The sequence below is a fragment of the Faecalicatena orotica genome (assembly GCF_003149245.1).
Classification (GTDB): Bacteria; Bacillota; Clostridia; order Lachnospirales; family Lachnospiraceae; genus Faecalicatena_A; species Faecalicatena_A orotica.
The window spans coordinates 1-82,013 of the sequence record NZ_QGDL01000021.1; the positions used below are offsets into that span (position 1 = coordinate 1).

The 82,013-nt window shown below is 40.3% G+C and carries 65 protein-coding genes, 3 pseudogenes and 1 CRISPR repeat array; of the genes and pseudogenes, 49 read left to right on the plus strand and 19 right to left on the minus strand.

From position 1 onward, the window contains the following. Window positions 1–206: pseudogene (locus A8806_RS24090) on the minus strand (IS1634 family transposase); the annotation flags it as partial. Between the two features lie 252 nt (window positions 207–458). On the opposite strand from A8806_RS24090, the gene cas6 reads away from it, so the two are divergent. The 47 genes and pseudogenes from cas6 (at window position 459) to A8806_RS24325 (ending at window position 56,269) form a co-directional block, all read left to right on the plus strand. Beyond that, window positions 459–1,367 (plus strand): CRISPR system precrRNA processing endoribonuclease RAMP protein Cas6, encoded by a 909-nt coding sequence (gene cas6 / locus A8806_RS24095; protein WP_109733717.1) that lies wholly within the window; start codon window positions 459–461, stop codon window positions 1,365–1,367. Between the two features lie 11 nt (window positions 1,368–1,378). After that, on the plus strand, window positions 1,379–2,356 hold the full coding sequence (locus A8806_RS24100) for a DUF6602 domain-containing protein (RefSeq protein ID WP_109733718.1): 978 nt from the start codon (window positions 1,379–1,381) through the stop codon (window positions 2,354–2,356). Further along, a complete protein-coding gene (locus tag A8806_RS24105) occupies window positions 2,322–4,043 on the plus strand; it encodes a Cas10/Cmr2 second palm domain-containing protein (RefSeq protein WP_242996259.1) in 1,722 nt (573 codons plus the stop codon). Before A8806_RS24100 ends, A8806_RS24105 begins: the two co-directional genes overlap by 35 nt. Continuing rightward, window positions 4,040–6,199 carry an RAMP superfamily CRISPR-associated protein gene (locus tag A8806_RS24110; protein ID WP_109733719.1) on the plus strand — a complete coding sequence of 720 codons (2,160 nt, stop codon included), beginning with the start codon at window positions 4,040–4,042 and terminating at the stop codon, window positions 6,197–6,199. The genes A8806_RS24105 and A8806_RS24110 overlap by 4 nt, the downstream gene beginning before the upstream one ends. Continuing rightward, entirely contained in the window at window positions 6,162–7,721 is a 1,560-nt protein-coding gene (locus tag A8806_RS24115; RefSeq protein ID WP_242996260.1) for an RAMP superfamily CRISPR-associated protein, read from the plus strand. The genes A8806_RS24110 and A8806_RS24115 overlap by 38 nt, the downstream gene beginning before the upstream one ends. Then, window positions 7,702–8,325, plus strand: coding sequence for a type III-D CRISPR-associated protein Csx19 (csx19, locus tag A8806_RS24120; protein ID WP_109733720.1), 624 nt, complete (start codon window positions 7,702–7,704; stop codon window positions 8,323–8,325). The genes A8806_RS24115 and csx19 overlap by 20 nt, the downstream gene beginning before the upstream one ends. 13 nt (window positions 8,326–8,338) lie before the next feature. Next, window positions 8,339–10,573, plus strand: coding sequence for a TIGR03986 family type III CRISPR-associated RAMP protein (locus A8806_RS24125; protein WP_242996261.1), 2,235 nt, complete (start codon window positions 8,339–8,341; stop codon window positions 10,571–10,573). A 188-nt stretch (window positions 10,574–10,761) separates the two neighbouring features. Then, window positions 10,762–11,125: direct repeats of the CRISPR family, unit length 32 nt; unit sequence GTCACTTCCTGCGTGGAAGTGTGGATTGAAAT. A gap of 309 nt (window positions 11,126–11,434) precedes the next feature. Continuing rightward, window positions 11,435–11,647 (plus strand): hypothetical protein, encoded by a 213-nt coding sequence (locus tag A8806_RS26350; protein WP_109733721.1) that lies wholly within the window; start codon window positions 11,435–11,437, stop codon window positions 11,645–11,647. Continuing rightward, on the plus strand, window positions 11,625–11,852 hold the full coding sequence (locus A8806_RS27215; protein WP_109733722.1) for an AAA-type ATPase lid domain-containing protein: 228 nt from the start codon (window positions 11,625–11,627) through the stop codon (window positions 11,850–11,852). The genes A8806_RS26350 and A8806_RS27215 overlap by 23 nt, the downstream gene beginning before the upstream one ends. Before the next feature lie 114 nt (window positions 11,853–11,966). Beyond that, on the plus strand, window positions 11,967–12,419 hold the full coding sequence (locus A8806_RS24140) for a helix-turn-helix domain-containing protein (RefSeq protein ID WP_109733723.1): 453 nt from the start codon (window positions 11,967–11,969) through the stop codon (window positions 12,417–12,419). Window positions 12,420–12,570: 151 nt separating this feature from the next. Next, window positions 12,571–13,389, plus strand: a pseudogene (locus A8806_RS24145) (Fic family protein); the annotation flags it as partial. A gap of 176 nt (window positions 13,390–13,565) precedes the next feature. After that, window positions 13,566–14,276, plus strand: coding sequence for a LytR/AlgR family response regulator transcription factor (locus A8806_RS24150; protein ID WP_109733724.1), 711 nt, complete (start codon window positions 13,566–13,568; stop codon window positions 14,274–14,276). Between the two features lie 14 nt (window positions 14,277–14,290). Continuing rightward, a complete protein-coding gene (locus tag A8806_RS24155; protein ID WP_109733725.1) occupies window positions 14,291–15,610 on the plus strand; it encodes an ATP-binding protein in 1,320 nt (439 codons plus the stop codon). An 83-nt stretch (window positions 15,611–15,693) separates the two neighbouring features. Continuing rightward, window positions 15,694–18,756 carry a glycoside hydrolase family 3 N-terminal domain-containing protein gene (locus tag A8806_RS24160; protein ID WP_109733726.1) on the plus strand — a complete coding sequence of 1,021 codons (3,063 nt, stop codon included), beginning with the start codon at window positions 15,694–15,696 and terminating at the stop codon, window positions 18,754–18,756. Window positions 18,757–18,946: 190 nt separating this feature from the next. Further along, window positions 18,947–19,555 carry a type IV toxin-antitoxin system AbiEi family antitoxin domain-containing protein gene (locus A8806_RS24165; RefSeq protein WP_109733727.1) on the plus strand — a complete coding sequence of 203 codons (609 nt, stop codon included), beginning with the start codon at window positions 18,947–18,949 and terminating at the stop codon, window positions 19,553–19,555. Beyond that, complete coding sequence (locus A8806_RS24170; RefSeq protein WP_109733728.1) at window positions 19,555–20,451, plus strand: nucleotidyl transferase AbiEii/AbiGii toxin family protein; 897 nt, start codon at window positions 19,555–19,557, stop codon at window positions 20,449–20,451. Before A8806_RS24165 ends, A8806_RS24170 begins: the two co-directional genes overlap by 1 nt. Before the next feature lie 95 nt (window positions 20,452–20,546). Continuing rightward, window positions 20,547–21,182, plus strand: coding sequence for a peptidylprolyl isomerase (locus A8806_RS24175; RefSeq protein WP_109733729.1), 636 nt, complete (start codon window positions 20,547–20,549; stop codon window positions 21,180–21,182). Window positions 21,183–21,370: 188 nt separating this feature from the next. Next, window positions 21,371–21,733 (plus strand): BlaI/MecI/CopY family transcriptional regulator, encoded by a 363-nt coding sequence (locus A8806_RS24180; RefSeq protein ID WP_109733730.1) that lies wholly within the window; start codon window positions 21,371–21,373, stop codon window positions 21,731–21,733. A 2-nt stretch (window positions 21,734–21,735) separates the two neighbouring features. Further along, window positions 21,736–23,358, plus strand: a complete 1,623-nt coding sequence (locus A8806_RS24185) for a M56 family metallopeptidase (RefSeq protein WP_109733731.1) — start codon at window positions 21,736–21,738, stop codon at window positions 23,356–23,358. A 276-nt stretch (window positions 23,359–23,634) separates the two neighbouring features. Beyond that, entirely contained in the window at window positions 23,635–26,628 is a 2,994-nt protein-coding gene (locus tag A8806_RS24190) for a glycoside hydrolase family 3 protein (RefSeq protein WP_109733732.1), read from the plus strand. Further along, window positions 26,628–27,026: a hypothetical protein gene (locus A8806_RS24195; protein ID WP_109733733.1), complete on the plus strand. Its 399-nt coding sequence runs from the start codon at window positions 26,628–26,630 to the stop codon at window positions 27,024–27,026. The genes A8806_RS24190 and A8806_RS24195 overlap by 1 nt, the downstream gene beginning before the upstream one ends. Window positions 27,027–27,038: 12 nt before the next feature. Next, complete coding sequence (locus A8806_RS24200; protein ID WP_109733734.1) at window positions 27,039–29,438, plus strand: glycoside hydrolase family 2 TIM barrel-domain containing protein; 2,400 nt, start codon at window positions 27,039–27,041, stop codon at window positions 29,436–29,438. 57 nt (window positions 29,439–29,495) lie between these two features. Further along, window positions 29,496–30,122, plus strand: a complete 627-nt coding sequence (locus tag A8806_RS24205; RefSeq protein ID WP_109733735.1) for a hypothetical protein — start codon at window positions 29,496–29,498, stop codon at window positions 30,120–30,122. Between the two features lie 179 nt (window positions 30,123–30,301). Then, window positions 30,302–31,012 (plus strand): LytR/AlgR family response regulator transcription factor, encoded by a 711-nt coding sequence (locus tag A8806_RS24210; protein WP_109733736.1) that lies wholly within the window; start codon window positions 30,302–30,304, stop codon window positions 31,010–31,012. Next, window positions 31,009–32,292, plus strand: a complete 1,284-nt coding sequence (locus A8806_RS24215; RefSeq protein ID WP_242996262.1) for an ATP-binding protein — start codon at window positions 31,009–31,011, stop codon at window positions 32,290–32,292. Before A8806_RS24210 ends, A8806_RS24215 begins: the two co-directional genes overlap by 4 nt. A gap of 406 nt (window positions 32,293–32,698) precedes the next feature. Continuing rightward, window positions 32,699–34,606, plus strand: a complete 1,908-nt coding sequence (locus A8806_RS24220) for an endonuclease MutS2 (protein WP_109733737.1) — start codon at window positions 32,699–32,701, stop codon at window positions 34,604–34,606. A gap of 45 nt (window positions 34,607–34,651) precedes the next feature. Further along, window positions 34,652–35,260: a GNAT family N-acetyltransferase gene (locus A8806_RS24225; protein WP_109733778.1), complete on the plus strand. Its 609-nt coding sequence runs from the start codon at window positions 34,652–34,654 to the stop codon at window positions 35,258–35,260. Between the two features lie 63 nt (window positions 35,261–35,323). Further along, window positions 35,324–36,046, plus strand: a complete 723-nt coding sequence (locus tag A8806_RS24230) for an ABC transporter ATP-binding protein (RefSeq protein ID WP_109733779.1) — start codon at window positions 35,324–35,326, stop codon at window positions 36,044–36,046. Further along, the gene (locus tag A8806_RS24235; protein ID WP_109733738.1) at window positions 36,043–36,783 is read left to right on the plus strand and encodes an ABC transporter permease; all 741 of its coding nucleotides are present in this window, start codon (window positions 36,043–36,045) and stop codon (window positions 36,781–36,783) included. The genes A8806_RS24230 and A8806_RS24235 overlap by 4 nt, the downstream gene beginning before the upstream one ends. A 93-nt stretch (window positions 36,784–36,876) precedes the next feature. Continuing rightward, on the plus strand, window positions 36,877–37,719 hold the full coding sequence (locus A8806_RS24240) for a MerR family transcriptional regulator (RefSeq protein WP_242996263.1): 843 nt from the start codon (window positions 36,877–36,879) through the stop codon (window positions 37,717–37,719). A gap of 283 nt (window positions 37,720–38,002) precedes the next feature. Beyond that, entirely contained in the window at window positions 38,003–38,782 is a 780-nt protein-coding gene (locus tag A8806_RS24245) for a YveK family protein (protein WP_109733739.1), read from the plus strand. A gap of 17 nt (window positions 38,783–38,799) precedes the next feature. Beyond that, entirely contained in the window at window positions 38,800–39,588 is a 789-nt protein-coding gene (gene srtB, locus A8806_RS24250) for a class B sortase (protein WP_181368862.1), read from the plus strand. Beyond that, entirely contained in the window at window positions 39,563–40,648 is a 1,086-nt protein-coding gene (locus A8806_RS24255; RefSeq protein ID WP_109733740.1) for an LCP family protein, read from the plus strand. The genes srtB and A8806_RS24255 overlap by 26 nt, the downstream gene beginning before the upstream one ends. 53 nt (window positions 40,649–40,701) lie before the next feature. Next, window positions 40,702–41,292: an LPXTG cell wall anchor domain-containing protein gene (locus A8806_RS24260; RefSeq protein ID WP_109733741.1), complete on the plus strand. Its 591-nt coding sequence runs from the start codon at window positions 40,702–40,704 to the stop codon at window positions 41,290–41,292. A gap of 512 nt (window positions 41,293–41,804) precedes the next feature. Beyond that, entirely contained in the window at window positions 41,805–42,554 is a 750-nt protein-coding gene (locus A8806_RS24265; protein WP_109733742.1) for a CpsB/CapC family capsule biosynthesis tyrosine phosphatase, read from the plus strand. Between the two features lie 40 nt (window positions 42,555–42,594). Continuing rightward, window positions 42,595–43,278, plus strand: coding sequence for a CpsD/CapB family tyrosine-protein kinase (locus A8806_RS24270; protein WP_109733743.1), 684 nt, complete (start codon window positions 42,595–42,597; stop codon window positions 43,276–43,278). A 64-nt stretch (window positions 43,279–43,342) separates the two neighbouring features. Then, entirely contained in the window at window positions 43,343–44,755 is a 1,413-nt protein-coding gene (locus tag A8806_RS24275; protein ID WP_109733744.1) for a sugar transferase, read from the plus strand. A 403-nt stretch (window positions 44,756–45,158) separates the two neighbouring features. Then, a complete protein-coding gene (locus tag A8806_RS24280) occupies window positions 45,159–46,310 on the plus strand; it encodes a glycosyltransferase family 1 protein (protein ID WP_242996264.1) in 1,152 nt (383 codons plus the stop codon). A gap of 1 nt (window position 46,311) precedes the next feature. Further along, complete coding sequence (locus A8806_RS24285; RefSeq protein ID WP_109733745.1) at window positions 46,312–47,607, plus strand: glycosyltransferase family protein; 1,296 nt, start codon at window positions 46,312–46,314, stop codon at window positions 47,605–47,607. A 20-nt stretch (window positions 47,608–47,627) separates the two neighbouring features. Beyond that, window positions 47,628–48,515: a polysaccharide pyruvyl transferase family protein gene (locus A8806_RS24290; protein ID WP_109733746.1), complete on the plus strand. Its 888-nt coding sequence runs from the start codon at window positions 47,628–47,630 to the stop codon at window positions 48,513–48,515. 12 nt (window positions 48,516–48,527) lie between these two features. Beyond that, window positions 48,528–49,496, plus strand: a complete 969-nt coding sequence (locus tag A8806_RS24295; RefSeq protein WP_109733747.1) for an alpha-1,2-fucosyltransferase — start codon at window positions 48,528–48,530, stop codon at window positions 49,494–49,496. 16 nt (window positions 49,497–49,512) lie between these two features. Then, window positions 49,513–50,976 (plus strand): hypothetical protein, encoded by a 1,464-nt coding sequence (locus A8806_RS24300; RefSeq protein WP_109733748.1) that lies wholly within the window; start codon window positions 49,513–49,515, stop codon window positions 50,974–50,976. Further along, window positions 50,973–52,253, plus strand: coding sequence for a glycosyltransferase family 4 protein (locus tag A8806_RS24305; RefSeq protein ID WP_109733749.1), 1,281 nt, complete (start codon window positions 50,973–50,975; stop codon window positions 52,251–52,253). The genes A8806_RS24300 and A8806_RS24305 overlap by 4 nt, the downstream gene beginning before the upstream one ends. Before the next feature lie 22 nt (window positions 52,254–52,275). Next, window positions 52,276–53,091 (plus strand): LicD family protein, encoded by an 816-nt coding sequence (locus tag A8806_RS24310; RefSeq protein ID WP_181368863.1) that lies wholly within the window; start codon window positions 52,276–52,278, stop codon window positions 53,089–53,091. A 6-nt stretch (window positions 53,092–53,097) separates the two neighbouring features. Further along, window positions 53,098–54,627 (plus strand): lipopolysaccharide biosynthesis protein, encoded by a 1,530-nt coding sequence (locus tag A8806_RS24315; RefSeq protein WP_109733751.1) that lies wholly within the window; start codon window positions 53,098–53,100, stop codon window positions 54,625–54,627. Window positions 54,628–54,648: 21 nt separating this feature from the next. After that, window positions 54,649–55,083, plus strand: coding sequence for an FAD synthase family protein (locus A8806_RS24320; RefSeq protein ID WP_109733752.1), 435 nt, complete (start codon window positions 54,649–54,651; stop codon window positions 55,081–55,083). Window positions 55,084–55,105: 22 nt separating this feature from the next. Next, window positions 55,106–56,269 carry a Coenzyme F420 hydrogenase/dehydrogenase, beta subunit C-terminal domain gene (locus A8806_RS24325; protein ID WP_181368864.1) on the plus strand — a complete coding sequence of 388 codons (1,164 nt, stop codon included), beginning with the start codon at window positions 55,106–55,108 and terminating at the stop codon, window positions 56,267–56,269. A 380-nt stretch (window positions 56,270–56,649) separates the two neighbouring features. On the opposite strand, the gene A8806_RS24330 is transcribed toward A8806_RS24325, so the two are convergent. The 17 genes and pseudogenes from A8806_RS24330 to A8806_RS24410 form a co-directional block, all read right to left on the minus strand. Further along, on the minus strand, window positions 56,650–57,891 hold the full coding sequence (locus tag A8806_RS24330) for an IS256 family transposase (protein ID WP_109733754.1): 1,242 nt from the start codon (window positions 57,889–57,891) through the stop codon (window positions 56,650–56,652). 106 nt (window positions 57,892–57,997) lie between these two features. Beyond that, window positions 57,998–59,437, minus strand: a complete 1,440-nt coding sequence (locus A8806_RS24335) for a lipopolysaccharide biosynthesis protein (RefSeq protein WP_109733755.1) — start codon at window positions 59,435–59,437, stop codon at window positions 57,998–58,000. A 177-nt stretch (window positions 59,438–59,614) separates the two neighbouring features. Then, the gene (locus A8806_RS24340; RefSeq protein WP_109733756.1) at window positions 59,615–60,688 is read right to left on the minus strand and encodes an acyltransferase family protein; all 1,074 of its coding nucleotides are present in this window, start codon (window positions 60,686–60,688) and stop codon (window positions 59,615–59,617) included. A 108-nt stretch (window positions 60,689–60,796) separates the two neighbouring features. After that, complete coding sequence (locus A8806_RS24345; RefSeq protein WP_109733757.1) at window positions 60,797–61,375, minus strand: acyltransferase; 579 nt, start codon at window positions 61,373–61,375, stop codon at window positions 60,797–60,799. A 19-nt stretch (window positions 61,376–61,394) separates the two neighbouring features. After that, window positions 61,395–62,513, minus strand: a complete 1,119-nt coding sequence (locus A8806_RS24350) for a DegT/DnrJ/EryC1/StrS family aminotransferase (protein ID WP_109733758.1) — start codon at window positions 62,511–62,513, stop codon at window positions 61,395–61,397. 11 nt (window positions 62,514–62,524) lie between these two features. After that, the gene (locus tag A8806_RS24355; protein ID WP_181368865.1) at window positions 62,525–63,427 is read right to left on the minus strand and encodes an alpha-1,2-fucosyltransferase; all 903 of its coding nucleotides are present in this window, start codon (window positions 63,425–63,427) and stop codon (window positions 62,525–62,527) included. A 47-nt stretch (window positions 63,428–63,474) separates the two neighbouring features. Then, window positions 63,475–64,794: an oligosaccharide repeat unit polymerase gene (locus A8806_RS24360; protein WP_109733760.1), complete on the minus strand. Its 1,320-nt coding sequence runs from the start codon at window positions 64,792–64,794 to the stop codon at window positions 63,475–63,477. Between the two features lie 7 nt (window positions 64,795–64,801). Further along, window positions 64,802–65,809 carry a hypothetical protein gene (locus tag A8806_RS24365; protein ID WP_109733761.1) on the minus strand — a complete coding sequence of 336 codons (1,008 nt, stop codon included), beginning with the start codon at window positions 65,807–65,809 and terminating at the stop codon, window positions 64,802–64,804. Window positions 65,810–65,843: 34 nt separating this feature from the next. Beyond that, a complete protein-coding gene (locus A8806_RS24370; protein ID WP_181368866.1) occupies window positions 65,844–66,788 on the minus strand; it encodes an O-fucosyltransferase family protein in 945 nt (314 codons plus the stop codon). Window positions 66,789–66,817: 29 nt separating this feature from the next. Continuing rightward, window positions 66,818–67,993 carry a glycosyltransferase gene (locus A8806_RS24375; RefSeq protein ID WP_109733763.1) on the minus strand — a complete coding sequence of 392 codons (1,176 nt, stop codon included), beginning with the start codon at window positions 67,991–67,993 and terminating at the stop codon, window positions 66,818–66,820. Continuing rightward, window positions 67,971–69,548: a hypothetical protein gene (locus A8806_RS24380; RefSeq protein ID WP_146203326.1), complete on the minus strand. Its 1,578-nt coding sequence runs from the start codon at window positions 69,546–69,548 to the stop codon at window positions 67,971–67,973. Before A8806_RS24380 ends, A8806_RS24375 begins: the two co-directional genes overlap by 23 nt. Then, window positions 69,517–70,563: a Gfo/Idh/MocA family protein gene (locus A8806_RS24385; protein WP_109733765.1), complete on the minus strand. Its 1,047-nt coding sequence runs from the start codon at window positions 70,561–70,563 to the stop codon at window positions 69,517–69,519. The genes A8806_RS24380 and A8806_RS24385 overlap by 32 nt, the downstream gene beginning before the upstream one ends. Before the next feature lie 12 nt (window positions 70,564–70,575). Further along, the gene (locus tag A8806_RS24390) at window positions 70,576–71,586 is read right to left on the minus strand and encodes a hydroxyacid dehydrogenase (protein WP_109733766.1); all 1,011 of its coding nucleotides are present in this window, start codon (window positions 71,584–71,586) and stop codon (window positions 70,576–70,578) included. Continuing rightward, window positions 71,583–72,956 carry a glycoside hydrolase family 88 protein gene (locus tag A8806_RS24395; protein WP_109733767.1) on the minus strand — a complete coding sequence of 458 codons (1,374 nt, stop codon included), beginning with the start codon at window positions 72,954–72,956 and terminating at the stop codon, window positions 71,583–71,585. Before A8806_RS24395 ends, A8806_RS24390 begins: the two co-directional genes overlap by 4 nt. A 35-nt stretch (window positions 72,957–72,991) precedes the next feature. Further along, the gene (locus tag A8806_RS24400) at window positions 72,992–74,233 is read right to left on the minus strand and encodes a glycosyltransferase (RefSeq protein ID WP_109733768.1); all 1,242 of its coding nucleotides are present in this window, start codon (window positions 74,231–74,233) and stop codon (window positions 72,992–72,994) included. Window positions 74,234–74,247: 14 nt separating this feature from the next. Beyond that, window positions 74,248–75,516 (minus strand): glycosyltransferase family 4 protein, encoded by a 1,269-nt coding sequence (locus tag A8806_RS24405; RefSeq protein ID WP_109733769.1) that lies wholly within the window; start codon window positions 75,514–75,516, stop codon window positions 74,248–74,250. A 122-nt stretch (window positions 75,517–75,638) separates the two neighbouring features. Next, a pseudogene (locus A8806_RS24410) lies at window positions 75,639–76,542 on the minus strand (UDP-glucose 6-dehydrogenase family protein). 240 nt (window positions 76,543–76,782) lie between these two features. Between A8806_RS24410 and A8806_RS24415 the strand changes: the two are divergent. Both A8806_RS24415 and A8806_RS24420 read left to right on the plus strand, forming a co-directional pair. Then, window positions 76,783–79,842 (plus strand): fucose pyrophosphorylase domain-containing protein, encoded by a 3,060-nt coding sequence (locus tag A8806_RS24415; RefSeq protein ID WP_109733770.1) that lies wholly within the window; start codon window positions 76,783–76,785, stop codon window positions 79,840–79,842. A 66-nt stretch (window positions 79,843–79,908) separates the two neighbouring features. Beyond that, window positions 79,909–80,682 (plus strand): inositol monophosphatase family protein, encoded by a 774-nt coding sequence (locus A8806_RS24420; RefSeq protein ID WP_109733771.1) that lies wholly within the window; start codon window positions 79,909–79,911, stop codon window positions 80,680–80,682. A 48-nt stretch (window positions 80,683–80,730) separates the two neighbouring features. Here A8806_RS24420 and A8806_RS24425 read toward each other — a convergent pair whose 3' ends face one another. Continuing rightward, complete coding sequence (locus tag A8806_RS24425) at window positions 80,731–81,603, minus strand: AraC family transcriptional regulator (protein ID WP_109733772.1); 873 nt, start codon at window positions 81,601–81,603, stop codon at window positions 80,731–80,733. Between the last annotated feature and the right edge of the window lie 410 nt (window positions 81,604–82,013).

An 82,013-nucleotide genomic window follows, 5' to 3' on the forward strand; every position in this document is an offset into this window, starting at 1 on the left:
CTTTTATACTTTAAAGTTTCTAGGCGTGCTTCTTCTTCTGCCCACGCCATAACACCGTCCCTGTCGGTACCGAGACGTTTTGACAGTTCCGCCAGGGTGCCTAATTTCCGGATGGTCTTCGAAGTGCTTTTGCCCTGGGCGTTGGTATAGGATTTGGTAATATAAAAGGATTCAGAATTCTTTGATTTTGATGTAGTCACGCGCATAGTAATCACCTCAATATAAGTATACCACATATCACTAAATATTACTATATATTAAATTAAAATAGTTGACAAAAAAAGCGCCTATTTCTAGGCACTATAAGGGTTTTTCTTTTATGCAACTGTCAAACGCCCGGGTCTTATATCGTAAACAAATAGCAAAAAATGATAAGATCACGCGTGAATCTCATGTGACAGTATTTTTTTGCCGTTAATTGGTATATAATGGAAGAAAGTATATAAGGGGGATCGGGTATGTTTGAATTTTTAAAAAAGATAACTCTGCGGGCATCTTATGAGTGTCAGGAATCAGGCACTTTACCAGGTTATATGGGCTCTACAGTGCGGGGGATTCTGGGACATTGCATACGTGACTTCTGTTGTGACCGCCAGCAGGAAAAATGTTTTCGATGTGAGAAGCGGGGAATCTGCCTTTATGTCCAGTGCTTCAGTAATACTGGAGGAGAAGCAGGGGCGATTAATCCATATACACTGTATGTTCATGGACAAGGAAAGGAAAATTGGGAGAAAGGGGATGTGTGCACATTTGACCTTACTTTACTTGGCAAAGCTGCGGAACAGGCAGGAGTCTATCTGGATGCGCTGCAAGCGGCTGAGCAAAAGGGATGGGGCGCAAAGAGGCTATCTTTTAAGTTGAGGCAGGTAATAGAACCGGAATCAGGAAATCTGATTTATGCCGGCGGGAAAAGCTGGATTCGAAATTTGTGCCCCAAGCCGCTAATGATAGCAGACAGAAATGTTTCCTACGCAAGCCTTACATTTGATACGCCTCTTAGAATCGTATCAGGAGGGGATTTATTTGAGACATTGCCGTTTGAGGTGCTAATGCAGTTTATGATTCGGAGAATATCATTATTGACGACAGCCTGCACGGATTTTTGTATGGAGTGGGATGAGGAAAATTTGCTTGCACATGCGAAACAGATCAGAATCCTGTGTGAAAACTGGAAGGACGTGGGATTCTCCAGATACTCAATGAACCAAAAGACGGGAAAATTGGAACTTCCTTCTAAAACAGGATGGGTATTGTATGAGGGGGATTTATCCGGTTTCGTGCCGATATTGGAGGTCGGACGGTATCTGAGAGTTGGGAAAGGGGCAACGATTGGATTTGGGCACTATGAGATATCGTATGATAAATAGAAGGTGAAAATATGGGAAATACAAAGACTTACACAGATGTTATGAAGATGCTTGCTCAGAATTACGAAGAGATAGAGCATTCAATTGTGAATCAATTGATGCTGAACGTTTTTAATCATTATTTGACAGAGGGAATGTATCGGGAAGGGGTATGGAAATCTTTATTTGAAATGATTATCCCGAAAAAGTATTGCATTGAACAAGGGGTATTCATTATTGACTCATATGGCAATAAATCAAAAGAAGTTGATTTGGCTATTTACGATGAATTATATACTCCCTACATTTTTAATTATGAAAATGTCAGATTCATCCCCATAGAGGCAGTGGCTGCCGTGGTACAATGTAAAAGTAATGGCATAGAGTCAGAAGATATTTTGGAATGGGCGGAATCAATAGATAAACTGCTCACTTCATTAGATTCAGTCACAAGGATGGCAACGGGAATGACAGATAATTATACGGATACAAGGAAGGTGACTCAGACAGCTACCCGCCCAATCAAAATTTTGTGCGCACTAGCGGAAAATATTACAAATGAAGACTTAAAAAAAGAGTTTGATATCATACTGACAGTAGATAAAGATAAGAAAAAACTAATTAAATTTGTCAGAGAGGAAGACAGCTCATTAAATACGTGGAATTGTTCCCTGAATCATGCAATGGAAGGAACAGAGCCGGAGTCTCGTGAATTGATAAAAGAGAAAGCTGATAGACAGGCAAGAATATTCAACAAAGAGGGAACAGGCAATGCGAGACCGCATCTTCTCCAAGATTTGAAAATCGGTCAGGATAAAGGAAACGGGGTAGAAGAAAATGTCCTCCTTTCCCTGATTTTCCAATTGAACCAGTTCCTCATGGTTTTAAATAACCCAATGCTTTTCCCGCACCGGGCATATGCAGACACGTTTAATAGGATACTGAATGGTTATGACAGAGAACAAGGAGAGGGACATGGACAGGAAAAAGAGCATGGAAAAGAAAAGTAATGATTATATTTTAGCGAAATATGATGTAAGCGGGATTCAGAGCTATATATTTGCAACGGACCGTCTCCGTGAAAACGCAGGGGCATCTTATCAGGTAACCAGAATTCTGGAGGAATTTCTTCCTGAGGCCATGAAGGGAGTATTGTCTGATAATGGTGAAGTTAAAACTGTAATAACTAAGTGGGACAGGCAGGATAGCCTAAGTCTTCCGGAGGATGAGGGGATTCAGGCTGAGATTGTCTATATTGGCGGCGGCAATGCAGTCGTTTTATACAGAACAAAAGAGCAATATATCAAGGTAGGTCAGAACTTGGGCAGAAAAGTGGCAGAGAACTGTCAGGGACTTTATCTTGCGGCTGCCTGCATTGACACAAAGCTTATAGATTTTCGGTCTGATATGAAGAGGTTAGATGATCGTTTGGCGGAATATAAGCAGAAAATGGTCCGTCAGCCTGTCATGGCGCTATTTCCGGTAGTAGAGCGGGACCATTTATCTCATCATCCAATTACACATAGTATACGTTATGAAAAAGTGGACAAGGTGAGTATTGATTATTTGACTGAAATCCAATATCAGAAGCGGTATGCATATGAGCAGATACAAACGTGGAGATATGAGCAAATACACGGTTCTCAAAAAGCCAGAAGTGAAAATGTCGGGGACCAAAAAGAAAGAGGGCAAGTGGGCGATTCTTCTAGTTATGGCTTCAAGTGGCTGTATCCTGAGATTGGGGAAGGGGCTGAATATGCATATCCGGAGGAAGCGGAAATGCTGTGCAGGAAGACCGGAGAAGACAGCTATGTTGCAGTAGTACATATTGATGGAAATGGAATGGGAGCGCAGGTTAAAGAGATTATGGATACTCACATGGAATATAAAAAAGGCGTTCCATTGCTCCGTAAAAAATCGAAAGAGATAGCTATGCTTTTCGGTAAAACTTATGAAGAAGTGCTTCGGAAATTATGGGTACACCAAAATGAATTGGTGAAAGAAAGCGAAGATGGGGAGAAGATACTGCCTTTGCGCCCGATTCTGCTAGATGGGGATGATTTTACATTTATTTGTACGGCAGATTTAGCCATACCGATAGCTGCAGGTTTTATGGGGCAGTTATCCCTTTTGCAGAAGGAAAAATCAAAAAAGATAACGGCATGTGCCGGAATTGCATTTGTGCACAGTCATTTTCCTTTTTATGAGGCATACAAGATTGCCGAAGAATCTTGCTCCAGGGCGAAGAAAAAGTGGTATGGAGAAAAGCAGTTAAGAAAAGAGCGGGGCAATAGTGAAGACCCGGAAGAAGGGTATCTCGATTTTGAGGTAATTAAAGGAAGTGAGATAGGTGCATTTCAGGGGGATGAGGAATGGCAGGCAAGACCGTATGCGGTTAGGGAACAGATAAAAGAGGAAGAGCCAGGAAGCCTGAGTATTTTGTATGAGGTGCTAAAAAAGATGGAAGACTGGCCTTCGAACAGGCTGCATAAGATTTATCATGCAATGCAAAGGGGCGAAGTGGAAGTGGACAACTTACAAAGGGAGTACCAGTCAAGGGGATATCATATCGAGAAGCTGGCAGGAAACCTAAACTGGCAGGAATCGCCGCTATTTGATGCTCTGGAAGTCAGGGGGATGTGCCAGTTAGATATACTGAAAGAATTTTTAAATATACAAGAAGAGGTAAGCCGATGAAGAGATGGGATTTAAAAATTGTGCTAAAAAGCGATTTATGTACGGCGACCGGTGAGAATGTGCCGGGGATTACCAATGTAAAGACAGCCTTGGAATATGGCATCCCTTATGTTCCTGCAAAAAGAATTAAGGGCTGTCTGGTGGAGGCGGGCCGGGAAATGGCTGATAATGGGATTATAGAAGAAGGTATGATGAGGCAGCTTTTTGGTGCTCCGGGCCTGGAACGTGAAAAGGGTGTATATATACAGGATGCCCATCTACATTCTGCGCCTAAGTATCTTTTTGGATTAAATGAGGAAGGCAGTTTTACTATCAAAGATTATGAACAGTTTCGGAAGGCAGCAGAGAACTGTCCAGAGATAGAGGATAGTTTTTTGGAAGAGGTTTTTACCAGAAGGCGTGCTCGTACAGCTATTGATGCAGAGCTGGGGAGTGCACAGGCGCATTCTCTGCGTACCGTTCAGACTGTTCCGGCAGGGATTGTTCTGAAAGCCCGGCTGGAAGGTGAACTGAGCGATGAAGGTGAGAGGGCATTGGAGCTCTGCGCTAAGGGATTACGCCATATGGGACTTGGGATTACAAGAGGGTTCGGGGAGGTACGCTGTTCGTTAGAAATGGTTTCTTCCGGGAAACGGGATTGTGCAGTGCCTGTGAATCAGTATAAGAGAGGGCTGTTAGAAGAATTTTCCCCGGAAGAGGAAGTAGAACTGGCGTATGAGATCAGATTGGATTCACCTGTAATTGTGGAGGGAGATACTGGGGCGCATATGGATTGTCTGCCAGGGGCAGCAGTATTGGGTGCGCTGGCAGGCATGTATATCAGAAAATATTCATTAGGGGCTAATGCACATGAAGACGTGAACTTCAGGAGAATATTTCTTAGGGACGGGGTACAGTTCGGATATGGTTTTCTGAAAAAGGGGGATAAACAGTATATACCGTGTCCGAAAGCATTGGCTGTGAAAAAGGATGACCAAAGCGAATGGTTTAATATATGGTGCGAAAATCCCCGCAGGAAGGACATTAGCGGTCAGATATTTTTGGAGGATAATGAATTGCATGTTGCCGTACCGCAAAAAGAGATACACTTTCACCATGCCCGTCCGGCAGACAGAGGAATTGCCCACGCATTGAATGACCGTGCAGAGGATACTACCCACCAGACGGGGCAGTTTTTCGAATATATTGCATTGTCAAAAGGGCAGGTGTTCGCGGGCACTTGGAAGGGAAGGGCAAAAGATATCGAAAAGCTTGCGGAATGTCTTGCAGACAATGCCTGGCGTTTGAGGCTGGGACGTTCAAAAACAGCAGAGTATGGGGAATGTACCTTCTGTATAAAAGGGGTAAAACGTTCTGGACAGGGGAAAAGTCCGGCAGTTACGGGGAAGGAGTGGCTGGTATGGCTTGTGAGTCCAATGGTTCTGGAAGATGAAAACGGCGGTCCTTTTTTTGAATGGAGCAGTATAAAAGAACAGGCAGAAAAAATAATGGGGTATCCAGCTAAGGAGTTTAAGTCAGCCTGCAGCTATACAGTGGTGAACGGCTATAACAGCAAGTGGAGGATGCCTTCCATTTCATATCCGGCATTAGCGGCCGGAAGTGCATTTTACATAACATTAGATACGGACGAGGATATCAGGATAAGTGAACTGGAAGGGAAAAGATGGGGGCTGATGACTGGAAAAGGCTGCGGACAGATAAAATTAGAGCCTTGGTCCAGAGTGGATAAAGGGGGAAATATTTGTAATTCGGATGAGGGACATCCTCCTGCTCCAGAAACGTCAGGGAACGAATCGGATGACGGCATGCTGGCGCAGTTATGCAGCTATTATGAAGAGAAGACGAAATGCGAAAACCTTTCGTTAGACAAACTGGATACAATCAAAAGAGAAGAACTTCCGCCTTCTTCTTCCATAGAGTTGCTGCTGCAGATACTGCGCAGTCAGAATGGGGAGCCTGGATTTTATGAAGAGATTAAGCTACAGGCTGAGAAGATAGCCAAAGAGAGCAAAAAGAAACGGGTGCTGGAACTGATAGCTCCCTGTCAGGGAGAGTCCTATGAATTTATGAAGCATTATTTAGAGAATGCAAAATGGAAAGCGAGGAGCAGGGATAAGGATGAAAATAGAGAGAGAAAGCCGGACTATGAACCGTGATTTACCGCAGACTTCTCCGAAAGGTACAGATTACGGGAGGCCCTTTGGATACAATAAAATCTGCGGACGCCTTTGTATTGAACTGGAGGGAAGCCTTGCATCTGCGCTGTCTATTGGCTCAGGAGAACAGGAAAAGACGGACTCAGATGTGATTCTGGATAGTAAAGGAAATCCTTTTATTCCGGGCAGTGCGCTGGCTGGGGCGCTAAGGGCATATACGGGAGAAATTGGACGGAAAAAAGAAGCAGATCAACTTTTTGGAAAACCTAAGGATGAATCGCCAGGGGGAGATAGTGACCGCCAGAGTCGGATATTTGTCTACGATACACAGATACAAAATGCACAGATTGGAATCCGTGATGGGGTAAGGCTTGGAGAGGCAAAGACGGCGGACCCTAAATCAAAATATGAGATTCAGATTATAGAGAGCAATGGTAATTTTAAAATGCGGCTGGAATTTATAGAACGGGAATCCCAAAAAGTACAGAAAGATTTAAAGAAGCTCATGGATGATGATTTGCGGCTGGTATGGAGCTGGGTGCATGGGTTTACAACAGGAGAACTCCGGTTGGGAGCCAGGAGCCAGAGGGGATTTGGACAGTTTAAGATAGAAAAGGTCCGTATCAAAACGTTTAATATGGAAGAGCAGGCATCCTATCTGGAGTGGTTGGAATGGGATTGGGAAAAGCCTGATGCATTCCTTCTGGAGGAATCTATAGATATAACTCATGGGGCAGAGGGACAGTATGCCAAATGGCTACGCACAGAGGGGAAGGAGGCAGTCCGAAAATTTATCCACTGTTTCGAAGTGCCACTGGATATCCCTTACACGTTATTGATCAGGACATATAGCACGGCCTTTAAAAGAATAGACGAAATGCCGGATTATGAACAATTGACAGCAGGGGGGGGAGGGGAAGAGGCTTTGATACCCGGCAGCAGTATTGCAGGTGCTTTCCGAAGTCACATCGCGAAGATTATAAAAGAGATTGCCCACTTTGAAAGCTGGGAAAAGGCACAAAGCAGGCTAAACCCTTTCTTTGGCACATGGATGAAAAATGATGCAAAGAATGGCGGGAATGGTGATAAAATTCTTGCCTCGAGAATCATATTTGAGGAGACGGTGGTGAATGGCGGCAATCAGCTTCCGGTATTTCGGAACGCCATCGACCGGTTCACAGGAGGGACTGTGGAAGGTGCTTTATATGAGGAGGTTCCCTGGACAGGGGGGAACGTGCTTCTGAGAATCTTCTTACAAAAGGACAGGCATAAAGAGGGCACGCAGGATTCGGATGATATAATCTGTGGACTTCTGTTATGGGCGATTCTTGATTTGCAGGCAGGCATCCTTCCAATTGGCGGGGAGACGGCGATTGGCAGGGGGATCTTTAGCAGCTCAGGTAAAAAAGGGGAGGAAATCTTATTGGATGGACAACCACTGAGTGAGCAGAAAAAAGAAAAGTATTTGCAAAGGGCAGTGCAATGGGCAAAGGAGACAGAGGATGAATGTACAGAAGGATAATGCCAGAGAAGGATATAAAAAGATAGAGTCAAAATCAGAAGAGGAGATAAAAGAAACGGTTAAAAAATATTTTCCGGAGGGAGCCTATCTTTATGCTGTGATGGATTACGCCGTTGGCTTTGGAAAATATGAAAACAAAGAATTCTACATAGGCTTAGGGAACCATACTGCGTTGGAACCTCTTTCTTGGGAATATACAAGAGAATTACGTATTTTTGATGGAGCCGGAGAGTTATGGCTGAAGCTAGCCGGAGACGAATGGAAAGGGCGGTTTCGCGGAAGTCTGGATAGGATAAAAGAGGTTATAAAATCTGACGAAGAAACAGAATATTACATGGATGAGAAGCAGAAACTTTGGGGTGAGGTGAAGAAAGAAAATCAGGGTGGAATCCCTGGTTGGAGTCTGCTGACCTCCAACAGGGGGACACAGATACAGATACCGGTGCAGCTTCCGATACCAAAGAATCATGAAGTTCGTAACCGGGTTGGCGCTGCCATAGAGGTAAGACGATATATGCGGGTTCCAAATGCTCACAACCAGGAACTGGTTTATCAGACAGACATACGCATGAAGGGATTCTGTATATGGGAACATAATAGGTGAATAGGGGGATAAAATGAACGGATATAACATAGATGAAGGTGAAATGTATAACAGAAAAAAAGGTCCTAAAAAGAAAGATCCTATTAGAACAACGAATACTTCCCCTGCAAATGCGGGAGGGTATAAGAAAAATTATAAGAACAGTGGCAAAGAACAATCCTGTAAAAAAGGAAATACCTCTTACAATTCTGCGCAGTATAAGCCGGAAAAATATAAAGAAGGAGAGAGGTTTGTAAATCCATATAATTTTATACCTTTTGAAGGACAATGTAAGCGTGAAAGTTTAGAAGGGAATAAAGACATAGGCTATATGGGGTATTTTGACTGCAGCCTGCGTCTGTTAACACATTTGTTTATCCCGAACACATCTTCTTATAAAAGTCTTACTAATGTGGAGGATGTGAAAAAAGCAAAGAAGGATTCAAAAGGTTATGTAGTAAAAGGGTATGATTTTTTTTCTTATGATGATTTGTCGGGAATAGAACCATATACAGATCAGCCGCCGCTTCCTCCAAGTAATCCGGTAATACCCGGCAGTGAAATCAGAGGTGCTGTGCGCAGCGTATATGAAGCAGCTTTTAACGGATGTATGTCCTCCGTTGATGGAGAACGTGATATTTCACGAAGGGTGGTTGAGGTCAAACAGCCGGGAATTTTAAGAAAAGAACCAGACGGGTGGTTCCTAAGACCGTGCACAAAGGTAAGGCTGCGGGTCGAACAGGAGGAAGAGCAGAGAGAGAATCAAGAAAAAGGCAAGGCGTCTTACGAGAGAGGAATGGTAAAGAGAGCGGTTTATAATACATGGAAAGAAGGAAAGGAAATATGGGTTAAAACTGAAAAAAATAAGGTGGTTCAATATAAACCTTACAGTCCCAATTTAAGAGAAGCAAAGAGTTTAGAAGGAATGGGGTTTAAAAAGGGTTATCTTCATAAAGGCGAGTATATTGAAAAGAAAAAGTATGAGGCAGTTTTTCTTGAGGATCAAGAAGGCGGAAGGAAAGGTATTCGAGTATCAGACAAGGATGTGGAACTATTACAAATTTTGCTGAATGAGTATAGGAATGAAAAAATGAACCGAAAGGCTAAAGACGGTGAATGGTACAATGAATATGAAGTATTAGAAACGGGTACGCTTGTTTATTATACAAAAACAGAGGGAGGACGTTTATATCTGTCGCCAGCTTGTATAGGGAAAGAAATGTTCACGAAAAAGATAAATACGATATTAAAGAATAATGGGGAATATCAGCCTTGTGTAGGTGGAGAGCTTTGCTCTGCCTGCCAGATATTCGGAATGCTGGAAAAAACAGAACAGCCTAAAACATTTGCGTATGGCTCAAAAGTAAGAATAACAGATGCTAAATTGGTAAATCCCCCAAAAAACATAAAAGAACTATTCGAAGAACCTCTTGTTTTGCCGGAATTGGGAGAGCCACGTCCAAGTGCCGTTGAATTTTACACGCAATCGCCTTACCAAGAATCTGATGACTGCCAGATAGGGCAGGATAAAGGGTATTGGACTTATGATTATAAGTATCTGGAAGATGGCAAAAAAACAAAAAGAGTAGTTTTGGATGATTTTCAGCCGAAAATCAGAGGCAGAAAATACTACTGGCATCATGATGTAAGGATTGAAGATTATAAAAAGGATAACAGCCTAAATGCCATGAGGCAGAGAATACGCCCGATGAAGCCTTCAGACAATTTAGATTCTGGACCTATATTCCAATTCAGAGTTTATTTTGAAAGTCTCAGCAAAAAACAGCTAAATCAGTTAAAGTGGGCGCTTGATTTTGGAAACCCAGATTGTGCACATAAAATAGGGAGGGCGAAACCGCTGGGATTTGGCAGTGTGAGGATTAATGTTGATGAACTTCACATAAGAAAAATTGATGAAACTACAGGGCGGTGGTATATGATGGATATTGGCGCAAATGGCAATGAGAGTTTCGAAAAATTCTTTGAAGATTCACTTGTTAATATGAACAGAGTGCCACAAGCACTTAAGGTGATGGCCAACTGGGAAAATAGACCTGATAATGTCAGATATCCGTTTGGAAAGGATGAATCAGGAGCTGATCAAGGTAAAGAAAATGCCAGTGGCTCCCACCAATGGTTTACCTTTAATAAAGGGAAAAATGATTTGCATCATAACTTTATCAAGGTTCTACCTAAGGCAGAGGAAGATATTGATAAAAATTTATGTAGGGAAAAGGCACTATATGATTTAACTAAAAAGAGGAAATGAATGTCAGGTGCGAATGTGAAGTGGACATAAATTCCCCAGGAGATTCGCACCTGATAAAGTGGGGAAAATGTAGTAAAGAGGGGAGGAAATAAGGGGGAGAAATGATAATGGGTTGTAATATTGATAGAAATAGTATAAAATATGGTAGAAAAGCATAATTATAGATGGAGATATTGTGCAATTTTGCTGTCACTTCCTGCGTGGAAGTGTGGATTGAAATATCCTGCTTTTTACATCTCCAAAGTTGACATCCGTCACTTCCTGCGTGGAAGTGTGGATTGAAATTTGATTTTTTTGCATAATAAAAGACCGCTTATCGTCACTTCCTGCGTGGAAGTGTGGATTGAAATATATATAGTTGACCATCCTGCATATAGATTCCTTGTCACTTCCTGCGTGGAAGTGTGGATTGAAATCTCTCGCCGTGAATACACCAACTCCACACCGTCACCGTCACTTCCTGCGTGGAAGTGTGGATTGAAATAAACTGGTCTGGGGCATATCCCATGAAATGCGTGTGGTCACTTCCTGCGCGGAAGTGTGGATTGCAGATGAATAATAATCTTTTAGAACTTCAATTTGATGAAATCCTGTCTGTGTCAATTGCACAGCATCATCCGGAGGCAAGAAAAGGGAATCTCTTTCCTATCATCATGGATATGAGCTATGTTTATCCGTTGCCGGTATTCTATTCGTACTGTATGCAGCGAAAAGTCATTAATACCATTGATTTGAAAAAGAGAATTAATGATTTTTTCCCGTGTACTATTATTGGGGAAAAGGGAACATCCAGAAGTACGTTAACTATACCAGTATGCAAACTGGGAAAAAAGCGTACTCTCCTATTGGGTGGACTGTGCCATGTTAGACAGGCCTATTTTTGAAAAATTATTTTTATCATTCAAATCTCCGCTTTATGCGCAGGATTCTTTTTTATTTTTATTTGACCTGCCTAAACTTCAGCCAGAAATGCAGATCCTTCTGTATGATTATCTGGCAGAGAGGAACTGCAAAGATGTAGCTGCAGTGAATGAAAATAGTGGTAATTCTGATGAGAATCCTGAATTATTATAACGCAGATTATGGGAAAAGAATTTTCGGCTTTGAGGAAACTGCAATGGATGAATTGAAAAAATATCCCTGGCCGGGGAATATTACTCAACTTTCACAGATAATATCCCTATTAGTAATGCAGACAAAAGACTTATACATCAGCAATCAATGTAACGTTACCAACAGGGTGAAGAAAAAACAGTGGAGGATGCTGCAGGAGAACTGATATGTCACAATGTTAGCTATTTCCACCCCCGGTTGCGCAAATATACAGCCCCCTATATAGAGTGCAACCGTTTTATCTGCTATGATGGTGACATCAACTAAAGGAGGCTATGAAATGAATTTTTCAGAAAAATTATTAGCACTGCGAAAAAGCAGGGATTTAACACAGGAGCAGCTGGCGGAAAAACTAGATGTGTCAAGACAGTCGATATCGAAATGGGAATCGGGTCAGGCGGTACCGGAATTGGAGAAGATTGTAGCTTTAAGCGGTCTGTTTGACGTCACAATCGATTATCTTCTGAAACCATCTGAAATAGATGAACTTTCCGTAAAAACAGAGATGCTTGAAAAGCAGCAGGAACAGATGCTGGTGAGGGAAAGAAAACGCACCAAAATGATCCACTGTATCTTGTATGTAGTTGGAATTTACCTGATTTTTTTTGCGGTATACTTCGTTGGACACTTTTATCTTGAGATATGGAATGGTTCAGTGATATTTGCTGAATTTCTTGTTGCAACGGCAATCGCAATCTTCGTTACATTAAAATGCATGAAATCCCGGACATAGGTTCCGGGATTTTTTGTGATTGGGCGATACAGTTGTTAAGTGGAGGTCCATATGTTAAAATAAGCAGGTGAAATAACCGTACTATTTCGGCGCTGTTTGGAGGAGGAAATAAGGGATGAATTTTGATTACGAAAAGAATAAAGATAGTGATATGAACAAAGACCCCTTTAAGGAATATTTGAAAGAGTCTGAGCCTGATAAGCGCAGTAAAGGTTATGCATGGAGTACAGCGATCGGTTTGCAGGCGGTAGACGGATTAAAACCTTCAAAATATCTGATTGACACCGCTATTCAAAATATCGAAGGTAAAATCACGATAAAGGAAGCTCAAGATATTATTGACAGTTATTATGAGGAAAGACCGGAGGCTTCCGATGGTGAGCGTACTGAAGAAGCGGATAAGGTATCGGCACGAATTGCAGGGATACTGTCGGAAACAGCGTTTTCGTTTTCTCCAAATGAATATATATCAATCCACCGAAAATTGTTTCAGGGTATATATAAGCACGCCGGAAAGATAAGAGATTATAATATTACAAAAAAAGAGTGGGTTTTAGATGGTGCGACTGTTATATACGGAAGTGCTTCAGAACTTCGTGCTACTCTTGAATATGATTTCTCGCAGGAAAAGAGCTTTAGTTATAAGGGACTTTCAATGAACGATATTATCCATCATTTTGCGGTATTTGTTTCAGGGTTGTGGCAAATCCATATCTTTGGAGAAGGCAACACAAGAACAACCGCAGTATTCTTTATTAAGTATTTACAATCACTTGGTTTTTCTGTGACTAATGATATGTTTGCGGAAAATGCATGGTATTTCAGAAATGCACTTGTTCGTGCTAATTATACGAACCTGCAAAAAGGGATTTACGAAACAACAGAGTATCTCGAGGTGTTTCTGAGAAATCTGCTTCTGAACGAAAAAAATGAATTGCATAATCGCAATCTGCACATAAGAGGGCTTATGAAATAAGGTAAAGGGAGAGGACATATTTTCAAAGGAATTGTTATATTCGGGGTGCCGGTTAATTGCGGCACCTCTTTTTCATTTAGTTTAAGCAATGACAACCACATCAGAAAAATGCTATAATTTGTTTTATAATGCCAAAGCAGTACGTGACGCATGAAAAAGAGGTGGGAAATATGATTCGCATTGCAGTTGTAGAAGATGAAAAGGAATACCAGAGCAGATTGGACACGTATATCAAACAGTTTGAAAAGGAGAGCGGCCAGTCTTTCCAGGTTACATTTTTTAAGGACGGGCTGGATATTGTCGATGATTACAAGCCGGTATGGGATATTATCCTGATGGATATTAAGATGAAGCATATGGATGGGATGGAGGCGGCAGAAAAGATCCGCCGCAGTGACCCGGCCGTTATTCTTATTTTTATAACAACAATGGCGCAGTATGCGATTAAAGGCTACGAAGTCGATGCTCTGGATTTCGTGCTGAAACCGATTACCTACGCACAGTTTTCCATGAAGCTGAAGAAGGCGTTAGTACTGCTGAAAAAGAAGGAGGAGAAATATCTTCTGCTTCCGGTTGATGAGCGAAAAGAGCGCGTTTCTACAAATGATATTTTATTCATAGAGGTGAAGAACCATAATCTCCATATTGTATCGAGGAATAAGACATATGTTATGCGCTGCTCCATGCAGCAGATGGAACGTGAACTTGCGGAGTGTCATTTTGTGCGGTGCAGCAATTCCTATCTGGTTAATCTGAAAAATGTGACAGGGGTCCGGAAGGAAACTGTCATGGCCGGGGAATATGAACTTCCCGTCAGCAGGCCCAAGAAGAAACAGTTCCTGAAAGCATTGTCGGATTATCTGGGAACCGGATATCTGTAGAAGGAGAAAATCGTATGGAAAATCTGTCTTTCCCGATAGAATTATTTACGGCCCTGATTGTTTATGCAGTGCGTCTGGAGAAAAGGGAAAATTTCTTGAAAAAGTTTGTGTTTACAGTTTTACTGGAGTGCATGGTTATGGTGGCCCTGTTTGAATATCAAGATGGTATTCCAGTGTTTATGACAGCGGAAACAGGAATGACCGTGACGGGTACCATGCTGGTCTGTGCTTTTGTCTTTTTCCTGATGGCAGTACTGGTGTGGATTCCGTTCAGGGTATCTTTGAAGGAAGCTGTGTACTGTGCAACCTGTGCGTATCTTACGGAGCATATCGCATACTGCCTGAGGCTTATCATAAAAGGCTTCACTGGTTTAGGCACAGGTCCTGGCACGCTTCTGCATCTGGCCGTCCATGCAGGTGTCTACGTGCTGTCCTATTATATTTTTGCGAGAAAGATGGCAAAGGAGAAGCATTATGCGACCAGCGCCGTGAAGTCTTTTGGGTTTATGACAATCGTATTGTTCCTTGTTCTGGGGATGAGTGTGGCAGCTTCGGTCAGGGACTTCGAAACGATACACGGTATTTACGCCCTGTTCTGCTGTATCTTTGTCCTCTACAGCCAGTTAAAACAGATGAGCCAGCTTAGTCTCCAGGAGGAGCTAAATGTGCAGAAACAGCTTTGGATGCGCCATAAGGCACAGTACGAGATGTCGAAGGAGACGATTGATATTATTAATCGCAAATGCCATGATCTGAAACATCAGGTGGCGGCGCTTAGGGGTATCGATAATCTGGAAAAGAGGTCTGATGCGATTGACTCAATCGAGGAGTCGGTGATGATTTATGATGCCATGCCCCAGACCGGCAATACGATTCTGGATACTGTTTTGACGGAAAAAAGCCTTGTCTGCAGTCAGGAGCAGATTAACCTGACCTGTATCGCGGACGGCGGGCTTCTGGATTTTATGGATGCCGTGGATCTGTATACACTCTTTGGGAATGCGCTCGACAACGCGATTGAAGGTGTCCGGAAACTTCCGGCAGACCAGCGGTGTATCAGCCTGCTTCTGCATAAAAAGGCGGGACTGATTTTTATTCAGTTTGAGAACCCGTATCAGGATGATATCAGGATGGAAAACGGAATTCCAAGAACATCCAAGCATGACAGGAATTATCATGGTTTCGGGATAAAAAGTATCATACATACGGCTGAAAAGTACGGGGGATTTGTGACGATAGAGACGGAATATAAAATCTTTCTTCTGCGCCTTACGATACCGGCTGTGCAAGTTACGACGCAAAAAAGGCAGGCTGGGACAGACGGGAACGAATAAGGGATTTCTTGTGATATACTCCGATAAAAGCCGGTGCGGCAGGAACGCTCCGGTGGGATGAAACAGGTTTAAAGGAGGAAATCATGAAGAGGAAAGAGAAAAAGGAAGGAAAAATGTTCGGTAAGGTAATCCGCACGATTATTTCAGGCGTCCTTGCCATTGTACTGGTTGTGCTGATGGTGGCAGCCAATACTGTGCTTGCGTCAAACGACAGGATGGTAAATTGCATTCTGGGTGATGTAGACAAGACAATCGACAACTCGAAAGCGGAAACAGAAGGTCTGGACTTAAACTATAACAAGGCAGACTATACAGAAGACGAGATCGGCGATGCGGAGGCAGACCTGTCCGGGCGGATTTCTCAGGAGGGGATTGTCCTTCTGAAAAACGAAGAGAATATGTTGCCGTTGTCGGAAGACTCTACTTTTAGTTTTTTTAGTGCGAACACAGCAAAACTGACCGTAGGCGGAGGTATGCTGGGAGGCGGAACCGGCCTCAGGGATGTATATGAGGAAAAGGGAGCGAAAATCAACGATACACTCTGGCAGTTCTATGCCGAGGGGGCAGGTAAGGATTACGGACTTGCAAGTGGTTCCATCAGTTTCGGTGATGCCGAGGATTTCCGGATCAACGAGTGTCCGCTGTCAGAGATTTCGAAGGAAGCACTGGACAGTGTAAAGGATACGGTTCCGGTTTATGTTCTGAAAAGGGTGGCAGGCGAGGGCCGCGATATGCCCCGTTCCATGTATAACCATGCAGACAGTCAGGAAGATAAAGAGAGAAGCTATCTGGAGCCGGATTCTTCGGAAAGAGAAATCCTGCAGTATTTGAATGATAATTATGACAACACCGTACTTGTCGTGAATTCAAATGCGGCACTGGAACTGGACTGGCTGGCTGAGTACCCGAATATTCATTCCGTGATCTATGCCCCGGGCAGTATGGATTCAGTCACAGATGTACTGACAGGGAAAGTCAATCCCTCAGGTCGTACTGTGGATACATTTGCGGCAGATGCACTGGCATCACCGGCAGCACAGAATTTCGGGGATTATGCGTATTACAATGAAGACGGAACGGTCACAAAATATAATTATGTCAGCTATGCAGAAGGCATTTATGTAGGCTACAAATATTATGAGACGAGATACGAAGACACCGTGCTTGGTCAGGGGAATGCAGGGGAGTTTGACTATGTATCGGAAGTCTGCTATCCTTTCGGCTACGGATTATCCTACACAGAATTCCAGTGGGAGAACTTCAAAACGGCATGGGACAAAGACACGTGCACAGTCACGGTTGATGTAAAGAATACGGGAGACGTTTCCGGCAAAGATGTGGTAGAAATCTATGCCCAGAGCCCATACACGGAATATGATAAGGCCAATGGTGTGGAAAAAGCATCGGTACAGCTTGCCGGCTATGCTAAGACCGAGGAACTTGCACCCGGCGAGGCGCAGACGGTAACTGTCACATTTAAGGAAGAACAATTAAAAGCATATGACTATAAGGCTGCAAAAACTTACATTTTAGATGCCGGAGATTATTATATTACGGCGGGCAGAAATGCCCATGATGCAGTCAATAATATTCTTGCAGCAAAAGGAAATGCTGATGTACAGAAAATGACAGCGCAGGGAAATGCGGAAATGACAGCAGTTTATGTACCTGAAAATCCAGATGTAGATACAGTTACCTATGCAAAAGATTCCTACAGCGGTCAGGAAATCAGCAACCTGTTCGATGAGGCGGCAGGCGATGTGACATATCTTTCCAGAAATGACTGGCAGGGAACATGGCCGGAGCATGACGGCGAGGCGATGGATCAGGTCAGCACGTGGGGAAATGAAATCAACGGGACAGATAAAGAAGGCAATCCGGCTTCGTTTGTCTACGGGAAGACGGTCAGCAGTGAACTGCTCGCTAAGATCGACTCCTTTGACTCCTTAAGCCCTGTGGATCCTAAGAGTTTTGACGATGAAATCGTGTATGGAAAAGACAATGGGTTATCACTGATCGATATGCGTGGTCTGGACTTCGATGATGCTCTCTGGGAGGATCTTTTAGACCAGCTGACGGCAGAGGATTACTTTACAATGATTGCACAATCCGGTTACGGGACAGATTTTCTGGAATCCGTCAACAAACCGTTCTGTGTTGATGCAGACACCGCGTCAGGACTGATTTACGGCGGTACCGGGGCAATGTTCCCGAATATGATGACACTGGCACAGACATGGAATCAGGACCTTGCACTGGAATATGGGACAATGATCGGGAATGAAGCACTGATTGGCGGCGCTGAAGGATGGTACGCCCCGTCCATGAACATCCACCGCACACCGTTTTCCGGCAGAAACGGGGAGTATTACTCTGAGGATGCCTTCCTTTCAGGAACGGTTGCTTCACAGGAAGTATACGGGGCCGCATCCAAGGGCATGTATACATATATCAAACATTTCGCATTTAACGATCAGGAAAACCACCGCGGTGACAGAGAGGGGCAGTTTGCAGTCTGCACCTGGCTGAACGAACAGGCGGCACGGGAGATTTACCTGACTCCATTTGAAATGTGCATGAAGAACGGTGACGTAGAGTTGAACTATATCCGGAAAAATGACGACGGGACATACGAAAACGCAACCCGGGAAATCCGTGCCTGCCAGGCGGTCATGACAGCATTTAACCGTGTGGGATATACATGGACTGGCGCGTCCTATCCGCTGATCACAGGAATCTTAAGAGACGAATGGGCATTCAATGGATTTGTCCTGACAGATAACGCAAACACAGGCGTATTCATGGATGGATACCAGATGATCGAATCCGGGGCAGACGGGAAACTGACTTATGCGAAAGAATCCGCCCGGTTCGACTTCGATGAAAATGACCCGGCTGTATACCACTATGGAAGAGAAGCCATGCACCGCATGCTCTATACCATAGCCAACTCCAAAGCGATGAACGGCGCAATGCCGGGAAGTGTATTTAAAGATACGATGACACTGGTGGATAAAGTGAGACTGGCGATCAACATCATCTGCCCGCTGCTGATCCTTGGCATGGCTGTGCTGACTGTACGCAGATTCAGGAAGAAAAAGGCGAAAGTGAGTGTTGAGTCAACAAGTGGACAGGAAGAATCTTAAAACGAGTTATGACCAATAAGATTTAACAGATACAGGAAAGCGAAAGGGAGCTGCTGTACCGGCTGATGAATGACATCAGCGGTGTAGCAGCTCCCTTTACTATCGTTGACTTTAGAGGAAAAAACGAATATAATATATTAAACCACACCATTGATGGTGAATTTAGGTGTGGTTAAGTAGAGGTGGGAGAATGGTTCAAGAAAAGGATAACGAGATATTAAGAAAACTATTCAGGCAACATAACTATATTATGACTACCGCAGAACTTACATCTGCAAAGCTATATTACGCAGATATAAAACGGCTTATAGATGAAGGCTTAATTGAAAGAGTGAAGCGTGGCTACTATTATTGGACTGAAAATTTTGGAGAAAGTGATATTGTAATCATCAATCGTCTGTTTCCCGATGCGGTGCTTTGTATGGAAACAGCACTCTTTTATTACAAATACAGCGATAGAAATCCTGCCGAATGGAATTTAGCTATTAATAAAAATGTCTCAAGGCAGCGTACTAAAATTGATTATCCATTTATTAAGGCATATCGTGTTGAGCCAGAACTGGTTACGCTTGGAGAAACCACAGGAAAAATTGATTTTATTGATGTTTGTATTTATGATCGTGACCGAACCATTTGTGATGTATTGAGGAATATGAATAAGATGGATAAAGAAATTTTTAATAAGGCAATACAAGGATATGTAAAAGACCCGAAAAAAAATATCCCCAACCTTATGGAGTATGCCAAAGTATTGCGGGTACAAAAACGAGTTAGGGATTTGATTGGAGTGTGGTTGTAATGGCCGATAAAGCGGCTTCCGTTCTTGCAAAACTAAGAAACAAAGCAAAAGCTTCTGGCATTAGTTATCAACAGTGTTTACAGCTTTTTGTACAGGAGGAATTTCTGCGGAGACTTTCAAAATCTGGATGTGAGGATAACCTCATTCTCAAAGGAGGTCTGTTTATTTACACACTTACAAACTTTGAGAGCCGGGCTACCATTGATGTTGATTTCCTGCTCCGGGGTTATTCAAATTCAATGGACAATATTAAAGAGCTGATTAGTAAAATCATTGAAACACCTACAGGTAATGATTATATCGTGATGACTGCGAAAGGTTTTGAGGAGATCTCACCGCAAAGAAAATATCACGGTATCAGTACACAAATTATTGGGCAAATAAAAAATGTGAGGGTCCCCTTCAATGTTGATATAGGTGTGGGTGATATTATTGTGCCCAGGGCAGAACAGCGTAAAATCAATACACAGCTTCCAGGCTTTGAAGTTCCTGTTATCAAGACCTACTCCCTTGAAAGTACTATCGCCGAAAAATTTGATGCAATCCTGCAACGCTTTGAACTGACGGGGAGAATGAAAGATTTTTACGACATCTGCTATCTGGCTAGGACTTTTGATTTCAATGGGGCAAAATTGCAGACTGCAATTTTTGAAACTTTGCAGCGGCGTGGCACTCCCTATGAGAGCAATAGTTTCAAGCGGATTGTTGCACTTGCCGAAGATGAAGATATGCGAAAGCGGTGGAAATATTTCTTGAAGAACATTAAAGATGATAAGCTTGAGTTTACTGTTGTGATTGAAGAAATTCAGGCATTCCTTGAACCTGTGTTTGAGGCAATAGTAAATGAAGTTGAATGGCAAGAACAATGGAACACTTCAGTAATGAGTTGGAGGTGAGAGTATAATGTTATCTCTTATCAAAAATATCATTACAAATCAAAAAATAAAGAAGATAAAATAAAGTATATTAAGAAGCAGAAAGGATATGACAAATGAAGAAAAAAATATTAATAATCTCAGCCATTATGCTGGCTGCATTCTCACTTGCCGGCTGTCAGTCAAAGACAGAACAGGAACCAGAAGAGCAGGCACAGCAGAGTCAGGAAGACCAGAGCAATGCAGACCTCCTGTCAGGAAAGCATCATGCGGAGATAACCGTGAAGGATTACGGCACAATAAAGGTAGAATTAGATGCAGATACAGCACCGGTCACAGTGACGAACTTTGTAGATCTGGCGAATGACGGATTTTATGACGGCCTTACATTTCACAGGATCATTTCCGGTTTCATGATTCAGGGCGGAGACCCACAGGGAAATGGGACAGGGGGTTCCGGTAAGACAATAAAGGGTGAATTTTCGTCGAATGGTGTGGAAAATCCGATCTCACATGAACGCGGAGTCATCTCGATGGCCCGGTCCCGGGACTATGACAGTGCCAGTTCCCAGTTCTTTATCATGCATGAAGACACAGACTCATTAGACGGAGAGTACGCGGCATTCGGGCATGTGACAGAAGGCATGGAGATCGTGGATAAAATTTGTGAAGATACAAAAGTAGAGGATGGCAACGGCACCGTTGCGGCAGAAAACCAGCCGGTAATTGAGACAGTGAAGATTATAGATTAAGTTTTTATAATGATACAAATATAAAATCAACAAAAATGAGCGTTTAAAGTATGACAGAGTGTCTTTAAAGATATGATGGATTCTTAAGCGCCCATTTTTTATCTAAAATAAGATTGACGCATCTGGGTTTAATGTGTTAAACTCACAATAAAGGTTGAATAAATTAAACCCACAAGGAGGATGAACCAATGGATACACCGAAAGTTTTTGAAAGCGAATACCGTTTCTGTCTGATTCTGTGGGAGAATGAACCCGTTGGGAGCACACAGCTTGTTAAGCTCTGTAAAGAAAAGCTGGGCTGGTCCAAGGCAACAACCTATACAGTCATCCGCCGTCTTTCGGAACGCGGCGTTTTGAAGAATGAAAATGCCGTTGTAACATCTCTCATTTCAAAAGACGAGGTGCAGGCAGCGGAAATTGATGAACTGTTGGAGAAAACCTTTGAAGGCTCACTTCCCGCATTTGTTTCGGCATTTACAAGACACAAAAAGCTGTCATCAGAACAGATAGAGGAAATCCGCCGAATGATTGATTCTTATGAGGAGGAATAAGCATGGAGGCAGTTTTTTTACAACTTCTGAACATGAGTATTGCAGGCAGCTGGATGATTTTTGCAGTGATGCTTTTACGTTTCCCGTTAAAGAAAGCGCCAAGGTGGGTTACCTGTGTACTCTGGGGCTTAGTTGGCATCCGGCTTATTTTTCCGTTTTCAATTGAGAGCATTCTCAGTCTTATTCCAAGTGCCCAGACGATACCGGAGAATTTTGTTCATATGGAACAGCCGGCAATCAGCAGCGGGATTGATGTAGTTAACCAGATTATGAACCCGGTCCTGTCACGGCAGTTTGCACCCGATCCTGCATCCAGTGCAGACCCACTGCAGATTATTACATATATCGTGTCTGTCATCTGGCTGATCGGGATGGCACTCATGTTGTTATATATGGTTTGTAGTTTTTTTATACTAAAGGCCATAATGAGGACGGCCGTGCGGGTGCGCGGAAATGTATGGCAGAGTGAGCGCGTCAGGTCTCCTTTCGTATTGGGGATGATCCGTCCCCGGATTTACCTGCCCTTCCACATGAGTTCTGCAAAGATGAAATACGTAATAGCACATGAGAAGGCCCATATACGCCGGCATGATCACTGGACAAAACCGATAGGATTTTTAGTCTTAACAGTGTATTGGTTTAATCCGGCCATATGGGCAGCATATATCCTGCTATGCCGTGATATCGAAGTGGCCTGTGATGAGAGTGCGGTCAGAAATATGGGGGTGGACGAAAGGAAATCCTATTCTATGACGCTGCTTTCTTTTGGAAGCGGGCATCATACACCGGCAATCTGTCCGCTGGCATTTGGTGAAGGAAACATCAGACAGAGAGTTAAAAATGTTCTGAATTATAAAAAACCAGTATTGTGGATGCTGATTGCAGCAGTAATTGTATGCACGGCTGTGGCAGTATGTTTCATGACAAATCCAAAAGAAAAGATTCAGAAAGTGGATGCACTGGAAGTAGCTGTTAAAGAAGCAATACTTGAGTATTGGAAAGACGACAGAGAAGAAGTTGATTTTCAATGTGAAAGCCATGTGACTCTGGCTGAGCTGTCAGGGGAACGTACGGACGAAAAGACAGGAAAGACGATTGAAACAAAAGAGGTTTATGCAATGGTATGTGAACAGTCAGTCAGCTATGACGAGGAGCCGTTCACACTTGTAGGTGCAAGTTCCATGCCGGCAGTGCTGAGCTTTGACGTGGCTTCAGATGGTTCTTACAATCTCACAGATTATTGGGTGCCTCAGGACGGGGATTATAATGAGCCCAGTATCAGGGAACGTTTTGCGGCCCTCCCGCCGGAGGTGGCAGAAGAGGCGCTGGATACGCAGAAGTATGCGGTTTCACAGATACAGGACTGCTATACGCAGATTGTAGAGTATGGCGATGTGGACACGGCCCGGATTTTAGAAAAACTATTCGATGTGATTATGGCGTCACCAGATGAAATGTTGAGTCCACAAGATATCATACAGGCACATCCGGTAGAATATCGTGAGCTTATTTTCTATAACGATTACACCGTGCAGTATATACGTTCAAAAATCAAGGAAGACAAGGTTTCAGGAACAGAAGCGGAAGTCATGCGGCGTATCATGGCTGAGCTGACCGGGGAATAGACAAAAATGTAATGTTAGTACTGTTTTTATATTTCATAAGATTTAGGTTAAACAGGCATATCTCTCAGGAGGTATGCCTGTTTGACTTCCGGAAAAGGATTGAATTGCAGGTTATGTCCTCCAAGATGACAATTCGTGAACAACCTATTGTCAAATTGTTAAATTTATTTAAAATAAAAGCATAAGTTTTGTGCAAAGTAATTACTGCAATCTTATGCCAAAAGGATATATCAGCGCTGATATAGGAAAAAAGGATAATTAGGGAGGACAACATTTATGAAACGCAGCAGATTGTGGACCGGTCTTGCATCGGCCACCTCGTTCTTTCTGGTAGCGTCAACTCTGGGAATGAACTGTATGATGGGCTATCAGGGAACGATTAACCAGGCACTCGGGATTTCTACCAGCAAGGTTGTAAATGAAAGCGATTCAGAAACAGAGAATACGACATATTTTGAGAGTGAATATGGAGAGCTAAACGCGGAAAACCTTCAGAAATTAATCGCGGATACATATGACGAAAGCGTAATGGAGCAGGAGGAGGGAAGCGTCCTTCTGAAAAATGAAAACAATGCACTCCCGCTTTCGGCAGAGGAAACGAGGATCACCCTGTTCGGCCATGCAGTGGCACAGCCGCTCTACAAGTCAAATTCGGCCGGATCAAGTGGGTATGAGGGAGAATACTGTATCGACTTGTACACAGCGATGACAGATGCAGGCTTTGCAGTAAATGACACGCTGTTTGACGCTTACAAAAGCAGCAGCACATCCCGTTCAAGCGGAGTAGCAAGCTTTGGACAGGAAGAGACGGAATGGGCGCTTGGAGAGGAAGACAGTTCCTTCTATACAAAGGAGCTTCAGGAATCATGGCAGGATGACTATAATGATGTAGCAATTGTTATGCTCTCCAGAGAAGGCGGTGAAGGTGCGGAGGTTCAGACAGAAGATCCCACAGGAATCAGCCAGCTTGCCCTTCATCAGGAGGAGAAAGACCTTCTCCAGATGATTAAAGACTCTGGCAAATTTAAAAAGACCATTGTTCTGGTTAACAGCGGCAATGCGATGGAGCTCAACTGGCTGGACGAGTACAATGTAGATGCATGCCTCTGGATCGGCCTTCCAGGGCAGAGGGGATTCGAAGGTGTTGCCAACATACTGACCGGAGCGGCGAATCCGTCAGGACACCTTACCGACACGTATGCAGTCAATTCACTTTCAGCTCCGGCAGTGGTCAATGGGAGCTTTAACAACCAGAATTGGACGAATCTGGACTATGTACTGCAAAATACGGAAGATGCTGAAGAAAATCTTGCATGGTACAGTGTGCAGGCAGAGGGAATCTATGTGGGATATAAATATTATGAAACCCGCTATGAGGATACCATTTTGGGACAAGGGAATGCTGCTTCTGCAAAAGGTTCCACTACAGGAAAAAACTGGAACTACAATGAAGAGGTTCAATATCCGTTTGGCTATGGACTGTCCTACACTTCCTTTGAACAGAAACTGGACGGTGTGGAGATAGACGGGGACGACATTAAGGTTGCCGTGACAGTCACAAATACGGGCAATACTGCCGGAAAATCCGTTGTCCAGGTTTATGCACAGACTCCATACGGGGATTATGAAAAGACGAATAAAGTAGAAAAATCTGCGGTTCAGCTGCTGGATTTCGGAAAAACAGATGTACTGGAACCGGGAGTATCCCAGACGGTGACGATTGACTGCGATAAATACCTTCTGGCGAGCTACGATTATGTAAATGCCAAAGGATATATCATAAGCGGGGGCGCTCATTACATTTCCATCGGCGATGATTCCCATGATGCATTAAATAACATACTTGCAGCCAAAGGGGCATCCGGCATGGTTGCGGTTACTGGAAGTGCAGCGGAAGGAAATGCAGATAAGGCTTATAAGTGGGATGAAACATTTGATGACACATCCTACCGGAATTCTGAATATACAGGCGAAGAGGTCACGAACCAGTTTGCGGACTGTGATATCAACTACTGGCAGGAGAATGCAGTCACCTATTTATCCAGAAATGACTGGGATGCGACTTACCCGGTGAGTGCAACGAAGATCGAAGCAACGGATGAGATGATAGAGGTGCTGAACGGGATTTACTATGAAAAACCGGAAGACGCCCTGTCAATCAGTGATTATACATTGGGCGATAATCAGAATATCCCGCTTGCAACTCTGATTGGAAAAGACTATGATGACGAGGCTTGGGAGACATATCTGAACCAGTTTACACTGGAGGAACTGTCAGTCCTGACGGCCGATAACTTCGGGACAGCAGAAATCGCAAGCGTTGGAAAACCGGCAGTTGTTGTCGGTGACGGACCGGACGGTGCGGGCGGAAAGTTTGATGAAAAAGAATACGGCGACGGCAGAGATGACTGCTGCTTCCCGTGTGAAAACATTCTGGCTGCAACATTTAACAAAGATTTATTAGAGCGAAGAGGGGAACTGATGGCAGAAGAGGCAATGTATCTGGGCATGGCCGAAATATGGATGCCGGGTACGAACCTCCACAGGACTCCATTCGGGGGACGTAATTTCGAGTATTATTCAGAAGATGCGGTCATGACTTATCTTTGTTCCGTGCAGGAAGTACAGGCAATGGAATCAAAGGGAGTGCATTCCGGAGAAAAACACCTGACAGGCAATGACCAGGAGAACAACCGTCAGGGAATCAGCGTGTTCTTTAACGAGCAGGCATTCAGAGAAGGTTCCTTAAGAGGCAGTGAAGGGGCATTAACAGAAGGCGGCGGTCAGGCAGTTATGCATGCATTTAACCGTCTCGGTATGAAATGGTGTTCTGCAAGTACGGCACTCTGCACACAAGTTTTAGGTAATGAGTGGGGCTTTAACGGACAGCAGGAAACAGATGCGGTCGCTACGGCAGAGGGGTACAAGGCTCATTTTGCAACCACTCTGGCAGCAGGAACGAATACATACTGTCTCGATTTCAGCGGCGCAAGTTCAAAAGCACTTGTGAAAGAGATCAAGGCAAATGATGACGGATACCTCCTCGGAAAACTCAGGGATTCCGCACACAATTATTTATATATTATCGCAAACAGTGCTGTCATGAATGGCTACAGCACAGATTCTAAAGTCGTATCCATCACACCTTGGTGGCAGCCGGCAATGTATGCGGCAATCGCAGTATTTGCCGTTCTTGAGATTCTATTTCTTGCGGTATTGATTCGAAGCAGACGAAAAGCAGCTATTAAGGTTGAGGAGGTGCAGAAATAATGAAAGAGAAATTACAGACAAAATCAGCTGGATTTTACTTTGTGGTCCTTGCCGTAATCGCGGCGGTTGTCTCTGTGATCCGCTTTATGATGTGGGCGCCTAAGCACAACAGTATGGACGGCGTAATTATTGCGGCACTTGCAGCGGGTATCGTTCTGGATATTGTGCTGATGGTGAAAGATAATGACTATGTAATGGTTCTCTCCACGATCTGTTACAGTGTGGCAGCAGTAAAGATACTCACGGATTCCGTAGGGTCCTTCGTAGATGCGTTTCAGGGGATCAACATGTTTGGAGATGCAAGTCAGGTAAACACGATTATTTCCATCGCGGTTGTCATGGGAATCAGCGTGCTGCTCTCTATCATAGCCAGCTTTCTAAAAAGAGTGAAGGAATAGGTGGGATATCATATGCAGAAAATTGCATTTAACGAAGGATGGAAATGTTACAGGACAGGGCATCCGGACGGGGCATTCGCGATAGCGGTGCCCCATGATGCGATGCTCCTTGACAGCAAGAGTGAAAGCAGTCCGGGCGGTGTTAATACCGGTTGGTATGACGCGCAGGATTATACTTATGAAAAACAATTCAGCGTACCTGGTGAATACAAGGATAAGAAACTGCTCCTTGAATTTGAAGGGGTATACAGGAAGGCATCTGTTTATCTGAATGACAGGAAGATTGCATTCCATGACTACGGGTATACCGGATTTTATGTGGACGTGACAAAGGATCTTGTTTTTGGGGCAGACAATGTGCTGACAGTAGAGGTGAAAAATAGTGACCAGCCTAACAGCCGCTGGTATTCCGGCACCGGGATTTACCGCCCGGTATGGCTGCATGTATATCCTGAGAATCACATCCGGCCGGAGTCTGTCCGGATCACAACGCTGGATTACAAAAATCCGAGAATCCGGGTTCAGGCAGAGGCATCGGCGGCAGGCCAGATAAAGGTTGAGATTCTGGACACGATGTCAGGAGACGGTGCAAAAGGAATGTGTATTGCCGAAGTAACGAAAGAAACCGAGGGCAGGCTGGACTGTGAATTAGAGATTCCGGAGGCGGTGACATGGATGCCTGAACACCCGTATCTGTATACATGCCGGGTAACATATGGGGAAGACATGCAGGAGGAGCGGTTTGGAATACGCATGATCGAGTGCACCCCTCAAAAGGGGTTCTGTATCAATGGAAAGCGCATCATCCTGCGCGGAGCGTGCGTCCATCATGACAACGGCATCCTGGGCGCCTGCGCCTATGAGTTCTCAGAGAAGAGGAAGGTACGGCTTTTAAAGGAAAACGGATACAATGCAATCCGCTCGGCGCACAACCCATGCTCCAAAGCACTGCTCAATGCCTGTGATGAACAGGGGATGCTTCTGGTGGATGAGTATGTGGATGTATGGTACATCCATAAGACAAGATACGACTATGCAGGAGAAGTAGCGAAGCACTATAAAGAGGACCTGAAGGCAATCACTGACCGGGACTACAACCATCCGTCCGTTATCATGTATTCGACTGGAAATGAAGTATCCGAGACGGCGCAGAAACAGGGGATCGAGCTGTGTGGAAAGATGACGCAGTGGCTGCATAAGCTGGACAGCACAAGGCCGGTGACCTGCGGGATCAATATTTTCTTTAACTTTTTAAGCTCTATGGGCTTCGGTGTGTACAGCGACAAAAAAGCAGAACAGGCAGTGAAAGACGCTAAGAAGAAAAAAGCAGTGGGCAGTGAATTTTTTAATACAATTGCAGGCATCTTTGGCGCCAACTTCATGAAATCCGGCGCAACGCTCTATCCATGCGACCTTAAGACGAAGGATGCATTTGCCCGGATGGATGTGGCAGGTTACAATTACGGTATTTTCCGGTACCGCCATGATTTGAAGAAATACCCGAAACGGCTGATTCTCGGGAGTGAGACATTTTGCGCGGATGTCTATCGTTTCTGGGAGGAAGCAAAGAAGAACAGACGCATTATCGGAGATTTCGTCTGGGCGGGCATGGATTACCTTGGAGAAACGGGTATCGGCTCATGGGAGTATAAGGATTACGCCCCACGTTTTGATAACGGAATGGGATGGGTAAGCGCTGGTTCCGGAAGGATTGACCTCACCGGAAAGCCGCTTGCGGAAATGAAGTATACAAGGGTGGCATTTGAACTGGATAAGATCGGAATTGCCGTGGTTCCGGTAAACAATACAGATAAGAAACACTCCCCGTCGGCATGGAAGATGACCAATGCCATTGAAAGCTGGTCGTGGAATGGCTGTGAGGGGAAAGATGCCAAAGTAGAAGTCTATGCCCGTGCAGACCATGTCAAACTATACATCAATGGGAAATGTGTGGGAAAAGAAGCTGTAAAAAATGACTGCAGGGTGGTATTCCATACGAAGTACCACGCCGGCGTGATAAAAGCAGCTGCCTATGATTCAGGCGGAGTGCTTATCGCCGAGACTTCCCTCCGGACGGCGGGAGAGGAAACCTGCCTGACACTGGAACCGGAGCAGAAGGCATTCAAAGAGGGTGAGCTGTGCTATGTCCGGCTGAAATATACGGATAAGAACGGCATCGTGAAACCGTTGGCGAAAGGCCCTGTAAAAGTTGCTGTAAAAGGAGGGACGCTCCTTGGACTGGGAAGTGCCTGCCCGTATTATACGAGAAGCTATCTGGGAGACACTGCCGATACCTATTACGGCGAAGCAATAGCAGTGGTAAAGCCGGATCATACAGGAGAGATCACCATATTTGCGAAAAGCAGATACGGAGAAGCTCAGACTGTAATCCGGCCGGTCAAAGAAGAATAAAATCTTTTTTGCCCTGTATTAAAATATAAAAGCAATCATAAGGCAGGTTGGCGTATCATGGAAGAAAAACAAAAAAAGGGTCTGGCCGGCTGGTGGCTGGAAAAGTGGGGAAATTACAGCAAGGCGCACCCAAAAGCCGCGAAATGGATTTACCAGATATTTTACTTCTGGGTATTTAGTATGAGTGTTACCATTTTTCAATATCTTGCATTCACATTTCTCCCCTACCTGTTTGGCATCGGACTTGCGGGTACAGAGTTTATGTGGCCCCAGATACCCGTGCATATCGCCGGGTTTGATTATAAATGGAATATACTCGGGTATGAAGTGGCAAAAAATACTGCCGGGGAAGTGGTGATCGGCGGCGGGCTCGGATATTTTATCAGCTATGAACTGGGAACCTTCCTTGCCCAGTGTATTAATTTTCCGCTTCAGAGAAACATCACCTTCAAAAGCCACGGAAAGATTTCCTGGCAAGTCATGTGGTACTTTATCGCGTGGGTGCTGATTTCACTGGTGTGCAACGGCGTGAACGGACTGTGGATGCCGGTAGCACAAGCCTACTTTGCACCGGCGGTCTATAATCTGCTTGTTACATTTATTACAGGCGGGGTATCAATGATTATTTATTTCTTTGTATTTAAAATAATTTTTCCGGAAGGGGAAGCCGCAAAAAAGGCATAATATAGTTAGCGCAGATGGCGAAGGGAATATCTTATGTATGACGGATCAGGTTGTGCATGTGTCTGGATATTACCTCCGCCGTTTGCTATAATAAAAGAAATATGTACGCAAAAAGACTGTAACAAAGCCGGCAGGGTGAAATCAGACCCGGGTCCTGGTAACGTAAGCAGGGGGATAAAATGGTAAAAATCGCAGTTGTGGATGATGAGGAACAGGAACGTAAGACGCTGTCTCAATATTTTATAGAATTGCAGAAAGAACTTGGAGAAGAGCTAAAGGTGCAGACATATGCATCGGGGGAAGAATTTTTACCGGCATATGATGATTCCTTTTCCCTCGTCTGTCTGGATATTGACCTTGACGGGATGGATGGACTGGACACGGCAAAAAAACTCCGCGAAATGGACAATGAGGTAACCATTATATTCGTGACAAACATGGCTCAGATGGCGATCCGTGGATACGAGGTACGGGCTCTGGATTTTGTGGTAAAGCCAGTGAATTACTATTCGTTTGCCATGAAAATGAAGAGCGCTTTAAGTATCATTGGAAATAAAAAGAGCAGGAATATCGTTGTCACGACTCCAAACGGGATACAGAAGTTTTCTACCGACCATTTGTACTACGTGGAGGTAGAAGGACATTACCTGTACTACCATACGGACGAGGGGGAGTTTAAACAGAAGGCTTCCATGAAAGAGCTGGAAGATAAGCTTGCGGGGCTGTCCTTTAAACGGTGCAATAACTGCTATCTGGTGAATCTGAAATATGTGGACTGTGTGAATAAGGAGGATATCAAGGTCGGCGGGCAGTGGCTGAAAATCAGCCGTCCCAGGAAGAAAGAGTTTCTCCAGGCACTGGCAAATTATATGGGAGGGGTTAGCTTATGATGGCGTTCTGGGATAAGATTTCATACATGGTGCAGATCCTCACGGCCTGTATTATTTTCGCAGTTCCGGCAAGGAAGCGGAGCCATTTTGCGGTCAGGGCATGGGGAAGCGCCGGGGTTCTGGTCGCCAGTTCCTATTTTGTAAACCTGTACTATGGCATTCCCGAAAACGGGGCATTTCCTTTTACATACTGGGCCTTTTATATTGTTGTCTGCATCATGTTTGCTAAGTTCGTGCTGGATGCCACGTGGCAGCAGGCGGCTTACTGCGCCGTGTGCGGATGCGGGATGCAGCATATCGCATTCGATATTTATCTGATCTACCAGATTTCAGGAGGGGAAAGCGGCCTGATCTCCCTCTTGATTTATGTCGTGATCTATCTGCTCTTTTATCAGTTCTTCGCAAAGAAACTGCCTGAAAAGGGAGAATTTGCGGCAAGCAGGCAGGCGCTGTTCCCTATTGCTACGATCATTCTGCTGGTTTGGATTCTCAGTATCCTCGATAACTCTGCGATCGCAGGATTCGAGGCCGGAATGTGGCACAGAATCATATACAGGGTGATCGACGGGCTCTGCTGTTTCTATGTACTCTGGGTGCAGATTAACCAGAAAGAAAAGATGAGCCTGCAAAGAGAACTCGACGGCATCAATTCCGCGTGGCGGCAGCAGAAAAAGCAGTATCAGGTAACGAGCGAGACGATTGAAAGCATTAACCGGAAATGCCACGATCTGAAACACCAGATCCGGGCACTTCGGGAGATCACGGATGAGAAGGAAAAGGAAGAGTATTTCAATGAGATAGAGAACGATATTATGATCTACGACACCGCCCTGAACACCGGAAACAAGGCGCTGGATACGGTCATGATGGAAAAGGGCCTGTTCTGCAAGAACCACGGGATCCAGTGGTCCTGCATGGCGGACGGCACGAAACTGGACTTCATGAAGCTGGAAGACATCTATGCCATTTTCGGCAATGCGCTGGACAATGCGATAGCGGCAGTGCTGGACTTAAAAGAGCCGGAGAAACGGGTGATCAGCGTCAAAATTATAAATCAGAACAGCCTGTTAATGATACAGATACAGAACTATTACGAAAACAAACTGCATTTTGAAGGCGGCCTTCCGGTCACAACAAAGAAGAACAAGCGGGACCACGGGTACGGGATGAAGAGTATCCGGTATACGGCGGAAAAATATAATGGCACTATTACCGTGAGCGGGGAAGGGAATATCTTCATGCTGCAGATATTAATACCGGTGCAGCGTGGCGGATGCTGATACAGCAGAAAATGAAGTTGACAATTCCAATTGTATCGTTTATAATCAAGAAAAAATTGCGAAAGAGGTAGTGTATGTTAATTGTGGCAGTAATGGAGAACATGGCTAATTAAATAGTTGTGAAGGGTGGGCTGTATCCCGTGCTTACGGGTGAGCTGCGTCCTTTTATCTGCCTTACAAGAATGCTGCATAACACATAGCGTGTATATCTTTGAATTCATAGATTGCTTATAGCATGGCTGTATGGTCATGCTATTTTTGCGCCGCGGGGATAGTATGTCTGGAAAAGGCAGATTGACTATTCCCGTGTTTTTATTTTAATATTGAGATTTTAAAAGCAAAATGTCAGAAAGCTATAGCGGGTCCGCCCGCAGGCAGTGAAAAAGTAAAAGGAGTTTAGATTGAAATGTTAAATACAGAAAAAATACTTGAATTTGATAAGATAAAAAACAAGTTGTCAGAATTTGCATACACGGAGAAAGCAAAACTGGAAATTAAAAACCTGGCCCCATACCTGTCAGAACTGGAAGTCAGAAAGAAACTCAGAGAAACGACAGAAGCCAGAACGATGATAGAAAAGTGTGGAAATCCGCCGGCAACAGCGCTTCAGGGAATCGAAAGCATGATTGAGATTGCGGGAAAGGGCGGCTGCCTGACTCCCGAACAGCTTGAGATTGTGGCATCCACACTGACTTCAGTGAGAAGATTGAAGGATTATCTGAACCGGTGTAAAATGTATGAGATAGGACTGGCCTATTATGAAGAGAATCTGGAATCTCTGGATGATATATATGAAGAACTGAGCGCGAAGATCAGAGGAGGGAGAGTCGATGACTATGCCTCAAAAACCCTAAAATCCCTGAGGGAGGCAATTGACAAAACAGATGCAAAAATGCATGAAAAGGCAGATGCAGCTATCAGGGCAAATAAATCTTACGTGTCAGATAATTTTAGCACGATGCGAAACGGCCACATCTGTATTCCTGTCAAAAAGGAGTATAAGTTCAAAGTCAGTGGTTCCGTACTGGATAAGTCGTCGACGGGCAGTACGCTGTTTATAGAACCCGCTTCTGTGGGAAAACTTTATGATGAATTGCAGGAGCTGCGCATTGATGAGGAAAATGAAGAAATAAAAATTCTATATACACTGACGGGGATGCTGTCAGATAAAGAGGAGATAATCCGCAGGAATAACCAGACAGTGGAAAAGTTGGACTTCATTTTTGCAAAGGCGAAACTAAGTCTGGAATACGACGGTATAAAACCTGAGATTAATACAGGGCGGTACATCCGGCTAAAGAATGCCCGCCATCCGCTGATGGACAGAAAGATCAATGTGCCGCTGAATTTTGAGATAGGTGGACGTTTGGTTGATGAGCAGGAAGTGAGGGGTGTGATCATTACCGGGCCGAATACAGGCGGAAAGACTGTGGCGATCAAGACCGTGGCACTGAACTGCATGATGGCGCAGTGCGGGCTGCATACGGCCTGCGAAGAGGCAGACATCTGTATGAATAATGCCATACTGTGTGATATCGGGGACGGGCAGAATCTGTCTGAGAATCTTTCTACTTTTTCTGCCCATATCAGGAATGTGATGGATATTTTGAAACAGGCCGGACGGGAAAGTCTGGTCATAATGGATGAACTTGGCTCCGGTACAGATCCGGCGGAGGGCATGGGGATTGCAGTTGCGATTTTGGAAGAACTGAGAAAAAGCGGTGCTCTGTTCCTTGTTACGACACATTATCCGGAGGTAAAGGACTATGCCGGCAAGACTCCGGGTATCATCAATGCAAGGATGACCTTTGACAAGGAAAGCCTGCGGCCCCTGTATCAAATGGTAATCGGGGAGGCCGGAGAAAGCTGTGCCTTCTATATTGCAGAGAAACTGGGAATGCCGAAATATATGCTGGAGAATGCAGCACGGGCGGCCTACGGAAAGGATATGCTTAGAAGCGGGGAAGAACAGAAGTTAGAGAAGGCACCGCAGCCTAAGATCCAGAGGAAGAAAAGTGTTAGAAAGCAGACAGATGCATTGAAATTTCAGGTTGGAGACAGCGTAATGGTTATGCCTGACCGCAAGATTGGTATCGTGTGCCAAACCGCGAATGAAAAAGGCGTACTCAGAATACAGATGCGGGACAAGAAAATATGGATGAACCATAAACGGGTAAAACTCCATGTTCCGGCGGACCAGCTGTATCCTGAGGATTATGATTTTTCCATTATCTTTGACAGCGTGGAAAAAAGAAAAGCGGAACATGATATGTCGAGAAAGTATACGGATCAGACAATCATGATGGAAGAATAAATTTATGGAAAGAAGTCTATGAAAAAATTAAAGAGAGGAACAGATATGAGGCTGAGATTAGAGGAAGAAAAAGATTATGAAGAGGTTGAGAACCTGACAAGAGAAGCTTTCTGGAACGTGTATAGTCCCGGGTGCAGTGAGCATTTAGTCCTTCATAAACTGAGAGGCCAGAAGTCTTTTGTGAAAGAGCTGGATTATGTTGCGGAGGATGAAGGAAAGATTGTCGGGAATATTGTATATAGCAGAATGTTCCGCGGCGGGGAAATGTGCGATGATATCATTGCATTCGGCCCGGTCAGTGTCCATCCCGATTATCAGAAAAAGGGGATTGGGAAAGCATTGATCCAGACAACAATGGAAAAGGCGAAAAAATTAGGCTTCCGGGCAGTCATAATTACCGGGAACCCGGATTATTACGGAAGGTTTGGGTTTCGTGCGGCGGCAGGTCACGGAATTTACCTGCCGGAAATGAATCCGGGGGAAGAGGCTGAATTCTTCATGGCAAAGGAACTGGAGGAAGGATATCTGCAGAAACATTCCGGGGTTTTGGAGTTTGACAGCTGTTTCGAGGTTGAACCGGCTGAATTAGAGCTGTTTGAAAAAAAGTTTCCTGCAAAACGGAAGCGGGATAAAAAGGAAGGAGATCTTATATAATAAATGCTTGACTCTTACCTTACGGGAGGATATACGATGTTTCCTGTAAGGAGGAATGAAAGCATGAAATTATGTATGGAAGTGAACCAACTCACAAAATCATTTAGGGGCAGGACTGTTGTAGATCATCTGTCTTTCCGGGTGAAGGAACAGGAAGTATTTGGCCTGCTCGGGCCGAATGGAGCGGGAAAAAGTACGACGATTGAGACTGTGCTTGGCTTAAAGAAAGCTGACAGTGGGACGGCCGAGGTTCTGGGGTGTGACCCGGTCAAAAAAAGACGGGAGATCTTTGAACGCATTGGAGTCCAACTGCAGTCTTCTCATTATCAGAACTATATCCGCGTCGGGGAGATCTGCGAGGAGATGTCGGTATTGTACAGTCACCCTGCTGACTATCACAAGCTTTTACGTCAGTTCAAGCTGGAACAGTTTGAGAAACAGCCGGTGGATAAGCTGTCCGGCGGAGAACGGCAAAAACTGTCGGTAGTGCTGGCGCTGATTCCAAATCCGGAACTGGTATTTCTGGATGAACTGACAACCGGGCTTGATACCGAGGCGCGCAGGGAAGTTTGGCAGACATTAAAGGCGCTGAAAGAGAAAGGAACTACCATATTTCTGACGACACATTATATGGAAGAGGCAGAAAGCCTGTGTGACAGAATCCTGCTGATTAAGGATGGGAAGAAAGTCACGCAGGGGACGGTCAAAGAGGTTGTTGACGACAGTCCCTTCGATAATCTGGAGGATGCGTATCTATGGCATATGAGAGGGGAGGAGAGAGCATGAAACGTTTCTGGACCTTATATAAAGTAGAACAGAAACTAGGACTGAGATGTCCAGATATGCTGATTTTCGGCGTGGGCATGCCTGTGGGAGTTCTTGTTTTGATCGCAGTGGTAGCAGGAAACAAGACGGCAGGAGGCAGCAGCTATACGTTTCTCCAGAGCGCATTCGCATCTCTGATGGCTGTAGGGATCTGTGCAAGCGCATTTATGGGGATTCCCCTTACTGTTGCGGACTATCGGGATAAGAAGATTTTAAAACATTTTTTTGTCACACCATGTACACCGATGACGCTTATGAGTGCGATCGTGGCCTGCTCTGTTGCAACGGCGGTTCTTTCCGGGATTGCAGTATCTGTTGTAGCGGCATTTGTGTTTCAATACAGGATGAAAGGCAGCCCATTCCTGTTTATATGCTCCTATCTGCTGGTGATGACGGCCATGTATAGTATCGGCGTATTTCTGGCGGGACTGTGCAAAAGTGTAAAGATGGCAAATGTAATTACGACTGCAGTGTACTTCCCAATGCTGTTTTTATCAGGCGCGACAATTCCTTTCGAGTTGTTCCCGAAAGGGATGCAGACAGTGGCATCTGTTCTGCCACTGACTCAGGGGATTAAGCTCATGAAACAGATTTCAATGGGAGATCCGGTTGAAAATGCGGCAGGAATTATTATTTTGATGATTGCTATCACAGTAATCTGCAGTTTATTGTCAAAATTCACTTTCCGATGGGAATAAAGTGGAGAATATCAGAAGAGAATGTGGATAACATAAAAAAGCCGGCGGCCTGTGTATGACTGCACAGGTCCCGGCCACAGGAGGGCGAGAGAATTGAGGAAAGATCATACATGTGAAAAAGTACCGAGTAAACTGTATAAGATCGGGATGTTTGCGGGGATGAACCATGTAACGGTGAAAGCGCTGCGTCATTATGACGAGCAGGGCTTGCTGGCCCCGGCTTATGTAGATCAGGAGAGCGGATACCGTTATTATACCGCAGGGCAGCTGCCGGTTATCCACCAGATTCTGGCACTGAGGAATATGGGATTTTCTCTGGAAGAAATAAAGGCGGTGCAGAACGGTGCATCTGAGCGGAAATTACTGCTCGCCAAGAAGCAGCAGATTCTGAGTGAAATAGCAGAGAAAACGGCTAAGCTTGCACAGGTAGAATGCTATCTCGCAGAAGACAAAATAGACACAAATTATCATGTGCTGATAAAAGAACTGCCGGAGGTCATTGTTGCTTCTATGCGGACGGTTATGCCTGATTATGACACAATGTTCGATATCTTTCCCGGAATGGGACAGGAGATGGAACGGCTAGGTTGTGTCTGTGCAGAGCCGGAGTACTGTTTTTCGATCTATCATGACGGCGGGTACAGGGAAGAAGACATAGACATAGAAATCTGTGAGGCTGTTGTTGAACAAAAGTTGGATTCTGAGATGATTCAATTCAAGGTACTCCCGAAAATCGAGAAGGCGGCCTGCCTGCTGCATAAAGGGCCATATGAAGGTTTCCCGGAGGCATATGGCGCTGTCATCAGGTTTGTAGAGGAAAACGGGTATGAAATATGTGGAAATCCGCGGGAATCTTATATTGACGGAATCTGGAATAAAGATTCCGAGGAGGAGTGGCTTTCGGAGATACAGTTTCCGGTCAGGGAGATCCGGTAAACAACAAATATACAGAACAATGAAAAGCCTTTTTCAACGCACCATTTATATAGAAGAAACAGGATAAAATAATAGAACTTTTGAATGGGCTTGGTATACCGTTATAGTCTGCGCCTTTGGGGCGTACTCTATAGCGGTATTTGTCATCAGAGGCAGAAATCTGTAGTAAAAAAATGTGTTTTTATGGTAGTTTTATGCCGGATTTATTGATTGCTGGTTGTTTTTTGACTTCTCCTGTGCTAGAATAGAACAGATTCTAGGGATAGTAGAGGAGATTTTAACAATGGAAGAACAGTTAAGGGATGATGAGATAGAGATTGATTTACTGGAAATATTCCACGCATTATGGAGGAAGGCATGGCTGATTATATTGTGCCTGATAGGAGGCGCTGTGATTGCAGGCGCAGCTACTAAGTTTTTAATGGTACCTCAATATACCTCTTCCTCCATGATCTACATATTGACAAAGACGACAAGTGTAACATCCCTTGCAGATATACAGATGGGGACACAGCTGACGGTCGATTTTGAGACACTGGCAACAAGCCGTCCTGTTGTAACTGCGGTAATTGACGAACTGAATCTGGACGCTACATATGAAGAGCTGGTTGGTACAATTACCATTAATAATCCGGCAGATACACGTATTCTAAAGATCAGCGTGGAGAATCCGGACCCTGAGCTGGCAAAGGATATTGCTAATGCGATGGCTGATGCTACTGCTGACCGGGTTGCCGAGGTAATGAGCACAGACAAGCCGAGTATCGTTGAAGATGCCGTTGTGTCTGAGAATCCTTCCAGCCCGTCCTTGAAAAAGAATATAGCAATCGGAGGACTGCTTGCAGCATTTCTTGCAGCGGCAGTGATTATAGTAATGCTTCTTCTGGATGATACGCTTAAGACCGAAGAGGATATCAAGAAATATCTGGAGCTGAATACTCTGGCAATGATTCCATTGGAAGAAGGGGAATCTGCTGTTAAGAAGCAGCATATGGAGAAAAGCGGCCACGAGAAAAAGAAAAAGAGAAGGAAGTCCGGCGCTTCCCAGACTCATAAGAAATAGGAGGAAGGGAACAGACATTGAAAAAGACTACAAAAAGAATTTTAACAGTTGTTCTGGTTATCATTGCAGCAGTATGTATTGCGTATATAGCGTATTATTTTGTTTCACAAAATAAAAAGGGCAAGGTCTATGATGAAGTGCAAAAGCAGGTGAATCTGGAACCGGAAAAGGAAGAGGAACCGGAAGCAAAAGACCCAGAGGCTCCTAAGGAAAAGAACCCTATTGATTTTAAGCAGCTTCAGGAAACGAATAAAGACATTTATGCATGGATTACAGTTCCGGATACGAACATCAACTATCCAATCGTGCAGAGTTCCTGGGACAATACCTACTATCTCGACAATACGATTGATGGACAGGCAGGACTACCGGGTTCCATATATACCGAGAATTACAATGCGAAAGATTTTACTGATTTTAACACAATCATATATGGGCACGATATGAACGATGGAAGCATGTTCCAGAACTTACATAAGTATGAGGACGAGACATTTTTCAAAGAGCATTCAAAGGTGTATGTCTATACTCCGGAGAAGAAGCTTACTTATGAGATCTTCGAGGCCGTAGTCTATGATGACCGGCACATTCTGATGTCCTTTGATTTTACGCAGGATAATCAGAGGCAGGCATATTTAGATTCACTAAAAGCGGTCAGAAATCTGAACAGTAACTATAACGATGATGTACAGGTAGGACCCGACAGCCGAATCATAACAATGAGCACCTGTATTGCAACCCAGCCTGATAACAGATTAGTAGTAGGAGCTGTATTGACAGATGAGTACGAATATGAAGCACAATAACAATAGGCGTCCGGAAAGTCCGAAGCGTAAGAGCGATATACAGCAGAGTCACAAAAAGAAGAATACCGGGTTTATTATTGGCATTATCATTGTCGTTATTCTGGTCGCAGTGGCTGGAACGCTGTTCTTCCTCCAGTCCAAGAAGAAAGAGCCTCAGGTTCAGGCAAAAGAAGGCACCGGGGAAACTGTGAAATCTGAAAGCCAGTCTTCCAGTGACAGTAAGACAATCAGCTATGAAGGACAGACTTATGAATACAACAGGGATATTAAAACAGTCGTCTTTCTTGGGGTAGATAAAAAAGGTGATATGGGATATGCGGAACATATGGGGGACGGCGGTCAGGCTGACAGTATCATACTGATGGCCCTCAATGAGAAGGAACAGACTGTTAAGGTTTTCCAGATATCCAGAAATACAATGACAAATGTGGATGTATATTCCGAAAGAGGAGAATATCTGACAACACAGAAAATGCAGATTGCCCTCCAGTACGCGTATGGTGACGGTGAGAAGAAGAGCAGCTGGCTTATGAAAAAAGCAGTATCCGACCTAATGTACGGAGTCCCGGTTAGATCGTCCATCGCTATGAGCATTGATGGTATTTCAGCAATTACCACCCTGATGGGCGGCGTCGAGATCACAGTGCCGAAAGACTATACCTATGTGGACAAGTCCTTTGAAAAGGGGAAGACACTTTCATTGAAAGGTGCGCTGGCAGAAAAGTATGTGCGGTACAGAGATATCACAGTCACCGGAAGTAATAATGACAGAATGGAAAGACAGACACAGTTTCTTATGGCGTTGGTATCGCAGTTAAAAAATGCATCACAGAAGGATACCGAGATTTATTCAAAACTGATGACAGGTGCCAATCCATACTTCACAACAGACATGAGCGCTGATGAGATTATGGCGTTATCGAAATATGAGATAGACGGCGAGATTCAGACGATCCCGGGCGAAGAGAAGGCCGGTAAAGAACACGATGAGTTCTATACGAATGAAGCAGAATTAAAGGAAATTGTTGTCAAAACCTTTTACAAATTAAAAGATATATGATACAATGTGTAAATGAACTAGATTAAATATATTTTACTTAGGAGGGACTAGTCATGAAAACAAGTAGAATGAGAAAGTTAGTGGGAGTATTACTTTCAGCCACAATGCTCTTCACTATGACAATGGGCGTATTCGCAGCAGGAAGCCCATCCGCTGATTTCAAGAGCGGAACAAAGGCCGTTGACAAGAACGGTAATGCAGTAACTGTAACATTTGCAGCTGCTACACAGACACCTGACGAAGGAACTATTAAAGCAGTGGTTCCGAACGGAACACTTGTATCTGCATTTGATTTAACAGCACCTGACTGGGATTTTGAAAAAGACGGCGCTCTTACAATCACATTCCCGTTACCGGGAGCAACATCCAGCACAAAAGCAGCAATTCTTCACTTTGGTGAGAACGGCTGGGAAGATGTAACAACAAGTGTTGGTGACGGTGTGATTACTGCTACATTTACAAGCTTATCACCAGTAGCAGTTGTAGTTGATAACAGCACATTAACAAACACAGGAAATGGAACAAGCAATGGAACATCACCAAAGACTGGTGAGTCTTCATTAGTTCTTACATTAGGTTTAATCGCAATGGCAGCAGTTGCTGGCGTTTACGGATTAAACAGAAAAAAAGCTTATAACAAATAATACATACTTAATCAAGTATTATTAAATGGCTGAAAAACATAAGCGTATGAGATCTCTTTCTGACCCGAACTGGTTGGAAAGAGATTTTTTTAATTTATAGAAAATCCCCACGAATTAAAAAAATCCTCCTGACAAGAAAATTCTTTTGCTACAGTTGAAAAAAACTAAAAAATGATGACAACTATGGAAAATTTAACCTTTGTCAGATATTAATAATTATAGACCGAAATATTTCGGGAAGCAGTGTATTTTTCATAAAGAAAGTATTCACATGTGATTAAAAATAGGTTTTTATAATAAAAGAAACTGCCTTTTTCGTGCGTTTATGGTCATTTGCGTAATACGACAGTTTGTGATAAGATTCCATCTATTTTGCGCAGTTTCCTTGACAAAACAGGGAGTTAGCGATAGACTAAAGGATGTATCTGATGGTTCATATGATATAGGATAAATTTGATGCCATAGATGCTTAAAATGATAGGAATAGATATAAACGACTAGGAGACCGCCAGATGGAAAGATATATTGACATGCATTGCCATATTCTTCCCGGCGTAGATGATGGGGCTGCTAACATGGAAGAGACAGAGAGGATGCTTCGCATTGCGTATGAAGAAGGAGTCCGCTGTATGATAGCGACACCGCATTATCACCCACGCAGAGGGCACGAACAGCCTGAGATACTGAGAAAGAAGCTGACCCTGGTTCGTAAAGCTGCACAGAGGATTGACGACAAATTCCGCATCTACCTAGGTACGGAAATTTATTTTGGTCAGGATATCCCGGAGAAACTGCGGCAGGGAGAGGTTCTTTCGATGAACCGCAGAAATCAGGTGCTGGTGGAATTTTCTCCCGCAGATAATTTCAGCTATATAAAGCAGGGGCTTCAGCATATACAGCTTGCGGGCTATGAAGTGATTCTGGCACATGCTGAGAGGTATCTATGCCTGGTTGATAAGTTTGAACTTACAGAGCATATCTGGAATATGGGAGTTAATATACAGGTTAACTCAGGAAGTATAACAGGAGACTCGGGCAGAAGGGCAAAACAGTTTGTAAAAGAACTGCTGGAGCATGAGATGGTGTTTGCGGTAGGTTCGGATGCACACAATTCCGGCAGCAGAGCTCCACACATGGAGAAAGCCGCCGCTTATGTGAAGAAGAAATATGGCACTGAATATATGAAAAAGATATTTTATACTAATGCAGCAGCCATGCTGAAGAAAATAGAAACTGAGCCGGGACATGAAATGAGTCATTAAGGCTAGGAATGAGATAAATGAAAGAAGAAGGGTAACTAACATGCAGGAAATGATCTTAAAAGGGATGGATAAGGATTTCAGGAGTAATGAAGCGTACAAGACTCTTCGTACTAACTTGGAATTTTCCGGAGCGGATAAGAAAGTTATCGTATTTACAAGCTGCACACCAAACGAAGGGAAGAGTACGGTGTCCCTGTCCCTGTCAAATTCACTGGCAGAGGCTGGAAAGAAAGTCTTGTTTATTGATGCAGATTTGAGAAAATCTGTACTCGCCGGACGTCAGAAGATGACAGGTACGATTAAAGGGCTGTCACACTTTCTGGCAGGCCAGGCTGAAGTGGGCGACATTATGTACAAGACACAGCGCCCGGGACTGGTGGTCATGTTCGCAGGTGTTGTACCTCCCAACCCGGCAGAGCTTTTGGGACATAAGAAGTTTGAGTCCCTGATCAGCAGCGCAAGAAAAGTATATGACTACATAATTATAGATGCACCGCCGCTTGGAAGTGTAATCGACAGCGCTATCGTAGCAAAACAGTGTGACGCAGCGGTGCTGGTAATCGCATCCCAGGCAATCAGTTATAAGTTTGCAAGAAATGTAAAAAAACAGCTTGAAAAGTCAGAATGTCCTATTCTGGGAGTGGTACTGAATAAAGTAGATATGAAACAGAATCAGTATTACGGCCGTTATTACGGTAAGTATTACGGCAGCTACGGCGAATAATAAAGGCCGTAACAGGTGAAAGCCTGTTGTTGATCTGAGTATTGTATGAGGGTGTGAGTGAACAATGAATCAGAACTTCCTGAAGGGGTGGACCAAGCATTTAGATTTTACCATAATTGACATACTGTGTCTGGAGATCGCATTTTTTATATCTTATTTAATAAGGAATGGTTTTCCAAAAGGTGGATTAACAGACCAATATCAGAATATGGTATGGGCGATTGTTTTCGTAAGTATTCTAGTAGTATTTTTCATGAATAGCTATGAGAATATAATTGGCCGTGGATATGTGGCTGAGATAAAGCAGTCCCTGTTTCATGCAGGAGCAGTTACAGTCGGACTGATTGTATGGATGTTTATTTTTAAAGAATCAAGTTCGTATTCCAGAATTATCGTAATGGCGATGTATCCGGCTAGTGTTTGCATGATGATTGTTGCAAGATTGTTTTGGAAGAGAATCATCCGAATCAGAATCCGCGGAAAAAAAGTACTCAGAAAAGTCCTGATTATTTCCACGGACGGCAGGATTGAGGATACAATTGAAGGACTCCTGCAGCCGTATAGAGACTACCAACTAACAGCATGTGCAGTTTATGATAAACCTGATAAAGTAGGGCAGGTTATTAAATATGTCCCTGTCGTAGCTGATAAGGACAATATCATTAAATACATACAGGATAACATTATAGACGAAGTGTTTATCGATCTTCCGGGTTATGAAAAAGAAGCAGAAAGGCTGATGAGCATTTTTGTGAGCATGGGTCTGGTCGCTCATGTGAACCTTGCAAGATTCACAACGAATGTTGAGAATAAAAAGATTCAAAGGTTTGCAGGCTATATGGTATTATCCTCAAGCATGAAATTTGCAACACCGCGGCAATTGTTCTTCAAACGAACCCTGGATATTCTGGGTGCCCTGGTGGGATTACTTATAACAGGAATTGCATTTCTGATATTTGCACCGATCATCAAGAAGCAGTCACCGGGCCCTGTGTTCTTTTCACAGGAAAGGGTAGGACGCAATGGAAGACGGTTTCGAATATATAAATTCCGCACAATGTATCCTGATGCAGAGGAGCGGAAGAAAGAACTGATGGCTCAGAATAAAATGAGCGGGTTCATGTTCAAGATGGACAATGACCCGAGAATCATCCCGATAGGACATTTCCTGAGGAAAAGCAGTATTGATGAACTTCCCCAGTTCCTGAATGTTCTTAAAGGCGAGATGAGCCTGGTAGGCACAAGGCCACCGACAGTGGATGAGTATGAGCAGTATGAAGTCAGGCATCGCAAGCGGCTCGCAATGCGGCCGGGACTAACCGGTATGTGGCAGGTAAGCGGGAGAAGCGACATCGTGGACTTCGAGAAAGTCGTAGAGCTGGATGCCCAGTACATAACAGAATGGACATTGGGGCTGGATCTGAAGATCATTTGGAGAACAGTGCTTATTGTGTTGGGTCAGAAGGGGGCAGTCTGAGGATGGAAACTCAAAATAATAACAATTATTTGGAGGTAAATACAAAATTAATTATTAATGGTAGTTTTTATTACACGCTCCCCGATAATAAACGAGTAGTAAAATTCGTAAATAATAGAGAAGACCCATTTAGGTGACTTCCATTAACTATTGCTACTCTGTGACAATAGTGGAAGCGACAAATATACTTCATACTACTATTCTTGAGGCTACTCGTTTATATATAAAAGTTGCCAAGGGGTGTTCTCAATACTTTTACGAAATTAAGAGTGTGATTAAGGGGTGCCGATGGAAAAATGTTTAAATATTATTGTTAAGAAACTCTGCTAAGTTGATTAAAGAAATAAATCCATGACTAAAAAGTCTGTAGTTTGAGATCAGTTAGATTAAGGGAGTGTAGTTTATGAAAAACAAGATACAAATGAAAACAGACGAAGAAGCAATACGCGTTGCTCACATTGTTGGGAAAATGGTTGGAGGAGGATTGGAGTCAACAGTTCTTAACTATTATAGATATATTGATCGTTCAGCAATCCAGTATGATTTTCTAATAGATGAAGATTCAACTTACATTCCTGAAGAGATCGAGCAGCTAGGAGGACATATAATCTTAATTCCACCTTATCAAAACTTGTATTCATATCAGAAAAAGCTTTATAAGATTTTGAAAGAAAATAAGTATCCTCTCGTATATTCTCATATAAATACTTTATCTGTTTTCCCCATGTTTGCGGCCTGGAGAGCAAACATTCCAATTAGAGTGGTACATAATCACAGTACTGCTGGGAAAGGAGAATGGAAAAAGAATTTAATAAAGTATAGTTTACGGCCACTTTCTAAAATATTTCCAACTACATTATGTGCTTGTTCAAACTTTGCTGGTGAGTGGATTTTTGGTAAAAGAACTATGGATAGTGGTAAAGTAACTATTTGGCAAAATGCGGTAGAAATTGATAAGTTTCTTTTTAATAAAGAAAGAAGAGATATTACCAGATGTGCATTAGGAGTTAATGACAGATTTGTGATAGCACATGTTGGAAGATTTATTCACCAAAAAAATCATGGTTTTATTATAGATATTTTCAATGAGATTTACAAAAAGAATTCGAACGCTATTCTACTTTTAGTGGGTAATGGCGCACTAATGCCTATTATTAAAGAAAAAGTACATGCTCTTGAATTAGACGATGTCGTTATTTTTACAGGTAACAGAAATGATATAGAGGACATATATCAGGCAATGGATGTTTTTATTATGCCAAGTTTTTATGAAGGATTAGGAATGGTTGCTGTTGAAGCGCAGATTTCGGGGCTCCCAGTCATTTGTGCAAATACAATACCTATAGAGGCAAAGATATGTGAAAATATGAAGTATTATTCTTTAAAAGATTCTGCTACAAAGTGGGCAGAGGAAATATTACAATATGCAGATGGTTTTGAAAGAAAAAATATGAAGAATGAAGCAGTTGCTTCGGGATATGATATAAACACTGCTGCCAAAAAAATGACTCTGTGGTATAAAAAGCTATTGAGTTTAAAAGCGGGAGAAATTTAAAATGGAATCTGAAAAAATAAGAGTACTCGTCATTTCTTATCTTCCATGGAGAAATGATGTTAGTACTGGTAATACGCTGACGAATTTATTTGAGGGGCTTCAGAAGAAGATGGAATTTGCAAATATATATTTTAAAGGTGGCAAACCGCAGAATAATGTAGCGGAATTCCATTTCTATATTTCAGAAAAACAATTAGCCAAAAGTATCATTACAAAAAGACCGGTTGGTGAAGAAATTATAGCTAAATGCAATGAACATGAAACTATTTCTCCAGATAACGGTATATATAATAAAGCTCGACAGATGAGATGGGAATCAATGCTCTTAGTGCAAGATTTAATAGGCATATGTGGGAAATGGAAATCTGAAGAACTTAATAAATTTATTAATAAATTTGAACCTGATATAGTGTTTGGTCCACTTGGTCGTGTTCCAGCTGCAAACATTTTGATGCAATATGTGCACGAGAAATATAGCATACCGATAGTACCATATGCCTGGGATGACCATTATTCATTAAAAAAGAGAGCACTGTCTCCCTTTTTTTGGATTAAAACATTTATTGAGAGAAAGTACATTAAGAGATGTGTTGACGCTAGTGAATTCTTATATACTATTACTGTTCCGATGCAACAAGAATATGAACAGTACTTCAATAAGAAATGCAAAGTTTTATATAAAGGCTATGATTTTTTGGGGGAAGCTCCAGTTAAAGATTCGGTTAGTTTTCCTGTAAAAATTGTTTATATGGGGAATATTGGCTCGGGACGCTGGCAGGTGTTAGCGAAAGTTGCAAAGGCTATTTCAAACATAAATCATAATGAAAAGAAGGCTGAGCTTTTTATTTACACGATGTCCCCCAAATCTAAAGCTATTAAGAGAGCTTTGACAATAAGAGGCACATCAAAACTAATGGCTCCAGTACCTTATGAAGAAGTACTGCCAACAATGAACTCAGCGGATATACTGCTGTATGTTGAGCCAACTTCAGAGAAAGAAAGACTTTTCTTTAGATTATCTTTTTCCACAAAAATTGTAGACTATTTGTATAATGCCCGATGTATTTTTGCGGTGGGGGGCATGACGGCATCAATTGATTACATGAAAAATAATGCTGCTGCTATAGTTGAAACTAAAGATGATAAAATAGAAACTACTTTATACAACTTGATATCTGACCATCACAAAATTTTACAATATGGAAAGAATGCATGGGAGTGTGGTGTTCGAAATCATCAGAGGTCTGTGATACAGGATAACTTATATGATACATTTGTAAATATTACGAAAAAATAAATGTAGGAAGGTTGCTAGGAATGAGAGCGGACAAGTTAAATTTGAAGATAAAAAAGATTCTTGGTAGAAGAGCAAAAAAAGTGCTCGTTAAAATGATACATCCTTGGAGAAATCAATTTATTCTTTTTAACTGGTCTAAAAAGGCACAGAATAATCATGTTAATCTCGACTACTGGGATGAGACCGAAAATCTAGGAGATACGCTATCACCTGTTATTGTTAACCATCTACTTGCTCTAAGAGGAATCTCGCCTGACAAAGAAGTAAAGGGGAAAAAACATCTATATGCCGTGGGAAGCGTTCTAACTGCAGGTATCCAAGATGCGACTATCTGGGGAAGTGGTATATTAAATGCCAGTCTCAATTACCGACTTGAAAAAAGGAAACTCGATGTTAGAGCGGTGCGAGGCCCAGTAACTCGAATAATTCTCATGGATCATGGTTATGAGGTTCCAGAAGTATATGGAGATCCTGCAATATTACTGCCGGAAATATACATGCCCCCCAAAATTCAGAAACAATATAAATTTGGGTTAATTGCGCATAAAGATTATGATCTCTCGAAAGTAGCAAAAAAAAACTTCCAGAATAAAGCTATAAAAACGCTCAATATTTGTACTGCAGATTATAAAACTTTTATTGATGAATTAAATAGTGTGGAGGTGGTAATATCATCCAGTTTACATGGAATTATACTTGCTGAATCTTATGGTATTCATGCAATTCTTTTGGAACCCCAAATTGATATATTAAAATACTCTGATTATTATTATAGTACTGGAAGACTAACATTTCCAGTTGCAAGGACAATAGAAGAGGCTTTAACTATCCATCCTACAGCTTTGCCTAAAATGGAGGAACTACGAAGCAAGTTGAAGGCAGCATTTCCATATGATATTTACGATTGAGGAGAAGTAAGTATGATCAATTTAATTATTAAAGATGGTTTGGGTAATCAGATGTTCCAGTATGCATACACTAGATATCTGAAATATCAATATGAACAGCAGGGGAAAGAAGAAGAGATAGTTATTAACCCATATTATATAAATAAGTACGATTATAGAAAGGTTTCTCTGCAAAACTTTAAACTCAATGATTCTGTAACATTCATGAATTTAGCAAAACAAAATGCAAATATGAATGCGTTTATGGCTAGAACGATAATTGCTAATGGTACAGATTTAATATCTTGGAAAATTCTGAAGAAATCAAAACCATTAGGAGAAGAAAAATTTTTAAAGCGCTCCCGAAGAGGTCTTTATTATACATATCGCTCTCAAACAGAATTTAAAACTGTGTTATCAAAAGCAAAAAATAAATATGTATTTGGATGTTTTCAAGGTGAATCGAATTTCGCCCCGATCTCGGATATAATCCGACAAGAATTTGAATTCAAAACAGAACCCAATGAGCAAAATAAAATTATGTTGCGGCAGATAGAGTCAACGGAAGCCATTTGTTTACATATTCGACGTGGTGACTATCTCAACCCAGAATGGAGAAATCTTCAGATTTGCACTTTTGAATATTATAATAGAGCAATTAATGAAATAATGAAAAGAACTAATAATCCTGTATTTTATATTTTTACTAATACGCATCAGGATATTGAATGGATTAAAGAAAACTATCATTTTACTAATAGTGTAAACAATAAACAATTGCGGTTAGTTTATGTTGATTTGGGTAATCCCGATTATGAAGAATTACGGCTCATGAAAAGTTGTAGACACTTTATTATTTCTAATAGCACCTTTAGTTGGTGGGCAGCTTATCTATCTACTGCATTAAATAAAGTCGTACTGGTACCGGAAAGATGGAATTTAAGCTTTGAGAATGATAACTCAATCTATTTAAAAGACTGGATTAAAATTCCTACGAGGTAATAGCAGGGAGGTACTAATGGAAGTTAAAGAATTCATAATGATGGAGCGAAGGAGGAAATTGGCTCTGAATTTGTGGAATGCATTGATACTGGTTGGCATCATTACAACAATCATCGTTATTTTTTTTAATAGATCAGTAATTATAGTCAGTAATCTCGCCATCCTGCCTGCATCATATGTTGTAAATCTCCTTATTTCGAGACGAATATTTTCAAGACAGCCAGGATTGGCCCTTGCAATTATAGAAATAATATTATTTTGTAGATGTATAATGATACCTATGCTTTATGCATTCGACCAGTCATATACCGGTGTTATTGTGTACCGTGCTGATTTGACGAATGCAGTTTGGCTTATTTCATATGAAATTATATCAGTGGGGCTTGCTATGTTTGTGTGGAGTAAAATCAAACATAAGGATCCATATGTAGTATCTGAAATAAAAGAAGTGAATTCATTAAAATATACTACCATTTTTACTATCTTATTTTTTTCCTTTATTATTGTAGTAAATGCTAAGCTTAGGGGAAATTTGCTTAATTTTTCGTTATTAACAAGAGAAGAGCTGGGGCTTGCTGCCGGAACATCTAAATCAGAATATTTGTCAGATATTCCAGGAGTGTTTAGGGTATTTTATAAAATTGGCCTAGTAACAATCATGACAACCCTAGTAAGGTTAATATCTAACAGAAAAATTAATAAAATATTAAAGGCAACACTTCTTATTTTAGTTTGTATTGGATTCATTTCAAGTATGTGGACATCTGGCTTTTCAGTTTCCAGATGGGGAATGCTTATAGCTGCAATTATTAGTGTATATCTATTGATATACTCTTTTCCAGAGAAAAAGAAACTAATAATTTCTGCAGGCGTTGTAGGAATTATCGTATTAATACTAATCGGTTCTTTACTGAAAGTTTTTTCATTCGGACATACGGAGTATACATTGGTCGATTCGACAATGAAATATTTTAATAATGAATATTTTGATGAATATTTTAACGGAATAGCACCTGTTGCAAATGGTATGAAGGTGGCCGAGGTATATCCTCGTCCACCATCAGGCATTTTTGTTGATACATTTTATAATTTTCCATATGCTATGAAGATTATGGGGCTTTCTGGTGAGACTCCTGCAAATGATCTTTTTCGCTCCTTCACCGGGCATTATGATTTAATTATGCCGACGGTGACTGAAGGCATGATGCAGTTTAGCATTCTTTTTGCACCAACTTATTCTGTTATATTAGTATTGGTTGCATTATGGTGTGATAGAAAACTGCAGGTTACAAATTCACTTTACAAGAAAATATATTATGTTGTACTTGTGTTTTGGACATCTCTATTTATGGCAGTTAATACAAATATAATAGAATCTAATATTTGGTATGCTGTAATTGGCATCTGGTTAGTCAATATTGAAGAAAAGATAAGGGTTTTGAGATTAACTAAATTCAGTTGTAGGAGACATATACTATGAGAATAATGTGGGCCATATTTGTTACTTTCCCTGAGGTGGCTAATAAAGTTGGAAGAAAATCAGAATATGCATGTACTTGGGCGAGGGCACTAGCTGAGAAAATTAGATATAGGAGAGATGTTGATCTAGCGATAGTATCTGTTGCTGATGCAAAGACAATCCAGAAATACAATATAAATGAGGTTGATTTCTATTTTTTGCCAAACAGAAAAGAAGTTTTACATACTGGAGGAGGAAAAAATGCCAGAAAGGCTTGGGAAGAAATCTTGGCAGATTTTAAGCCAGATGTAATTCACATTCATGGCAGCGAATCTTTGGTTCCATATGAACTTATTAGGATGAATCCTAAAATACCACTCTTTCTGACCCTACAAGGTATTCTTTCCAACTATTATAAAGATGCTTATGCTGGACTGGAGATAGGTGAAATTTTGGCAAACTATTCACTTAGAGATGTTATACGCCATTCTGGAATAATTTGGGACAAGAAGGCTGAAATAAAGAAAAGTAAATATGAACAAGAAATGTTGAAAGGTGTCGGATATCTTGGGGGGAGAACAACATGGGATAAAGTGTCATCTCATGCAGTCAATCCAAAGGCCAAATATATCTTTGCTCCTGAACTGATCCGACACGAGTTTTATACTGCTTCCAGATGGAGTGTAAATGATATTCATAGACATCGTATATTCATGCATCAAGGTTTCAAACCAATAAAAGGACTACATATCTTATTAAATGCTATTAAAGAATTACAAAAGAAATATCCTGACATAGAGCTCTATATGTCTGGAACAAATATAATGAAAAATGAATCTGTAAAGGATAAATTACTTCAACCAGGATATGTAAAATATCTTTTTAAGAAAATAAATGAATATAACTTACAGGGATGTATCCATTTTACTGGAATATTGAATGCCGAGCAAATAGTGAATGAACTAAAGAAGTCAAATGTTATGGTTCTTCCGTCTTCAATTGAAAATAGTCCGAATTCTCTTTGTGAGGCGCAATTAGTTGGTATTCCCTGTGTTGCAAGTTTTGTCGGCGGTGTACCGGAAATGTTACGTGATGGACAAGATGGATTTTTATATACCTTCAATGAGCCATTAATGCTTGCGGAATATATATCTCGAATCTTTGATTCTGATAAGTTAGCAGAGGAGTTCTCAAAGTCCTCCTATGAATGGATTAGGCGCAAACAAGGTGAGGATTATGTAGTTGAAAAGTCAATAGACAATTACAGATATATTATAAATGATACAAGCAATTCCTAACATATATGTGGGAAGGAGAATAATGGAACAGAAAATTTTAAGAGAATTACAACTAACAGAATTGGAGATTTTGAAAACGGTTGATGCCCTATGTATGAAGGAGGGTATACAATATTACTTAGTTGGTGGGACTTTATTAGGTGCAATCCGCCATAAAGGCTTTATTCCATGGGATGATGATTTAGATATTGCAATTCCCAGAGCGGATTATAATCGATTTATAGAAATATGTTTATGTGGTGGTTTAGGTAAAAATTATGAGTTGCATCATATTTCTACAGACAAAAATTATTGGCTTCCTTTTGCAAAAATTAGGAAGAAGAATACATTATTTAATGAAACAGATATAAAAATGTTAGATTGTAGGAAAGGAATTTTTATTGATGTTTTTCCACTTGATTCATGTGCAAAAAATTCAGGATTAACATATCATTTAAGAGCGAAGATAGTAAAGACTTTAAATTTTGTAATTAATATGCGTGTTAGAAAATGTAAGATTAAGACCATACAAGCAAAAGTCATATATCTGATCACAAGACCGTTTAGCATAAAAACTATTACTTTATTCAGGGATACACTGTGCACAAAGCAAAAATCTGGAAAATATATAATTAATTATGCTTCTAATTATAAATACACTAAACAGACTATGGATAAATCAATATATGGAAAAGGAATAAAAGTATCATTTGAAAATGGAAAATTTTGCGCGCCTATTCTATACATAAAATATTTGGAACAGTTATTTGAAAATTGGAAACAGTTACCTCCAGAAGAAGAAAGACGAAATCATAATCCAACTAATATAATATTTGATTTAAAAAAGGAAGGACGCTAAATATTTATGCGGGAATATTCACGAACTCAAAATGCTGCAATAAATACTTTGACGAGTTCTATAATGCAAATAGTAAATGTCATTCTAGGATTTATTAGTAGAACGATATTTATTCATCTTCTAAGTTCTGATTATTTAGGGGTTAACAGCCTATACACAAATATATTGACAGTTTTGTCTTTTGCCGAATTGGGAATAGGAAATGCAATTGTGTTTAGCCTTTACAAACCAATTGCTAATCATGATAAATCGAAAATACAGGCTTTGATGACACTATACAAAAAGGCTTATCAACTAATTGGGGGTGTGATTTTTGCTTTAGGTTTATGTGTCATCCCCTTTATGAGATATTTAATTAAGGATGCACCTGACATTAAAGAAAATATTATCCTTATATATATTCTCTTCTTATTGAATACATCTGTATCCTATTTATATAGCTATAAAAAAACTCTGATCACCGCGAACCAGAAGGACTATATTGTTCAGTTATATACACGAGCATTTCAGCTAATCCAAATTGTCCTTCAGAGTATTTTTTTATTGCTAACACATGAGTATATTATTTATTTGATAATTCACATAGTCTGTACAGTAGGTCAGAATATAGTATTATCAATTAAAGCAGATAAAATGTATCCGTTTATTGCCGAGAAAAATGATAATAAACTAAGTAAAGAGGAAACAAACTCAATTTTTGATAACGTTAAGGCATTGTTTGTGTACAAATTTGGATCTGTAATTTTAAATGGTACAGATAATATTATTATTTCGTCAATTATTAATGTTGCTACAGTCGGTATTGCATCAAACTATACAATGTTGATGAATAATGTAACAAATATAATTAGCGGTGCAATTAATTCACTAACTGCAAGCGTTGGTAATCTTTCTGTTAAAGGTAGTAAGGAACAGATTCGCAGTATCATGCATCAGCTTCTTATGATATGTGTATGGTTATATGGATTCATTGGTATATGTTTTTTTGTTTTAGCTAATGAGTTTGTAGAATTGTGGATTGGTCCTAAATATTTGTTAGATCAAAGTGTCGTTTTTGCAATTTTATTTAGTATTTACATTAATGGCGTTCAGTATGCAGCATATACATTTCGTACTACTCAGGGACTTTTTATACAAAGCCGGTGGGTCCCTATGATCTCGGCCATAATAAATATTATTTTATCAGTATGGTGGGGAAAGACTATCGGCTTGTCTGGTATTTTCATAGCAACAGGAATATCCAGACTTTTAACAACAACTCTTGTTGATCCTTGGCTCGTCTATAAAAATAATTTCAGTAAAAAGCCTTTTGAATATTATTTTAAATATTTTGCTGAATCCTTGGCTGTTGTAATAAATGGTTTGATTCAATATTGGTTGATAGGTCTCGTACCAATAACAGGTTGGATTGGTTTTTTTGTGAAAGTTATTATTGTTTCCATTACAGCAAATGTGGTTTTTCTTATAGAACTTGGATGGACTAAAGATTTCCGAAATTTAGTTAATAGAGTTGCACCAAGCTTCAGAAAAGGCTGAAAAACTAAAGGAGGCTATACTATGAAAAAATATAAGATTGGCTACACTACAGGTGTATATGATATGTTTCATATTGGACACCTGAACATTTTAAAGAGAGCAAAAGAACAGTGTGAGTACTTAATTGTTGGAGTGAGCACTGATGAGCTTGTAAAAAGTTATAAAGGTAAAACACCCATCATCCCCTATAAAGAGAGGTTTGCCATTGTTGATTCAATTAAATATGTAGATCTTGTTGTCCCGCAGACTACAATGGACAAAATGGAGGCTTGGAATGAACTACATTTTGATGTTATGTTTCACGGTTCTGATTGGAAGGGAAGCGATATGTACAATAGACTCATCGAAAAATTTCATGATGTCGGAACGGAAGTAGTGTTTTTGCCACATACATCAGGGGTATCGTCGACTTTGCTATCTGAAGTCCTACATAAGATTCAGGATGATAATGAATAAATTTGATACAGGGGGACGGAGAATGTATTTGACCAGTGGAGATAAACTTGAGTGCTGTGGATGTAAAGCGTGTGTGGAAATTTGTCCTCAAAAATGTATATCCTTAAAAGAGGATAATGAGCATTTCATTTATCCAGTTGTAAATAAGACCGAGTGTACTCATTGTAATTTGTGTGAAAAAACATGTCCTATTAGTAGTCATATTTTTAAAAGTTCTAACAAAAGTGAAGTATGGGTAGGAAGATATAAATCACAAAATGTTATATTTGATAGCTCTTCTGGTGGAGCATACACTGCTATATACAAAACACTTTTGAAAGAAAACTATATTTTCTATGGAGTCCGTTGGTCAGAAAACTTTCAAGTTATTCATGATATTGCAAAAACGGAGCAGGGATGTGAAAACTTCAGAAAATCCAAATATGTTCTAAGCGATACTAACAAAGTGTTTTCGAAAATAGAAGGGCATTTAGTAAATTCTGAAAAGGTTTGTTTTTCAGGAACACCTTGCCAATGCGCCGCTTTGTTAGCTTATTTGAATAGCAAACATATAAGATGTGATAATTTAATTGTAGTGGATATTATTTGTCACGGAGCACCAAATCAGTACTTGTTTGACAAGTACATCAGCGAAAAAATAGGGAGTAAATCAAATATTACTGGATATATCTACAATTTTAAAAACAAAACCCCTTATTCTGGAAAAGTTAATTCCAGATCTGCTGAGATGATTTCACCACAAGGAGAATCATATATTTTAGATTCCCAGAATGATCCTTTTATAAAAGCTTATTACGGCCGGCTTTTTTACAGACCGGCGTGTGGGGACTGTCGGTTTGCGAGACCGGAACGAGTATCTGACATAACAATCGGTGATGCATGGCATATAGAGCGAGATTATCCTGAATGGAATTCCTTAGCGGGCGTTTCACTTATACTCTTAAATTCACCAAAAGGGAAGTCCTTATTTGATGACATAAAAAAACAAATGGAAGTTAAAAAAATGAATATTGCATGGGCTGTGGAAACGAATGCGCAGTTAAGCAAACCTACACAGATGCATCCTAAGAGAGAGAAGTTTTTTAGTTTGCTTGAAAATAACCCCTTTGAAGTGGCTGTATCAAAATCAATGGATGGATCAGTATTTAGAAGAGTAGCAAGAAGAATAAAACGGTTTGTAAAATGATTTTGAATTTAGTACGGAACGCTATAAACAATTGCTGTTCAAGTATCTTGAAAGATTATTACTATGAAAGAACAATTGGTTATTTACAACTCCAAGGAAAGGTGCAGCTAATATATAGATAATCATAAGAGCTTCTGTAGGCTATTAAATAGAGGTACGCACTATGGAGGAGCGTTTCTCTCACCGCACAAGAATATTCAGTCTGTGGATAAATCTGCGAGTGTGTGAAGAAAAGTCTGTAAATGCTGATCTTCTATGATAATAATTGGGCTGATAGTACCTATTGGAGCTTTCAGCCCTTGTTTTATTTATAACAGTACATGCCCTTGCATGTCAAGTGCAGGCGAAAAATCCGCCTGTATAGAACTGGTTATAACGATCTATTCCGGCAGACGCCCCTCATACATGATACTCAGTTCACCATAAACCTGTCCCCAGTTTCTGATGGGCATTGACCATTTCTTTGTGGCTTCAAAGGTGGATAGATACAGTGCTTTCAGTAGTGCCGTATCGCTTGGAAACACGCTTCTTTGACGGTTCAGCTTACGATAGGTGGCGTTGAGGCTCTCTATCGCGTTTGTGGTGTAAATCACCTTTCTTACCGCTGTGGAAAACTTGAAGATTGGGGAGATGGCATCCCAGTTCTGTTTCCAGCTTCTCATGGAATTGGGATATTTTTCCCTCCACTTTTCAGTGACCCGTTTCAAAGCATCCAGTGCCTTCTCTTCTGTAGGTGCCTGATAAATAGTCTTCAAATCAGCACAGAACGGTTTTCTGTCCTTATCTGATACGTATTTCATGGTATTACGCACCTGATGCACGATACAACGCTGATATTCTGTTTTTGGATACGCAGCAGTGATGGCCTCTTTGATACCGGCCAGACCATCGGCACAGATGATCAGAATATCCTTTACGCCTCGATTTTTTAAACCATTTAAAACAGCCAGCCAGTATTTGGAACTTTCGTTTTCACCAACCTCAATAGTTAGAACTTCTTTAAGACCATCTTGGTTAATGCCAAGAATCACATAGGCCGCAAGCTTGCGGATGATGCCATTATCTCGCACAGAGTAGTGGATGGCATCTATATAGAGCACTGGATATATCTCAGAGAGCGGGCGATTTTGCCAATCCTCAATCTGAGGCATGATTTTATCTGTCACGTCTGAAATAAAGCCTTCTGAAGCCTCAAAACCATAGATATCGTCCAGTGTGTCAGAGATCTGTCGTGTGGTCATGCCTTTGGCATACATAGAAATAATTTTCTGGTCAATGTCAGAGATGTCTTTCGGTCGCTTTTTGACCACCTGTGGTTCAAAAGTAGACTTTCGGTCTTGAGGAACCTGAATATCCATACTGCCATAGCTGCTGTTAATACGCTTGGGTTTGTAGCCGTTACGGTAATCATCACCATCGGAGCGTTGAGACTTTTCATAGCCCAGATGCTCATCCATCACGCTTTCCATCATTTCTTTGATTGTGCCGCCAAGCAGATCCTTGAGGGCATCCTGGATATCTTCTGCTGACTGGATATCGTATTCCTGCAGAAGCTGCTGAATAATGTTACGTTTTCCGTCTGTCATTTGTACTTTGTGTACTGGTTTCTTTTCTCCTGCCATAATAAAGGCCTCCTATGATTTTTTTATTTTACCATAGAAGACCCTTTAAAACCTTATTTACAGAAAAAATTTCACATGCTCAAATCTGCGGAAACTCAAGCATTTTTCATTTTTTTCTTATATTCTTTAAAATTTCTAATAAATACTCTACATTATCATTTTTCATGCAAATAGATAACAGCATATAAAAAGATACACCAACAACTAATTGTACTAGCAACTGCACATAAATATTTACTGGTAAATATCCAAGGGTAAATACAAGTATACCCATTATGGCAGCGCACAATAGTTGTGGAGCAATATCTTTTATTTGCTCTCTATATGTATAATTTAGTAATTTTTTATTAGGGGTAGCTCTTATTATTGTCTCTATGAAGGATGCAATTACAGCAGAAGCTGCCAACTGATAAAGTCCTATAAATGCTGAAACTATGATCAAGGCTGATGAGACAATTCGTGTATATAATTCTGTTTTAAGGGTTATATCACTCCTGCCCATCGCATTAATTGCCTGTACATTAGCAGTACCTATCGGATAAAATACGTATACCAAACAACATAATTGCATAAAAGGTATAGATGGAGCCCATTTTTCACCTAATAAAATTAATACAACATTTTTTGATACAGCAGAAAGACCAATCATAATTGGAAAGAAGAAAAAAGAACTAAGCTTCATAGATCTTCTCATCATTGCTTTTAATTTCACACTATCAGATTGTTCTTTCGCATAAACAGTAAGCATAACTTGCTGCAATGCATAATCGGTACTCGTATTAATTACTGCCGGGAATTGCTCTCCCTTATTAAAATAGGCCAAATCAACCGGTGAATACATTTTACCTATAATAAGGCTCCTCAACTGAAAATACGCATTAGAAATGAACCGTGAGAATGTTATTTTCCACGCAAAACTTAACATTTCAGCAGCTGCTTTTTTAGAAAAAGTAAAGATAAACTTAAATTCACTTTGAACTCCTAAAAAAATACAAACCAATAATCTTATCGCAAATTGTTGAATAACTAAAGCCCATGCGCCAAAACCATAAAATGCAGCAAGTATTCCCAAAATACCGGCCACTGTATTTGCCAAAATGTTTGCCACTGCAATCTGCTTAAATTTAAATTCTCTAGACAACTTAGCTATGAAAATAGCTGATATCGCACCAAGCACAAACGCTAACGATAGTACTCTTAAAATGGGAACCACTCTGTTTTCGTTATAAAACATTCCAATAAACGGAGCTGCGATAAACACAATGCCATATAATATAACACCAATAACAATATTGCAAATCATTATCGTGTTCATATCAGAATTTGTAACCTCTTTTTTCTGTACAAGTGCTGTTCCTAGGCCACAATCAACAAAAACAAAGCCGAATGATATAAAAACCGTCGTTAATGCAATTAACCCGTACTCTTCCGGGCCTAACAATCTAGCCAATACTATCGATATAACTAGTGTAATAATCTGACTAATAAATTTTTCTCCGCCTTTCCACAGAAGAGAAAAAATAGCCTTATCTTTTAAATTGCTCATTTTTTATTATAATACCTTTAAAAACACCATGTTTTCCTTTCTATTTATAATTTGTACCTTAACTGTCATTCATCTTAATAACTAATCCGCTACACTGAATGACATTTTAATTCTCCATATGCTCGCAGGCTAGCTTAAAATTCCACGTAAACTTCTTAAATACGGTTTCAAATTTACTCAGTGCAGCCAGTAAATAATTATCTTACGGATGTAATATTTATATGTAGAGCATTTATTAACGATATAGATAGCTATAGTATTCAGTGCTTTTATTAACACTTCTTTGATTTTACCCAAAATACAATCCAAGAAAATACCTATAATAAGCCCAACTAATAGTACAATAGCAGCAATTGTGATTACGCATATTGGCAAATTTTGATTATAGACATTTTCCACAGAAAATACTCTATTACTGATAAACATTCTAATTGATCCCTCAATCATTGTGATACAAAATACTTGTTTAGAAATAAAATTAATTACTTTTGACGATAGATTAATTTCTCTAAAGATAAGAAAAATTATCACACTTTGAATTATTATCAAGGATGAACAATCTCGCGCAAAAGGAGTACTCGCACCCTCAGATAATACAACAGATACAAGTAAATTCAATAATACAGTAATCAAATATATAAGTGTACCGCCAACTATTAATTTCCCAATATTTAGTTTTGTGTCAAAATATTTTCTTATATAGACGCCAATTAAATATATTAGGAATAAATTCATTAATCCTTTCCCACGGTCTCCCATTGGATGATAATATAATAGGGTCGGCAGTACACTGAAAACAACAAACAAAGCTATTATAAGCTTCTGGAACTCTTTTTTGGACAGTCTTTCTATTGCTATATTAGTAAATGGAGAAAATATCAACAACAACATATATACCGTCATAAACCAATGTTTTTGGGTTATAACTGGCATGAATGATTTAACGCATTCTAAAACCGAAAAACTTCCTGTTGCAATAACTCCAATGACGAATGAAATTAACGAATACAGAATCAAATTTACTTCAAAGCGTATTATTTTTTCTCTATTGCCTCTTAAACCAAAGTATCCAGAAATAAGTATGAAAATACTGACACCTGAATTAAATAGAGTATTTTCTAAAACACTAAATATCCTATATCCTCCTCCGACACCTAGAAAGGGACCATTTACATGCATTATAATAATTCCTAATAACGCTAAAATTCTTAACAACTCAAAATTTGATTGTCTTACTTTCTGATTCAACATATTATATTCCTCTATTGGATTAAATCTTATCACAGCAATTCAGATACTCCACTTACGGCTATCTATATCCACTGAGTAGCCCTTTTGACACCATCCGCTAATTTCGTTTCAGCTCTCTTCTAAAATTCCTAATTTTGATTTAAATTTCTTTTCTAAAATTAAGAGATCTTTTTTTCTGTCTCGCAATTTTTTTACGGGAATTCCTGCGTATATAGACCATGCGCATGTGCTTTTGCTAATAAAGGAAAAAGCTCCAAAGGAGCCGCCCTCTTTAATTATACATCCGGGTAAAACAACACTTGTTGACCCAATAATCACATGCTTTCCAATATAAACCTGCTTACTGCATACCTTTTTGAAATCATGCGGAATCATTGGATTTGTCATCGTTTCACCGGAATAGTCATCTGTTATACTGTAAATAGATACTCTTGAAGAGATGTTTGCAAAATCTTCAATTTCAATACCATCAGAGCCGCCATATAAAGCCGAGTATGCGGCTATATGAACAAAGTTTTTTATTGTAATCTTACCACTTAAAATACAGAAGTCATCTATTCTAACATCATTACCAATTGTCATTTTCTCTGGACTGTAAATGCTAGATTTTTTACTAATATATACATTCTCACCAACAGATTTAAATCCAATTGCTGCTAATTCCTTGTTTGTGTAAAAACTATTCATTTAACACCTCTAAATTTAGTCACTCAACCTTACAGCTAAGGATAATTTCACATATTCTATCTACGTTTTCCAACTCAAGATCTGCATATAATGGCAGCGTCAATACTCGCTTACTAATATGTAATGCAACCGGGGTCTTATCCGGAGCATATTTCCCATGAAAACAGTCAAAAAAATTAGTTAATGGGGAAAAGTACTTTCGTGCACAAATACCATTTTCGGCTAAAACAGAAAACACTTCATTACGCGTTGCGCCAAATTTTTTTTCATCTATTATTATAGGGAAATAGGCATAATTAGTCTCTACATTCTCCTGAATAGGATTCAACTGGATTCCTTCAATATCATACAAATACGTTCTATAACGGGCAACAACAATCTTTCTTTTCTCAATTTCTTCCTCAAGATGACGCAAATTGCAAATTCCCATTGCTGCGCAGAATTCGTTCATTTTTGCATTAGCACCTACGCCGTCCACAACTTCAGGTCCACGAATCCCAAAATTCTTTAATCGATATAACTCAAGTCCGAATTCTTTGTCCTTAAAGCAAGCTGCACCGCCTTCAATTGAATTAAATACCTTTGTAGCATGGAAACTGAAACAAGATACATCACCATAAGATCCTATTCCCTTGCCTTTATACTTAATTCCAAATGTATGTGCGGCATCATAGATTACTTTCAAGCTATATTTATTAGCAATCTTTTGAATTTTCTCAATATTACAAATATTTCCATACACATGCACAGGCATAATTGCAACCGTTCTATCTGTAATCAAATCCTCAATTTTGTCCACATTGATTGTGAAATCAACAGGATTTATGTCGCAAAATACAGGCTCCAGACCATTTCGAACAATAGCGTGTGTTGTAGATGCAAATGTGAATGGCGTTGTAATTATTTCAGAGCCCAACGGAAACTTTAATGCTTGGATGGATAATTCAATAGCCATATGTCCATTTGTAAACATATCAATATTGGGAACAGCAAGATAATCTTTCAACAATCCCATTAGCTGCTGATGTTTCGGTCCCATATTGGTCAACCAATGTGAATCCCAAATCCCCTTAATTTCTTCAATGTATTCTTCCAGACTCGGCATAGATGATTGAGTAACTAAAATTTGTTTATCCATATCGTAACTCCTTATGCTAAACTATACATTTCTGTTATCTTATTTAAAATCTGTATATCGAATGTCTCTTTCCCACCCCATTCATACTCAAATCCATTTTCATCTGTACAGACATTTTCCTTTGTCTGATTCAAATGTGCTATACAGGAGCAGTTGCCCAAATATCTTGCCCAAAGCGAAAACGTTGACCCTGAAGCAATAATTATTTTACTTCTCGACAACGCTAGTATATCTGATATACTATTTCCAAATGTAATCTGTCTAACATTTGGTATTTTAATCAACGTTTCCAGTTCCTCATCTTTTCCGTCAGAAAAAATATTAAAAGAAATGCCAGGGCATTCCTTATTGATTATTTTTACAACATCCATATACCAGTCAATAGGGGTACTTGTATTTACACAGTTGACATTATTTAAATCTGTATAATTTTTTGAAAAATCGCCTAATCGAATATGTATATTAATTTCATTTTTAAAATCATGAGTTAAATAGCTGTTATTTTTAGGATGAAGTGTACTGGCTATCAGTCTATTTACAAAATCTCTCTTATCCAAAATATCGGATAAAGTCATACTACATTCATCATAAATATATACTTGTTTACGTCCAGACTTAATTTCTTCTCTATTCTTGATTTTTTCACAAAACGTTAAGGCTACCAACTTATTGAAACCTGCCACCTGAGTTTTAGACGGTCTAAACAACCCTGAATAGAATCTTTTATCTTTTTCTTTCCTTAACCATGGACCAATTTTTATAGATGGCCAGGTGGGAAAGATCAAATCTGCACCTAATTCATCAGCTAAAATTGCTGCCTTAGAATAGGTAAACAATAAATTACCAAGTCCAGATCCCCCAAGTCTTACTATTCCACAATCTAAATTTGATAGCTTTGGATATAAATACAACATAACCATACCCACCCTCTTTTCTACATTAATATGTATTTGACTTCCTTCTACAAATAACGTGCGGATTTAAAAAGTCTTCTATAACACCAGCAAATTATCAAAATCGTAAACGGGTAAAATAGTCCAAAGAAATGGTTACTAAAAAACATTTCTATTGCTGCCTGTGATACTACAGCATACATTGCAACATGATAAGCCGAATACGTCTTTCTATAATTATTATAAATACGACCTACAAACCACCCCAGAAAACAAGATCCTATCATAGATCCCCAATAGCCAAAATCTTTAAATAAAACGGTAATATATGTAAATGTATTAAAACTAGATCTTGGAGTTAATACATAGAGATCAGCAAAATAGCCATCCAATTGAAGCCAGGATATTAAAGGTTTTAACATCCACAAACCATATGTTCGTGTGTTTTGCGTTTCCAGCACATACTGGACATTGTTCCATGCCGATGTCAAATATATATATGGAAATCTGAGCGCGGGTAATCCATTCCAGTCAATACTTTTTGCATAATAATCATTTTTATTATAATAATAGTCTTTAATTGCAGTTACAAAACTCTCTATAGAAAAATTACTTTGATCCTGTACCAGTCCTTTTAAGGGGAAAGCAACAAAGATAAAAAATAACCCCATAATCCCAATAGCTATATACAATTTCCTGCTGTTTTTTTTATTCATGGGGTAATATCTTCTAATTGCGATAATAGTAATCAAAGCAATTGCGAGAAACACCGACTTATTAAATTGTACAGTCCATGTCAAAAGTAATACTGCATATGTCCCTAAAATAAACCCTGTTTTTTTAGTTTTCCAAGCCATAGCTATAGCCGGGAAGATACAATAGGACGTTACTGTTCCTAAGAAAAATCTAATTCCTGTAGTTAGTTTCAAAATTAATTCAAATTGGCCAATGCACATCAATACAATGCTATGAAATTGTAATGACTTAATTTCATCAAACGTTGGCTCATAAGCCTTTTGAATAATTAATTCATTCTTTTCAATTAGTTGTTTCTTATTCATCACAAGCGAAAGTATCACAACGTAAGCTAGCATATTAATGATTCCGAGAAACCATGTACTGGCTTTCAAAGGAACATAATACACACTGCTAATAGAGTGTGTGAATATCACTAAAGAAAAAGGAACTAACGCAAAATATATGTATGGATTTAATATATCCCGGTTTTTTACCCCCTTGATTAAACAGTATAATAGAATTGCAGTTGCAATCACTCTCAATACAAACACATTGGGTGCATCAGAGAATCCAACCGTTTTCCAAAGAACTATAATTGTCATAATCGCTAGTAATAACGATCGTTTGAAAACTCTCTTTGAAACCTTCATTAACTAACTACCTTTCATATTCTCTTTTTAAATTGCGCTGTATCTTTTTAACTGTTGATTTTAAGTCTCCATAAACCAAGCATCTGATAGTAGTCTCAATTTTTCTAAACCAAAAAACATAAGGACGATTCCACCCCAGTATTTTATTAACTTTTTTTTCGTATTTTATATCTCTGACTACGAATTTCGGATGTTTTAATGGGAAACCCAATTCATAAAGATGCGTATTGAAAAATTGAGCATTTCCTCTTGCCATTTTCCGTATATCGTCAGATGAATGAACAGATCCATCACCAATACCAATATTACTGACCATATTTTTGGTAGGGACTATATATACCTGGTTTTGAGAAAATCGCAATGCGTTTTTATAGAATTCCGGACCTGGAATATGCCCTTCATAATAAATATCGTTCTTATACCCCATTATTTTCTTTTGATACCCCGGTTTTAACTGTTTTGCCACTCTACATATACAATTGGTAATATACTCGTCATCCGCATATTCCATATTTTGACTTAAATATGTTCTTCTCCAAGTTGCATATCCCCAAATTGATCCTTCTCCCGCAAAAAAGTAATCCGCAGTTGGGTCTTTATATTCCCCTAAATAATTCAAGCCTGTGACATAATGAACACGATAATCATCCTTATATTTTTCCAATAATTCAGCACAAAATCTAAAAAAGCTATCAGAAACCAAGACATCATCTTCTAAAAAAATACATCGATCCACTATAGAGAATATTTTTTCTTGCGAATCAAAATATTTTGCATATAACCCCATGTTTTCTTCTGAATACAGTTTATATACTTCGCATTCCCAATCAATGTCTTCAACTATTTTTCTGCAAATTTTAATCTTTTCGGCATCATTTTCATTTCGTGGTCCATCACCTAATAGAAACAGAATCGATGGCCTTGCTTTTTTTACAGCTCCAAAAACCCTTTGCAGGGCATTCGGCCTGATAAATACATTTAGCGCCACTGGTACATTTACTAAACTCTTTTTCATCCTTTTTTCCTTATAATAGTTCTTACAGTTCCCTTTAATCTTCAACAAAATAGGTCTTAGTAAATTTCTGGTTATTAATAAACATTACTGTTGTTGCAACATTAGAATGACTAAATACAAAATAATCGCACTTGCTCAATAGCATAACATCGAAGATAACTTCCTTACCTAATAAATAGTTATGGTTTTCTCTCTCTACATTCTTTTTTAAATGTATCCCCTCTATATCCCCTTTTTTAGCTCTAAATGCCTCTGAAAAGAATACTTTTTCGGGAAATTTTTCTAAAAAGACAGCAATAGCTTCCTCATCATCAGTACATAATAAAATTGCATCTGGATTATACTCCAGAACATTTTTGTATACACATGCCAGATAATTTTCTAATGATGCAGATAAAAAGTGATTAGCCACTTTAATTTTCTTATCAGTACCTCTATAATGGACACCCAATACTCTCTTTCCTCTCATTTTTTCTTTATAAAAGTTCTCAACTTGAGAGGATATTTCTTCTTTGGGTAAAAGATATGTATTAATTACGTCTACAATTTCATTAGCTTTGAACCAATCAATTGTGAAATAATTCTTTCCATCTTTATATGGTAAGTACTCCCTCATCGTACTAAAATCTGATAGTATGTAATTTTTGCTTTCCATTGCATCTTTTACAGAAATTCCAAACGGTTGCTCAAAGTAATACTCCCATGCATTTTTTGTTCCTTTATACGTGTTTACTTCATTATATAAAGTAGGGTAATTTTCCATATCAATAACTGGTATATAGCCCTTCTTTAAAGCATAAACAATATGTCCGGCAACATATAAATAATTTGCATAAAAACCAGCCCAGGGAATTTTTCTTCTAATCAAGTAATATCTATCATCTTTTGAAAACCAATTTTTTATACAGATACAATATTTTTTGGTTGTTATTTTTTTTATACGATCTTTTACAATTCTTTTTAGTATTGCAAATCTCATACTATTTCCTTTCATACTAATGGGTTTGTTTAGCAATCTATATCTTTTAGTAACATTTCAGCTCTTTTAATCCATGTCATACATGCTTTTTTTTCTTCAACAACAGTTTTCATTGAATTCTGAAGCCCAGGATTATCGTAAATATTTAAAATCACCTTTGATAACAATTCAGGTGAACTATCACTAACCAAAAAATCTTTCGAAAGCTGATCCATACAGATTTCTTCAATTTGACCAACATTCGTTCCAATAAATGGCAACGCAGCTCCAATCATGTCATACATCTTTAACGGTGAGTAGTAAAAATAATTATTTTTTTCATAAGGCATCACTCCTAAATCAGATGCATAGAGATATTCTTTCATCTCTTGCAGGCTAACTTTTCCTTTGAAAATCATATTTGAATGACTTCTTGTATAGTTGACAATGTAATCGTGAAGCTCTCCATCTCCGAGTACAAGAAAAAGAATGTTTTCGTGCTTTTCAAGTAATTCTACGGCAGTACAAAAATTTTTAATTCCGTGCCATATTTTCAAGCTTCCAACAAATGTAACTATAAATTTACCTTCAAAATCTTCTTTCTCGCGTACGTTTGTTCTTAATTTCTCTATAGTGTTTTTATCCTCAAAATACAAGTCTCCCATATAACCATTTGGGATAACAAGAAACTTTCGATGGTTAAATCCATAATGCTCACAGAGCATATCCCTACAAATATTTGAAACAACATACACCTTATCAGCAGCAAATAAAATCTTTTTCTCCCACTTTTCCAATTGACGGGTCATAGGTTCTTTTTTTAATACACCACGTTCATAAAACATAGGGGTATTTACTTCGTAAATTAGTTTTGCTCCAAACACTTTTGCAATATAGATAGCAGTGATATCAAAATCAGTTGAGCGGGCAAGTACATGGGTAGGTATAAAGTTCTCTCTCTTTAATTTGTTGATAATATACTTACTTTTTTTCAATGATAGATACTTTTTTCTGACGCATCTAATAACAGCTAAAATACATTTTAATCTGCTTTTCCATCTATTTACCCCTACATTAACAGGCTTCTGAGATCCATCTTGCGGAACTGGATACGTTCGCACATTTTCACGACCAATTATTTTCTCAAAGGCGTGACACATGCCAAGAGCGTGCGAATTACTCCCATCGCTAGTTCCTAATTCATCATTGATATAAAGAAGTTTCATTTAATGCCTCCATCTTGGAAATCTTTATCTTCACAGTTTTGGCCGTGAATTTATTGGATTGAACCAGTGTGGTGAGTCCATATGCGCCTACAGTGCTGCCGACAGATTTTAAAACACAAACGGAATCATTAGCTAGAACTTCAATCTTAAACAAGGGAGACATTGTACTAATATTAAAGTAAAGATTTCCCATTGATTTTTTTAGCTTTAATGTAATCGTTACTTCCAGACCTTGTTCATCAACTAAAATATCTTCTGGAAATACTACTTTTTGCGTATAGTATCCAAAGAAATCTTTTTCCTGTATTAAACCGCAATAGTTATGGATTGTTTCTGACGATACGCTATATCTTCTACCATATTGGCTTCCACAGTATGGACCTAAAGCACCTTTAAATACGTATTCACCAGAGTTAGAGCAAATATTTGCGATGATCGGGCCCTTTTCAGCTAAATAGTGTTTTCTTCCACTAAAAAGACACACAAAGAATTCGTCTCCCCTTCTGAAAGCAACACCACTATCGGATTCATTAATCTTTATATTATTCCATTCATCACCATCAACATCAGATATTTTCGTCAGAACCAACCAAAGCGCTAAATGAGAAAAATATACAGATGAGTAATGATAGTCCCACCACCAATTTTTTTGTTCCCCCGGCAGATCATTCATAATTAAATTGTTATTCTCCAATGCTTTATATATTTTACTTTCAAAATAGTTCCATGCTCTATTCCTTGCTTCCACTGCAGAAACTGAGTTGAGTAAATAAACAGCCGGCCCCCAGGCGAAAATTTGATTAATTCCTCTCCCCAAGTAATTCAGGTCTCCTGCCGGGTCCACCATGTTAATCACTTGCTGAATTGACTTTTCGTTATAATGAATGTCTATTCCATTACCCTCTAAAAACAATAATGTTGCTACAGTAAAAACATGGTACTGAAAGTTAAAGCTACGTCCTTTTGGCAGCAGATCCTCGTAGAAACCATCATTAAAACAGGCAAGATCCACTTTTTTCTTTAAATCATCAATTACCTTTAAATAGGTCGGATCATCTGTCCATTTATGCTTACAATAATTAACATAAATACGCATTGGGTGCCAATTTATTGTTGCATTATTGCTATCTTTCTGTATTAAAATGAAGTCTTTCAACTCATTTATATAACTTGCAATATCCCCAAAGAATGTATTCTGCTTATTATTTTGTTTTTTCCCCAAGAACTCAACTAACACACAAATTGCAAAATTATTAAAATCCCAATGATACGCTGGCTCTTTTTGGTATTCAATTGAATTTATCATGAAACCCTTTAGAAGCGCTTTTCCTTCCCTTATATATTCCTCGTTCGAGATTTGGTAACCATATATTATCAATGCTACAGCCAAATGTGTCTCTCCATAATGAAAACCGATAACTTTTTTATCTACCAAATCAACTAATACACTTCCCTCGCCGTTGGGATTATACTTTATCCCGTTTCTCAATTTGTTAAGTATTTCAACAATTGGAAGGTCAAGCCTAGATTTGAATTTCTCTTCTTCTTTCATCATTTTCCTTCCTCAAAATGCTCATTATTAATAGTGTTTGTCGCGTTTTTTTCAAAGGAATTAAATTACTTTCCAATCGTCCAGTTTGAAGACACGAATGAACTTCATTAACCTGATACTCAAAACCATCAAAAATATATTGATAGGTTTTTCGTTCGAGCAGATTACCTTGACGATTATATAGACTTACGGTATTTGTTCTATTAAACTGACTGCCAAACTCAATGGAGCCATCGTTTCCATAGATACGTGCCCGACTTTCTCCCTTGAAATTTGAAGAAATATTTAGAAACGCTTTAGACTCAGTTGAATCTAATATTATTGCCCAATCTGTATCTATGTTGTTCTCTATAATTCGTTTGTTCCAAGACATAATATATTTACCTGATAAAAATTCCTGCGGAAAGGAGAGTGCGTAAATCCCATAATCATTCAGCACACCATAATCGTTCTTGCTTATATATTGATCAGGATTCATTCGAATCTGATTTTTATAAAAATCAACTCGAATCAACTCAATTGAACCAATCCGTTTTTCTTTTATCCACTTTTGAGCTTGGGCAAATGTAGGAAGGCATTTGCTCCACATACCTTCCATCAAAAAACACTTGTTTTTCCTTGCAATTTCTTGCAATTCATCAAAATTTTTTAAGGATGTTACAAGAGGCTTCTCGCACAACACATTAAATCCTGCACATAAACATTTTTTCACATGTTCATAATGGTGGTGTGTTGGAGTTGCTATGTAAACAATATCAAATTTGTTACCATCAAAAAAATCTTGAAATTTATTTGTTGAAAATGGAATGTTAAATCTTTTAGCAAAAGTCTTTCCCTTTTCATTTGTTCTTGAGTAGACTGCACTAACAATACTTTTTTCATTCCCCTGAATTGCACGGCAAAATGTCGTAGCCATATAACCTGTTCCAATTATTCCCCATTTTATTGGATTTTTTTTCGGCCTACGGGAATTTTTATAGTCCTTAAATCGAGTATTTATCTTCTTTATAACGTCCATTTTTTTCAATCCTTACGTCATTTTATAAAGTATATCTTTCGTTACTTCGCCATGACAATCGAACCCTTTTATATACTGCCTATATGTTTCAAGAGCATATTCTCCAAGTCTTTTCTCTTCTTTGCCAGTGCTCCCCGCCATATGGGGTGATAAAAAAATATTCCTCATATAAAGTAATGGTGACCACGGCCATATAGGCTCATGTCCAGTTACATCCAACAATGCACACTTTGTGGCATCTCTCTTTAATGCTTTCACCAGATCTTTCTCAACAACAGTAGACCCTCTTCCGGTATTTATAAAAGTAGCTCCTTTTTTCATGGAGTTAAACAGTTTATAATTTAATAAATTTTTTGTAGATGGTATATCTGGCAAATGATTTGATATTACATCTGAATTTTCGAAAATTTCTTCGAGGCTAACTACTACTGTTCCCCATTCGTTTGCTTCTTCTTTAGATATGGCAGGATCAGATATCAGTACCCGGAGATTATAGGGGCGGAGTAGTTCCACTACATAACTGCCAATAGCGCCAACACCAATTATGCCTACCGTAGCTTCATAATTTCCGGGCTTAATTTTAATTATGCTATGAGCTTTATTGTAGTTATATCGATACAGTGGAGACTTGTATATACGTTGTGCTTGAAAATACCCTTTATTTGCCAATAAGATTTGAGCCACAGTGAACTCGGCAACAGCTATACCATTTGCTTGTCCTGATTGAAAAATCTTTATACCATTCTCTAAGAATGGTTCTGCAAAGTATTTCACAGTTCCTGCCGCATAAAACACGGCTTTTAAATTTGGAAAGATATCGACTATTTCATTTTGGGTAAATTGAGGCATATACCATGTTGAGAAAATAACTTCGACATCATCAAACTCTCTTTTTCTTTTTAATACATCATTTTTAGTAAAACAAATATCATTTAAATTACATCCTATTGTATCCAACACTTTATTAATATCAAATACCATTTTTAATTTGGAAATATTATCATTTAAAAAGATTACTTTCATGAGTAGTTAATCTCCCTCATTCGTTCATGTTCAACTTCCAGAGCATATGAACTGGCATATACAAGGGCTGTACTTGTATATTTATTGTGTACAATTGCTCCTTCTACGGTATATGAGAAAATTCCTCCTGCAGCTTCGCCTTTTGCAACAGTATTTTTTTTACACCAGTACATCGCTTTAGATATTGCTTCATCATATACTGTACTATGCACAACTTTCGACCACTCTAACAGTGCTTTCGCTATCACAGGAACAGCTTTACAATCTATCCCCATCAACGGCGATAATAAATTGTATGCCCATCCTCCATCTGATGTTTGACAATGTAGCAAAGTTTCTACAGTTTCTTCTATTATATTTCGTATACTATCCGATTGCAGAACCCTATACGTTGGAATTAACCCTTCTAATGCCCAACCTTGTCCTCTGCCAAATGCACCTCCATGTATCCTGTCATTTTCATCGATACAAGTAGCAAAACATTTCTTTCCCTTTATATAAAAGATATCTATATATTTATTAACGAAACCTTCCAAAAAATCCCTATATACTTTTTTTCCGGTTAGAGAGAATAGTTCAGCAAACAGTCCTGCTGTAAAACCAATGTCTACAATATTCTTTTTAGTTATCCAATATTTCATTTTTATATCATAGCCGAATAAAACCATTCCATCTTTTCTGGCTGTTTCCATTATCCAAGCCGCAGTTTTTTCCGCTGCATTTAAATATTTTTCATCGTGTGTAGATTGAAATAACTTCAAACAGCAATTATGTGCGATATAACAAGAATCGTTTGGGGCTAAAATAGGGTGTGCCCCATCATCCATATAATCAATTCTTACAATCCAGCCACCACTAATATGCTGATTTAAAAGGATAATATCACCTAGTTTTTTTGCTTTATCCATTTCACCAACTAAGCAGTGATAACGTACTACTGCAGCGTTAGTCCAAATCCAACTTGGTAAACACCAAGAAGCTTTCTCGGCGATATACCCGCCATAATGTAATCCTGAGTATTTGTAGCCAATAGGAATGTAAGAACTCTCAAGAAATTGTTTCCAAAGTCCTTCTGCCATTTCAAATTTCTTCAGTTTTTTTAAGGTGTGCCCTTTCATACTGAAAGACATTGGACAATTCTTAAATTCCTCATTTGCTACCAAGTTCTCAACAGGATAAATATCAGATTTTTTAATTCCTGAATATATTTCTCCATTTATCTCAATTTCTTTATTCATTGAATTCTGCTCAAGTTCATCTAAAATAGTTGGTGGAAAATCAACTATTTTTACTGTTGCAGGCAATGAATTATCTCTTTTTAATATTTTTTTAGCGTGTTTGTGAATGGCTCCATATATATGATATTTCATTTTTTCTCCTATCTATAAATCATAAAATAGGTGAACTAAAAATAAAGATTTAAGTATTCGCCAAGTCTTTTTTCTTTGTCAAATTCCATTGAAACTTTTCTGCAAGCCTCACGTACTTTGCTACGATGGACTATCGTATGTTCTACACTGTCTGTCAATACTTTTGACACCGTTGAAAAATCCACAGTATTAGGAGATGCTTTGCTCACAACGTTTCCCACAAAAATATTAGTGTGTTGTTTAGCCATTTGGATAGCCTCTGGGCTGCCACCAGTATCGTATGTTAATACTGGTGTTCCACATGCCAAGGCTTCAATATTTGTGGTGGGAAAGTTGTCTTCATATGTCGGATTAAAAAATAAAGTTGCAACAGAGTATAGATTTACCAATTCAGTAATATTATTCGTTCGTGTGATTCCAGTAATCGTTTTGGGAATGGATTCTAATTGTTTCTTTGTTAATCCAACGACAACAAATTGATATTTACCACATAATTTTTCGGAAATTTTTATTATGTCATTTAGTCCTTTGCGCTCTGTCCACTCACTTGCACCCCCAAGAACTATTGGTTTATCTGTGAGTTCATATTTTTTGATTGTAGAAGCTGCTTGTTCAACCGAACTAGGTTTGAAAATCTCCAAATCAATTCCGTTATAAATAACTTTACATGGATACTTATTTAAATAAGACTGCTTGACTATTTGAGACAACCATTTACATGGAGTAACGATTGTACAATTTAAACCCGTAAATAATTCTCTTTTTTTGTTCCAATTAAACTGCGAACCATCTATTAGACTGGATGCCGGATAGGCTCTCAGTTGTGTGCATTTAGAGCAACCCGTTTTCCATTTATTACATGCCACCATATCAAACCATGCACAATGCCCTGTCATCGCCCAACAATCGTGCAGTGTCCACACAACTTTAATCTTTTTATCCTTAATATATTTAAATAAGAGTTCTATATTTATATAATACCCATGCACATTATGTAGATGGATTATATCGGGCTTAATTTTATCAAGATACCATATAAGCTTTTTAGTTGCTCTTATAGAGGCAAATCCCGTTCTGTCTGTCAATCTTGTGTACAAGCCATGTATTTTCACACCTATATCGTCCTTAATCACTATTTCTCTATCGTCATTAGCATTTCGTCCCCGTCCCCATGCCACATAAGAATCATGTCCGTTTTGCAATAATATATTATGCAAGTTAAGCATGATTGTCCCAGTAGCTTTATATGGAAAGGTGTTAATCTGAACAATTTTCACCGATCTACACCTCCTTACAGTTTCAAAATCTCTTCAACATACTTTTTTACTGATACATCACGAGTCAAATTATTAACCAAATTCTCACGGCCTCTTTTTCCCATCTCGATTACCTTATTTGTGCCATCATTTTCTATAAACCATTTTATTTTAGCGATTACATCTTCGTAATCGCCTGGGTCAGAACACAATCCGCCTTTAGTTTCCTCAATAATGCAACGAATTTCACTATCTTTTTCCAGTACAGCGAGTACACTCTTGCCAACTGCAGCAATTCCATAATATTTACTTGGACAGCTAACGCCTTTTATCCCCTTTGTATTTACACACCAGTGAACATCACCCGCATTCAAACTATAAATCAAATCATTTTTGTCCTGATAAGGAATGAAGACTACATTATGCATGTTCTTTTCTTCTTTATAAGATACTAGCTTATCAAATACGGAACCTGCCCCGACAAACACGAATGCAACCTCTCGACCAATCGCAGTCTTGGTTCCCGGTTTAAACATCTCAATAACTTTCATCAAATTTTCCAAATCATAGTATAAGCCAATATTACCGGAATACATTATGATGAATTTGTCTACTAGCCCATACTTTTCTTTAAAAGCTACGACCTTAGGATGATCTGCTTCCACTGGATAGATTTCTTTCTCATTAATCCAATTGTTGATCATTACTGTCTTAGGCACTTTCTGACCTTTAAAACGGTTATGTACGGTCTGAACTAAATCTCGGCCAACTGTGATTATCAAGTCGCTCTGGCGGCAACTGAACTTATCGAAAAACATCATTACACCAGTAATAAGTTTATTGTTACTGAAATTAATCGCCAGTATCTGCTCTGGGTTGAAATCCTGAATATTATAAATATACTTTGCGTGTTTCATCCATTTTCCCCACACACCCAGCAAACCTCCGAGAATAGGCGGCTGAGAAATAGAAAACACATAGTCTTGTTTACCAACTTTGAAAGTTGCCAGCATAGAACCAAAGAAATAGGTTAATATATTCTTGATGCGGCTTCTCGTGTCGGTCTTACTAAATTCAGGAACTCGAATTCTAAGAATCTCTACATTATTTATACTTTCTCTATAAAACCTCTGTGTCTTATACTCATCTTCCACGATCCCTAAATAACTAGGTACAACACAAATCACTGTGATATCAAATTTTTCCTGCATTCCTTCCGCCAACTCTCTCAGGATCTGACCGGTAGAGGCAGTATCCGGGATGTAATAATGAGCATAAATCAACAAATTTTTCTTTCCACTCATTCATTCAGATCCTTTCCTTACTTATCATCCGGGTAGAGCATCGGGATTACACCTACTTTAGTACTACGATTTATACGATTCCTTTTCACATTTTCTCCTGCTATAGAATTCTGCATGTCTTGTTAGTCCCTTTGGAAAATATCTCTTGTATAAACCTTATCCTTCACATCGTCCAGGCAACTGCCATATCTATTCGCAATGCTTGCATTGCTCATTGACTTAAAATTTGCCAAGTCATTCACAACCACAGAACCGAGGGAGGTTTCACCATCTTCCCATGTCGGCTCATATATTACAATGGTCGCCCCCTTAGCCTTGATGCGCTTCATGACACCCTGATTGATCTGCTGCGTATTCAGCCCCTTCATCTCCGCATAGGTGTCCAGCTCATTGAAATATGCAACACGCAGAGCCAGAAATGTATTGGCAAAGAGCTTTACGGCCTCTGCTTCAGTAAATCCCATAAACAGCGTATCAATGCACCATCAGCCAACAGCTCTGCAAAGACCTTCTCAGCATCAACCAGTCGTTAGTCATTCATATCTGTGCCCATGATAATATGGGACGGGTACAAGTTATCGTAGAAAGCCTTGGATTCACACAAAAACTCCGGGCTAAAGATGATATTTTTGCTGCCGAACTTCTCACGTACAGACTGTGTATATCCAACTGGAATGTTAGACTTGATAACCATGACGGCGTGGGGGGATACTCTATTACTAGCTTGATCACCGCTTCAACAGCAGATGTATCAAAGTGCTGTGTCCGGCTGTCGTAATTTGTCGGGGTTGCGACTACCACAAAATCCTCATCCGAGTACGCTGCTTTCGCATCCAGTGTGGCTGTCAGATTCAGTTCCTTTTCCTCAAGATATTTTTCAATATAGTCATCCTGTATGGGCGATTTTTTATTGTTAATCAGCTCAACTTTTTCAGGCATAACATCTACAGCTATGACCTTATTGTGCTGTGCTAAAAGCACTGCCAGAAATAGTCCTACATAACCGGTATCGGCTACTGCACACAGAGCAAGGCAACAGAGGAAGACCAACTTCACCTGTCGCTTTGTTTAGAACCTTCTGTATCACACAAATCCCCCCTTACCTCCAAATAATTGTTATTATTAGTACCTCCCCCATTTCCCCCTCCCCCCGCCTTGTCATTTCCCCCCAACTCCGCTATAATAAATAAAGCAGTAATATTTGAAGTCTCGAAGCCAAATTAAGATAATCCAAAATAAAATACCGCAGGAAAAGGAAAAAGTAATATGGAATTAACATCTAAAAGAATGAAGAATTTATTTTTGAGCCAGTCATATTTTGATGCATGGGAAGATTATGAGAGGAGTCTCAAAAAGTCTAGTTTTATTAAGTGGGACTATGTGATTCTGACTGCATCCAATGAAGAGCAGGCGGCGATGTACCGCGGGCAGATTGAAGAGCGCCTTCAGCAGCGCCGCCTTCCGTCTTCTACGATTTATGAGGTCCTTCCAGACCCGGAAGGCAGGAGAGTGGGATCGGGAGGGGCCACTTTCAATGTGCTGGCTTACCTTGCTCAGCGCGAAGGGAAGTCAGAGTATCATTTTAAGGACAAGCGGATCCTTGTGATTCATTCCGGAGGGGACAGCAAACGTGTTCCGCAGTATTCTGCGACGGGTAAATTATTTTCCCCGGTTCCGCGTGAACTCCCGAATGGATATGCCTCTACGTTGTTTGATGAGTTCATGATCGTGATGTCCGGTGTGCCTTCCAGATTCAGGGAGGGGATGCTGATTCTTTCCGGTGATGTTTTGTTATTATTCAATCCTCTGCAGATTGATTTCCAGAATGAAGGTGCGGCAGCTATCTCCTTCAAGGAGCATGTGGATACGGGAAAGGATCATGGCGTTTTCTTGAATGACGGGAATGATTACGTGGCAAGGTTTTTACATAAACAAACAGTATCTATGCTTAGGGAGAGCGGTGCGGTGAATGACAGGGGATGTGTGGACCTGGATACCGGGGCCGTGATCTTAAGCACAGGTCTTATGGATGCGCTGTATTCTCTGATCAGTACGGACGGGTATCTGGATCAGAATAAATTTCAGGAATTTGTAAATGACAAGGCACGGATCAGCTTTTATGGTGATTTTCTTTATCCGCTGGCACGGGAGGCTACTTTGGAGCAGTTTTATCAGGAAGCGGCGGAAGGAGTGATCTGCGAAGAACTGATCAGCTGCCGTGAGAAAATCTGGCAGGCGATACATTCATTTTCTATGAAACTGCTGTGCCTTTCTCCGGCAGAATTTATACATTTTGGTACTACGAAGGAACTCCTGAGTCTTGTGACAGAGGATGTTTCCTCCTATGAGTTCCTTAACTGGAAAAAGCAGGTGATGTTCTCAGGAGTCGGAGATGCAGATTTTGCCGCGCACAGGGCGTATGTAGGGCGCAGGGCGAATGTCCGGAAAGGTGCGTATCTGGAGGACTGCTTTATACTGGGCAATACAAAGGTCGGCGAAGGATGTGTGATATCCAATTTAAAGCTGACGGACTGTATCATTCCGCCGGGAATCGTTCTGCATGGCCTGCGTCTGATTAACGGGAAGTATGTTGTCCGTATTTATGGTGTAGAAGATAATCCGAAGGGATTCTATAAAGAAAATGACAGCTTTCTGGGTACCAGTCTTTCCAGACTGTTAAGTGAAAATGATATTTCACAGGATACATTGTGGCAGGATAAGGACAAGTATCTGTGGTTTGCCAACCTATATCCGGTATGCGATACCATGAAAGAAGGAATAGAGCAGGCTCTTTTCCTTTATGATATGTGTCATGGGCGTGCTGCGAAAGAAGAGATCAGGCAGTGGAAGACAAGGAAGAGAATGAGTCTGTATTCCAGTTTTTATATGGCAGATGTGAATTACAGCCGATCATGGAAGGATGAGCTGGAAAACCGTATCCTTGCAAGTAAGTTTGTAAATATGCTGGAGAGCGGAGTTTATTATAAAGATGCTTATCAGGTGTTTGGCAGCAAGGGAATTACAGAGGCGATTTACAGGGAGCTTCTGAAGGATGCGCAGGAAGCAGATTTTTCACTGAGGATCAGGATTTACTATGCGGTTTCCAGATTTATGAAGGAAAAAGATCTGGAATTTGATGGGATGTCCTATGACTATACAGAGGGACTATGTTTTGAAGGGATTCAGAAAGAAATTTTTGACAATGCGGTCAGTAAACTGCGTACTGCTAATTCATTTAAGATCTGTAAGGACAGGGTTGATGTAAAGCTTCCGGTCCGTGTTAACTGGGGAGGCGGCTGGACGGATACCCCGCCGCACTGTAATGAACAGGGCGGAGTTGTGCTGAATGCTGCAATCAGCCTGAATGGGATTCTGCCGGTACAGATTACGGTAAAACGGCTTGAAGATTACCATATTGAATTTGAGTCCACGGATATCGGTGTGTTTGGAGAGATTCATACTGTTTCGGAAGTTCAGGACTGCCATAATCCATATGATTCTTTTGCACTCCACAAAGCCGCACTGATTGCATGCGGGATTGTGCCGTTATATGGGGATGCGTCATTGGAAGATATCTTGAAGCGTCTGGGCGGAGGAATTTATCTTTCCACGCAGGTGATCGGCATACCAAAGGGCTCCGGTCTAGGGACAAGCAGTATTTTGTCAGGTGCATGTGTAAAAGGGATTTACGAATTCCTTGGTGCGGATATCAGTGATGATGAGATTTACGGCATAGTTCTTTCTATGGAACAGATTATGAGCACCGGCGGAGGATGGCAGGATCAGGTTGGCGGTCTGACGAACGGAGTAAAGTTTATTACGACAGAGCCGGGCATTGATCAGGAAATTCATGTTGAGAAGGTGCATTTGTCAGATTCTGTAAAAGAAGAGCTTCAGGAACGGTTCGCTGTCATTTATACAGGGCAGCGCAGGCTGGCAAGAAACCTTCTGCGTGATGTTGTCGGAAGTTACATCGGTGCAAGGCCGGAGAGTATACAGGCACTGAAGGATATGCAGCCTTTGGCAGCGCTGATGAAGTTTGCTCTGGAAAGAGGCAGTGTAGATGAGTTTGCAGAACTTCTGAACCGGCACTGGGAACTTTCAAAACAGCTTGACCAGGGATCATCCAACACTTGTATCGAGCAGATTTTCCTATCCTGTCAGGATTTGATAAGCGGGCGGTTTATTGCCGGCGCCGGCGGAGGCGGCTTCCTGATGGTAATCTTGAATAAGGGAGTTACAAAACAGCAGCTGAAAGACAGACTGCATGAAATTTTCCAGGACAGCGGAGTAGATGTATGGGAATCCGCATTTATACGGGATTAATACATAAAGCCCCCAGCCGGTCAGCGTAGAGATAGGCTGGGGTGTAAACGGTAACGGGAGGCGGCCATGCTATACGAAGAAATAACGAAATGTGTGAAACAGGCGGGCGGTATGATGAAAAATGCGTCTGCTGCAGAAACGGATATATATAATAAGGAAGGTTTTTCTAATTTTGTCACAGAGTATGATAAGAAGGTGCAGGATTTTCTTGTACAGGAAATGAAGAAACTGATTCCTGAGGCCGCATTTCTGGCAGAAGAGAATGGGGTTCAGCAGAGTATGGGAGAAGGGTATTGTTTTATTATTGATCCCATTGACGGAACGACGAATTTTATATTCGACTATAAAAACAGTTGTGTTTCGCTGGGACTTGCGAAGAATAAGGAGATGGTTTTCGCGGCTGTCTATAATCCTTATACAGAGGAACTCTATACAGCGGAAAAGGGAAAAGGTGCGTTTAAGAATGGGAAGAAAATTGCAAGTACATCGAAAGGCCTTGTGGACAGCATCGCGGCGTTTGGATGTGCGAGATATAATTCCGACGATACGGACCGGATATTTGATTTTGCAAAATCCCTTTATCTGAACAGCCTCGGAGTCCGCAACGGCGGCTCCTCAGCCATTGACCTGTGCAGAGTCGCATCCGGCAGCAATGGAATTTATACGGAGCTCCTTCTCCAGCCTTGGGATTATGCTGCAGCCTCTTTGATTATCAGTGAGGCCGGGGGCAGGATCAGCCAGGTGGACGGGAAAGAAATCACACTTGATAAGCCATGTTCTATACTGGCAGGCGGACAGCTTTGCTGGAAGGAAGCGTTGGAATTGTGGTGCAGGTTTTAAAACGCATAGGAAGAGAAGCACTCCCGCATGAAAACTGCGGGGGTAATTTTATTTTACCCACCGTTTTCGAAATTCCCCGGGCGTTATGCCCTCTATTTTTTTAAAGAGTCTCGTAAAGTATCCGGGATCGTCTATTCCACATTCTCTGCTGATATTTTCGATGCTGTCATCAGTAAATCGCAGCAGGCGCTTTCCAAGAGTGATTCGCTGGTAAATGATGTAGTGGTTGATGGATGCCCCGAATTGTTTCTTGAACAGCCTTGTCAGATAGTACTTATTGATATAGAAGCGTTCCGACAGCGCATCCAGATATATCTTTTCAGTAAAATGTTCATCTATATATTTTTTAATATCGTTTAATTTAGTCTGTGCGGCCTCCTGATGATCTGAAATCAGGCTGTGAGAGCCGCTTTCTTCCATTGTAAGGGTCAATAGCCGGACCAGCTTTTCATATAGTTTCATGTCTCTCACAGGGCTGTCGGCATTTGCAGTCAGAAATATTTCCTCCAGCAGGTTTTCGTAGCGTGCAGGTTCACTTGTTGTAAAATACCAGGTTCCACCCCTGTCTAAAAACTTCTCATAAATGCTGTCCATATTCGGTCCGTAAAAGTGGACCCATTTGAGCCGCCAGAGCTGTTCAGTCGAGGAAGCATGGGAATATGGCTTCTGGCAGTTAAAGAAAACGCAGTCTCCGGGGCGCAGGTGCACCTCTTTATTGTCGTACTGCACACTGCCCAGACCGTCTAATACGATAAAAAACAGGTAGGAATTTAATTGTTCCCTCCGGCTCACATGAGGCTTAAGTGCAGTGAGTTCACCCGTTTCCTGCAGGTAGATCAAAGAACTCTTGGCAAATACCGAAGGTGTATACAAGACTCTGTTGGACTGTACCTGGTTACCGGTAAATAATTGTTTATCCATGAAAAAACTCCTTTGTCAATATAATCCTATATAGAATGTAACATAGAAAGCAAAATAATCCAATCATATTTTGTGAAGTAGTTAATAATTCGTTACTGTTCACTCCCAATGTCAGTTAGTTAAGGATGGGTCTGGGCAGACCTAAACTTACGATTCCCTATAATCAGGAGAAGATGGGTGATATAAGCTGGGCATCAGATGCTGTTCTGCACCTCCCAATAAAGACCGATTTTTTTCAGGGTATGGCAAATAGACGGATAGACATCCGCCTCAAAATACTTTATACTATTAGTGTTGTGTTTGTCAGCTTTATGCAAAACGATAAGTAAAGCTGACCGGAACTCGGAACCTATGCTGGCGGGCATATTTCCGATCGGGCCTGATAGGGAGGGTATTCTTTTCTATCAGGC

Coding starts and splice junctions, on each gene's coding strand:
- cas6 (WP_109733717.1), top strand. CDS start 459: ATGTTTGAATTTTTAAAAAAGATAACTCTGCGGGCATCTTATGAGTGT.
- A8806_RS24100 (WP_109733718.1), top strand. CDS start 1,379: ATGGGAAATACAAAGACTTACACAGATGTTATGAAGATGCTTGCTCAG.
- A8806_RS24105 (WP_242996259.1), top strand. CDS start 2,322: ATGGACAGGAAAAAGAGCATGGAAAAGAAAAGTAATGATTATATTTTA.
- A8806_RS24110 (WP_109733719.1), top strand. CDS start 4,040: ATGAAGAGATGGGATTTAAAAATTGTGCTAAAAAGCGATTTATGTACG.
- A8806_RS24115 (WP_242996260.1), top strand. CDS start 6,162: ATGAAAATAGAGAGAGAAAGCCGGACTATGAACCGTGATTTACCGCAG.
- csx19 (WP_109733720.1), top strand. CDS start 7,702: ATGAATGTACAGAAGGATAATGCCAGAGAAGGATATAAAAAGATAGAG.
- A8806_RS24125 (WP_242996261.1), top strand. CDS start 8,339: ATGAACGGATATAACATAGATGAAGGTGAAATGTATAACAGAAAAAAA.
- A8806_RS26350 (WP_109733721.1), top strand. CDS start 11,435: ATGTTAGACAGGCCTATTTTTGAAAAATTATTTTTATCATTCAAATCT.
- A8806_RS27215 (WP_109733722.1), top strand. CDS start 11,625: ATGAGAATCCTGAATTATTATAACGCAGATTATGGGAAAAGAATTTTC.
- A8806_RS24140 (WP_109733723.1), top strand. CDS start 11,967: ATGAATTTTTCAGAAAAATTATTAGCACTGCGAAAAAGCAGGGATTTA.
- A8806_RS24150 (WP_109733724.1), top strand. CDS start 13,566: ATGATTCGCATTGCAGTTGTAGAAGATGAAAAGGAATACCAGAGCAGA.
- A8806_RS24155 (WP_109733725.1), top strand. CDS start 14,291: ATGGAAAATCTGTCTTTCCCGATAGAATTATTTACGGCCCTGATTGTT.
- A8806_RS24160 (WP_109733726.1), top strand. CDS start 15,694: ATGAAGAGGAAAGAGAAAAAGGAAGGAAAAATGTTCGGTAAGGTAATC.
- A8806_RS24165 (WP_109733727.1), top strand. CDS start 18,947: ATGGTTCAAGAAAAGGATAACGAGATATTAAGAAAACTATTCAGGCAA.
- A8806_RS24170 (WP_109733728.1), top strand. CDS start 19,555: ATGGCCGATAAAGCGGCTTCCGTTCTTGCAAAACTAAGAAACAAAGCA.
- A8806_RS24175 (WP_109733729.1), top strand. CDS start 20,547: ATGAAGAAAAAAATATTAATAATCTCAGCCATTATGCTGGCTGCATTC.
- A8806_RS24180 (WP_109733730.1), top strand. CDS start 21,371: ATGGATACACCGAAAGTTTTTGAAAGCGAATACCGTTTCTGTCTGATT.
- A8806_RS24185 (WP_109733731.1), top strand. CDS start 21,736: ATGGAGGCAGTTTTTTTACAACTTCTGAACATGAGTATTGCAGGCAGC.
- A8806_RS24190 (WP_109733732.1), top strand. CDS start 23,635: ATGAAACGCAGCAGATTGTGGACCGGTCTTGCATCGGCCACCTCGTTC.
- A8806_RS24195 (WP_109733733.1), top strand. CDS start 26,628: ATGAAAGAGAAATTACAGACAAAATCAGCTGGATTTTACTTTGTGGTC.
- A8806_RS24200 (WP_109733734.1), top strand. CDS start 27,039: ATGCAGAAAATTGCATTTAACGAAGGATGGAAATGTTACAGGACAGGG.
- A8806_RS24205 (WP_109733735.1), top strand. CDS start 29,496: ATGGAAGAAAAACAAAAAAAGGGTCTGGCCGGCTGGTGGCTGGAAAAG.
- A8806_RS24210 (WP_109733736.1), top strand. CDS start 30,302: ATGGTAAAAATCGCAGTTGTGGATGATGAGGAACAGGAACGTAAGACG.
- A8806_RS24215 (WP_242996262.1), top strand. CDS start 31,009: ATGATGGCGTTCTGGGATAAGATTTCATACATGGTGCAGATCCTCACG.
- A8806_RS24220 (WP_109733737.1), top strand. CDS start 32,699: ATGTTAAATACAGAAAAAATACTTGAATTTGATAAGATAAAAAACAAG.
- A8806_RS24225 (WP_109733778.1), top strand. CDS start 34,652: ATGAGGCTGAGATTAGAGGAAGAAAAAGATTATGAAGAGGTTGAGAAC.
- A8806_RS24230 (WP_109733779.1), top strand. CDS start 35,324: ATGAAATTATGTATGGAAGTGAACCAACTCACAAAATCATTTAGGGGC.
- A8806_RS24235 (WP_109733738.1), top strand. CDS start 36,043: ATGAAACGTTTCTGGACCTTATATAAAGTAGAACAGAAACTAGGACTG.
- A8806_RS24245 (WP_109733739.1), top strand. CDS start 38,003: ATGGAAGAACAGTTAAGGGATGATGAGATAGAGATTGATTTACTGGAA.
- A8806_RS24255 (WP_109733740.1), top strand. CDS start 39,563: ATGAGTACGAATATGAAGCACAATAACAATAGGCGTCCGGAAAGTCCG.
- A8806_RS24260 (WP_109733741.1), top strand. CDS start 40,702: ATGAAAACAAGTAGAATGAGAAAGTTAGTGGGAGTATTACTTTCAGCC.
- A8806_RS24265 (WP_109733742.1), top strand. CDS start 41,805: ATGGAAAGATATATTGACATGCATTGCCATATTCTTCCCGGCGTAGAT.
- A8806_RS24270 (WP_109733743.1), top strand. CDS start 42,595: ATGCAGGAAATGATCTTAAAAGGGATGGATAAGGATTTCAGGAGTAAT.
- A8806_RS24275 (WP_109733744.1), top strand. CDS start 43,343: ATGAATCAGAACTTCCTGAAGGGGTGGACCAAGCATTTAGATTTTACC.
- A8806_RS24280 (WP_242996264.1), top strand. CDS start 45,159: ATGAAAAACAAGATACAAATGAAAACAGACGAAGAAGCAATACGCGTT.
- A8806_RS24285 (WP_109733745.1), top strand. CDS start 46,312: ATGGAATCTGAAAAAATAAGAGTACTCGTCATTTCTTATCTTCCATGG.
- A8806_RS24290 (WP_109733746.1), top strand. CDS start 47,628: ATGAGAGCGGACAAGTTAAATTTGAAGATAAAAAAGATTCTTGGTAGA.
- A8806_RS24295 (WP_109733747.1), top strand. CDS start 48,528: ATGATCAATTTAATTATTAAAGATGGTTTGGGTAATCAGATGTTCCAG.
- A8806_RS24300 (WP_109733748.1), top strand. CDS start 49,513: ATGGAAGTTAAAGAATTCATAATGATGGAGCGAAGGAGGAAATTGGCT.
- A8806_RS24305 (WP_109733749.1), top strand. CDS start 50,973: ATGAGAATAATGTGGGCCATATTTGTTACTTTCCCTGAGGTGGCTAAT.
- A8806_RS24310 (WP_181368863.1), top strand. CDS start 52,276: ATGGAACAGAAAATTTTAAGAGAATTACAACTAACAGAATTGGAGATT.
- A8806_RS24315 (WP_109733751.1), top strand. CDS start 53,098: ATGCGGGAATATTCACGAACTCAAAATGCTGCAATAAATACTTTGACG.
- A8806_RS24320 (WP_109733752.1), top strand. CDS start 54,649: ATGAAAAAATATAAGATTGGCTACACTACAGGTGTATATGATATGTTT.
- A8806_RS24325 (WP_181368864.1), top strand. CDS start 55,106: ATGTATTTGACCAGTGGAGATAAACTTGAGTGCTGTGGATGTAAAGCG.
- A8806_RS24330 (WP_109733754.1), bottom strand. CDS start 57,891: ATGGCAGGAGAAAAGAAACCAGTACACAAAGTACAAATGACAGACGGA.
- A8806_RS24335 (WP_109733755.1), bottom strand. CDS start 59,437: ATGAGCAATTTAAAAGATAAGGCTATTTTTTCTCTTCTGTGGAAAGGC.
- A8806_RS24340 (WP_109733756.1), bottom strand. CDS start 60,688: ATGTTGAATCAGAAAGTAAGACAATCAAATTTTGAGTTGTTAAGAATT.
- A8806_RS24345 (WP_109733757.1), bottom strand. CDS start 61,375: ATGAATAGTTTTTACACAAACAAGGAATTAGCAGCAATTGGATTTAAA.
- A8806_RS24350 (WP_109733758.1), bottom strand. CDS start 62,513: ATGGATAAACAAATTTTAGTTACTCAATCATCTATGCCGAGTCTGGAA.
- A8806_RS24355 (WP_181368865.1), bottom strand. CDS start 63,427: ATGTTGTATTTATATCCAAAGCTATCAAATTTAGATTGTGGAATAGTA.
- A8806_RS24360 (WP_109733760.1), bottom strand. CDS start 64,794: ATGAAGGTTTCAAAGAGAGTTTTCAAACGATCGTTATTACTAGCGATT.
- A8806_RS24365 (WP_109733761.1), bottom strand. CDS start 65,809: ATGAAAAAGAGTTTAGTAAATGTACCAGTGGCGCTAAATGTATTTATC.
- A8806_RS24370 (WP_181368866.1), bottom strand. CDS start 66,788: ATGAGATTTGCAATACTAAAAAGAATTGTAAAAGATCGTATAAAAAAA.
- A8806_RS24375 (WP_109733763.1), bottom strand. CDS start 67,993: ATGAAACTTCTTTATATCAATGATGAATTAGGAACTAGCGATGGGAGT.
- A8806_RS24380 (WP_146203326.1), bottom strand. CDS start 69,548: ATGATGAAAGAAGAAGAGAAATTCAAATCTAGGCTTGACCTTCCAATT.
- A8806_RS24385 (WP_109733765.1), bottom strand. CDS start 70,563: ATGGACGTTATAAAGAAGATAAATACTCGATTTAAGGACTATAAAAAT.
- A8806_RS24390 (WP_109733766.1), bottom strand. CDS start 71,586: ATGAAAGTAATCTTTTTAAATGATAATATTTCCAAATTAAAAATGGTA.
- A8806_RS24395 (WP_109733767.1), bottom strand. CDS start 72,956: ATGAAATATCATATATATGGAGCCATTCACAAACACGCTAAAAAAATA.
- A8806_RS24405 (WP_109733769.1), bottom strand. CDS start 75,516: ATGAGTGGAAAGAAAAATTTGTTGATTTATGCTCATTATTACATCCCG.
- A8806_RS24415 (WP_109733770.1), top strand. CDS start 76,783: ATGGAATTAACATCTAAAAGAATGAAGAATTTATTTTTGAGCCAGTCA.
- A8806_RS24420 (WP_109733771.1), top strand. CDS start 79,909: ATGCTATACGAAGAAATAACGAAATGTGTGAAACAGGCGGGCGGTATG.
- A8806_RS24425 (WP_109733772.1), bottom strand. CDS start 81,603: ATGGATAAACAATTATTTACCGGTAACCAGGTACAGTCCAACAGAGTC.